At 42.4% G+C, this 115,343-nt stretch carries 96 protein-coding genes (1 of these 96 only partly in view); 45 read left to right on the plus strand and 51 right to left on the minus strand.

The genetic code is table 11. The features are described from left to right. A protein-coding gene (locus JV36_RS0101020) for a ligand-binding sensor domain-containing diguanylate cyclase (protein ID WP_032097200.1) crosses the window boundary here: on the plus strand, positions 1–2,467 show its 3' portion. It extends 713 nt beyond the left edge of the window; 2,467 of the gene's 3,180 nt are visible here — the last part of the coding sequence; the start codon falls outside the window, past its left edge; its stop codon occupies positions 2,465–2,467. A 24-nt stretch (positions 2,468–2,491) separates the two neighbouring features. On the opposite strand, the gene JV36_RS0101025 is transcribed toward JV36_RS0101020, so the two are convergent. From JV36_RS0101025 to JV36_RS0101035, 3 genes are all read right to left on the minus strand, one after another. Next, a complete protein-coding gene (locus JV36_RS0101025; RefSeq protein ID WP_032097199.1) occupies positions 2,492–3,148 on the minus strand; it encodes a crotonase/enoyl-CoA hydratase family protein in 657 nt (218 codons plus the stop codon). Between the two features lie 75 nt (positions 3,149–3,223). Further along, positions 3,224–3,415, minus strand: a complete 192-nt coding sequence (locus JV36_RS0101030) for a hypothetical protein (RefSeq protein WP_032097198.1) — start codon at positions 3,413–3,415, stop codon at positions 3,224–3,226. 30 nt (positions 3,416–3,445) lie between these two features. Further along, complete coding sequence (locus JV36_RS0101035; protein ID WP_200883123.1) at positions 3,446–3,826, minus strand: hypothetical protein; 381 nt, start codon at positions 3,824–3,826, stop codon at positions 3,446–3,448. Positions 3,827–4,191: 365 nt separating this feature from the next. On the opposite strand from JV36_RS0101035, the gene JV36_RS0101040 reads away from it, so the two are divergent. The 9 genes from JV36_RS0101040 (at position 4,192) to JV36_RS0101080 (ending at position 13,439) form a co-directional block, all read left to right on the plus strand. Continuing rightward, positions 4,192–5,004, plus strand: a complete 813-nt coding sequence (locus tag JV36_RS0101040) for a TrmH family RNA methyltransferase (protein ID WP_032097197.1) — start codon at positions 4,192–4,194, stop codon at positions 5,002–5,004. Positions 5,005–5,115: 111 nt separating this feature from the next. Next, on the plus strand, positions 5,116–6,117 hold the full coding sequence (gene ylqF, locus JV36_RS0101045; RefSeq protein WP_032097196.1) for a ribosome biogenesis GTPase YlqF: 1,002 nt from the start codon (positions 5,116–5,118) through the stop codon (positions 6,115–6,117). Positions 6,118–6,267: 150 nt separating this feature from the next. Further along, a complete protein-coding gene (locus JV36_RS0101050; protein WP_052010296.1) occupies positions 6,268–8,541 on the plus strand; it encodes a galactose oxidase early set domain-containing protein in 2,274 nt (757 codons plus the stop codon). A 9-nt stretch (positions 8,542–8,550) separates the two neighbouring features. Continuing rightward, positions 8,551–9,483 (plus strand): hypothetical protein, encoded by a 933-nt coding sequence (locus JV36_RS0101055; RefSeq protein WP_032097195.1) that lies wholly within the window; start codon positions 8,551–8,553, stop codon positions 9,481–9,483. Between the two features lie 142 nt (positions 9,484–9,625). Then, complete coding sequence (locus tag JV36_RS0101060) at positions 9,626–10,165, plus strand: DUF2780 domain-containing protein (RefSeq protein ID WP_032097194.1); 540 nt, start codon at positions 9,626–9,628, stop codon at positions 10,163–10,165. A gap of 206 nt (positions 10,166–10,371) precedes the next feature. Beyond that, positions 10,372–10,857, plus strand: a complete 486-nt coding sequence (locus tag JV36_RS0101065; RefSeq protein ID WP_032097193.1) for a WbuC family cupin fold metalloprotein — start codon at positions 10,372–10,374, stop codon at positions 10,855–10,857. 442 nt (positions 10,858–11,299) lie between these two features. Then, positions 11,300–11,521, plus strand: a complete 222-nt coding sequence (locus JV36_RS0101070) for an XRE family transcriptional regulator (protein WP_032097192.1) — start codon at positions 11,300–11,302, stop codon at positions 11,519–11,521. A gap of 66 nt (positions 11,522–11,587) precedes the next feature. Further along, complete coding sequence (gene upp / locus JV36_RS0101075) at positions 11,588–12,217, plus strand: uracil phosphoribosyltransferase (RefSeq protein ID WP_032097191.1); 630 nt, start codon at positions 11,588–11,590, stop codon at positions 12,215–12,217. Between the two features lie 190 nt (positions 12,218–12,407). Beyond that, positions 12,408–13,439 carry a LacI family DNA-binding transcriptional regulator gene (locus JV36_RS0101080; RefSeq protein WP_032097190.1) on the plus strand — a complete coding sequence of 344 codons (1,032 nt, stop codon included), beginning with the start codon at positions 12,408–12,410 and terminating at the stop codon, positions 13,437–13,439. Positions 13,440–13,612: 173 nt separating this feature from the next. On the opposite strand, the gene JV36_RS0101085 is transcribed toward JV36_RS0101080, so the two are convergent. Together JV36_RS0101085 and JV36_RS0101090 are read right to left on the minus strand one after the other, a co-directional pair. Further along, positions 13,613–14,194, minus strand: coding sequence for a thymidine kinase (locus tag JV36_RS0101085; protein WP_032097189.1), 582 nt, complete (start codon positions 14,192–14,194; stop codon positions 13,613–13,615). Positions 14,195–14,199: 5 nt separating this feature from the next. Beyond that, positions 14,200–16,215 (minus strand): putative bifunctional diguanylate cyclase/phosphodiesterase, encoded by a 2,016-nt coding sequence (locus JV36_RS0101090; protein WP_032097188.1) that lies wholly within the window; start codon positions 16,213–16,215, stop codon positions 14,200–14,202. Positions 16,216–17,093: 878 nt separating this feature from the next. Here JV36_RS0101090 and JV36_RS0101095 point away from each other — a divergent pair. Next, positions 17,094–19,604 carry a TonB-dependent receptor domain-containing protein gene (locus JV36_RS0101095; RefSeq protein ID WP_032097187.1) on the plus strand — a complete coding sequence of 837 codons (2,511 nt, stop codon included), beginning with the start codon at positions 17,094–17,096 and terminating at the stop codon, positions 19,602–19,604. An 89-nt stretch (positions 19,605–19,693) separates the two neighbouring features. Here the strand turns inward: JV36_RS0101095 and JV36_RS0101100 are convergent, their stop codons facing one another. Together JV36_RS0101100 and JV36_RS0101105 are read right to left on the minus strand one after the other, a co-directional pair. Beyond that, entirely contained in the window at positions 19,694–20,404 is a 711-nt protein-coding gene (locus JV36_RS0101100; protein WP_032097186.1) for a hypothetical protein, read from the minus strand. A gap of 170 nt (positions 20,405–20,574) precedes the next feature. Beyond that, on the minus strand, positions 20,575–22,824 hold the full coding sequence (locus JV36_RS0101105) for an acyl-CoA dehydrogenase (protein ID WP_032097185.1): 2,250 nt from the start codon (positions 22,822–22,824) through the stop codon (positions 20,575–20,577). 457 nt (positions 22,825–23,281) lie between these two features. Between JV36_RS0101105 and JV36_RS0101110 the strand changes: the two genes are divergently transcribed. From JV36_RS0101110 to JV36_RS0101125, 4 genes are all read left to right on the plus strand, one after another. Continuing rightward, positions 23,282–23,821, plus strand: coding sequence for an outer membrane beta-barrel protein (locus JV36_RS0101110; protein ID WP_032097184.1), 540 nt, complete (start codon positions 23,282–23,284; stop codon positions 23,819–23,821). Positions 23,822–23,892: 71 nt separating this feature from the next. After that, positions 23,893–24,150: a DUF3081 domain-containing protein gene (locus JV36_RS0101115; RefSeq protein ID WP_032097183.1), complete on the plus strand. Its 258-nt coding sequence runs from the start codon at positions 23,893–23,895 to the stop codon at positions 24,148–24,150. Positions 24,151–24,330: 180 nt separating this feature from the next. Next, a complete protein-coding gene (gene lpxL, locus JV36_RS0101120; protein ID WP_032097182.1) occupies positions 24,331–25,257 on the plus strand; it encodes an LpxL/LpxP family Kdo(2)-lipid IV(A) lauroyl/palmitoleoyl acyltransferase in 927 nt (308 codons plus the stop codon). Between the two features lie 87 nt (positions 25,258–25,344). Beyond that, positions 25,345–25,959, plus strand: coding sequence for a TcpQ domain-containing protein (locus JV36_RS0101125; protein ID WP_032097181.1), 615 nt, complete (start codon positions 25,345–25,347; stop codon positions 25,957–25,959). A 117-nt stretch (positions 25,960–26,076) separates the two neighbouring features. Here the strand turns inward: JV36_RS0101125 and JV36_RS0101130 are convergent, their stop codons facing one another. Together JV36_RS0101130 and glnE are read right to left on the minus strand one after the other, a co-directional pair. Beyond that, positions 26,077–26,736 (minus strand): hypothetical protein, encoded by a 660-nt coding sequence (locus tag JV36_RS0101130; RefSeq protein ID WP_032097180.1) that lies wholly within the window; start codon positions 26,734–26,736, stop codon positions 26,077–26,079. A 180-nt stretch (positions 26,737–26,916) separates the two neighbouring features. Then, positions 26,917–29,979 (minus strand): bifunctional [glutamate--ammonia ligase]-adenylyl-L-tyrosine phosphorylase/[glutamate--ammonia-ligase] adenylyltransferase, encoded by a 3,063-nt coding sequence (gene glnE, locus JV36_RS0101135; protein ID WP_032097179.1) that lies wholly within the window; start codon positions 29,977–29,979, stop codon positions 26,917–26,919. 163 nt (positions 29,980–30,142) lie between these two features. Between glnE and JV36_RS0101140 the strand changes: the two genes are divergently transcribed. Further along, entirely contained in the window at positions 30,143–31,048 is a 906-nt protein-coding gene (locus tag JV36_RS0101140; protein ID WP_032097178.1) for a DUF350 domain-containing protein, read from the plus strand. Here JV36_RS0101140 and JV36_RS0101145 read toward each other — a convergent pair. Next, positions 31,037–31,471 (minus strand): GIY-YIG nuclease family protein, encoded by a 435-nt coding sequence (locus JV36_RS0101145; RefSeq protein WP_442853178.1) that lies wholly within the window; start codon positions 31,469–31,471, stop codon positions 31,037–31,039. The genes JV36_RS0101140 and JV36_RS0101145 overlap by 12 nt on opposite strands. Here JV36_RS0101145 and hldE point away from each other — a divergent pair. Continuing rightward, positions 31,470–32,900: a bifunctional D-glycero-beta-D-manno-heptose-7-phosphate kinase/D-glycero-beta-D-manno-heptose 1-phosphate adenylyltransferase HldE gene (gene hldE, locus JV36_RS0101150; RefSeq protein ID WP_032097177.1), complete on the plus strand. Its 1,431-nt coding sequence runs from the start codon at positions 31,470–31,472 to the stop codon at positions 32,898–32,900. The two genes, JV36_RS0101145 and hldE, sit on opposite strands and share 2 nt — an antisense overlap. Positions 32,901–33,050: 150 nt before the next feature. Next, positions 33,051–34,118 (plus strand): XrtA/PEP-CTERM system-associated ATPase, encoded by a 1,068-nt coding sequence (locus JV36_RS0101155; protein WP_032097176.1) that lies wholly within the window; start codon positions 33,051–33,053, stop codon positions 34,116–34,118. A gap of 172 nt (positions 34,119–34,290) precedes the next feature. On the opposite strand, the gene JV36_RS0101160 is transcribed toward JV36_RS0101155, so the two are convergent. The 4 genes from JV36_RS0101160 to JV36_RS0101175 are packed head-to-tail and all read right to left on the minus strand — an operon-like array spanning position 34,291 to position 39,122. Next, positions 34,291–35,964, minus strand: coding sequence for a TIGR03016 family PEP-CTERM system-associated outer membrane protein (locus JV36_RS0101160; RefSeq protein WP_152561595.1), 1,674 nt, complete (start codon positions 35,962–35,964; stop codon positions 34,291–34,293). Beyond that, complete coding sequence (locus tag JV36_RS0101165) at positions 35,945–36,889, minus strand: XrtA-associated tyrosine autokinase (RefSeq protein WP_032097174.1); 945 nt, start codon at positions 36,887–36,889, stop codon at positions 35,945–35,947. Before JV36_RS0101165 ends, JV36_RS0101160 begins: the two co-directional genes overlap by 20 nt. Next, positions 36,890–38,458, minus strand: a complete 1,569-nt coding sequence (locus tag JV36_RS0101170; RefSeq protein WP_032097173.1) for an XrtA system polysaccharide chain length determinant — start codon at positions 38,456–38,458, stop codon at positions 36,890–36,892. It abuts the gene before it with no gap. A gap of 31 nt (positions 38,459–38,489) precedes the next feature. Beyond that, on the minus strand, positions 38,490–39,122 hold the full coding sequence (locus JV36_RS0101175) for an XrtA/PEP-CTERM system exopolysaccharide export protein (RefSeq protein ID WP_032097172.1): 633 nt from the start codon (positions 39,120–39,122) through the stop codon (positions 38,490–38,492). Between the two features lie 150 nt (positions 39,123–39,272). Here JV36_RS0101175 and JV36_RS0101180 point away from each other — a divergent pair, with 150 nt between their 5' ends. The 5 genes from JV36_RS0101180 (at position 39,273) to JV36_RS0101200 (ending at position 45,754) form a co-directional block, all read left to right on the plus strand. Beyond that, positions 39,273–40,685 carry a TIGR03013 family XrtA/PEP-CTERM system glycosyltransferase gene (locus JV36_RS0101180; protein ID WP_032097171.1) on the plus strand — a complete coding sequence of 471 codons (1,413 nt, stop codon included), beginning with the start codon at positions 39,273–39,275 and terminating at the stop codon, positions 40,683–40,685. 3 nt (positions 40,686–40,688) lie between these two features. Further along, positions 40,689–41,528 (plus strand): XrtA system polysaccharide deacetylase, encoded by an 840-nt coding sequence (locus JV36_RS0101185; protein WP_032097170.1) that lies wholly within the window; start codon positions 40,689–40,691, stop codon positions 41,526–41,528. Between the two features lie 97 nt (positions 41,529–41,625). Then, the gene (xrtA, locus tag JV36_RS0101190; RefSeq protein WP_052010295.1) at positions 41,626–43,137 is read left to right on the plus strand and encodes an exosortase A; all 1,512 of its coding nucleotides are present in this window, start codon (positions 41,626–41,628) and stop codon (positions 43,135–43,137) included. Further along, positions 43,134–44,282, plus strand: a complete 1,149-nt coding sequence (locus JV36_RS0101195; protein ID WP_032097169.1) for a glycosyltransferase family 4 protein — start codon at positions 43,134–43,136, stop codon at positions 44,280–44,282. The genes xrtA and JV36_RS0101195 overlap by 4 nt, the downstream gene beginning before the upstream one ends. Next, complete coding sequence (locus tag JV36_RS0101200) at positions 44,279–45,754, plus strand: oligosaccharide flippase family protein (protein WP_032097168.1); 1,476 nt, start codon at positions 44,279–44,281, stop codon at positions 45,752–45,754. Before JV36_RS0101195 ends, JV36_RS0101200 begins: the two co-directional genes overlap by 4 nt. A gap of 6 nt (positions 45,755–45,760) precedes the next feature. Here JV36_RS0101200 and JV36_RS0101205 read toward each other — a convergent pair whose 3' ends face one another. Together JV36_RS0101205 and JV36_RS0101210 are read right to left on the minus strand one after the other, a co-directional pair. Continuing rightward, positions 45,761–48,148, minus strand: coding sequence for a VanZ family protein (locus tag JV36_RS0101205; protein WP_032097167.1), 2,388 nt, complete (start codon positions 48,146–48,148; stop codon positions 45,761–45,763). 49 nt (positions 48,149–48,197) lie between these two features. Next, entirely contained in the window at positions 48,198–49,190 is a 993-nt protein-coding gene (locus JV36_RS0101210; protein ID WP_052010294.1) for a right-handed parallel beta-helix repeat-containing protein, read from the minus strand. A 92-nt stretch (positions 49,191–49,282) separates the two neighbouring features. On the opposite strand from JV36_RS0101210, the gene JV36_RS0101215 reads away from it, so the two are divergent. The 5 genes from JV36_RS0101215 (at position 49,283) to JV36_RS0101235 (ending at position 54,598) form a co-directional block, all read left to right on the plus strand. Beyond that, positions 49,283–50,080 carry a transglutaminase-like domain-containing protein gene (locus JV36_RS0101215; RefSeq protein ID WP_052010293.1) on the plus strand — a complete coding sequence of 266 codons (798 nt, stop codon included), beginning with the start codon at positions 49,283–49,285 and terminating at the stop codon, positions 50,078–50,080. Further along, positions 50,067–51,488 carry an oligosaccharide flippase family protein gene (locus tag JV36_RS0101220; protein WP_032097166.1) on the plus strand — a complete coding sequence of 474 codons (1,422 nt, stop codon included), beginning with the start codon at positions 50,067–50,069 and terminating at the stop codon, positions 51,486–51,488. Before JV36_RS0101215 ends, JV36_RS0101220 begins: the two co-directional genes overlap by 14 nt. A gap of 16 nt (positions 51,489–51,504) precedes the next feature. Then, the gene (locus JV36_RS0101225) at positions 51,505–52,812 is read left to right on the plus strand and encodes a glycosyltransferase (protein WP_032097165.1); all 1,308 of its coding nucleotides are present in this window, start codon (positions 51,505–51,507) and stop codon (positions 52,810–52,812) included. Next, on the plus strand, positions 52,799–53,392 hold the full coding sequence (locus JV36_RS0101230; RefSeq protein ID WP_032097164.1) for a sulfotransferase family 2 domain-containing protein: 594 nt from the start codon (positions 52,799–52,801) through the stop codon (positions 53,390–53,392). Before JV36_RS0101225 ends, JV36_RS0101230 begins: the two co-directional genes overlap by 14 nt. Before the next feature lie 126 nt (positions 53,393–53,518). Then, positions 53,519–54,598 carry an acyltransferase family protein gene (locus JV36_RS0101235; protein ID WP_032097163.1) on the plus strand — a complete coding sequence of 360 codons (1,080 nt, stop codon included), beginning with the start codon at positions 53,519–53,521 and terminating at the stop codon, positions 54,596–54,598. Here JV36_RS0101235 and JV36_RS0101240 read toward each other — a convergent pair. The 14 genes from JV36_RS0101240 to JV36_RS0101305 form a co-directional block, all read right to left on the minus strand. Beyond that, complete coding sequence (locus tag JV36_RS0101240; RefSeq protein WP_032097162.1) at positions 54,595–55,758, minus strand: glycosyltransferase; 1,164 nt, start codon at positions 55,756–55,758, stop codon at positions 54,595–54,597. The two genes, JV36_RS0101235 and JV36_RS0101240, sit on opposite strands and share 4 nt — an antisense overlap. A 40-nt stretch (positions 55,759–55,798) precedes the next feature. Further along, on the minus strand, positions 55,799–56,746 hold the full coding sequence (locus JV36_RS19185; protein ID WP_081926481.1) for a glycosyltransferase family 2 protein: 948 nt from the start codon (positions 56,744–56,746) through the stop codon (positions 55,799–55,801). 188 nt (positions 56,747–56,934) lie between these two features. After that, the gene (locus JV36_RS0101250) at positions 56,935–58,038 is read right to left on the minus strand and encodes a glycosyltransferase family 4 protein (protein WP_032097161.1); all 1,104 of its coding nucleotides are present in this window, start codon (positions 58,036–58,038) and stop codon (positions 56,935–56,937) included. After that, the gene (locus JV36_RS0101255; protein ID WP_032139761.1) at positions 58,031–59,032 is read right to left on the minus strand and encodes a glycosyltransferase family 4 protein; all 1,002 of its coding nucleotides are present in this window, start codon (positions 59,030–59,032) and stop codon (positions 58,031–58,033) included. The genes JV36_RS0101250 and JV36_RS0101255 overlap by 8 nt, the downstream gene beginning before the upstream one ends. 106 nt (positions 59,033–59,138) lie before the next feature. Continuing rightward, positions 59,139–60,479: an O-antigen ligase family protein gene (locus JV36_RS0101260; RefSeq protein ID WP_032097159.1), complete on the minus strand. Its 1,341-nt coding sequence runs from the start codon at positions 60,477–60,479 to the stop codon at positions 59,139–59,141. Further along, a complete protein-coding gene (locus tag JV36_RS0101265; protein WP_152561594.1) occupies positions 60,473–61,579 on the minus strand; it encodes a glycosyltransferase in 1,107 nt (368 codons plus the stop codon). The genes JV36_RS0101260 and JV36_RS0101265 overlap by 7 nt, the downstream gene beginning before the upstream one ends. Continuing rightward, on the minus strand, positions 61,576–62,634 hold the full coding sequence (locus JV36_RS0101270; protein WP_081926488.1) for an acyltransferase family protein: 1,059 nt from the start codon (positions 62,632–62,634) through the stop codon (positions 61,576–61,578). The genes JV36_RS0101265 and JV36_RS0101270 overlap by 4 nt, the downstream gene beginning before the upstream one ends. Further along, positions 62,624–64,504, minus strand: a complete 1,881-nt coding sequence (asnB, locus tag JV36_RS0101275) for an asparagine synthase (glutamine-hydrolyzing) (RefSeq protein WP_032097158.1) — start codon at positions 64,502–64,504, stop codon at positions 62,624–62,626. The genes JV36_RS0101270 and asnB overlap by 11 nt, the downstream gene beginning before the upstream one ends. A 12-nt stretch (positions 64,505–64,516) precedes the next feature. Beyond that, complete coding sequence (locus JV36_RS0101280) at positions 64,517–65,602, minus strand: GNAT family N-acetyltransferase (protein ID WP_052010291.1); 1,086 nt, start codon at positions 65,600–65,602, stop codon at positions 64,517–64,519. Beyond that, positions 65,595–66,620, minus strand: coding sequence for a polysaccharide deacetylase family protein (locus JV36_RS0101285; protein WP_052010290.1), 1,026 nt, complete (start codon positions 66,618–66,620; stop codon positions 65,595–65,597). Before JV36_RS0101285 ends, JV36_RS0101280 begins: the two co-directional genes overlap by 8 nt. After that, positions 66,613–67,725, minus strand: coding sequence for a glycosyltransferase (locus tag JV36_RS0101290; protein ID WP_032097157.1), 1,113 nt, complete (start codon positions 67,723–67,725; stop codon positions 66,613–66,615). The genes JV36_RS0101285 and JV36_RS0101290 overlap by 8 nt, the downstream gene beginning before the upstream one ends. 2 nt (positions 67,726–67,727) lie before the next feature. Further along, the gene (locus tag JV36_RS0101295) at positions 67,728–68,693 is read right to left on the minus strand and encodes a glycosyltransferase (protein WP_052010289.1); all 966 of its coding nucleotides are present in this window, start codon (positions 68,691–68,693) and stop codon (positions 67,728–67,730) included. Positions 68,694–68,703: 10 nt separating this feature from the next. Beyond that, positions 68,704–71,229 (minus strand): hypothetical protein, encoded by a 2,526-nt coding sequence (locus tag JV36_RS0101300; protein WP_032097156.1) that lies wholly within the window; start codon positions 71,227–71,229, stop codon positions 68,704–68,706. A gap of 294 nt (positions 71,230–71,523) precedes the next feature. Next, positions 71,524–72,321 (minus strand): hypothetical protein, encoded by a 798-nt coding sequence (locus JV36_RS0101305; RefSeq protein ID WP_032097155.1) that lies wholly within the window; start codon positions 72,319–72,321, stop codon positions 71,524–71,526. Positions 72,322–72,771: 450 nt separating this feature from the next. Between JV36_RS0101305 and JV36_RS0101310 the strand changes: the two genes are divergently transcribed. Next, positions 72,772–73,977: a glycosyltransferase gene (locus tag JV36_RS0101310; protein WP_032097154.1), complete on the plus strand. Its 1,206-nt coding sequence runs from the start codon at positions 72,772–72,774 to the stop codon at positions 73,975–73,977. Next, positions 73,974–74,552, plus strand: coding sequence for an acyltransferase (locus JV36_RS0101315; protein WP_032097153.1), 579 nt, complete (start codon positions 73,974–73,976; stop codon positions 74,550–74,552). The genes JV36_RS0101310 and JV36_RS0101315 overlap by 4 nt, the downstream gene beginning before the upstream one ends. Here JV36_RS0101315 and JV36_RS0101320 read toward each other — a convergent pair. Then, entirely contained in the window at positions 74,509–75,627 is a 1,119-nt protein-coding gene (locus tag JV36_RS0101320; protein ID WP_032097152.1) for a GNAT family N-acetyltransferase, read from the minus strand. The genes JV36_RS0101315 and JV36_RS0101320 overlap by 44 nt on opposite strands. A gap of 328 nt (positions 75,628–75,955) precedes the next feature. Here JV36_RS0101320 and JV36_RS0101325 point away from each other — a divergent pair, with 328 nt between their 5' ends. The 3 genes from JV36_RS0101325 (at position 75,956) to JV36_RS0101335 (ending at position 80,932) form a co-directional block, all read left to right on the plus strand. Continuing rightward, the gene (locus JV36_RS0101325) at positions 75,956–78,688 is read left to right on the plus strand and encodes a tetratricopeptide repeat protein (RefSeq protein WP_032097151.1); all 2,733 of its coding nucleotides are present in this window, start codon (positions 75,956–75,958) and stop codon (positions 78,686–78,688) included. Between the two features lie 136 nt (positions 78,689–78,824). Next, positions 78,825–79,745 (plus strand): PEP-CTERM sorting domain-containing protein, encoded by a 921-nt coding sequence (locus tag JV36_RS0101330; RefSeq protein ID WP_032097150.1) that lies wholly within the window; start codon positions 78,825–78,827, stop codon positions 79,743–79,745. Positions 79,746–80,089: 344 nt separating this feature from the next. Then, complete coding sequence (locus tag JV36_RS0101335) at positions 80,090–80,932, plus strand: Npun_F0296 family exosortase-dependent surface protein (protein WP_032097149.1); 843 nt, start codon at positions 80,090–80,092, stop codon at positions 80,930–80,932. 66 nt (positions 80,933–80,998) lie between these two features. On the opposite strand, the gene JV36_RS0101340 is transcribed toward JV36_RS0101335, so the two are convergent. Both JV36_RS0101340 and JV36_RS0101345 read right to left on the minus strand, forming a co-directional pair. Beyond that, complete coding sequence (locus JV36_RS0101340) at positions 80,999–81,826, minus strand: PEP-CTERM/exosortase system-associated acyltransferase (RefSeq protein WP_032097148.1); 828 nt, start codon at positions 81,824–81,826, stop codon at positions 80,999–81,001. Positions 81,827–81,947: 121 nt separating this feature from the next. Next, positions 81,948–82,697 carry a YdcF family protein gene (locus JV36_RS0101345; RefSeq protein WP_032097147.1) on the minus strand — a complete coding sequence of 250 codons (750 nt, stop codon included), beginning with the start codon at positions 82,695–82,697 and terminating at the stop codon, positions 81,948–81,950. Between the two features lie 36 nt (positions 82,698–82,733). Here JV36_RS0101345 and JV36_RS0101350 point away from each other — a divergent pair, with 36 nt between their 5' ends. Continuing rightward, positions 82,734–83,510: a S1 family peptidase gene (locus tag JV36_RS0101350; RefSeq protein WP_032097146.1), complete on the plus strand. Its 777-nt coding sequence runs from the start codon at positions 82,734–82,736 to the stop codon at positions 83,508–83,510. 22 nt (positions 83,511–83,532) lie between these two features. On the opposite strand, the gene JV36_RS0101355 is transcribed toward JV36_RS0101350, so the two are convergent. Then, positions 83,533–85,200 carry an FAD-binding oxidoreductase gene (locus JV36_RS0101355; RefSeq protein WP_032097145.1) on the minus strand — a complete coding sequence of 556 codons (1,668 nt, stop codon included), beginning with the start codon at positions 85,198–85,200 and terminating at the stop codon, positions 83,533–83,535. Positions 85,201–85,446: 246 nt separating this feature from the next. Between JV36_RS0101355 and JV36_RS0101360 the strand changes: the two genes are divergently transcribed. The 4 genes from JV36_RS0101360 to JV36_RS0101380 all read left to right on the plus strand — a co-directional run bounded on the left by JV36_RS0101360 (position 85,447) and on the right by JV36_RS0101380 (position 89,489). After that, positions 85,447–86,340 carry a hypothetical protein gene (locus tag JV36_RS0101360; protein ID WP_032097144.1) on the plus strand — a complete coding sequence of 298 codons (894 nt, stop codon included), beginning with the start codon at positions 85,447–85,449 and terminating at the stop codon, positions 86,338–86,340. Between the two features lie 205 nt (positions 86,341–86,545). Then, positions 86,546–87,403 (plus strand): HprK-related kinase A, encoded by an 858-nt coding sequence (locus JV36_RS0101370; RefSeq protein WP_032097142.1) that lies wholly within the window; start codon positions 86,546–86,548, stop codon positions 87,401–87,403. Next, positions 87,403–88,500 (plus strand): nucleotidyltransferase family protein, encoded by a 1,098-nt coding sequence (locus JV36_RS0101375; RefSeq protein WP_032097141.1) that lies wholly within the window; start codon positions 87,403–87,405, stop codon positions 88,498–88,500. The genes JV36_RS0101370 and JV36_RS0101375 overlap by 1 nt, the downstream gene beginning before the upstream one ends. Continuing rightward, entirely contained in the window at positions 88,500–89,489 is a 990-nt protein-coding gene (locus tag JV36_RS0101380) for an NAD-dependent epimerase (protein ID WP_032097140.1), read from the plus strand. The genes JV36_RS0101375 and JV36_RS0101380 overlap by 1 nt, the downstream gene beginning before the upstream one ends. Here the strand turns inward: JV36_RS0101380 and JV36_RS0101385 are convergent. The 4 genes from JV36_RS0101385 to JV36_RS0101400 form a co-directional block, all read right to left on the minus strand. Beyond that, the gene (locus JV36_RS0101385) at positions 89,486–90,355 is read right to left on the minus strand and encodes a patatin-like phospholipase family protein (protein WP_032097139.1); all 870 of its coding nucleotides are present in this window, start codon (positions 90,353–90,355) and stop codon (positions 89,486–89,488) included. The two genes, JV36_RS0101380 and JV36_RS0101385, sit on opposite strands and share 4 nt — an antisense overlap. Positions 90,356–90,536: 181 nt before the next feature. After that, positions 90,537–92,735, minus strand: a complete 2,199-nt coding sequence (locus JV36_RS0101390) for a malate synthase G (protein WP_032097138.1) — start codon at positions 92,733–92,735, stop codon at positions 90,537–90,539. 215 nt (positions 92,736–92,950) lie between these two features. Further along, positions 92,951–93,895 (minus strand): LysR family transcriptional regulator, encoded by a 945-nt coding sequence (locus tag JV36_RS0101395; RefSeq protein WP_032097137.1) that lies wholly within the window; start codon positions 93,893–93,895, stop codon positions 92,951–92,953. 269 nt (positions 93,896–94,164) lie between these two features. Beyond that, positions 94,165–95,760 (minus strand): isocitrate lyase, encoded by a 1,596-nt coding sequence (locus JV36_RS0101400; protein ID WP_032097136.1) that lies wholly within the window; start codon positions 95,758–95,760, stop codon positions 94,165–94,167. Between the two features lie 554 nt (positions 95,761–96,314). On the opposite strand from JV36_RS0101400, the gene JV36_RS19645 reads away from it, so the two are divergent. The 4 genes from JV36_RS19645 (at position 96,315) to glsB (ending at position 100,420) form a co-directional block, all read left to right on the plus strand. Beyond that, on the plus strand, positions 96,315–96,455 hold the full coding sequence (locus JV36_RS19645) for a hypothetical protein (RefSeq protein WP_160173371.1): 141 nt from the start codon (positions 96,315–96,317) through the stop codon (positions 96,453–96,455). A gap of 115 nt (positions 96,456–96,570) precedes the next feature. After that, positions 96,571–97,530, plus strand: a complete 960-nt coding sequence (locus JV36_RS0101405; RefSeq protein ID WP_032097135.1) for a chemotaxis protein CheV — start codon at positions 96,571–96,573, stop codon at positions 97,528–97,530. Positions 97,531–98,045: 515 nt separating this feature from the next. After that, complete coding sequence (locus JV36_RS0101410; protein WP_032097134.1) at positions 98,046–99,404, plus strand: alkaline phosphatase; 1,359 nt, start codon at positions 98,046–98,048, stop codon at positions 99,402–99,404. Positions 99,405–99,511: 107 nt separating this feature from the next. Then, the gene (gene glsB / locus JV36_RS0101415) at positions 99,512–100,420 is read left to right on the plus strand and encodes a glutaminase B (protein WP_032097243.1); all 909 of its coding nucleotides are present in this window, start codon (positions 99,512–99,514) and stop codon (positions 100,418–100,420) included. Positions 100,421–100,466: 46 nt separating this feature from the next. On the opposite strand, the gene JV36_RS0101420 is transcribed toward glsB, so the two are convergent. The 4 genes from JV36_RS0101420 to JV36_RS0101430 are packed head-to-tail and all read right to left on the minus strand — an operon-like array spanning position 100,467 to position 105,560. Continuing rightward, on the minus strand, positions 100,467–101,720 hold the full coding sequence (locus tag JV36_RS0101420; protein ID WP_052010287.1) for a lipocalin-like domain-containing protein: 1,254 nt from the start codon (positions 101,718–101,720) through the stop codon (positions 100,467–100,469). Continuing rightward, complete coding sequence (locus JV36_RS0101425; protein WP_032097133.1) at positions 101,717–104,638, minus strand: ABC transporter permease; 2,922 nt, start codon at positions 104,636–104,638, stop codon at positions 101,717–101,719. The genes JV36_RS0101420 and JV36_RS0101425 overlap by 4 nt, the downstream gene beginning before the upstream one ends. Next, on the minus strand, positions 104,623–104,784 hold the full coding sequence (locus tag JV36_RS19650; protein ID WP_160173370.1) for a hypothetical protein: 162 nt from the start codon (positions 104,782–104,784) through the stop codon (positions 104,623–104,625). Before JV36_RS19650 ends, JV36_RS0101425 begins: the two co-directional genes overlap by 16 nt. Next, positions 104,781–105,560: an ABC transporter ATP-binding protein gene (locus tag JV36_RS0101430; protein ID WP_032097132.1), complete on the minus strand. Its 780-nt coding sequence runs from the start codon at positions 105,558–105,560 to the stop codon at positions 104,781–104,783. The genes JV36_RS19650 and JV36_RS0101430 overlap by 4 nt, the downstream gene beginning before the upstream one ends. Positions 105,561–105,883: 323 nt before the next feature. Between JV36_RS0101430 and JV36_RS0101435 the strand changes: the two genes are divergently transcribed. After that, positions 105,884–106,123, plus strand: coding sequence for a type II toxin -antitoxin system TacA 1-like antitoxin (locus JV36_RS0101435; protein WP_032097131.1), 240 nt, complete (start codon positions 105,884–105,886; stop codon positions 106,121–106,123). Between the two features lie 338 nt (positions 106,124–106,461). Here the strand turns inward: JV36_RS0101435 and JV36_RS0101440 are convergent, their stop codons facing one another. The 9 genes from JV36_RS0101440 to JV36_RS0101480 form a co-directional block, all read right to left on the minus strand. Further along, the gene (locus JV36_RS0101440) at positions 106,462–107,163 is read right to left on the minus strand and encodes a VC0807 family protein (RefSeq protein ID WP_032097241.1); all 702 of its coding nucleotides are present in this window, start codon (positions 107,161–107,163) and stop codon (positions 106,462–106,464) included. 44 nt (positions 107,164–107,207) lie between these two features. Beyond that, positions 107,208–107,750: a rhomboid family intramembrane serine protease gene (locus JV36_RS0101445; RefSeq protein ID WP_032097130.1), complete on the minus strand. Its 543-nt coding sequence runs from the start codon at positions 107,748–107,750 to the stop codon at positions 107,208–107,210. A 186-nt stretch (positions 107,751–107,936) separates the two neighbouring features. Further along, positions 107,937–109,103 (minus strand): glutathionylspermidine synthase family protein, encoded by a 1,167-nt coding sequence (locus tag JV36_RS0101450; RefSeq protein ID WP_032097129.1) that lies wholly within the window; start codon positions 109,101–109,103, stop codon positions 107,937–107,939. Between the two features lies 1 nt (position 109,104). After that, complete coding sequence (locus JV36_RS0101455; protein WP_052010307.1) at positions 109,105–109,758, minus strand: DUF1190 family protein; 654 nt, start codon at positions 109,756–109,758, stop codon at positions 109,105–109,107. A 132-nt stretch (positions 109,759–109,890) separates the two neighbouring features. After that, positions 109,891–110,310 (minus strand): DUF350 domain-containing protein, encoded by a 420-nt coding sequence (locus JV36_RS0101460; protein WP_032097128.1) that lies wholly within the window; start codon positions 110,308–110,310, stop codon positions 109,891–109,893. An 11-nt stretch (positions 110,311–110,321) separates the two neighbouring features. Beyond that, complete coding sequence (locus JV36_RS0101465) at positions 110,322–110,966, minus strand: YjfK family protein (RefSeq protein ID WP_032097127.1); 645 nt, start codon at positions 110,964–110,966, stop codon at positions 110,322–110,324. A gap of 33 nt (positions 110,967–110,999) precedes the next feature. Further along, the gene (locus tag JV36_RS0101470; protein ID WP_032097126.1) at positions 111,000–112,055 is read right to left on the minus strand and encodes a potassium channel protein; all 1,056 of its coding nucleotides are present in this window, start codon (positions 112,053–112,055) and stop codon (positions 111,000–111,002) included. 117 nt (positions 112,056–112,172) lie between these two features. Further along, entirely contained in the window at positions 112,173–112,853 is a 681-nt protein-coding gene (locus JV36_RS0101475) for a PspA/IM30 family protein (protein WP_032097125.1), read from the minus strand. Positions 112,854–112,876: 23 nt separating this feature from the next. Beyond that, positions 112,877–113,266 carry a DUF2170 family protein gene (locus JV36_RS0101480; protein WP_032097124.1) on the minus strand — a complete coding sequence of 130 codons (390 nt, stop codon included), beginning with the start codon at positions 113,264–113,266 and terminating at the stop codon, positions 112,877–112,879. 257 nt (positions 113,267–113,523) lie between these two features. Here JV36_RS0101480 and JV36_RS0101485 point away from each other — a divergent pair, with 257 nt between their 5' ends. Together JV36_RS0101485 and queA are read left to right on the plus strand one after the other, a co-directional pair. Beyond that, on the plus strand, positions 113,524–113,793 hold the full coding sequence (locus JV36_RS0101485; RefSeq protein ID WP_268746526.1) for a DUF6471 domain-containing protein: 270 nt from the start codon (positions 113,524–113,526) through the stop codon (positions 113,791–113,793). 465 nt (positions 113,794–114,258) lie between these two features. Then, positions 114,259–115,305 carry a tRNA preQ1(34) S-adenosylmethionine ribosyltransferase-isomerase QueA gene (gene queA / locus JV36_RS0101490; protein ID WP_032097122.1) on the plus strand — a complete coding sequence of 349 codons (1,047 nt, stop codon included), beginning with the start codon at positions 114,259–114,261 and terminating at the stop codon, positions 115,303–115,305. The last annotated feature ends 38 nt before the right edge of the window (positions 115,306–115,343 follow it).

Consider the following 115,343-nt stretch of genomic DNA (forward strand, 5'->3'; position numbering starts at 1 on the left):
AAACGCCACCTGTGAATATCCTCTAACACGTGAGCGAGAATATTCTCAGCTTCAGGCAGCAAATCAACGTGTTTATATTCTTGAAGACAAACGTCTTCGCTCGTTTATGCACTCAGCAAACAATTGCTCTCTCACCGAGGCTCCCCAAGTTACCTCTTACGAAATACACAAACTAACGTTAAATAACAACGGTTTTCCACTTTTACTTAGTACGGACGGTAAGGCATATGAGGTTAGCCCAGTTAAGGGCATTCTTGAGGTGTCTTGGAATCAAGTAGTGACGCCGTCTTTGGTGAAAGACGTGCTCACGCTGCATCAAAGTGATGAGCTTACATTGCTTGGTACAAAGGCTAACGGCCTTGTACTGCTTTGGCCATCGGCTATCACTCGGCAAGCGGCGGGTCAGTCATTTGCAAAGGCAAGGGCATGGTCATTCTTTGTTGACGATAGTGTGTACGCTGCTTCAAATATGGGGATATATAAGCGCATTGATGATGAGCAGTGGCAGGTGGTTATTCCCCAAAGCGCGTTGAATGGAAACGATGCATACAGTTTACAGATTGATAACGGGACAATGTGGGTAGGCACACGCAACGGCTTATACCGTGTAAATACTGAAACATCAGCGGTCATGTCGGTAAGCGGTTTTGAAGGTTATCAAATAAATACCCTATATAAAGATGGGAATACCCTTTGGTTAGGGACAAATAACGGGCTATTTAAACAACAAGACGACAGTTTTATTGAGGTTACTTACTTTGCCTCTCAGTCTGTTCGCAGTATTCATCGCGCAAAAAACGGTTCACTGTGGGTAGGCACAGAGTCAGGGTTACACAGTGCCAATGTTGATAATAGTACCAATGTTGATAGTAATGGCAGCCCTCAATGGCAACGAGTTAGTATGGCTGGCATAAGCAGTGCCTTTGTATCGAATATTACTGAGTCGCCTAATGGTCACCTCTTTTTTGCTACCTACGGCGATGGCCTGTTTCAGAAAAATAAAAAAGGGAAGTGGACCCAATACACCATTAAAAATGGGCTGCCATTTCAAAATCTGTTCAATATAAATATTGCTGCAAATCAACTTTGGGTCTCTGGTGCCAGCGGTATATTTTCTGTGGACTTATCGGGTCTTTATAGACAGCAAATACGACGGCATATCGTACTAAGAGACGATGGCACGTTTACGTCAAGAAAAGACATTCGGTGTTGTAATGGCGCGGGAAATAACCGAGGCGTTGTTTTTGACGACCACCTTTATTATCCCACATTAGCAGGCGTGCTGTCGGTTGACACCACCACGCGCCAGCCCATGATTTCACCATTGGTTATTTCCGGCGTATATCAAAATGGTGAACGCTTCACCTCCGCCTCTTCCGTTATCGAAATTACTAATGAACGTAACTTAGAAGTGGCGTACACCAAGCCAATATTTGCTGCAGAAGAGGTGCCACAATATCGATATAGGCTTACCAAGGGCGACAGCAGTTGGGTGTATGCAGGACAACGAGAGCTGGCCTATTTTACCAACCTACCGTCGGGGAAATTCGTTTTTGAGGTATCTGCGAAACTAGGCAGTGATGAGTGGTTACCGCCCACCACACTATCAATTAACGTTGCGCCTTACTGGTGGGAAACCTGGTGGGCGCGAGGCATCGCGGTAATTGTCATTCTCTTGATTGGTTGGCTGTTGTTTTCGGTGCGTACGCGAGCACTGATGAAAAGAAACGACATGCTAGAAAAAATGGTTGAAGAGCGCACCTTGGCTTACGAAAGAGTGAACAAAGAGCTAGAGCAAAAAAATGATGCGCTTAGGCAGGTGGCCAATACCGATCCGTTAACGGGACTTAGCAATAGAAGAGCGATAAAAGAGTATCTACCCAAGCTCTTCGACGCTATTAATGCACGGCAAATTGGTTATAGAAACGCTGATGGCAAACATACAGGGAAAGAAGCATCTGAAGATATTTGCGCGTTATTTCTTATAGATTTAGATAATTTTAAACGCATCAATGATGAGTTTGGCCACGACAAAGGCGACAGCGTGCTGACGTACGTTGCCGATGCCATAGAGAGTGTTAGTCGACCGGAGGATTGTCTGTTGCGTTGGGGCGGGGAAGAATTCTTACTCATTGTTCCTACCATCAAAAAGCAAAGCTTTAAAGCGCTTAACGACAGGCTTCATGATGCGCTCACCAACTTGCATTATAAGCTTGGCCTGCCTTTGCCGTTAACCATGTCCATAGGTGCGGTTTGGCTTCCGTGGGAAAACTCGCAAACCGATTTCCATCAGTGGGAGCACTCCATGCTGTTAACCGATTTGGCGTTGTATAGAGTAAAAGAAACCGGTCGCAATGGCACCGCTTTTGTTCACACAACCAAAGGGCTAAGTGATTGGCTTAATTGGTCAAAAGAAGGCATTGAAAAAGCAGAGAAGCAGGCAGCTCTAACAATAGAGCGTATTTAGCGTTATCACTGCTTAATGTTCTAGCTAGCCTTTCATCTTAGCAATAGTGTCTTTTCTAAGCTGTATTTTTGATTCGGCAAATGCAGCGCGAGGAAGCATTTTAAGCTTTTCAGCATAACCAAGGGCAGTGCGAAGCACTTGATCTTGAGGTACAGCAGCGTCTAAAAAGCCCGCTTTTACCGCGTCTTTACCTTCAAATATACGTGAAAAAAGTAACGCTTCGGTTTGTGATGTGAGTGCCAACCTTGCTTTGGCGAGCTCCATACCAAAAGCGGGCAGCACCATGCCAATAGCCGTTTCGTTTAGCCCATATTTTGTGCCGCCGTCTTTACCTATACGCAAGTCTGCTGCCATTAGCATGATAGCGCCTAACGCTATACTGTGGCCCTCTGCCGCAACGATCACTGGCAGTGGAAAACCGTACAAACGAACTATGAGGTCTGCCCCAGCTTGAACCAGCCTATGCTGCTCGGCTTTGTCATCGCCTTTCATCACAGAAAGGTCGAAACCGCCGCAGAACTTTCCCTCTCCGCCATGAAATACCACAGCATTTGCACTTTTTTCTGCTTCATCAAGTGCAGTATTAAATTTCTCTATTAAATCAAAGCCCACCGCATTCACTTTGCCGTCATCAAAGGTGATTACTGCAATGTCGTTCTCAATGTTAAAATTGAAAGCCATAAGTTTTATGCCCTTTACAAATTACGTAAACTGGTATTACCAGAACCTGCATTGAGCATACGTTGCATCGAGTTGCTAATCAAATGCTTCATTTTCATAAATGTCTTGTACCAAAGACGTAACCACTTTCTTCTTGTACCGACGCTGTCTTCGTCGAGCCTTTGCACCATTGGCCCTCCATTGCGCGCGCTTATCGACTACTACGTCTTCCAAGTCTTCTGCGCGATGAATTCTTGATGCATCTTTTGGTGATGTTCGTTGCGGCATAGTTTTCCCCTTCGTCACGTAAAAAAAAGCCTAAAAATCGAACTTAGCTTGCTTGTTTCTCCATGCCTTCGACTTATTATTTAAAGTGGTTAGGCACACTTGGTTATTCGCTATCTTTTCGCAAAGTGCTTTTGCTGCTCGCGCTTGCTCTAAAGACAGGTTTTTATAAGCCGGAGATGGAATAACGTCATACCACGGGGCTTGGCAAATCGTGTCTAGCACCACCCTTTGAAAGCAGTGATCGTTATGTATGGGCCATGTATTGAGCTTGTTTGCCGTCTTAGCCATAGTTGGCAATAGGGTTGTGGTGAATTCCAAATATGAGGCTATCGCCATTGCGCGCTCAGAATTTTCATCTTTTGCGTTAATGGTAGCGGTTGTCGATGCATGGAAGTGTGTTTGAACAGTCATTGCGGGCGATTACTTTTCACAGAATTATTTAACATTGAAACTATAAGCATTGTAGTTATACGCATTGTAGTTATGAGCGCTGTAGTTATAAGCGCTTTGGTTATAAGTGTTAGGGTTATAAGTGTTAGGGCAACTAGTTTGAAGCATACAAAAAAGAGGCATCTTGCGGGGTTACATTTGTGTAAGGCTTAACGGAAATGAAGAAGGTGAATACCAAAAACGGATTTAGAAGCGAAGTGAGAGATAAATTTAAAAGTGCCCTCATTCTCACCTTGAGTTTTTACCCACATCACTTAAACTTGCGCCCACAAGCGGCGCACCTATTGTAAACCGTGTGTCTATTATGAACTCTGGAGCATGAGTCAATGAAGCTAAGCGATGTAAAAAAGCTACACCAAAAAAAGTATCGAACTCAGTTCGGTTATTATTTGGTGGAAGGTGAACATCTGATCTTAGAGTTATTGAAGTCAGCGCCTAAAAATACGGTGGCGGTATACGTTACTTCAGAGTATGAAGCTTGGCTTGACAAAGCCAAGGCAGAATATGCGCCATTACTTAGCGATGATGTCATCCAGGTTCAAACAGTAACCTCTGTGCAAATGCAGCAAATAAGCGATACAAAATCACCTCAGGGGATTATCGCTAGGGTGCCGCTTCCTTCGGTAACTAATTCGCTATCTGAAGAAGCGCCGCGGCGCGAGGCACCCGCTGACGAGCAGATGCAAAAGTCGGTAAGCAGCGCCAATTCAAAGCGCTGTATTTACCTTTATGAGGTACAAGACCCCGGCAACCTTGGTACAATATTGCGTACGCTAGCATGGTTTGGTCAGTTTAAGTTGTTGCTAAGCCCTAACAGTGTGGACCCATTTAACTCTAAAGTGGTGAGGTCGAGTATGGGGGCAATCTTTCACGCTGATATGGAGCTTAATGTTCCACTGGAAAGTTTAACATCACGATTTTCTCAGTTCGCTTATTTAGACATGCACGGGCAAGAGGTAAAATCCAAAAGCTTTGGTCACTTCGAATGTTACCTTTTTGGCAATGAAGCTCGTGGTGTACCTACTGAGGATGTAAAGCGCCTAAACGCTACTGCATTTACAATACCGGGCAGTGGTAAAATAGATTCGTTGAACCTTGCTAGTGCGGTGAATATTTGTGCTTACGAGCTATCATGTTAACTAAACGCCAAAGCACAACCGCGATTTTTGATTAAGCTGCTTGCAGCGACTTGTTTGCATTCACTGTTACTTATATTTTTTCAGCCCCCAATAAACACATAGGATTAACGCATGGCTCTTCAGTGGTTTCCCGGTCATATGCACAAAGCGCTCAAAGAAATAAAAGAGTCGCTCAGCCAGGTAGACATACTTATCGAAGTGCTTGATGCACGAATTCCTTTTTCAAGTGAAAACCCCGAAATTGCCAAGATACGCGGCGATAAACCCTGTATTAAAATCTTGAATAAGTATGACTTAGCCGACCCAGAGATAACGGCCCGTTGGCAAGAAAGCTTAGAAAAAGAGCGCGGCGTTAAAACCATTACCACATCGAGCGATAACCCTGGAAACAGTAAGCAACTTATGCAGCTTATCCGCAGCATATGCTCTCATAAAGATGGTCAGGCTAAAGTGATTAAAGCGATGATCACCGGTATACCCAATGTTGGTAAGTCTACGCTTATTAACATTCTTGCCGATCGAATTATCGCAAAAACAGGTAACGAGCCAGCCGTCACGAAAAGTCAGCAGCGCATAAATCTAGGAAGCGGTATTATTTTGTTCGATACTCCGGGGGTGCTGTGGCCGAAACTTGAAAACCCGCATTCTATCTATCGTTTAGCCTCCTCTGGTGCAGTAAAAAATACGGCCATGGAATACGATGATGTTGGCTTTTTTGCCGCCGATTACTTAATAAAGGCTTACCCTGACGTTTTAAAAGAGCGGTATAAGCTTGATGAACTGCCAGATACCGAGATTGAGTTTTTAGAAGCAGCAGCAAAAAGTCGCGGTGCCATCATGGCCGGTGGGCGCGTAAACCTTCATAAAATCTGTGAAATACTGTTAAAAGAACTTCAGTCTGGCAAATTAGGTCGCATTACCCTTGAAACGCCTGAAATGCTTGTGGCAGAACAAATAGAAATAGAAGAAGCGGCTAAGAAAAAAGCAGAAGCAAAGGCCAAGCGTAAGCAGAAATTCAAAACGGGCTCTTTAACACCCGACAAAAAAGACCGCAAAGAGAAGCGCGAAGAGAAGCGTGAAGAGCAAAGCCGCCGCATGAAAAAGTCTAAATAGCCAAAGCTGTTTTTAATGCGTTTTTAAAAACTTTTATTTTTTTGCATCCAACCTGAAACGTGAGTCGTTTGGTTTACATGCTGTTAACAATCTGGGCGAGTTTTGCCGTTGTTTGACAGCATGTAAACCTAAAATAACAGGATGCCAAAAATGAAAACACGTCCATCACTCCTACCCGCATTAACACTACTCTCTTTAAGTATTACCTCCCATTTTGCACTAGCAGATCGCAATAAAGGAAAGGTTCCCATTGTCACCCCTGAATGCGCAAGCGAACAAATATGTAAACAAAAAGGGGTATTTACTAATCCATTCGAAGAGCCGCTAGTGACTGGTGAGTTTGCCGATCAAAACAATACCAACATTAAAAACCCTCTTAACAACTATCCCGACAATGGTAAATGCGAAGAGAATGATGAAGGGGTATTAAAATGTAAACCTGCGGCGGGAAGTTTGGCACTTCTTAATGATGGCCGAATTTTATATTTTAATGCCCTTGAGGGTACGGAAAACGTTGAATACAACGCGCTTCTTGAAATTGGCTCAGCAATTGTAAACGATCAAACCCGCGTGCTGACGATGAAAAACGGTAGCGCGAGCTGGATTGCCCCTTCTCCTGTTGATGCAGGTGCCAACCCTGATGGCAACGACTCTGAAACCCTTATTGGCGATATTTCGGGCTTTCTCGGCAATCCTATTGATATCGATTTGGGCACGGACGACGATAGAACCAATAATGATGGCGCTCTCTTTTGTGCAGACTTAGTAGGCTTGCCAAATGGCGAACTGATGGCCGTTGGCGGCACGGATTATTACCATGAGCCTGGAGTGAATACCGAGCTTTTAGGCCAGCCAATTAATTTTGGCTTGTCTGAGCTGGAAGGGCTCAAAAATAGTCGAATCTTCAATCCTGATGACAACAGCTGGCGCAAAACCGGCGATATGAATTTTGGACGCTGGTATCCAAGCGCGGTGTCACTGGCAAACGGTAACGTACTTGTAGCCAGCGGTGTTACCAAGCTTGTAAAGCCAGTGTATTTAACTCGCCCTGAAACATCGGGTAGAAACGTAACGGTAACTGAAACCTACGATACCTCATGTGGAGAGTGGACCGACAATGGGGCCTTAGCTGAGCGTTCATTGCCTCTATACCCACGCTTACATCTTTTGCCCAATGGACATGTTTTTTACAACGGTGGCGGGCAAGCATTTAATCCCTTCGGGCAAGGCTACGATCAAGCGCTTTGGAATATTGTAGCGGCCTACGATCCTAAGTCGCAAACCTGGGCCGACTTAGGGTTTGCTGGTCTACCTTTGCATTTAAGCGAAGCGGGCGTGAGTGATTTAACCAGTCTACTTAACATTACCAACACCGAAGCAGATAAATCACTAAGCGGACTGCTTAGCGGCTTAACTGAAGAGTTTATTGCCAATCCTTTTGACGCTCTAGCACCGATTATTGATGACCCATACAAGCTGGCAGACGTGCAGTCTGTATTAGGCGCAGGTTTCAGAGGCTCCACATTTTCTATGATGATGCCACTTAAGCCCGATGAAAATGGCAAGTACAGCAAGGCAGAGTTTCTAACCGCTGGTGGCGTATTAACCGGCGTTGCAGCCACAAGCCCTGGGCTCTATTTGGGGACAAACCTAGCGCGAATTGACTCAGTAACCATAGAGGGAGAGACCATGCTCTATGACTCTCGCTCGACAGGAAGTTTGTCGCAAGGACGCTGGTATGGCACCGGTGTATTACTGCCTACCGGTGAAGTATTAGTGGTATCGGGTGCAGACAGAGACGAGGTGGTACTTCCTGGTTCTGGCGTGCCAATTTTAGAAGCCGAAATATTCGACCCTGAAACCGAAACGTTTAGAAAGGTTGCAAAACAAAACCGTCCGCGTACTTATCATAACTCAGCAGCGTTATTGCCTGATGGAAGTGTGTTAATTGGTGGTCATGCACCCATTAATACAGCCTATGCTTATAGCGTTACCTTGCCAGGCTTCTCGCCTAATGACGGACGTGACCCTTCTTTTGAAATCTATAAGCCGCCCTACATGTTTGGCGATCGCCCCTCAATTGGGAAAAGAAGTAAGTCTGTACATATAGGCGAGCGGTTCAGAATTGGACTTAAAAACACTGACGCTGCCACCACCACCATGAACCAACGTATCGAGTCTGTTGTGCTAGTGCGCCGCACGAATATTACACACCTTATAGATGGTGACCAACGAAGCGTGGAATTACCCATTGTGCGTCATAGAAGCGGCAGAATTGTAGTGCAGATGCCAAAAGAACAAGCCGTTGTTCCACCTGGCGATTACATGCTGTTTGTCAACGCACGAGATGATGAAGGTAACTTGGTTCCGTCTGAATCAAAGACCATTAGCGTTACCGGTTCACTATCTAACGTATGTCGATAAGGGGGAATTATGAAACTACGTCTAATAAGTTTATTGCTCATTGTATTTTCTCAGACTATCTCTGCACACGGCAGCAGCCAGGTGGATGGAGAATGGCAACCAGTGCTAAAAACAAGTAAAAACAGTCATGTGGTAACGCAAATACAAAGCTCACCACTGGGCAACGAAATTCTTATTGCTTACTCAGGCGAGGGGAGGCTAGAGGTTCTCGCAGAGGACAATACCCCGTTTATTCGCATCACTCAGCAGGGAGTGTTTGCAAATTGGGATCATCCTATGTGGTTCAAAGTTCAAACTGCAGGTCCAAGACCTCTGCCCGAGTGGGTGAAAGATGGGAACATAGAGGCAAAATGGACTCAAGTGAGTAAAAATAACTATTATGGCTGGTACGATCAACGGCTTGTTAAAAGTGATGAACACGCTGATGAGTGGCAAATAGGCATAGCAGTAGATGGCGAGCGCCAGATGATTGATGGCTATTTCAAATCGCTGAACCCACCAGAAACGCGCACGGTAGTAACGTTAGATAACAGTGCTGCGCCTATTGCCAACCTCAGCGCAATGATCATACCTGGAGTCGATAGTGCAATTAGAGTGAGTTATACCGGAGACCATCATATGGTGGTTCTCGACAAGCAGGATGAGCCTATGCTTCGATTTAGCCCAAAAGGTGTTGAAGCTAATACCGCTAGCACAGGTTGGAAAGCATTGGGAAGAAAGCCCTATGGTGCAGTGGTGAATGATATGGAATCTAACAATACAGAGGCTTCTGATACCAAAAATAGCTGGGTTTTACTGTCGTCCCACTCGGCATACACGTGGCCAGACAGCCGCATTCAGTCTGATGAAACGGGCGATAGCTGGGCCATTCCCGTTTTTTGTCACTCGGATAAAGTCGTAAAAAATATAGAAGGTGGTTGGTTAGAAGTGGCGCAACGGTAGCATTAGTAAATGCACTCAATCGTGCAAAAAGAAGCCATGAGGTTACGTATAGAAAGTTAAACGTAAATCATACGTAAAGCTAATAGTGTGTTTACGCGTTTTGTTTTACCCTATCGGCAATATTAATTATCAGGGAAAAATTATGAAACGTGTATACGCGCTTGCTTTAGCATCAATGCTAGTTGTTGCACCACAGGTACAGGCAGAAGGTTGGCTAGATTCAATCAAAGACTTTTTAGGATTGGCCGCTGAAGGCGAAAAAGTGACGGGCCCAACAATTGAAGGAATGATGGCCTCAGTCGAAGATGCAACGGGTATGACTTCTGAGCAGGTGAAGGGGAGTTTAGCGGCGTTATTTAGCTATGCTGAAAAAAATATCTCAGCAGAGCAAATCAACACGCTTAAATCGAACCTGCCTAATTTAGACAGCCTACTTGCGGCGGCACCCGATGTGAGTGAGATGAGCAGTAAAGGCTCCCTTGGTGGTTTACTGGATAAGGCGGCTGGATACAGCGAATCTTTTTCTAATATGAACGAATTGAAAAAGCAATTCGACTCACTAGGTCTCGATACCCAGCAAATTACGAAAATCGTTGAAAGCGTTAAGACTTATCTTGATACGGAAGAAGGGCAAGAGCTCAAGACCGTGCTAATGGATGGATTATCATCGTTTAAAGCATAATAAGCTAGCGCTCGCAAAGGTAAGCGCATTCTAACGCGTGCAAAGCTATGCGTGCTCTAGTATGTTTAAAAAAGAACGAGCGTAATGCTCGTTTTTTTATTTTTGTAAGACAAGTTATAACAATGACAAACTGTAGCATTGAGCAACGAATACAGTAGCTAATTCAATAGCTATCTCTTTTGACCTATCAACGACGAGGGAATGCAATGAATAATGTGCAACTATTTGACCGCGCCGCTTTCGCCACATTGAAAAATGAGGCTGCAAAGAGCCCGCGTAAACGGGCAAACCTGAATGTACATCGGTCTTACGACGATGTTGTGCAGCGCTTATTCATTGCTATGCTTCCCGATTCTTATGTGAGGCCTCACCAGCATATTCAACGCCATAAGTGGGAGTTCTTTATGGTGGTTGAGGGGGCCTTAGACCTATTATTTTTTGATGAGCACGGCATAGTGACCAATCGTGTTTCATTGGAAGCAGGTGGGGAATGTTCAGGGTTAGAGATTCCGCCGCACACCTGGCATGCCACAGTATGTTTCGAACCTGTGGTATTTATGGAAGTAAAGCAAGGCCCTTACGATCTCACCGAAGATAAGGGGTTTGCACCTTGGTCACCCGAAGAGGGCAGTGCAGAGGTTCCTGTGTTTTTAGCTAAGTTAAAAAGCGCTGATATTGGTACAGCATTTTAAGTGCCAGAAAAACCGCAGCTGCCCAAATACGATGTTATCCACTTTCCTTTTAGGAAAGCAGTTGTTATTGCCAGCAGTGATGGTATGTTTAACTATGAGTATTAATTAAGCCGCTAATACGCTTGGGCGAACATAGAGACAAGCTGCCGATTACACCCAGATTTATCGAGCCGGCACAAACTCGTTGAGTGGCAAAAAAGTACTCGCAAAGTGAGTATTCATAAAATAGTTTTTTAAAGCCAAACCCAAAGATATAAGAGAATTATCATGCAAAACGTTTCACTATCTTATTTTTATAATTTTATCTACTGACCGCACCTGACGCGTGTTGTTCAGGGGCAAGTATTCGCTTCTGGGCATAGGTAAGAACGTTTTGCAAAAGCCCAGAAGGTGTGAACCAACTGGGCTTTTTTAATGCCCTCAATTTTTCGGTAAAAAACAAATGAAAGAACTTACATTAGGCGATATCAGAAAACAGCATCGTGTTAAACAAGAAGTGGTGGCCATGGCGTTATCGGTGACTGCATCGGGGGTAAGTAAACTTGAATCTAAGCGCATTCAAGATGTGTCTTTGCAACGAGCGGCTGCGTATTTAGCTGCCGTTGGCGGAAGTTTAACCATAGAGGTGACTTTACCCGATGGCGGAACGTTGGATGTTGCGTAAACCGCGACAGAGCATGCGATAACATTTACTATAGTATGATGTTAATTTTCTATTTAGGAACTCGTTATGGCTGTTCATGAAATTACGCACCCCCTTATTGCTCATAAATTGGGGCTAATGCGAAACGCTAATGTTAGCAGTAAAGATTTTCGCGAATTGGCGTCAGAAGTAGGTAATCTTTTAACTTACGAGGCAACGCGAACGCTACCTACAGAGCGCGCGACTATAGAAAGCTGGTCTGGCGACCAAGTTGAAGTAAAGCAGATCAAAGGCAAAAAAATTACTGTGGTACCAATTTTGCGCGCCGGCTTAGGTATGCTAGAAGGGGTATTAGAGCTTATCCCTAATGCCAAAATAAGTGTGGTAGGACTGTATCGAGACGAAGAAACTCTTCAACCGGTTGCGTACTTCGATAAGGTGGTAAAAAATATTGATGAGCGGACGGCACTTATTGTCGACCCCATGCTGGCCACTGGCGGCACCTTGATATCTACCATCGATTTGCTCAAAGAAAAAGGCTGTAAAAACATAATGGGATTATTTCTCGTTGCAGCTCCAGAGGGAATAAAAAGCGTAGTAGATAAGCACCCCGATGTTGATATTTTTACTGCAGCTATCGATGAGCGCCTTGATGAGAATGGTTATATATTGCCAGGCTTAGGCGATGCTGGAGACAAAATATTTGGTACGCGATAGTACTCATCTGACATTTTCTACTTTTGTTTAAGTTTTAGCTCGATGATTTAAGTTTTCGTTAGAAAGTCGTTAAGTTTCTTGGGTTAAACGATTAAGTTAATGTTATTATTGTGCGAAGGCCTGCTCGATAAGGTGATATACCAACGCCATAGCAGTTATCGATTAAGATTCGCACAGTGAGTGACTTACAATGAAAAAGACCAAGTTAACGCTTAAAGATGTCGCACAACAACTTGGCGTATCAACCGCTACTATTTCAAATGCCTTCAATCGTCCCGATCAATTATCAAAAGGGAAACGAGAAGAAATACTCGCGCAGTGCGAACGCATAGGCTATTCAGGGCCGAACAAGGCCGCACAAATCTTGCGCAAGGGTACGTCAAACATTGTTGCACTTGTACTTGCAGACAGCATTGCCTATATGGTGAGTGACCCGGTAGCCAGTACGTTTATAAAAGGCGTATCGACGACATTACAGCAACAGGGCAAGCACCTTCTTCTCTACGCAGGTGATTCAAACAGTATTTTAGATGTAGTGGACTTTGTGGATGGGTTTATCTGCTATGGCGCACCGCGAAATTATAAACTAGCGCAAGAAATTGCAGCCCAGTCTAAGCCAGCCATTACTGTGGATTTTGATATTGATGATGTGCCTTCAATCAACATTGATAACGAAAACGCGGCGTATGAAGTTGCCAAAGCTGCAATCGATGAAAATGACATTGTCGCTATACTTGGTTTACGGTTAATTGACTCACCTACCACCTGCAGAATTTACGATAGTCCGTTGATTGATGTGAATAGTTCAATTTCACATCGTCGTTTAGACGGATACGTGCGAGCTGCGAAAGAGCAAGGCATTGAGATAAACAACGAATGGATTTGGCACCTTCCCGAGAGTGACAGAAGCTACGCCCGACAAGCAGCGAAAGAAGTGCTTATGAGCTCGCCGCGACCTAATACGGTGCTATGTATGAGTGATATCATTGCATTAGAGTTGCTGCACAGCGCGCTAGCGATGGGCATTGATGTGCCAAACGAACTCAAAATTACAGGTTTTGATGGCATTGAGGAAGCGGATAGAGCTAGGCCGCATTTAACAACGGTTTGTCAGTCTAGCGTAGCTAAGGGCGAGGCCGCCGCTAATGCGTTACTCTCTGGTGAGTCACGCAAGCAAATACTGCCCTTTGATTTAAAACTGGGCGAAACGATTCGTAGCTAAATAACCTGCACCACTGCTTAAACATGATTCAGGTTAAATATAATAAACCGTAGCTAATTTAAGCTCATTGTAATTAGCTCTCGGTTTCTGCACGCTCAAGCAATCTACAGTGCATCGAAAGCCCAGCCTTGGGAAACTGTACCAGGCTTCTTAAGAAAAGCTTCTCAAAAAGATTAAGCGTTCCACACCAGTGCTTTGAAGTGCTTACGGCACATAGACTCGTAGGTGTCGTTTCCACCTATTTGAACTTGGTCTCCACCTGTAACAGCGTTGCCTTGTTCATCCAGTCGTACCACAAAATTCGCTTTTCGACCGCAATGACAAACGGTTTTTAGCTCGAACAGTTTATCGGCCCACGCAAGAAGATAATGACTGCCCTCAAAGGTTTCACCCAAGAAATCTGTGCGCAAACCGTAAGCCAGCACTGGCACATCAAGCTCATCAACCACTTCGACCAATTGGCGAACCTGCTCTTTAGTGAGAAATTGTGCTTCATCAATAAAAATACAATCGAGGTGACGTTCTTGTTCATCTTGCTTAATTGAGGCGAACAAATCATCGTCTTTGCTATAGAGTTTTGCATCAGCCTGCAAACCGATTCGAGAAGTGACTTTTCCAATACCGTAACGATCATCAAGACCTGCAGTATAAATAATTGAGTGCATACCGCGCTCACGGTAGTTATATGCAGATTGGAGAAGAGAAGTGGACTTTCCTGCATTCATCGCAGAGTAATAAAAATAAAGTTGTGCCATGGTGATTAATTTTTTTCGTTATACCAGTTTTTCAAATCTTCAAGCTTCATGGGTTTAGCGAAATAGAAACCTTGCAGATAGTCTGTGCCCAGCATTGCTAAGTGTTTAAATTGCTGCTCTGTTTCAATGCCTTCAGCTATGGTCTCACAGCCAAATTCTTTCGCCATTAACAGCGTTGCTCGTATTATGGTATCACTCTCTTCAGATGTATTCTTTACAAAAGATCTGTCTATCTTAATAAAGTTGAAAGGCATGGTTTGCAGTCGAAATAGTGACGAGTACCCCGTACCAAAATCATCGATAGATATCTTCACTCCACGGGTTACCAACCCTTGCAGTCGCTGTGTGACTAGTTCCTCATCGTTGGCAAAAACACTCTCTGTCACCTCTAACGATAAACGCTGTGGCGCCACTTGGGTGGTTTGCAAAGCACTGTCTAAAATTTTAATAAATTCATCGTCTAACAATTGTGCAATAGAAACATTCACAGATAGGCACATGGCGTCGGATGCTGACCAATGGGATAAGTCGATTAGCGCACGGTTAAGCACCCATGCGCCTATTTCTGGCATCATTCCTGAGCGCTCCGCAAGGGGAATAAATACATCCGGTGTAATATTTTCTCCATCGCAGGACCAGCGCAACAGCGCTTCCACCGAAGACAGTGCGTTAGTGTTAACATTGATAATTGGTTGATAGTGCACACATAACTCGTCGTTATCTATGGCGTTACGCAACCGTTCGCACAAGCGCTGCTCTCGCTTTACCTCGTCGTGCAACGCTTCATTAAATACACCTACAGACCCTCTTTGCCTGCGCTTTTGGTCGTACATGGTGAGATCTGCATGCTGAATTAAGTCCATGGCAGTGAGACCATGTTCGGGAAACATTGCGATACCAATGGTGGCATCTAGAGTAATCTGATTTTTATTAGCCGTAACCGGAATGGCAATACCACTTCGCATTGCGTGGGCAACCGTTTTCGCGATATCCACAGTCACATAAGGCAAAAGCGCAACAAATTCATCGCCACCCCATCTTGCAAGGTGGTTGGTTTCACAATATTTGCTGAGGCGATGCGCTATTTCAGTTAGTACGATGTCACCTATTTTATGACCTAAGCTATCATTTACTTGCTTAAAACCATCTAAATCGACAAACAAAACGGCAAAGGTGCCGTCCACTGCCTTTGTTTTCTCAAGCAGTGGATTCATGTGTTTTAGCAAACCGTTTCTATTGAGAAGGCTTGTCAGTGGGTCGTGATTAGATAAACGAAAAAGATCTTCGGTACGCTTTTGTACCTTTACTTCTAAACTGCCGTTAACGTCATCGAGTCGCTGATTCGTGTTGCGCAAAAGCTGATTCACCCTATCAGTTTGTTGACGTTCTCGCTTCATTTGCTCTACTAGCATCACGTTCTTAGCTTTGAGTTGTACCGTTTTAATAAAAAAATTGTTGTACCTAAACGCACTCGCAAAAAGGCCAGCCCAAAACACGATGCCGAAAACGCCAAGAACAAAGAACTCATCATTATTAAACAGTGCGCATACAGATATAGGGAGTATTAATACAGTCCCGTAAAAAGCCACCAATATCTTACTGGGTGCTAGAAACGTACTTCCTCCAGCTGCCATATTGGCAATGACCACCATGGTAACGGCGAGCTCAATCATTCCCATTGAGTCGTAGAGAAGGGTAGTATAAAGGGCCCAAATAGTGCCTGTTGCAATTAAACCTACAGAAAAGCGCAGTAGCGCTGGTGTTGGTTTAAATTCGGTGCCTCGAAGTCTTTTGCGCCAATAGAAGGAATCTACCCATCGAGCAAAAAGTGTTACGGCCATTGCTAACAACAGCGAAAGTTTAATTTGTGAAACAGATGAGTCGGTGGGCTGGAAAAAGAATATAAGCCCGGAAAACAACAACGCTGTCATAACTAGGCCAACGGCAGAGTTTTCCATGAGCATGTTCACTGTATCCCTGTCTACGCTCTCTTTAGGTATATCATCATCGTAAAGATGCAAAGTAGGCGCCTCTTTTCATTGCTACCGTATAGCTACCATAAAGAATAGCTACAATTCAAATTCTTACTGTATTTTTTGCCGTATTTGGCTGTGTGGAAATTATCTACGCTTGTGACTAGGGCGTGTTGATCTTTGCTGTACAAGTTTTGGGCTAAATGGAAGCATTTTAATCGCGAAACAGTCCTGTGGGCCTAGTGGGCTAAGTCAAAGGGCTGTGCCAAAGAGTAAAATGCTTCCATAACGCCCCCTTCGGGCAGCGCCTGTGAGCTATTTACTCTGCGTTGAATGGTTTCGATTTAGCCTGCTAGACCTTCAACCATTCGCCTTGTTTAAATAGCTCACAGACCGCTGCAAAAATGTACAGCAAAGATCAACACGCCCTTAATATAACCCATTCTCACGGGTTTTCCGCTTCCTCTTTACAATTACTTGTTTATAACAATTAGAAGACCGAATTCAGATAACACGTTCATCACTTGTTAACACTTTCAACGAATGATTTTTAAAATTTATTTATAGAAACTGAACCGCAGAGTCAATTTGTAGCCTTTTAGACGCGATGTACTATGCTTTTACCTGTTGTAAGAGTAAAGCGCGTGGCGAAAGCCCGCATTAAACAAGGCTTTTGCATTCTTTCTTAAACGTTTAAATTTTTCGTTTGTACTGAACGTTTGTCTGTTAAGTCACCCTGAATACTGTAAATTAATTGTTTATTAGACTAATTGTTATGCTTATTTTTGAAAATTTTCTTCACAGAATCTTTACAAGAAGAAAATCTTGGTATACATTCTTAATCGATTAAGCAGCGGGTGCAATCGCTGTGTCATATTAAGTAAGCATTTTGGATATCAAGGCTCTAACACACCGCCGGAGATGACATGAAAAACACACACACACTAAACGCATTGACACTCGCTGTTTGCGCAGCACTTTCTGGAACTGCCTTCGCACAAGAAGCAGCACCGTCAGACGCTGAAGCAAAGAACAAAGAAAAGTATGAACAAATCGTAGTTACTGCCGCGCCTGGTGGCGCAACTATGCAGGAAGCGAGTGTTTCAGTAAGTTCATTTGATGAGAACGACATTATCAAGCTTGCGCCTCGTTCAACGGCCGAAGTGTTCCGTGCACTTCCTGGTATCCGTGCTGAATCTTCTGGCGGTGGCGGTAACGCAAACATCACTATCCGTGGTATTCCTTTAGCAACGGGTGGTTCAAAGTTCTTACAGCTTCACGAAGACGGTCTTCCGGTACTAGAGTACGGCGATATAAACTTCGGTAACGCTGATAACTTTATCCGTTACGATTGGTCTGTTGCTAACGTAGAAGCGATTCGTGGTGGTTCTGCATCAACATTCGCAAGTAACTCGCCAGGTGGTGTTATCAACATGATCAGTAATACTGGTGAAGTTGGCGGCGGCGCTATTGGTACTTCATTTGGTGTTGATTACGATGAGTTTCGTTTAGATTTCCGCTACGGTGGCGAAATCAGTGACGACATGTATTACCACATTGCTGGTTTTGCCCGTGGCGGTGAAGGCCCGCGCGATACCGGTTATAACGGCGACCAAGGTGGTCAAATCAAGTTCAACATCACCAAGATGTTAGATAACGGTCACATCCGTTTCTACTACAAAAATCTTGATGATAAAGTGTCTACTTACTTACCTTCGCCAGTACTTGTAAAGGGTGACGGCGAGTACGGTCCAGTGCCAAACTATGACGCAAGCTCACAAGCGTTGAACTCTGCGTTCAATACGAACATTTCTACATTCGATAGCTTTGGCAACCCAGAAAACCGTGATGTACGAGATGGCATCGAGTCTAAGGTTAGCTCGTTTGGTATTGAAGTTGACTTAGAAGTTGCTGAGAACCTGTTCCTTCTTAACAAATTCCGTACGTCGGATATCTCTGGTGGATTTATTGCCCCATTCGTAGATGGTTTCCCTACAGGCCCTGGCGATGTATCTAACTTTGCTTCAGCATTATGTGCAGGCGCAACTGACGGTGACGGAAATGCGCTTAACTGTGACACTACCACAGTCACATTGGCAAATGGTCCAGGTGCGGGTAACGCATACTCTGGTCAAGCATTTACTAACTTACAGTTTGATACTCGAATCAACGATCTTGGCAACATGATCAACGATTTCAGCCTTCGTAAAGAGTTCGATAATGGCATAGACCTAACGGTAGGTTACTACTACTCAAATCAAGAGATTGCTACTAGCTGGTCTAGCTGGCAGACGTTTATCCAGACACTGGATGGCTCTAACTCTCAAATGTTAAATATCACTAATGGTGATGGCGTTGAGCTAGTATCTGATGGTTTATTGTCTCCAAGCTTCCTTTCTTGGGAATGGGACCTAAACTACCAAACTACGGCACCTTACATGAACGTTGGCTTCGAACTGTCTGACAACATTCTTATTGATGCGTCAGTTCGTTATGACACGGTTGAAGCATCTGGTGAGTTAATCAACTCATGTTGTGGTGGTAACACTGACTTTGATATCAACGGCAACGGCGTTATTGAGCAAATCGAAGATGCATCAGCCGTTAACGCTGGGTTCATCAGCGGTGGTGTTATTAACCTTAATCGCGCAGGTGCAGCCTCGCAAATCGTAGATTACGACGCAACTAACACCTCTTACTCAGTGGGTGGTTCGTACCTACTTAGCGATAGTCAGACATTCTTTGCTCGTTACTCAAAAGGTGGCCGTGCGATAGCTGACCGTTTACTACAAATTGGCGGTACACTTAACCAAGATGGCAGCCTAACTAGCACTACATCGGGTTTCGATACAACTAAGCAACTTGAAGTGGGTTATAAGTACGGTACATCAGACCTAATGCTTAACGCTACGTTGTTCGACACAGTGACAGAAGATACGCAAGCAGAAGTTACAAGCGGTCTTACGTTCATGCGTGAATATGAAGCCATGGGTCTTGAATTTGAAGGTCGCTGGAATGCAACTGAAAACTTCGTTATGTCAGGTAACGTAACGTGGACAGACGCTGAAATTAGTGATGATGTAAATAACGCTGCAATTGTAGGCAATACGCCACGTCGTCAAGCAGACTGGATTTGGACAATTACGCCTGAGTACGTCACTGACACCTGGTCTGTTGGTGCATCACTTCAGGGTTCAACTGAATACTATGTGCAAGACAACAACGACCTTAAGCAAGAAGGCTACACACTGGTTAACTTGTTTGCTACTTATTGGGTGAATGACCAGTTCTCAGTAGCGCTTAACGTTAACAACGCAACCGATGAATTTATCATCACAGAGTCTGAAGAAGGTTCTGCTGCGGTAGGTAGCTACGTACGTGCACGCCCTCTAAACGGTCGTACAACCGTATTATCTCTTAAGTACATGTTCGACTAACATCAAGTTAGTTTAGCTAAAGAAATGCCCGCTATATGCGGGCATTTTTGTTTGTATCTGTGGTTAACTTTTTCTGAGCTTTAGTTCACCTACATTTCGTTAGGTTGCCTTGTTTGGTGTATTTTAAGCTGTATCGCTATTGCTTCAGACAGCTTATCTTTAAGGTGTAAATGCTTTTTATTGATAACGTGCACTAACTTGTGCTCTACAAGGGGAATATGGGTAAAACCGTATTCATCAAAAATGTTTAATTCAGAAAAGTCGCTAGGGGCAATAGCGTAGTCAAAGCGTCCAGTCTTTACCAGTTGGACAACATGATAGAAGTCGTCAAACTCATAAAAATTGGCTTCAAATTTGTTGCGTTGCTGCTCAACGTTCTTAAAAAAACGAGTAGTGACTGCGATACCAGCAGTAGGGTCGTTGATGATATCGACATGACACTCAACGCTTTTAACGCACAGTAAAAACGATGCCCCTCTTGATAACTGCGGTTCAATGGCAATCACGTTGGGGTTATCTTTCGTTACTACGTCGTATCGGATAACGTCTGCATCGGTCATTCCTTCATTTAAGAGCTTTAATCCTCTTTTGCCTCCCACTTTTTCAAAAGTGACGGCAATACCTATTTGTTCATAAGCGCGTTTTATTACCGGTTTATAGAAGTCGTTCACACGGGGATGGTTTATGTAACCAATAATAAAATGACCGTCGTCATGGTCGGCATAAGCTGTTGATGCAGTTAGGTTGATGGACAGAGCCAAAGCGAAAGCCACAAAGCCTGTGGAAGTGACTGTGGGCATATCCTTTCCTCACGATTGCAGATCCAATACGTCTAAGGATAGAAAACAACGCAGTAAATAGCCAACTGTGTGAACCGCCATTTATATAAACAGTTAATTATCAAAATATAAAGCCAAAAAAAAGCCCCAGCGGATGCTGGGGCTTTCAAATTATTTGTAGAAGTCAGCGCTTAGGCAGCGTTCTTTCCACCGTCTACCGCAGTTAATGTCTGCGATGCTGGAAGTAACTCCAAGTCGAACGTGTACTCATCAACACGTACCGCTAGCTTGCGCTTCTCATTGTAGTCATGCAGTTTTGCTACTTCTTCAGCGTTAACAACGCCTTTCTCTTGAAGCTTATTAAGCGCATGCTCAAACGAGATAAACGGAACCACTGGCTCTTTGCGAAGCGCTTTTTGCACTTTGCTAAGCAAGTGAGCAACGGCGTGTTTCGCTTTAAACGCTTGCTCGTTAATGTCGTTACCGTCACCTGGAATAACACGTACTAGGTGAGTTAACTGATCTTTCACGCTGTTGTCTTGCATAGAAGCAAGTGACAATTCACGTACTAGGTCGTCGCTAATACCCTTAACGCTGTTTGTGTAAGTGTTAGTTAACAAACGCATTAGGCCGCGAGTCGCTGTGTTCGGGAAATTGTTGATAAAGTTAACAATCGCCTGATCAGCCTGCTGTAGAGACCACTGCATCGCGTACTCAAAGTACGGTAGTGCTAGCTTTCTATCTTCAATACGTTGCTCGTAGAAGCGAATTGCCGCCATTGCTCCGTATAAGTAGCTCATTACGTCGCCTAAGCGAGCAGACAATAGCTCTGCTTTCTTAAGGTCGCCGCCAAGTACAGCAAGTGACAAATCAGCAAGTGGCGCTAGTTTCGCAGCAATGCTGTTTACGCGCTTTTCATACTGACGTACTTCTGGCAACGCTGACTCAGACTCGCGTAAGAACGGTAAGTAACCTTTACCTAAACTGCGGAACGCATTTTTAACGCTAAATCCGATAGTTTTGCGAAGTACTTTATTAAATTCCGCATCAGCAGAACTTTCGTTGCTGTGAATTAGGTCAACCATATCTTTAAGGTGTGGGTGACAACGCATTGCACCTTGACCGAAAATCATTAGGTTACGTGTAAGGATGTTTGCACCCTCAACCGTAATGGCAATAGGTAGCGCTGAATAGCCGCCTGCCAACGTGTTTTGAGGACCACGTTGAATGGCTTTACCTGCCTGCACGTCCATTGCTGAGTTTAATACATCACGACCTAACTCGGTCATGTGGTATTTAGCAATAGCAGTCACTACAGAAGGTTTAACACCTAGGCCTAGACCTTCAGTGGTAAGAACACGCATTGACTCTAGCAGGAACGTTTTACCTGCGATGTCTGCCATCTTCTCTTGAATACCTTCAAAACGACCGATAGGTAAACCAAACTGTTCACGTACAAAAGAATACTCAACGGTGCCTTTAAACGCTGATTGAGCAGTTGCAACGCCCATCGCAGGTAATGAAATACCGCGACCTGCGCCTAAACAGCTCACCAACATCTGCCAACCGCGACCGATGTTCTTTTGACCACCAATAACGAAATCCATTGGGATGAACACATCTTGACCACGAGTTGTACCGTTATAAAAACGAACGCCCATAGGGTCGTGACGGTTTCCGAGTTCTACACCAGGGTGTGACTTTGGAAGTAGGGCACAGGTAATTCCGTGCTCAAACTTATCACCAAGTAGTTGGTCTGGATCGAATACTTTAAATGCAAGACCAAGAACCGTAGCGATAGGCGCAAGTGTAATATAACGCTTATCCCAACTTACGCGAAGACCAAGAACTTCTTCACCGTTGTATTCGCCTTTTGTCACTATTGCTGCGTCTGGTATTGCACCCGCGTCTGAACCTGCCTCTGGGCTGGTAAGGGCGAAACATGGAATGTCACGACCGTCAGACAATCTAGGCAACCAGTAGTCTTGTTGTGCTGTAGTACCGTAGTGCATCAACAACTCACCCGGACCTAACGAGTTAGGTACCATTACTGTCACCGCAATCGCGCCGCTTTTCGCAGCAATGGTGGCAACAATCGTAGAGTTGGCATATGGACTAAATTCCAAACCGCCGAACTTCTTGGGGATAATCATTGAGAAGAAACGGTTTTTACCCAAGAAATCAATAATTTCTTGTGGGATATGCTTTTCGTTTCCAAGCTCGAAATCGTCAATCATGCCCAATAGCTCTGCTACTGGACCATCTAAAAATGTTTGCTCATCCGCACTCAGTTTTGCCTGAGGGATATCGCGAAGTGCCTGCATATCAGGCTTACCCTGATAAATTGAAGATTCAATCCACACGTCACCCGCATCTAGGGCTTCTTGTTCTGTAATTGAAATTGGGGGTAGCACTTTCTTTAAGCTAGTTCTAATACTCATATTTACTCATCCGCTCATCTGACCAGTTGTTGATGTAGATACTACAACAAATTTACAAAAGATCAAAAAAAATCGTCGATGAAGAAGTTAAAATCCTGTAATGTGTAAAGAAAACAGATAGTTAAGATTTACGTGTTTTTTAGTGGTCGGGCGAAATATGTGAAAAAAGTCGTGCTGAAGTACAAAAGGCTGCGTAAGAAAATGCTTAAAAGTGCTGTAGAGCGCCGCAACTTTTGCTAAAAGTGAACAAAACTTTTGCTAGAAGTGATCACAATTTGAGTTAAATTGTGTTGATCAGGCAGTCATTTCATTGCCTATCGTTTATAGTAAAGCGGTTATACTACAGCAACGCTTTTTCTTGGTTCACATAAAATCGATTAAAAAGAGACTGATTAAAAAGAGATAGCCATTAGAGCGTTAATAAACATTTTCACTAGCGTATTATTTTGAGGTTTAGATGAAGCAGTATTTATGGATAGCAGGTGCATTAGTAGCGGGAGCATTAGTGTGTTCGAAAGCAGAAGCAGCACCTGAAAACTACGGGTTAGTATCTGTAGGGTATACGGACTTTGAATTCGACGGCGGCAGCGATCGTGAAGTAGCTTACAGTGTTGCATATGGTCATAAAATTCATAGACAGTGGTATGCAGAAGCCGGCTACTTAAACCTTTTCGATTATTCTGACGACGGTGCAGAGGCTGAGGGTGAAGCACTTTATTTAGCTGTATTAGGTAAGGCGAGTAGCACCACTGGCGAATTGTTTTATAAGTTGGGCGTTGCCCGAGTGGATGTGGCAGCTACTATTCCTTGCGGTACCGAAACAGCATCTGCTTCTTGCAGTTATGACGATGGCATCGCTGCTGGTCTTATTGGGCTTGGCTTTGATTATTATGTTTCACAAAATTCGATGGTGCGCTTTGAATATACTTACATCGGCGGGGAAGATAGCTTTTCGACCAATATGCTCAGCTTAGGATTCCGCTACAACTTTAATTGATTGGTTTTGCGACCAATCCAAAGATCCCGTGAAAGAGTACTAATTTTATTAAGTTAAGGAAGGTACTTACAATGAAAAACGAATTAGACAGCAAGTTTTTACTTCAAGTGTTCGACAAAATTCGCCAGCATGGCTCGAAAGAGGGCGATGAATACAAGTTGATGGGCATTACAGCGTTTACCGATCACGATGGGTATACGCTGTATATCGAAGACGTTAATGTGAAGCTGCGATTCGGTTTTCATAACCAATACCATTTTGATTACGACTCCAGTGATCACTATGATTCCTTCGAGAAAAAGCTTAAGCAGATAGATAAAACGTACTAAGCACGGTCTACTACTCTTTAAAGTGCGCTGTTCTGACTACCTTTAGTTAAACTATTTCAAGGTTAACTATTATCAGTATACCTACGCGCGCTTTAGTATGCTTTGTGAATCCCGTACCCCATAGCCCACAATAATTCGTTCTGATACAATATATGTCTTCTCACATATTGGAAACAGACCTTGGCTGCGGCAATAAAAGCTCCTAAATTCACCATTTCTTTTCTTGGTCCACGCTATTGGTTGATATGGCTTGCTGTAGGTTTGCTGTATATCATCACTTGGCTTCCGCTGCCTGTCATACGGGCGATTGGAGCGGGTGCCGGTAAGCTAATAGCGCTTATCGTGCCTAAACGTGCAAAAGTGGCCAGGCGAAACATCGAGCTTTGGAATCCCGCTTTATCGAGCGATGAAGTAGACCGCTTATACCATGAAAATATTCGCCGTACGGGCATGGCACTGTTTGAAACAGCCATGGGCTGGTGGTGGCCTACTTGGCGGGTGCAACGAGCATTCGAAATAGAAGGCGCCGAACATATAGAAGCGGCTAAAGCCCAAGGTAAGGGCGTATTTGGTATGGCTCTGCATAATATGAATGTAGAGTTTGCGTGTCGTGGTATTGGCTATTCATATCCTAGCGTGGCGTTTTACCGTAAACACAACAACCCTCTTATAGACTATCTTCAATATCATGGTCGCAATCAGTCGAACAAATACATGATTGATAAGCGCAATGCGAAAGCGTTGCTGGCTGCAATGGACGACAAAGAGCTTTGCCTTTACTTACCAGATCAAGACTATGGGCCGAAGCAAAGCGTTTTTGTTCCATTTGGTGGTGTAAAAGACACGGCTACAACAACTGCAACCTTGATGTTTATTCGTCGCTCTGAAAGCGTCCCCATGCTAATTACTTCGCAATATACAAAGCGTGGGTATAAAATTAAAGTCTTCCCACCGTTACTCGGTCTAGGTGAAATGGAAGATCATGCAGCGTTAACGTTGCTCAATGAGCATATTGATAAAGCGGTAAAAGAGCAGCCTGAAAGTTATCTATGGATGCACAAAAGATTTAAGACGAGGCCGTCTAAAACGTCTCCATCGCTCTATTAATAAAAAAGTTCAAGGTAAGAACATTACGTTGAGCCGGTTCTACATAGCGGCTTTCACTTAAAGAACAACAATTAGGTATTAAGTTTCATGGGGCAACAAAGCTACTCAAGTACATCTTTTTGGGCGAAACAAATCATACTGGCAGTAGTGCTAGTTGTCGCCGCTGGCGTACTCATCTATTTCCTTGAGATTAAAGAGGCGGCTCCCGTGCCCGAAAGTCAAAAGGAAGAAAAGTCAGTTTCAAAAGGCCTCAGTGAGTTTTATCGTGAGTTTAGAATGTCTGCTACCGATCCTCTGAAAGAAGAGCAGGGGGATTTTGTGCTAGACATTGCTGGGGTTGATCCTAACCTTGATAGCAAACTGGAAAAAATGGCGAGCAAAACCCGTCCAGTAGAGTCGAATTGGACTGGTGAACATAAATTCCGCACGTTCCAAGAAGGGAATACGCTACGTGAGGCTATCTCACAGTACGCTCAGGACGAGGGAATGCAGCTAATATGGAACTTAGAGCAAGATTTTGTGATAAAGCATCAGTTTCAGTTAGACAATACTGTATCGGGGTCGTTAGCGAGTATAGCGAGTGCAATAGACAGCAGTTTTGAGGGAGAGGTTAAAGCGTATCTGTGCGCAGACCAGCGTTCTTTAGTAGTGACAGCAGAAGAAACTAAGCTACTTAAAAATCAATGTGAGCGCGTGAATTAGGCAAGCAATTAAAAAAATTACTGATAAAGCGGAAAGACACTAATCGAAGGAAATTTTTCAGTGCTAAAAAAGCCATCATTATTTGATTAATGATGGCTTTGGCATTTAAACGCAATTTTACTTTTTAACTCGTAAGTACAAAGCTACAAAGCAAAATGCAAAAATGGTAAACGACGATGGCGCAGGTACTCTCGTGATCGTAATGTCTGCTACTTGAAGGCCGTTCGCAGATGAGCTGCCACCACCTTGGAATGTTAACTGTAAATCATCCCCTAGCTGAGTTTGTCCCCAACCGAATTCAAAACTGTTGAATTGCCAAGTGCGTCCGTTAAATTCAGGTATTAGCTGCCCTGTAAGCGACATGTTTCTTGTTAGGTTAGTTAATTCTACAAACGCGCCATCAGCATTGTTTTGACGGATACCTGAATAGAAAGTTAGTTTCCCTGTTTCCCAGTAATTAACTTCTTGGTTAACAGTAAATATTTCGCTTAGAAGCGTCACGCTTCCAGCATCATCGTTAACTTCTAGAGCACCGAGAATATTGACGTCGGGAGTGAGTGGGTTGTTATCATGATCGTAAAAACCATTCATTCCCCTAGCACCCGAACCACTTGCCTGATAATACTCCAACCCATTGCTATTGTCAGAATCAGACCAACCGGCATCAATCAAAGTCTTGTGGCCAAAACTAAAGTTTTCCGCGTAGATAATTGAAGCTGTTGCATTTAACGGTAGTGTAAATACCAAACCTATTAGAAAATATTTGAAATTAAACATCACGGCTATACCTCATCATTAGACCGAATTAATATCTCACTAAGATAAGCATAAACCGGGCCAGCTCCGTTGGTTGCTGAATCTTAAGCCTTTTTTCTTGTATTCCGAGAATTTCTAGAAGCTTTTGTAAAAAAGTTAGACATCCGATGAGTTACATCGCCTTATTAAACTTAGAAGTTGTTAAGTTAACTTCTCAAAGAGGCCATCCCAAATTCTCGTTACATTCTCACGTATTTCGTCGAGCTCTTCAGTTTGATCCGCAAATTTTGAATCTGCCAGCGTTAAATGATGATATTGTTCTCTTAGTTTTAGATACGCTTTTTGCAGGCCTTTGGCGGTGTTTGCTTCGATAATTTTATTTTCAACAGCATTTTCTAAAATGCGTAGGTTATCGGTAAACTGCGTCATTGATTCAATGTTATGAGAATTCGCGAGTACCCAGTATTGGGTCATAAATTCAATATCGGTAATACCCCCTACGCACTGTTTTAAATCTACTTTTTGCTCGGTTTTAGACAACAAATGCTCACGCATTTTTATCCGCATTTTACACACATCTTCAGCAAGGCTTGATGGCTCTCGTTGTTTCGTCAGCACGCGCTTACGCACGGCTTTGAATGCTTCAAGTACATTGTTATCTCCGCATATGGCTCTTGCTCTCACTAACGCCTGATGTTCCCAGGTCCATGCTTCCTCATTTTGATATTTTTCAAAACCATTGACATGGCAGCACAGCAGGCCAGCATTACCAGAGGGGCGTAAGCGCAGATCAGTCTCGTACAGCTGTCCGAATAACGTTTTTGTGTTTAACAAATGCATAATGCGCTGGGCCAGCTTTATATAAAACTGCTGAGCTTCTATTTGCTTTTTACCGTTTGTAGTTATACCGCTTGGCGCATTGTGTAAAAATACTAAGTCTAAATCAGAGCCGTAGCCTAATTCATAGCCTCCTAGCTTCCCGTAACCTACAACGCCAAACCCCTTGTCAGTGCCCTCTAGGTGGGAAGGCGTGCCGTAGCGTTCACTCATTTGCATCCACGCGGCGCTGACAATATTATCCAGTATCACTTCAGCTAATACAGTCAATTTGTCGCTTACATTGGCGATGGGAAGTGAGTCACTGATATCGCTAGCTGCAATTCGAAGCTGCTGACACAACTTAAACTGGCGCCATGCATCCATAAGCAGCTCCACATCATCTTGCTCAATGCGAAGCATAGACTGTCTGAGGTCTTGCTCGTATTCCCGTTTGCTGGTGGCAATATCTGTGTTTTGCTGGCCCAAATACAACGGGGTGAGGAGCTCGTCTAATAGCAGCGGAAAGCGTTTGATTTCTTGAGCAACCCAGCCACTTCTCTCACATAACTTTACCAATTGCTTCAGCACATCAGGGTTTTCGAGCAACAAATCAAGGTAGGTTGTGCGACCCGTTATAGCCTCAATCACGCCTAGTAATCGAGATAAAACCTGAACAGAGTTTGTCGGGTGCTGAACAACCAGCACATAAAGAATTTCAGGCAGTAGTTTTGTGAGGGTATCTTCTCCACGCTGTCCAATTCGGTAATTGCGCTGAGTATCTTTAAACTCTATCAGCGTGTTGAAAATACCCATGGCCTCACGGCTTGAAAGATGATCGCTAAAAGCGTCTATAAATTCATCGCTTTTTAACGTCAGTTGCCATGCGTCTTGGCACGCACTGAACAGTGCATCCTCATCAGAATGAGTTTCATGAGATTCTTCCACTAGCTCATTAAAATGCCCATGGATGGTTTTCATAGTAGTACTTAGTACGTCTAAAAAACGCTCGTATGTCTCAAAGCCCATAACCGCTATGAGAGCCTCTTGCTCCCAATCGGAGTCTGGCAGTGTTTGGGTTTGTCTGTCGCGACACTGTTGCAACGTATGCTCTACTTTGCGAAGAAACAGATAGCTGTCTCTTAATTCTTGCGTGACATCTTGTTCAACAATGTCCATATCTGAAAGCGCGGTAAGCGTAGTAAGTAGTGACTTACTTTGAAGGCTTGGCTCTCTGCCACCATGGATGAGTTGAAAACTTTGAGCGAAAAACTCAACTTCGCGAATGCCGCCGGCCCCCAGCTTAATATTATTGCTCAGCTTTCTACGCCTGATCTCTGTGGCTATTAACTTTTTCATGTTGCGCAAGGCATCAAGAGTAGTGAAGTCGAGGTAACGGCGAAAGGTAAAGGGTTTGAGGATGTCTTTCAAAGCCTGTGCATCGTCAGAACTATCATCATTGATAATGCGGGCTTTTACCATTGCAAATCTTTCCCAATGGCGGCCTTGGTCTTGATAATAATCTTCCATAGCAGCAAAGTGCATAACCAACGGCCCAGAGTCGCCGAAGGGACGTAGTCGCATATCTACGCGGTACACCTGTCCATCGGTTGTTATTTTATTGAGTGATTGAATAAGCTTTTGCGCTAGCTTGGTGAAAAATTGCTGGTTTTCAATACTTTTTCGACCCCCTTGAGTTTCGCCTTTTTCAGGGTAGGCAAAAATAAGGTCAATGTCGGAAGAAAAGTTCAGCTCTCTACCACCTAGTTTGCCCATACCTAAAATGTACATATGTGCGGGGCATTTCTCTGATTTATGTCCTGTGCTGTGCGCTGATACGGGGGTGCCGTATCGCGCTGCTGCATCTTTATATAGCCAGTTGTAGGCGGCGACTATTAGTGTATCGGCGAGGGCGGAGACTTGAGCGAGAGAGGTTAAAATAGCTTGTTTATTTAGCACATCAGCATAGGTTATGCGGGCCATCTCAGTATTTCTGCATTCCCGTAACGCTGACAACAGCTCATCTTCAGTTTTGACGCCTTCTAAGCGTTTTGAAACCTCGGCGCGATAATGATGTAAAGCGCTACCTTTAGAAGCTTCATTAACTGTATCGTTTGGGTTACTAAAAGAATTGCTAGAAGGATTATCAGAGGGAGGCAGAGTAAGCACTCTACCTAACGTTTGAGGATACTGAATAAGGTGCTCTGCTAAAAACGCTGAGCGAGAAAATGCAGTGAGAATATCTGCTTTATTATGAGTCAAACTGTGCGCCAAATTATGCGCTAATAACTCTTTGCTAGAGTTTTCTATTCCCTCTTGATGGTCTTCGTTCGGGTACTTTGCTGTGCTGCTTTTTATGCTCTCGTCTTCATAAACTGACACTAATTTTTGCCAATACTGTTCAGCTAGTTCAACGTTAGCCATGCTATTTTCCTTTTCTATTGGCATAATACTCGCATTAACCTCAAGTCTTATAAAAATAATCACTTTACGATGTGTAGTAGCAATGTACGCCAGCGAATGAAAAATAAACCGGATAAAAAGTGACGGTTTCGCTGGTCGATATACAGATTGTTTATTTAGTCGGTAAAGTGCAAGGAGCAAAGATAGCGTGGAAGCTTTAGTAAAACTAGTACCCCTTACCGAAGAATTATTGATTTACCTTGCCATGGACGTGGGCATAGCACTCGCACTTTTAATGGTGATGAAGTGGTTAACAGGGGCCTTTAGACAAACATCTGTTACTGATGAGCTTGGTGTAAAAGATAATTTCGCTTTTGGTATAAGTATTGCCGGGGGTATGTTGTCGCTGTGTATTGTGCTGAGTTCGGTAGTAGGGCGGCATGTGGGTATGGGCTATAAAGATGCTGCCGTTGCCATGCTTACCTTCGGTCTTGTAGGCATTATATTGGTAAAGTTTGGGCGCTTTGCTCATGACAAACTTGTGCTTAACAAAGTCGATACCCCTGAAATGATTGCAGAGCGCAGTGTAAGTGTTGCCCTAGTGGACGCGGCCAGCTTAGTTGCAAGCGCCATTGTACTTCGCAATATTATGCTGTGGGTGAATGGAAGCGACATGAATGCGGTTATCGCCATTGTGACGGGTTTTGCAGTGGTATTAACCATGCTGTTAGTGATGACCCGCATACTCGAATTTAGGTACGCCAAGGACAATCAGAATGACTCTTTTCAAGGTGCGCTAGAAGGCGGACAAATAGCGTTGGCTATAGAGCATGCCGGAAACCTGTTAGGCACTGCAATGATAGTGTCTGCAGCAAAGAACTTACTTATTTATGAGCCTACAGGTTATGTCAGTAACGTGACCGGATGGTTATTGGTGAGTGTGGGCTTAACAATCGCATTGCATTTGTTGGTGCTGGCAAATAAAAAGATAATTCTTTTTGGTATGAACTTCCGTCAAGAAGTAGATCAGCAGCACAACATCGGTGTGGCCGCTTTAGGTTTCACGTTGAGTATTGGTAATGCCATGATCATCAATGCGGTTTTAGGTGGGTAGTGAGTCTACTAGTTCGGCCTTTATGCAATTAAGTGTGAGTGTGTCGCCACTATTTGTAAATTCGAGTTTCCCAGACTGAATAATGTTGTCTTTCTGCGAACGTGTTAACTTTTTAACCTTACACTCAAGTACGGCAGCTTCCGATTTGTTTGATAGTTGAAAAATAGCACGAAAGGTTAGAGGGCTTTTACCTTTCAGTGCTTTTGCTCCGCCCACTTTTTCTCCCCTATGCTGAGCTATTCGCCTTTTGGGATCGGTAGTAATACCTGTGTACAGCTGACCCAATCTGTTCTCTATCAAATACAAGTACCAGGCAGGAGGGTTTTTCGCTTCACAGAGATTCTTTCGCTGGTGGGTATTGCTCGACATGGCTGTTATACTCATTCCAATAGAATTAAAGATCGGAAAGGGTTGTTTTGCCATGATATTACCAGATTTTACCAAAGCGAAAGTGCTTATTGTCGGCGACCTCATGTTAGACCGGTATTGGAGTGGCGGTACTGGGCGCATATCTCCCGAAGCCCCCGTACCTGTTGTTAACGTAAATAGTGCAGAAGACCGCCCAGGCGGCGCCGCCAATGTAGCGGTAAATGTAGCTACGTTAGGTGCAAAAGTGACGTTACTGGGTATGTGTGGCAATGATGAGAACGCCAACATTTTAAAAGAACGTCTGCACACTCACGATATCAACTGTGAGTTCTTCCCCGTCGATGGTTTCGATACGATCACCAAGCTTAGAGTAATGAGCCGCAACCAACAATTACTGCGTTTAGATTTTGAAAAAAGTTTTGCTAATACTGACAAATCGGCGTTAGAGCAGGCCTTTGATGATGCGCTAGACGTGGCTGATATTGTTATTTTAAGCGACTACGCAAAGGGATGTTTGAGCAATCCTGCGGCATTAATTGAAAAAGCGCTAGCGAAAGGTAAGCGGGTGGTTGTAGATCCCAAAGGAAGCGATTTCAAAAAATATGCAGGTGCATCGCTTATTACGCCAAATATGGATGAGCTTCAGGGCGTGGTTGGTGAAGTAGGTTCTGAACAAGAGCTGGTAGAAAAAGCAGGCAAACTAAAAAAAGAGCTAAATATAGGCGCGCTCCTAGTCACTCGTTCTGAAGACGGTATGACATTGTTTGAGGGTGAGAATACAGAATTTCATTTGCCCGCTAAAGCCAAAGAAGTGTACGACGTCACCGGTGCTGGGGATACGGTAGTGTCTACCATTGCTGTGGGAATGGCGAGTAAGCTTCCCCTTCAAGCGTCCTGCGTACTGGCTAATTTGGCCGCAAGCGTGGTGGTAGGTAAGCTAGGTACATCTACGGTGTCGAACACAGAGCTTGCGTTAGCTTTGGGCGAAGAGTCTGTCCATCTTGATGGCGGCGTAATGAATGAAGATCAGCTCGCTATTGCGGTAAAAGCGGCAAAAGAGCGAGGTGAGCGCATAGTAATGACCAACGGCTGCTTTGACATCCTTCATGCGGGCCATGTTTCCTATTTAGAAGAGGCATCGCAGCTAGGAGATAGGTTAATTGTTGCGGTGAATACTGACAGTTCGGTAACCAAGCTTAAAGGGCCTGGCCGACCGGTAAATAACGAAAGTCGAAGAATGGCTGTGCTAGCAGGGTTAAGTGCAGTAGATTGGGTTGTTCCCTTTAGTGAAGACACGCCCCAACGTATTATTGCGCGATTACTGCCTGATGTATTAGTAAAAGGTGGCGATTACAGCGTTGGCCAGATAGCGGGTGGTACAGACGTTATGGAAAACGGCGGAGAAGTGAAAGTACTTAGCTTTGCCGATGGCGTTTCGACAACAGGTATTATTGAACGAATAACAAAAAATAAGTTGGGCTAGGGCAAGTAAAAGGTGGTGTAATATACACCACTTTATGCTTCAGCCAGTTACATCTAGCTTTTGCAAATAGGCAAGATAAACAGCCAATATAAACAGAGATGCGCGTTATTTTCTGCGCTTTGATAACAGCAACATCACACGGTATTTTTCATGTACGAAAGTTATTACGGACTTAACTCGAAACCGTTTCAGCTAACGCCTGATCCTGCTTTTTTCTTCGCTAGTAAGTGGCACAAAAGAGCAATGTCATATCTACAGTATGGATTGTCTCAAGCCGAAGGGTTTATCGTGATAACCGGCGGCATAGGCACAGGGAAGACCACAGTTGCCAATAGCCTGCTCGAAGAGCTTGAAGATGATATCGCCGCTGCGCAAATTGTGACACCAAAGCTGTCGCCAGATGAGCTTGTGAAAATGGTGGCGTCGAAATTTGATATTGCTACTGAAGGCAGAAGCAAAGCCGACATTTTAAAAGCCTTAGAAATTTTCCTATACGAGTTAAATAGAGCAGGGCGTCGCGCGCTGCTTCTTGTAGATGAGGCGCAAAATTTGCCATTAGAGTCTATTGAAGAGTTGCGTATGCTGAGCAATTTTCAATTTAATGGTAAGCCGCTTATTCAAAGCTTTTTATTAGGGCAAGAAGAACTGCAGCCTATACTACGTGCCCCTAATATGGAGCAATTTAGACAGCGCATTGTGGCGTCGTGTCATTTGGCTCCTCTAACCTTGGAAGAATGCAGAGCCTATATTGAGTATCGGCTTCATCATGCTGGGTGGAACGGGGCACAGCTTTTCTCTGACGAAGCGTTTGAGCGAATCCATATATTCACCCGCGGTATTCCGCGTAAAGTGAACACCCTGATGGATAGAATCATGCTTTATGGCTTCTTAGAAGAATTAGACACTTTCAACGCCGAATCTATCGATGAAGTGATTGAAGAAGTAAAAGCCGAAATGTTCGAGCCTGATAAGTCAGGCGCAGAGATTACAGAGCACATGGGCTTTGCCGACAGTCCTGAAAGCAAAACGATAATGACGCCTGAGGGCAACGTTATTCGCGATACAAAGTATTACCTAGATATGCTGGCCGAGCTGGTGGATGCCCTAGATGCTGCTATATCGCAAAAAGTTAAAATGACGCAGTATGTAGATAAGTTGATGAAGAAGAAGTTTAAGACTTATGTAAGGTTGAAGAGTGATGATAGTAAAGAGGAGTAATACGCAGTCAGTGTATTGTGGTGCAGTTTCTTTTGAATCTGCCTTATATTATCTTTGAGCGATCTAAAGAGAAAAACTGGTGGTTATAGAAAGGGCGATTAAATTTTGCCCTTTCTAAAACAAAACGATGCTTTAATGTTGCTTACCATCGAGTTTGCATCAATAACACGAATCAATCGAAGGTATAAGTTACACCTAGCGTTAAGCGTCTATCAGTGAAGTTTGCACCGAAGAAGCCGTTGCCTATTCCGCCACCGCCGTTCAGTAGATCGCCACTTCTATCAACATAATTCAAATCTGCACTCACAGTAAGCGACCTACCGAAGGTTCTCTCTAAACCAAGTGAAGCATTCCAGTTTTCACTGTCTCCACCTTCAAATGTGTCTGACCGTTGAGTTATCTCTGCGTAATTTACGCTGGCATTAATATTGGTATAGCTTCCTAGTCTATAAGCTAACGTAGAGCCAAAAGAATAAGTGCGAGTTAACCTGTCTTGGTCAATGGCATCGTCTTCAGAGTAACGGAAAGACATTCCAATAGTAACTCGCGAAAAGTCATATCCCAATTGGAAGTTGCTTGCTTTTCGAATAATGATGTCGTCATTAAACTCTAGGTTTTGCGTGGTTATCTGAACAAATTGTTCATCTGCGTTTGGCACATAGTTCAAGCTGTTGGGTTGAAAACAGCTGGCAATAGAGCCCGAATTAGCAGGGCACACAAACACCCCCAAATTTTCTGGGTTTGCAAGTAATCGTGAAACATTAGTAACATCTTCAGAGTAACCGAAAGCAGTTCGGAAATATTTTGAGTTGTAGCTGATGTTTGCAGAAGCTGTTTCACCAAAGAAACGTCTACCGTAGGTCGCTGAAATCTGCGTTCGAGTGCTTAAAGCCCACTGGGCGTCTAACCCTATAAAGGTTTCGTTGTCGTCATCCTCTAAGTCTGAACTTGTTGTGTTCGCGGTTAACGATATGAAGCGGTTTGTGCTTTGGCGATAGGTAATACCCGCACCATAAGAGTCGAATTTACGTACCAAGCTGCTGGTGTCAGTTCGGGCCGATATTTGATTGCCCTCGTGTGTTCCAGTAACTCTCACAGCCCAATTGGGTAAAAAGTGAATATCGGCAAACCCAGAGGCATTACGAGAGATAAATGCACCTTGGTTAGCTTGTGCTCTATCAGTGTTTTGAAAACTGCCGGTAATATTCCAAATCAAGTACTTTGCTTCGTCGCCGTTAGCCAATGTACCTGACAGCTGATAAGTATCGTTATTAAGCGCAAAGCCATTATTTAAAGCATTTCGCTCAGAGGCAACATCAGAGTAGGAAGCTTGCCCTGTGCCTCGAATCCAGTCGCCTTGCGAGATTGTGGTAGTAACACCTATTCTGTTTGAGCGCGTTTTTGCCAATGCATCGGCATTAGTAAAAAAATCGGACACTAAAAAGTTGCCTGCCTGAGCGTTTTGATAACTAAGCGCCCCAGAGGCCTGAAAAACAAGAAGCTCATCAAGCGGTGCCCAATTAGCAGAATAGCTATACTCACCGTAGGTGTCATCACGACTTGCATCATTCTGGTCGCGTTCAAGATGCGTAAGCTTACCCTGCCACAAACCATTAAAGGTTCGTGACTGGTAAGAGGCATTTACCGTTGGGTTAATAGAAAGCGTTGTAAACGAAAATGTACCGTTATCTTGGGAATCAACATCTTGAAATACACTTTCTGCTGAGGCTGTCGCCGTTACTTCTAATTTGGCGCTCGCATGCCCGCTAAAAGCTAGAGCTACCGCAGATGCCAAGGCAGCGACTACAAGTCTCTTTATTTGTGTGTTAATTCTTTCGCTCGGCATAATAATATCCATAATATCCGCTTCCATCGGTATCATTGTGTACCGACTTATTAACCACAAAGCCTATCGCCATTTCTGGATTAAGTCGTTCAACAGACAATTTAATGTCTGACATTTTAGCTTTACCTTCTTCTACAACCACTACGGCCTGCCCAGCAAAGTTTGCCAAAATTGCGCTCTCGTTTATGCCTATTAGTGGAGGAGTATCGAAAATAACGATTCGGTCTGGATAGCGATTTGCAAACTCATCTACCGTATCGTGCATTTTTTGACTGGCGAGTAATTCGGTTGAGAGATGGTGAGAGCGACCGGCCGGGATTATTTTAAGCTTATCAATATTGGTTGGGTAAAGTACGTCAGCAATGTCTGCTACATCACCTTTCAAGTACTCCATAAGCCCTTGTCTGTTCTCTAGGCCTAATGTTCTTAGTACATTAGGCTTAAGTACATCGGCGTCCACTAAAAGAACTGTCTTATCTTGCTCAGAGGCAATACTCATGGCTAAGTTGGTAGCAGTAAAGGTTTTGCCTTCTGATGGGCGGCTACTGGTCACCATGATAATGTTCGGGTTGTGCAATGTTTTTGCCAAAGCTCCGAAGGCGTTGGCTAAGAGCTTTCGCTTAATTTCTCGATACTCTTCGTTTATCTGCTTTCTTTCGCCGTTTAGTGATATGTGACCATTTTTATCCAATCGCTCAAAATCAATAGTAAACCCATACTGCTCAGGAGCCTTTCTATCTGTTTTAACTGCTGTGTCTGTATTGGCCGTAACCTTTTCAGCCGCTGCATCATCAGATAGGACGCTGTGCGCTTCTACGGGAAACTCTTGCGCAACATTAACTTCTTCTGTATTTTTCGCTTTCTCAAGCTCAGCTGCTTTACTTTGTTTTTGTTTCTGAAGCGCTTTTTCTATAGTGTTTTTCATTTAAATAAGCCCTCCAAACAAGTCAATGTTCATAACTTCTGCTGCCATTAAAATGCTGTACATGGCTAAAATCGCACCACTGGACATAAGGAAGACAATCAACCGTGTTCGGTTACTTTTCTTTATTTGTTCTATGTTCAAGTGGGTTACCGTTCCCCAAATAGGGAAGTCAGACACAGTAAGCAACTGTTTAGGCCTTATCAATATGGGGTTTAGCTGACTAATTAAGAAAGCAACTGCAATCCCAGCTCCAAAACCAATGACAAGTACCGCTGTATAGAATATTAGGCGATTCGGGCCTGAAGGGCGCTTCGGCAGCAGCGGGGGCTCGATAATACGAAACTGCAAGTCCTCTGATGAAACGTCAGCACGTCTAGATAAGTCTGCAGATTCTTTACGCGATAGTAACTCTTGGTATTTCTGCTGAGTTACACTGTAGTCTCGGTTTAGCGCTGTCGACTCAGCCTCTATTTGCGGAATTAAATCTACCTTACTTTCTAATTCTACAATTTTGCTCTGCAAATCAGTTTCTTTTACTCGAAGAGACGCGATCTGGCTTTGGAGTCTGCTCGCTTCAAGCTTGATCTCTCTGTTTAGTTCTGTAAGCGGTTGGCTACCGTTTTCATCAGACTGATTTAAGAATGCATCTATTTCTTGAGCTCGTGCTTTCTCCAAGCTTTCCAATAATGCTTTGGTTTCTACTACATCAGGGTGTAAATCGGTAAAGCGCAATGTAAGTCTGTCTAGTTCTTCTTCTAAACCTCGAATACGCTCATCGTAGCGAGTGCGCAGTGCGGGCTCTTCTTGGTTGGTAACGCCAAAATTGTCGGTGCGCTTTGCGCCGCTTATTTGCTCGTTTAATGACGCAGCTTGCTGTTGAGTTTGCTTAATTTGAAGCTGGGTTGCCTCCAGTTCGCTGTTTAGCCCCTGAAGTCTGGAATAGTAAGTGCCAGATAGCGGCAAAATGTCGTTATACTGGCGCTTAAAGTTGGCCAAACGTTGCTCAGCTTCTGCCAGTCTTGATTCATACTCAGCAATTTGTTCGTCTAAAAATCTTCCGGCGGTGTCGGTGTCTCGTCGGCTGTTGCCTAGAGAGCCTTCTACAAATAAGTCTAATGTTTCTTGCACAACACGCTGGGCAATTATCGGTTTCTCGTTTGAGTAAGAAATATTGTATATGTTGCTGCGTCCGGTAGACGATAAGTTAATGTTTTTTGTCAGTGCTGTAACTAAGCTTTCGAATTCGCTCTCAGTCGCAGTGGTAATATCTAAATCGCTTTCGCGAGCAATTTTCTCAACGTTGCTTCTACTCAGTAACGTTGTTGCCATCATCTGAATTTCTTGGTCTGGATTAGTTTGTATAGCTAAACCACGTAAGAGAGGTTGTAATACTGAGCGTGTATCAACAAAGACCTGTGCTTTGGATTGGTACGTGTCGGGTAAAGAGGCGACATAAAAAAAGCCGATAGGACATATCAGCCATGAAAATATAATTACGTAACGCTTTTTTATCCAAACTCCCTTTACGTAATCGAGAATTTGGGTAAGCGTTTGTTGTAAATCCTGCATATTGTATTTTGTTCCGTTTACTACTTACAGTTTAAAACCAAGCTTCTGGTATTATAACGATATCGCCTGGTAACATATCTACGTTTTCAGAAATATCCCCATCTCTGATCAAATCGTCTATATTAATTTCGTAGGTGCGCTGGTTTCCATTGACCACTCGCACTAACTTCGCGTCGTTGCCGTTAGCGAACTCGGTTAATCCGCCTACAGCAATCATCAAATCAAGCAACGTCATGTGTTCGGTGTAGCTCACAGCGCTCGGGTTTGTCGCTTCGCCAATCACTCGCACCTGCTCGCTCAACGGGCCAGAAAAATTATTCACGCTAACGGTCACGCGAGGGTTATTAATGTACTTACTTAGCTGCTCTTCAATTTGTCGGGCCAGCATTGTAGGGGTTTTGCCCGCCACATCAATATCTTCCACAAGAGAAGTGGTAACTTTACCGTCAGGCCTTACAATAAATTGCCCAGACACCTCTGGGTTTCGCCATACAAAAATAGTAAGCGAGTCGCCGGGGCCGATTAGATATTGGTAGGCATTGACGTCGGTGGTTAGTGATGCCCTTGTAGTAGCTTCAGGCAGGACACCTGTATTGCTACAGCCATATAAGCCAAGTAAAACAAGTGAGATACAGTATTTAGACAGCGTTTTAAAACGGAACATAAGAGATCTTCCTACACTCATTATGGTTAATTTGTGCTTTTCGCGTTTACCCTACGGTAATTGTCACTATAATGCCAATAACAATTCTAGTCTATTGTAATAAATCCCTTTATGATGGGTTAAATGCTGTAGTTTTTTTGGAGGCCAGGGGTGGCAAGTAACAAACGTAATCAAAGTAAGCGCTCTAATATACTTGTTCTTTCTGAGGCGTTGCTTATTTCTTATATGGGCTACATCTCTCACTTTATTCTTTCGCAAATGGAGTTGTCGCCGGTTGTTACGATAGAAAAGCTAATTGTAAATGTAGGGATGCTAACGGTTGCTATTTTACTGTGTTCGCTATCCGTTGGCTTATACGAAGCAAAGCTACGCGAGACATTTCGCGGCATAATTCGCCGAATTTTTGTGAGTGTAGGATTAAGCTACTTCTTAGTTGAAGTTATGAGCAGAGCCTTTTTTGATAATCTTTTAATGGACTCCTATTTTCTACCTGCAGCCGTCAGCGCCATAATAATTACGCTAGTAATATTTCGCTATTTTACTAACCGCTTGGGTCTTCTTGGGCTTGGAAAGGCAAGAATATTAGTACTTGGTGCAGGAGAGCGAGCGTCTATCATCGAAAAGCGAATGCGAAGAGATGTAGATAGGATAGGTTTTGAGCTTGTCGGGTTTGTTCCTATTCCTGGAGATAATCGAGAAGAGGGAATACGTAAAGAGAAGCTTATTCATCTTAAAATAGATGATAGTTTTCAGCAGTTCATATCAGATAACGAAATAGAAGAAATAGTAATAGCGTGCGATCAGCGACGCGGAACGTTACCTGTAGAAGTGCTTTTCGACTGCAGATTACGCGGTATAGAAGTAACTGAGTTACTTGATTTTATGGAGCGTGAAACAGGGCAAATTGTTGTGAACCTGATGTACCCTAGTTGGGTTATCTACTCGAATGGCTTTCAAACGCAAAACTATTTACGTGACTCACTTGATTACACATTCAACGCTCTAATAGCTTTTGTCATATTTTTCTTTGTGTGGCCCATAATGTTGTTTACTGCGCTGGTAATATATATTGATGACGGGCGCAGAACAGGAGTATCAGTATTTTACAAGCAAGAGCGGGTTGGCCTTAACGGTAAGCTCTTTAATATAATAAAATTTCGCAGTATGCGCCCCGACGCTGAAAAAGATGGCGCTAAATGGGCCAGCAAAAATGACACACGAGTAACGCGTATAGGTAATTTTATCCGTAAATACCGGGTAGACGAGTTACCCCAGCTGCTTAACGTGTTTAAAGGCGAAATGTCTTTTATCGGCCCCCGCCCAGAGCGCCCACAGTTTGTAGAGCAATTAGTACGTGAAGTTCCTTATTACAATCAACGTCACAATGTGAAGCCTGGCTTGGCGGGTTGGGCACAGCTCAACTATCCATACGGTGCAAGTGTTGAAGATTCCATGGAAAAGCTAAAGTTCGACCTGTACTACGTTAAACACCAAAGTCTGCTGTTAGATATTCTTATTTTAATTAGAACTGTAGAAATTGTTTTGTTCGGAAAGGGTCGCTAAAAAATGAAATTAGATAATCGTTTAAATGCGATGACGGTAGACGTTGAAGATTACTTTCAGGTATCGGCCTTTGAAGGTGTGGTAGATAAAAAAGACTGGAACAGTATTAGCTTGCGCGTTGGCGATAACACCCATCGCTTGTTAGATTTATTTGCAAAAAATAACGTTAAAAGTACGTTCTTTACCCTTGGATGGGTAGCGCAGCGCTGCCCCGATGTTATTAAGCGCATTGTTAATGAAGGCCATGAGCTGGCAAGCCACGGCTTAGCGCACCAGCGCGCTACCACCATGACCCCAGATGAATTTCGCAGTGATGTGCGCGAAAGCAAGGATATTCTTGAGAATATTGGCGGCGTAGCATTAAAAGGATATAGAGCACCAAGCTTTTCCATCAACGACTCGAACACATGGGCTTACGATATTCTTAAAGAGTTAGGGTTTATCTACTCATCAAGTACGTATCCCATCAATCACGATCTGTATGGTGTGCCTGAGTGGCCGCGGTTTAAATACACTAGAGACAATGGGCTTATCGAGATACCTATTCCCACTATTCGCAAAAAGGGAACTAATGTGGGTATAGGCGGGGGCGGATATTTTAGGTTATATCCATACTGGCTTTCAAAACGTAGAATTAATGAATTTATGCAGGCAGAGGCCGCGCCCTACAGCTTTTACTTTCACCCTTGGGAAATAGACGCCCAGCAACCAAAATTTGAAACCGCACCATGGAAATCAAAAGTGCGACATTATATCAACCTTTCAAAAATGGAAGGCAAAATAGAAAAACTGCTAACCGACTTTAATTGGGTAAGTATGCAAACGGCGTATGACATAACCTAATCACAAAACAAACAGAACTAACAAAATAAATAAAAGCGAAGTGCAGAGCAGATAAGCAGTATCGACAGCTTAAAATAATAATAAGGATAAGCTACTCATGAACAATGTGGATGCTAAACAGGATGTGCACGTAGGCAGACAGTTAGACCTCTCTTTCAAAAAAAACAGTCGTTTTTATTTAGCTTTTTGTGTACTTATAGCATTATGGATTGCGTTTACGTGGCAGGGGCTGACCACTGTCGTAAGCGTTTGGTACGGAAATGAAATATTTAATCATGGCTTTTTCATTGTTCCTGGGGCGCTGTACCTCATTTATTTAAAACGCGATACACTTCTATCCCAACCAATACATTCTACTCCTCTTGCTTTCATTGTTATTGTTCCTGCTATTCTACTTTATATTGTGGGTATGGCAGGTGACATACAATTATTCATGCATACTGCGACTTTCACTCTGCTACCCGCATTAATATGGTTGATGATAGGCACTCAAGCGGCAAAAACCGTTCTTTTTCCCTTATGCTTTATGCTATTCAGCGTCCCAGTGGGAGAGCAGCTAATACCCTATCTTCAAGAAGTAGCGGCAGATGGGTCAGTCGCTTTGTTACAGGTAACGGGTGTACCTCTTTTTAGAAGTGGTTTGTATATAGAAATACCACAAGGTCGCTTTTTAGTGGCAGAAGCCTGTTCTGGGGTAAGCTTTTTTATCGCCAGCTTTGTGATTGGCAGCTTATACGCCTACTTAAATTTAGTGTCGGCAAAGCGCAAAGCCGTATTTGTTATTATATCGCTTATCTTTCCGGTTCTGGCCAATATAGTGCGCGTGTACGGTATTATTCTTATTGCTTATTGGACTGACATGGAGCATGCCGCTGGCGCAGACCATTTAATTTATGGGTGGTTCTTTTTTGCCTTTGTCATTGTTTGTTTGTTGGGAATTGGAGAATTGATGAGGGAGTCTCACTCAGTTTGCGAAAAGCCTGGTATCTCAGAGATACGCACGTCTCACTCCATGAAATCTAGTATGCCTGCCATCACAATAATTGTTGCCTTGCTCATATTCAGCTTGCTTTGGGTCACTATCATTGAGGGAGCTTCTATTACTAAACTCGAGACCGAACAATTAAGGCTCGCTCCGTTCAGTGATGATAGCTGTAAGCAAAGTAATTGGCAGCCTTTAGTTAACGTGCCTGACACGCAGGAGCAAGTATTCTTAGCCAACTCGGAGTGTAATGCGCAGGTTTACCGAGCTTGGTTTAGCGAGGGTGATAACGAACTGGTAAGTAATTTACACAGGTTATACGATCCCGAAAAATTCTCTTTGAGCAGCACTACTAACGTGAAACTTAAGATGGTGACCGGCAAGGATGTCTCTTTTGAAGTTAAGCGTATTGTCTCTGTAACGGGTGAAACGTTTAGCGTTGTAAGGTGGTATGAGCTTGATGGCAATGTTTTTACAAGCTCAATAAGAACAAAAATTTATCAACTTAAGAATGTACTTCTTGGTAAGCCAAGTAGTGGAACAATGTGGATAGTTACGCAAAATGGCCACGACGTGGCCGAAATGGAAAGTGCATTGACAGAAGTTATGAGTAAAATCAAAAAATGAAAAAAATTTTGTTATTAACAGAAAACTTTCCCCCCAAGGAAGGAGGAAGCGGCCGGTGGTTCTGGGAGCTATATTCAAGGCTACCTCGTGAAAATGTAATCGTTGTTGCAAACGACACTGACGAAGGTCGCTTGTTTGATGAGACGCACGATCTCAACATTATCCGAATTCAGCTAGAATGTGCTGAATGGGGGGTGGCTAGCATAGAGGGAGTTAGGTTCTACGCTAAGACTATCGCTGCCATTCGAAAGTTGGTAAAGCAACACAATATAGATGAAGTGCATTGCGGAAGAGTGATACCTGAAGGTGTTATTGCAAGAGGCTTAAAGTTTTTATCGGGCACTCAATACCGCTGTTTTGTGCATGGTGAGGATGTGGAGACAGCGGCAACAAGCAGAGAACACAGCTTGCTTGTAAAAAGTGTGTGCAAAAACGCAAAAACACTTATCTGTAACAGCGAAAATTCGGCTGGTTTAATCGAGAAATTAGAGTTTGAAACGAAAGAGAAATGTGAAGTGCTGCATCCTGGTGTAGATGTGTCGCGTTTTATTCCCGCGCCGCCAGATGAGGCTTTTCGTCAAAAAGTTGGATGGCATGGTAAGCGAGTTTTACTTACCGTTGGCCGATTACAGCGAAGAAAAGGACAAGACTATTTAGTCGAGGCTATGCCCCAATTACTTAAAGAGTTTCCTGACCTTTTTTATGCGGTGGTTGGAAGAGGTGAGTGCCATGACGAGCTTACCGCCATGGTAGAGCAAAATAATCTGCATGACAGTGTGGGTATATACTCAGACATGAACGATGACGAGCTTATTCAGTGTTATCAACAGTGTGATGTGTTTATTTTACCCAACAGAACAATAGCCAATGACATCGAGGGTTTTGGCATGGTGTTGGTCGAGGCACAGGTGTGCGGTAAACCTGTAATTGCGGGGGATTCTGGCGGTACACGTGAAACTATGGATGTTGGTAAAACTGGCCACATTATTGACTGCAGTTCACCCGATAGCCTTTTCAATAACTTAACAAAGCTTTTGAAAAAGACGTCTATCAACGATACCAAGGTAGATGTTGCCGATTATGCGCGTGAGCGTTTTAGTTGGGTTAATCACGTGAAAAAAGCACAGTCGCTGTTCGAGCAGTGACTCAATTATCCACGCTGTCAAAAGGCGCTTTTCTATCTGCAAGCGCCAAATTACTCAGTAAATTTATTGGGCTTATCAGCACGCTGATATTAGCGAGGCTGTTAACGCCTTCAGATTTTGGTGTTATTGCAGCTGTAAGCATAGCGTTATATTTTTTTGATGTGCTTGGTAATGTTGCCACCGAACAATATATCATGCAGAAGCACCGCCTTCGCGCCGGTGATTTGGATACCGCCTGGACGATTAATCTACTACTGAAATGTTTTATCTGTTTTGTGCTTGCGGGTGCGTCTGGGGTGATCGCTGAGGTTCTTAATAAGCCAGAGATAGCCACAGGGCTTATAGTAGTGTCGTTAATCATGCCATTAAATGCGCTGAAGTCGCCATCGCTTTTACAGCAAAAGCGTATGGTGCGATATAACGGCATATTTGCGTTAAGTATTGCCGAAAAGCTAATTGCCTTCGTTACAGTGATATCTGCAGCTCTGCTACTCAAAAACTTTTGGGCGTTTATTATTGCCGATTTAGCGGCGTGTTTTGCTGGCGTAATACTTAGCTATGTGTGGTTTAAAAAACTTCCGCACTATAGGCTTTCTGCTTGGCGAGATCAATTTACCTTCTCATCGTGGATGTTAGGTAAAAACCTTGTTGGTTATTTGCGATCGCAGGCTGACACAATATTCGTATCGCGATACTTCGCCGCAGACACGTTGGGGCAATATCACCTTTCAAGAGAACTGGCGATGATGCCGGGACATTATTTATTAGCGCCAGCGCTTGAGCCGGTATTATCCTCTTTGCGAAGTACGGTTCACATTCGTGACTATTTCTATCAACAGGTGTCTACTGCCGTAATCATTACCTTAATGATTTCTCTGCCCATTGCTGTTTTTATATCGGTATTTTCTGAGCCTATTGCACTTACATTACTTGGCAATCAGTGGAGTACCGCGGGCGATGTTTTGCGCATACTTTCTTGGTTAGTTGTTTATTGGGGCGTTATATACGTGCTTGAAATAGCGCTAATCGCACAGGGCAAGGTGAAGGGGCTGTTCGCTTTCGATATGCTAACGTTACTGTGTATATTAGCCGTGCTCGGTTATGCGTTTTCGACGTCGGCTGATATTGCGAGTGTAGCCTTTTATCGTGTTATTGCTGGCGTAGCTACCACATTTTTACTCTTTATAATAATGTATCAGGCGTATCTTGCTATGGCCGCTAGTGTTTTTGTATGGGCGTTTTTGATTGCCAGTATTGCGGGTTTAAGCGTTTGGATAGCTTCTTTAGCAAGACTCGTGTTTGTTACAAATAATACCCCAACTATTTACGAGAACATGTTTGTTTTAAGTGGGACATGCGTTTGCTTTTCGCTTCTTTTTATTATCGGCATGGGGGCAATATTGATGCTGCTGAAAAATACGAAGACGGCAAAGCAAATACTCTCCATCATAAAAACCTCATTGGGTCGCTGATCATCACTAAGCGCCATTTTCAAAAATTGCTTTCGTTCTCAAAAAATAACCTTGGATGTAAAAGCATATTGCCAATAGTACGAGAACAACATAATGAAGCCCAAAGAAGATGTATTTTGTGGATTCCACAGAGTATAAATTATTACGGTCCGGGCTGAGAAAAAACTGTAGTGGGGTAAAAAGGGTTTCATATTTGAAAATATAGCCAACGAGAGCCAATTGAATCAGCCAATAAGAAACTGGCGCCGAAAGACCTACAATAACTGCATAGGTAATTACCTTTTTTGAAAAGGTAGAAGATAGTAGTGTGCGGTAACTTGATGCTAAATAAAGAAGTAAATAAATATAAGCAACAACACCGATCATTCCAAAGCTATATCCTCCACCATCCAGTAACTCAGTCAGATTGTCTGTTCCCGCCTGAACAATTACTACAGTAAATGAAAACGGCAGTATGACCAAAGTGAACAGGGAAATTACCTTGAGATATAGCTTAAAATCTTTTTTAACCCTGCCTTCCAGTAGGTTCACGCTAGTGACAAAAAGATAAAGAAATGTAAAAGGCAGTATAAGGCCAATCAGCCTGTAGGATGACTCTATCCATTGTGGTATGGCTTCCCATTTGGGAAAGCCTACAACGTCATGTATAGCTTCGTTTGGAAAAATTATGAGACTTGATGCGGTAATTAAAGCCGCGAGTATGAGTATGTACTTTATTAAACGAGTAAACTTTAGGTGCTGTTCCCTTAAGCAACTATTTGCAAACAATACAGGGTAAAAAATTATGCTTGCTAACATTATCGAGACTAGCAGCGCAGAAATTGTTGTAGAAAATTTATCAAACAACTCTTTCACATTATACGGGGTGGCGTCGAGGTTTAGTAACAGCATACAAAGTATAAAACTTGAGGTTATGCACAATATGTAACCCCACTTCCAATGAATAATCCTTTTTGACCTACTCTCTACTGCTTGTTTATTCTGGCTATTATCGTCATCTTGAGAGTGAAAACGAAATACATGCTTACCGACAAAAAAACCCAGTAGGTTAAGTAAGGTATCTGATATTGATGCTACTTTATTTACAATCGGAAGCTGCACAAGTTCCAGTGAAATTATCATTATTATGAATAGAAACGAAATGAACGCATTTGCAGCTTTAGGGCTTAGGAAAGTCTGCGACTTTGGTTCATCGTCTTCTTTTGCAGAGTTTTCGGATTGGAACAAACGCAGTAGGATGCCCAGAGGAATAAAAAGCAATACTTTCCTTACTAATTGCGTAACTGCATTAAAAGGAGAGTCTTGCCAATACGCCAAAAAGGGAAATGAATAGAAACTGCCCCATTTAGCAGCAAACTCATTCTTAGTGATGAGTTCGAAGGGCAAAGTATAGAAGAAGAGAAGTCCGGCAAAATACAATACTGTAATTAGTACTACCAATACTTTGCTGTTGTTGGCAAGCGCCTCAGAATAAACCTCTTTGCGGGAAAATAGCCTCAGGGCAATAAAAACGCCGATTAAAGCCGAGATAATATCAGTTACATCGCTATAACGGCTTAACACTGGGAGTTGAGCGACTTCGATTGTAAGTGCAGTGCCGAATAAAAAAGCAACAAGGTAAGAAGCGCTGTATTTTTTTGATTTGATAAAGCAAAAGGTGACAGTGACCCAAATAACAATGTCTATCAGACTATTAATAATTAACTGTAGTGGAGTAAGTGTTTTGTTATAAAAAGGGATGAGGGATATTTTACCACTAGCCCATTTTTTAAATAGCTCTGTGAAGCTTAACGTTAGGTCAAAAGGCATTAGGCTGTAGATGAAAAGTATACCTAAAAGTGAAATTCCGTAAATTTCCCACTTATCAAATTGCGAGGAGGAAGAAAGCTGTATTAAAGTGCTGTGTGCTTTTTTACGAGTACTGTAAAATAAACCCAGAGCTAAAAGCATTCCCAAGCCTTGAGTATAGATATCTCTAAAAGAGCTTACTCGTTGTTCAATAAACAACTGAGTAAATTCAATTCCGAAAGACACAATTAAAAGCGAGCTCATAACGCCAGTTGCATACGCTAACGAGCTTAAGCCAAGTTGCCTATGACTCTGTAGTAACATCGCTGAGTAGAGGGCAGGCATCATAAGCAAAAAGTTCGTAAACCAATCGGCCCTATTTGTTTGAGTTATTGCAATATCCGTTTTGTCTAGGATGACAAACTGAAGCAAAGCGTCAGAAAGAGATAAGTCTTTGAACTCGAGTGGCACCAGACTTCCATACACTACAAATGCTAGGAGACCCAAGAAGACGACAGTAACTTTCCATCTAATATTTGTAGCCACTTTATCTTTATTGTTAACATCATCTTTCAGCCTTACTTTTGAGCTGAGTTTTTGTTCCATAAACTAAGGTGCCTTTATTCCGATGGGCAGCGCTATGTTCAGCTTTGCGCTAATTGATATGTCTATTTGCTTTTAAAAGGGCTGTAGCGCCGTCTCTTTTTTTAATTCGCTTGTTGACCTTATTGTTTCGAATTAACACATTTTGTGTAGATGCAAACCGATACTCTATCGCATTAGGGTAACCTGAATATAATAATATAGTGTTATTTTGTATGATTGCACCCTCACTACTTTCTAACGCGATGCCTACGTCTGCAAACGGGTGACTCATATCCGTGTGAACAATCGTGTTTTCTTCAATCAAACCGCTATAGTGCTGCGGCTCTGATTTTCCTAGGCCAAAGCCAATGCCGCGGTCGCTGTTTATAATAGTGTTTCCAATAACGTGAGTGTCACCACTATCTTGCCAAAAGTGGATAGCATGTTCAGCTATATGACTTGACGGACTAGCTATATTCCTGAAAATATTATTCCGAATTTGCCAACCAATAGACCTGTGTGCGTCTATGCCACCAATATAAAACTGAGGGCCGATCCCCGCTGTATATTCGAAGACACAATGCTCCACTATCCCATTTTCGGAGTAATGACCTGCAGATTTATCCCCGCTGATTTTTAACATTTGTTCGTAAGAATCTTGGAGGATACTGTTACTCAAACGGAAGAAGTCAGCATTATTTTCCGCACGAACTTGAATTAGATGGTTACCTGAATTTTTAAGAGTTATACCGCCAATAGTTATATGGCTAGCCATGATATCCATTAGCACTTCAGGATAGCGGCTTTTTTTCATTCCTTTGCCTATTAAAATAGTTTGCTGCGGGCCGTTTTTTCCTACTAGAGAAATATTGTTTCTTTGGAAAAGTATACGTCTTGATAAATGGTATATTCCAGGACCTAAGATAATTTCTCTCACATCATAGTTGTGGTGCGCTAGCTCTACTGCGTTGTATAGCTCCGTAGCTGAATTTACATGGACCACTTCAGAAGGTACTGCAGGAAAAGAAGCTCCGAGAAACGAAAGAAAAAGTCGAAAAGACATGTTGTTGCTCCAAGTTAATTCACAATTTAGCTTATTTCGTGCAGTATAGCGTCATCGTTCACGAAAGTTAAAAAGTTGCAAAGTAAGTGCGTTTGATATCATCATTCTTTTTTTTATTCGGGTTCTCCCTTTTAGCTTTAAATCTATTTGGGTTAACTCAAACGCTTCGCCCAGCCGGACTGACCCCAGAAGTTCTAAGGTTTAGCAGTGCAGATTTGACTTTATCTCGAGAAGAGTTTTTTAGTGCTTCCATTCGGTTGAAATCAGAATCTGACAAAGCTTATGCAATCCGGCTGACAAATGTTATTGCCGATGGAATGGCACATGTTCATTGGGAAGCTTACGAGCCCCATCAATTTAACCAAATTGTTCCTATATGGGAAAATTATGTACTTTTCCTCATGGGGGTTGTTTCTGGTATCCCCGAATTTGAGCGGTATCACTTTACTATTCCAGAAAAGAGTATAGAACGAGGTATTGGATTGTGTGGTGATGCATCGATGCTCCTTTCTGAGCTTCTAAACGAAAATGGAATACCAAATAAGATAATAACGATCCCTGGTCACGTTATGGTTACTGCTAATATTGACAAAGTGGACTTTTTATTGGACCCCGACTTTGGCGTAGTAATAGAACAAAATATAGACTCTATCGTGAGGCAGCCGCACATCCTAGAAAAAGCATATAACGACAAAGGATATTACAACAATGGCGAGTTAATGATCCGCCATCAACTGTTAAACTCACCTTACCAGCAATGGAATGGAGCTAAGCACTTTGTTACAAAAAAGTACTACTTCGAACGGATAAGCTACGTGGCTATCTGGCTAATTCCTGTTTTGAGTCTGCTCTTAGCTTTTGTTATAGGACGAAGAAATGGGGGTAAATAATTTTCTTCGAATAACAATAATGACGAAACCGTTGACAATTTTTATGTCTTTTTTCGGTATGGTCGCAATTTCCAGAATTCTGAGCCCAGACGAAATTGGTGTCCAGGTTCTTGCTATATCTGTTGTTCTGGTTTTATCCGAGCTTAAAAATATGGGAGTTGCCTCATTGCTCATTCGAGAAAAGGAGCTCAGCCAATCTACAGTAACCAAAGCATTCACCGTTCTCACCATCACCTCTGGAACAATAGCGATACTGCTCATTGTGATGTCGCCTTTTATTTCAAATATATTTGGTGACTTCAGAGTTCAAAATAGCCTTATTGTGGTAGCACTCTCTTTTTTTCTCATACCCGCATATTCCGTAACAACGGCGCTGCTGTCGAGAGAGTTCAGTTTTGTAAAAATTGAGACAATGCGGGTGACTGAAATTGCAGTACAGCAGGGTATTCCGGTTTTACTCGCGATAAATGGTGTTGGCTATATTAGTTTGCCGCTGGGCATTCTTGCTGCCGCAATAGTCACAGCCGTTATGTCTTTTATATTTAAGCCAAGTTTTGTGACGTTTAGTTATTCAGTTAAAGGTATTAAACAGGTTTTTAAAACTGGGGGGGTTATCTCGTTAGCATCCATGATGAGACGTATTGCAATGCAATTTCCTGAAATATGTCTTGGTTATTTGTCAAACACAAATAGTGCCGCTTTTTACTCACGAGCAAATGGAATTCCTAACTTCACCGCTCAAGCGGTATCAGATTTTGTTGGACCCGTTGTGAACCCTTATTTTTCAAGAGAACATAAAGAAGACGGGCTAGGTTCAGCTTTTATTATCGCAAACAAACTAACGCAAGTAGTGTTGATTCCTCCTCTAATTTTTCTTGTGTTCTATGGTGAGCAGGTAGTGGATCTTGTTTTTGGGCAAGAGTGGAAAGTTGCTGGAGAGCTCCTTCCATTTATCTCAGTAGCTCTAATTTTGAATTTCTTCTTTTCGTATTTTGAGCAATTGATGATTGTTAGTAAAAGAGAGCGCTTATTATCCTACGTTCAACTGTTTTATTTAATTGTTACTTGTGTGCTGGCCGGTTTTTTTGTCTTAGTTTGGACCTGGAAAGCGATAGTGATTGGTATCGTTATAGCCAACGCCTTTGCCTTGCTTTTGCGAATATGGATACTTTATAGATATTTTGATAGGCTCCTAGGCAAGCTGTTAATTGAGTTGAAAAAAAACCTTGCAATATTAATTTTTTTCACACTGCTGACTTATGCTGTTAGCTCTGTATTTGTTAAGCAGGACTTTTCGTATTCTCTTATCACAGAGATGGCTGTTATTGGCTGTGGTTATTTATCACTATTGTTTGGCTTTAAGCATGAGATAATTTCTCGCTTATTTCAACTTTTAGGTAAACGTTAGAACGGAGAGTACCTTCTTGAAAATTATTGAAGTAATAAAGTATGACGGTAATAGCTACAAACATCCGCTTGTGTTCGCAATATCCATTGTTATTTTTTTTCTAAAGTTGCTTGGTAAACACCGCATTGCCTATAAACTAGCAGGCTCCATCTTTCGCTTTGGCTGGAAAGGTAGTGATATACTAGCATTAAAAACTGTTGATTATTATTTTATTAAAAATAAGCAGTTGGGCGTATCCATTGCTCTTGAAGAAATCAACTCCTTACAGCCAGAAAATAACACGAAACGATTTTACTCACATCCTGACCACATGGTAGGAAAAATTATCACTATATTGGCAAGTCCTAGAGGAGGTAGAAAAGGAGCTCTTATAATAAACTACAGTATATATTTTGCGCTCTTTGCAAGGTTCTTTGATGTAAGAGCCATCAGTGAACGGTACCACATCATTTTAGAACCTAGTTGGGCTGGGTTGTGCGAGCTTTCCATTTTCTTTTACACCTCATTGGACACACCTGTTTTCGTTCAAGCATACGAGCGAAGAGATTATGAATTAATCGAAAAATCTGGCACAAATTTAGTGCCCATAAATATTGGACCATCTTGGTTTATCAATCATGAGGCATTCGTACCGCAAAAATCCGATAAAATTTATGATGTCGTCATGGTTGCTGCATGGGCTGAGTTCAAACGCCACAAGGCCTTTTTTAAGGCAATTAAACCGTGTTGTGACGCGAATCCAAAGTTTCGTATCGCCCTTGTGGGTTATCCAGTCGACCTAACTATTGAGGATATAAAGTCTGCTGCCCGCAGTATTGGCATTGAATCGAATATTTGCTTCTTTGAGAGCGTACCTAGAGAAAAAGTGGCAAAAATTCAATCCCAATCAAAAATCAACGTACTTTGGTCAAAGTTCGAGGGTAACAACAGGGCTATCATAGAGGGGATGTTTTGTGACATACCAGTCATCCTACGTGAAGGGCACAACTACGGGGCTAAATATGACTTTATAAACGAAAAGACAGGCGCTTATGCAAATGAAAAGAATTTACCGATGGTGATTCAAGGTTTGAAAAGAAAACTAAGCTCACTTTCACCTCGCGATTATGTTATGGAAACTAGGAACGCAATCATGGCAACGCGTATTATAGAAACTGCAATCGCTAATAGTGTTCTGAATGATGAACTCGCTTGCGGCTATGAATTGGCGGTAAAGACAAACGAATTATCAGGAATGAATTATTTGTATTTAGACGCTAATTCATTTAATGAAGACAGGAGAAATCTTTCACAATTCATAAGGAAGACCTGTGCCGATTTATGATCAACATAGATTGATATTCATTCATATTCCTAAATGTGCGGGAACTTCTATTAATAATCTATATTGCCCTGAATTAGAAAAGGCATATGGTAACCCTAATAAGTTCAGTATAAAGTATATGTTTGGGCGAGAACTTCAACACCTCACAGCGCGAAAAGTGGCTCTACTAGCCCCAGTTCGCTTCAAAACTTATTATAAGTTTTCAATAGCGCGAAATCCTTATGATAGAGTTGTTTCAGAATTCAGGTGGCGTATCTCTTGGGATGAAAAACTTCAAGGTTTTTCAATTGATGATTTTGTTTGTCAAATTCCAGATCACATCAACCAAGGGCATTTGCGTCCTCAAGTAGAATTTTTATATTCGAGAAGTGGCAGATTATTAGTTGATCATATTTGTAGGTTTGAGGATCTCGAGAAAGGGATTAAAAAGGTTAATTGCAACGCAAATATACGATTAGGTAATACACTTCCTCATGCAAATAAATCAGTAAAGAAAGGTTTCCTTCTAAGTAAGCAGCTCAGAAGGAAAATCGCTGATATATATCGCGATGACTTTAAGTTACTTGGCTACGAACTCTGACTTAATTTAAATCGTTATTTGAATTAAGTATTGTTTGCCTCTTGTGGTTGGGAATATTATGGGGGTCCTGAAAAACTTTAAAAGTTTACATTATGGTGTAATATCGTAAGACTGGAGAGGTAAATTTTGATATCCAAAGAACTAAGCAAAACTCTTTATGCAAGCAATGTTATTGCGACCATTCTGGTTGTTTCGATTCACTACAGTGAGCACTCATCTTTTTCATCTGATACTGAATTTTTCTCAAGAGTTAACTTTTATATTCAAGAATTTATCGTTGATGGCATTGCGAGAAGTGCTGTCCCGTTATTTGCAATCTTGGCGGGCTTCTTCGCATACTCAAGCTATATCAAGCGTGCTAGTTTTTTACTGCTACTTAAAAGTAAGATAAAGTCATTACTTGTACCATATATGTTATGCTCTTTAGTCATTTGCGTGTACTACTTTTTTTTTATTACAAATACTGATAACTTCAACTTAAGCTACTATGTCTCCCGTTGGTTATTCAAACCCTTTTCTATTCAATTTTGGTTTTTACGGGACTTAATTTTTCTAACGTTATTCATTCCTATATTGTTCTTCAACAATAAGTTTTTCAAAGCACTTTTAGGTATTATTCTCTTCTTATCTTGGCTTTTTGAAATTCAGGTAACACCTAAGTTCTACGGTTGGTACTTGTTGAGTATCGAGACTCTTTTTTATTTTTGGTTGGGGGGATTTCTTTGTCAATACAGAAGTCAATTGGTTAAATTAGCGTCTGAAAGGTATGAAATGCTCCTATATCTTCATATCATCTGGATTGGATTAATTCTATCAAGAATTTTCATTGACCCTACAATCAATATTTGGTACCGAGAAGACTATTCTGGTATGTCATTATTACTGTACAAAGCATCTATAATATTCGGAATAATTGCATTGATTCATCTTGGTTGGAAAGTTCGAATGATTACCGCTGTTCAGTTTTTAGCTGGTTTCTCATTTTTCGTTTACATATTTCACATGCACCCCGTAATTTCGCTCAAGGGCATTCTTGGGGCAGTTATAGCGAAGGAAGTTATGTTCTATATACTTGTCCCTTTGGGAATTACAGTCTGTTACTCTGCTGCTTTAATAATATCGTATTTCATACCGCTAGTATTCAATTTGCTAACCGGTGGAAGAAGCCCCACTCGTGTAACTAAGTCAGTTAGTGAACTAAATTAGTGTAATAATTGTTTTATTAGTTGTTCATACCTTCCCATGATGTTCTCCAAAGCAAATCGAGAGGTTGTTTTGTTGGCTTCTTTCTTCAAACACTGCACTTTTTCTGGTTCCATTTTTGAAAGCTTGTAGATTATGTGACCTAACTCATTCATGTCATTACTCTGATACAAAAAGCCGTTGTTATTATTGACAATAACTTCTTTGATTCCACCTACATCCGCGCTTATTGGAATACATCCGCTCGCCATTGCTTCTAACAACGAAAGCGGGAGTCCCTCAGTCTTACTTGTAATTAAAAAGTAGTCAAAGCAAGGATAAATATCCCATGGTGTGGACGTAAAATCGAAAAGTTTAATCCGCTCCATACTGTTTTTCTCTTTAAGCAAGCCTTCTAGTCTCTTTTTCTCTGAACCTTCACCAAAAATGATCAGGTAGCTATTGGTACAATCTTGTTGATTGAATTTTTTTATAGCAATCTCGACCTGTTTTACAGGCTCTAACCGAGTTATCATCCCGTATACAAATGAAGATTGCGGGATTTTACACAATTTTCTCGCTTGAGACCTCCGATTACAATCAGAGTAAAAAAGCTTTTGGTCAACAAAATTATGAATGACCTCTATTTTATTTGGATTAAATTTCCAGGACTTTATTAGGATTTCAGCTTGTGTGTAGCTCACACAGATATTTTTTGAAGTAAACCATGATCGTATTGAAAACTTGAACCATAGCTTGAGCATAAATGGTGTTGGGATAATTATTCCCTTAAAATTTTTTGGCGCCGGAAGAGTTATTGGAGTGCTGTGTTCTATTGCAATTAGTGGGATTCTTATTAGTTTTGACAAAATTTCAATAATCAGTGATCCACTTCCGATACCTCCCTTTGGAATAAGAACTATATTGGGCCGATATCTAAGAAATTCGAAAACTAATGTTCTTATTTTGGGGGATTTAGAGTTCGTTCGTTTTCTTTTGAACGTAACTTTTGAAAGGTCTATATTTCTTTTTTTATAGATTTCAATCTCTTCATCGTCGATTTGGCATATTAAGGTAACCTGATATCCACGAAGGGACAAGGCTGAAGCAAGTTGAATGGTATGGAGCTCAGCTCCTCCTCTCATCTTTGAAAAAAATGAAATAAATAAGATCTTAGGCGCCAAACTATGCTCACTTTTTTAATTATTGATATCTAATATTAACTTATTTTATATAAAACATGGTTGCTAGAAATGTTTTCCACATAGGAAGCGAAGATGGCTGCATCCAAAGTCCTTTTATCATGAAAGAGATTTTTTCAACTCGAGAGGGGGCATTGTAGCCTAAGAGCCAAAAATAATAACCAGCTATCTTCTTATTTAAAAGCTTCTCTTCCTCAGCGCTAAGTGCTACATAGTTAGAATAATTTTGATAGCTTTTAATTAAGTTTACATAAGTAAACTTAATTTTATTGTAGTTAGATGTGCCGGAACTTGTTGTGTTATCTCGGTGTTCATAGACGCTCACTAATACTTTTTCCAGAAAGCCACCTTGGAATTTACTTTTCAGAAGGCACAATGCCATTAATCTATCTTCACCAATACGGAAATTTGGAATACCAATTTTGTCAAAAATTTCTCGTCTAAAAAGAGTATTTTGGAAGCCCATGTGAATCCCATTTGAAATTGATTCCTCTATCGCATTGTTGACGTTTAGTTGAAAAAGCCCATCTTCCAACCGAGTTGCGGCCCCCCTGAAGCCTTTTTTTTCAAAACTAGAAGCTGAAATTAGAGAGTCATCTTCAAGCAAGCGCCTTTCAACTGCACAATATACCCAATCTAAATTAAAGTCGATTAATGCCTTTCGAAGACTCAATAGATAGTCGGGCTGCCATAAGTCATCACTATCAAAAAATGCAACAATCTCACCGCTAGCATGCGCCAAGCCATTTTGTCTTGCTGCCGCTGCCCCTTGATTTTTTTGATAAAAGTATCTAATTTCGAATGCTTTTTCTGTTTCTCGCCATTTTTCTATAAGTTGTTCAGTATTGTCATTACTGCCGTCATCAACGATTATTACTTCTATTTCTTTATAAGTTTGATTTTGAATATTGGTAAGTGCTTTTATTATAAATTCTGATCTGTTGTAGCATGGCATTATTATGGTCACCATTTTTCCGTGATCCTCATGAGTAAAACCGTATTTTGTGTCTGCTACTGCAATAGTTGAAACTTCAATTAGATGAAAATTCTTTAACTATTAATCCGCTTTAACCATTACATCCATCATAAAGAGAGTGTGATTCGGTTCTCGCTGCTTTAGGATATTGGAAGGATTCTTAAAAGTGAACCAATTTTAGCTTACTTAGCTGCTTTATTGATTTCCTTGTAGAAATTTATAAGGTCTAGCACATATTTTTCACTGGTGGCATTTTCAACTGCAAAGCTTTTAGCTCTTTTACCCATTACTATTAACTTCTTTTTAGTGAGGTTGTTTAATATGTTGACAATAAAGTCGACGTTATTTGTGTCGCAAACGTAGCCGGATTCCTTATCAATAACTACTTCGGGTAGCCCTCCTACATTGCTAACGATGCTTGGTACATCATGCATACCCGCTTCCAAAGGAACGCGGCCCAGAGGTTCTTGTTTAGAGAACATTAAAATGCAATCTATAACTGCGTAGAATTCAGAAGTGTTATCTAAAAAACCAAGAAAATGGACTCTGTTGGCTATACCCAGTTGTTTTGCTTTTTTCTTGCACGAACTCAGATAGTTTCCGTCTAAAGAATTATCTTCGCCCGCAACTAAAAAAGTCCAATCAAGATCTGTTACTTTAGACATTATCTCAAGTGTTTCGATTACGCCTTTTACAGGTGCTATTTGACCTATAAAACCGAAGACTATTGTGTGCTTTTGGTTTGTAGTAAGCTCGCGTTTTTTACTAATGTTTTGACTCGTTACAGGGTTGATCATTACTTTAATTAATATTTCTGAATGCTCGGTATATAAGCCCTTAAGCGAATTATTGATATATTGGCTAACGGCGATCACAGCGTCTGGTTTTATTTTAAACCACCAACTTACATCATTGGCAATTGGATCTCTCAAATGGCATACCAGCTTTTTCTTAAGCAGTTTCGCTGGTAAGGCACATATTGGGTAGCTCCATATTTGGTTACTGTGTACTACATCGATTTTGTACAAGAATAAGATCCAAATGATTCTCAGCATTGTTCTAGCTTTTTGCAACGACGAATGTAGTGCCAAGTCTAATTCTACTGGTGTCGTTTTGATACCGTTTGTTGTTGCCCATAAAAACATTGGGGAATTTGGTGGGCAAACTAGATATGGCTCAATACGAGAACTTTTAGCAGCTTCGAGGAGAATACATTGTAAAGAACGTTCAGAGCCACCTATGAAGGGGGCTAGTGCGATAAAAGCTACTCTCATGCAATCAGCCATTAGGGAAAATATCCTCATAAATCGCCTCGACTTTAGCTGCTAGCGCCGGGGCATCAAAATTATTTAGGATTCGCTCTTTTTGTTGCTTACTAGCTGCACTATATTTATCAGGTTGTTTTATCAGGTTTTCAATTATAGCGACGATTTCATTCCATTTGCCATTCGTTACGATAAAATCTTTATTGCCAATTACTTCTTGAACTGAACCACCTTCATAGCCAATGCTAGGCACGCCAAAAGCCATTGCTTCACTCACACTCATTCCAAATGTCTCTAATTCGCTTGTGCTCACAAAAAAATCAAGATTTGAGTAAAATGGCGAGAGGTCATCAAGGTTTCCAAGCATGAGACAAGACTTTGTTAGCTGTTTATTGATGATATCGACTTTAAGCATATTTTCATAATCAGAATCTGCGTATTTTCCACCTCCGGCAATTAGTCCTATTACGTTATTACCATTTTTTATAAGTGCTTCTATAATGTTGATGAAATCTTCTAAACGTTTGCGCGGCCGAATTGAACTTGCTGTTCCAATTAAAAGCGGGTTACTAGATATATTTAGTTTTCCGATAAACTTCGCGCTATTGTCACTTCTTATACTCGCAATCATCTTTTTGTAGTTTCGGCCATTTCCTATTACTGTTGAGCGACTCCCTTTCAAATAGGCTGGAAAGCCTTCAATACAGTGCTTGTATTGGTCTTGACTTGTAAATAGCGCTCTGTCTATTTTACATATTCCACCAAATAACCAATGCGCAAACTTTTCATTTATTCTGAACCTTATGCCTGCTACTACGGGTGTTCTGGAAATAAACGCTGCATATCTAATGGAAGGATAGATTTCATGCTCATTTACATGAATGACGTCTACCTTTTTTTCTTTTATAAACTTAACCCATTGAACTAGGTCTCTTAGAAATGTGATAGGTGCTAGTAGGTCAGGTATGTTAAATTTTGTTTTAAATGTTACAACGTGACTATGTTTTGCTTCCAAACCATCAATCCATTCGCCAGCCTCTGAACATCCAACAAAATATTGATTCTTTCTGCTCTCAGAGACTATAGCGTCAATTACGCACGTAGTGCTCCGGAGACTTCCACTATGAGTCAGAATTAATATGTTCATTTTTTCTCAATACATAAAGTTTATAGGAACACGCACAAAAAAGGATACACCACTGGAGTACCTCGGCTCTCATGCGGTTTATGAAGGACATGGAAACCATAAAGCTTATTAACGCACATTCTATAGCTAATATCTTGTAATAGTGCTCTGTTACCCTTTTTCCTATTTTTCGTAACTTCTCTTTTGCACGAGAAGTGTATTTGAAAGAATAATAAAGCATGGTAAGAAAGGTAATTAATCCTGGATAGCCTACTTCTGTAAGAACTTCAAACCATGTTGAGTGAACAGTTTTCTTTCTTGCTGCCCTTGACATATCTCCAGTTGAATTTATAACCACATCAGCAGGTATGTAATCTGGAGCATGATAATTAAAGCCTTTTCCCCCTTGTCCAAATGGATAGTCGAAAGACATTTCTACTGCGGCTTTCCAAAATATTGTTCTAGTTGCACCTGTTTCTTTTTCGGTTGACACTTCACTTTCCTCAGCAATCGAAAAAATTCTTTCTTTAAACGAGTCATCCATCACACTTATTGCAGCAACAAGACCAATCATACCGATAGCTATAACTTTTGCTTTTTGGGCTTTTTGCTTAACTGAGGTGAAAAATAAATGACCCATAAAAATAAGTAGTCCGACGAAGGCACCAAGAAAAGCACCTCTACTATTTATGAGCACGAGCGCATTTGCGATGAAAGCGGCAGCAATTAAGAAGGGAAGCTTTCTCCAGCCTTTGCACACCCAAATGTAATAAACTGAAAAAACCATGGCAGGAACTAGTGCTGATGCGACTCCATTTGAGTCTGGAGTGTCCACCGTACCAATACCTTCCACTCGATTACCACTATTTCGACCAGTTTGATAGGCTACGAAACTCAGATACCATGCTCCGTAAACATAAGCGATGATACTGTAATCAAGAAACTTTATAGAGTTTATAAATTTAAAAGCAAAAAACATGGTAAGAGCCATTTTCCAATAAGCTTCTAAATATACAGAATGTGTTATTGGAGATACGGCATAAAAGGATGCAAGATAATAAAGTGAGACAAGTATCACCAAACACCTCATAGGCACGGAGCCAAAAAAGTTACTTCGGTCGTCTAGGCTCTTCTTATTCATTAAGTAGAGCACACCCATGAGCGCGACAGTATAAAAAGAGTAACTCAAATTCGGAACAAGGCTGAACCACCATCGCCCAGGCGGGTTAAAAAAATAAATGGCTTGGTAAGTAACAAGCAAAAAAATTGGAGCAATTCTAAACCCTTGAGTAATTCCTCCTGCGTATGTTAAAAAAAACAATAAGACGTTTAGCATAAGATCCTGCGATATAGTTTTTTATATTCTCCGACCATTATTGATCGTTCGAATAAACTTTCAAAACGCAGTGCGCCAGCTAAGCCGAGCTCATCGAGATAGTGTCGATCTTCCGCTACTTTGATAAGCGCTTGAGCGAAGCTTTTGCAGTCGTTATTTGGTACTACTATGCCGTTACAGTTATGTTTTATAATCTCACCATTTCCGCCAGCATTAGTCACGATACAAGCTTTGCCCAAACTCATTGCTTCCAAAAGTGTCATAGAAGTGCCTTCACTAAGGGATGATAGTAGGAATACGTCCATAACAGCAATGTAAGCGGCCGGTTGTGCTATATAGCCTGTTAAAATAACCGAACCTTCTAATTCAAGCGTCTGGATCGTAGCCTCTATATTTTTTCTTTCTGGCCCATCACCAATAAGCAATAATTTTGCGTCAGTACTTTTTTCTAATACTTGCTTGAACGCTTGAAGCATTAAGCTGTGATTTTTTATGGGATCGAACCTAGCCACAGAGCCAAAAATAAGTGTGTTAGGCGGAACGTCCAAACGTTTTCTCAGCGACTTCACCTCTTGCTTCGAAACACTCAGTGGTGCTATGCCATTGTAAATAAGCGATATCTGCCTTTTGGGAATATATTCAAATTGGCTCAATGCATTTCTTGTAGCGTCGGCTATCGCAGTAACACGCGAAGTCAGCTTTCTTAGAATTGGGTTTACTAATTTTCTTTTCCACGATGTAGAATCCGGATAAAACCGGCCGTGTTCAGTGAATATTATTTTCGCCTTTGTAAATAATGTCGCTAAGGTGCCATAGACCCATGGCGTATACTGGTGGCAATGAACAACGTTAATGTTGTTTGTTTTAATATGTTTTCGCAATGCTTTTATCAACTTTATGTCCACTCCGGGCTTTCTTGCCTCGCAGGTCACTTGTACACCACTTGCGTTCATTGCCTTACCCCATGGGCCCAAGGGCTCTTCAATACAGAAGATTGACATATCTATATCATCAGTTGAGTTACCCTCAATAATATTTTTGATTACCATTTCTGTTCCGCCGATACGCATATCGTAAGTCACATGCAATACTTTAATCATATTGGTGTCGAATTCCTTTTTACTGAAGTCGCTGTATTGCGAGATTCTGAAAACCAAAACTTGCTCCGTGATTTCATGAAAGGCAGTTCTATTAGCCTGTAAAGGAACTCTGATGCCAAGATGGTAAGCATTAGGGCTAATATAAAGAAGGCCGCGAAGTTTTCATTTAAACCTAACATTCGTAATAAAGCGAGTGAATCTACGTGCAACAAATACATAGCATATGAACGCGTTGATATATGCATCACAATTTTTGTGAATATACCATCGGATGAATAGTTTGTTTGGTCGCCCCATAGAATCCATACCCCGAATATTAACGCAAGCAGCAGTTTACTTGGGTCACTGATTTCTAATTCTGGGTTATATCTTGCGATGTAGAAAAAAAGATAAGCGGGAATAGAAACAATGAAAAGTAAATTGGCTTTACTTTGAAATAAATTCCAGATGCTTTCTTTATGGTGCTTCATGTAAGCAAGAAGTACACCCATAGCACAGCAATCGAGGCGCACGTGAGTTTCATTAAGTGAAGTGTAAAAATCTAGATATCTAAAGAATGTTGGACAGACCAATAATATAAGTAAAACAAATATTTGATACCGTGTAGGTAGTTTAAGAGTTACTACAAATAATGGAGCAATAAAAAGATAAAACTGTTCTTCGACTGATAAAGACCAGCTTACATAGAAAACGCTTAAGTCGCCTACGTAATTTTGCAAGAAAAAAATGTGAGCGAAGGGGAATGAAAAACTATCTTTCGTGAGGTATAGCTGCAAAATAGTTAATGTCAAAACAGCATAGTATGCAGGCATGGTTCGCATCCATCGCCGCACCCAAAAACGTGGAACTTGTATATTGCCAAACTGTTTCTTTTCAAGTAACAGTTGATTACCGATAAGCCATCCAGAAAGCACAAAAAAGAGGTCTACGCCAGTCCCTCCAAGTTGAAGTGGTGCAAGCATGATAGGAGAGCCAGCAGCCAAAATACTGTGACCAGTAAAAACTAGCATAATGGCGAGGGCTCTGAAGCAATCTAGTGAAAAATTACGCTGCATAACGTTCATACCACATTTGGTACATCAGCATGCTCCATAACACAATGCCATGGTCTTGCTGGCGAGATTGATGTTCTTGCCAAATGTTTTCTATCATTTCTGTTCTAAATACGTCTTTTAAACCATGTTGAGTTTGGATGATTCTGGATTTTGAAAGTGTTTTCAACTCTCCCCTAAACCATTCATCTAACGGCGTGCTAAACCCCATCTTTTTTCTGTACAGCAAAGAATCGGGAATAAAGGACTTAAATACTTCTTTAAGCAAATACTTCTTTTCTCCATCACGGTATTTTTGTGACGAGGGAAGGGTAGCGGCAAATTCTGCAACTTGATAGTCGAGAATTGGGGCTCGTACTTCTAAAGAGTTAGCCATGCTCATTCTGTCTACCTTCACCAATATATCGCCCGTCATGTATGTTTTGATGTCGGTATACAGTATTTTGCTTAAATGATCTGGTCCGTCTGCTTTGTTATACATATCAATGGTGTATGCACTAGGATGATAGGAACCTAGCTGCTTGGCTATTTCTGGCTTAACCAAATTGCTCCACATTTCATCGGTCATCATACTATTGGTTATATAAAAACCCATTGCGGCATCGTGTGATAAACTAGTGAGCAAAGATTTTGCTTTTTTTCCAACAGTTCCTGGTACTTTACCTGCTAAATCAGCCAATTTAGGAAATAAAGATTTGCGAATAGGCTCTGGAAACTTATTCCTAAGTTTGTTTTCAATTTCGTCCGTTGTGTACTTTTCATAGCCCGCGAACATTTCATCACCCCCGTCACCGGCTAAGGCCACGGTTACTGCTTTTCTGGCTAGTTCCGATACGAAAAAAGTAGGTACAAGAGATGGGTCGGCAAATGGTTCGTCAAAAAAACTTACTATATGCTCTAGCTGTTCCGCTACATTTTGATGAACCGTAAATTCATGGTGCTCGGTATGGTATTTTTCCGCTATTTCCCGTGCGAAGTCCGCTTCATTGAATTCTTTATTGTCGAAGCCAATGGTACACGTTTTCACTGGTGAGTCGCTGGCTTGTGCCATCATGGCAACCACGCCCGAACTATCCACACCACCGCTTAAAAATGCGCCCAGTGGAACATCACTAATCATTCGCTGTTTTGTGACTTTTTCGAGCAATGCTTTTAGCTGCAGCTTATTGTCTGCTTCATTATTTTTAGAAGTATTTTTGAAGCTTAAGTCCCAGTATTCATGAATAGTAAAGCCATCTTTGTTCAATATTAAATAGTGAGCGGGGGGAAGTTTGTGAATGTGCTTAAAAATACTTTTTGGGTCAGGAACATATTGGTAAGCAAAAAAGTCACGTACGGCGTCTATTCGAATTTCTCTGGGAATATTTTCAAGTGCTAGTATCGCTTTAATTTCTGAAGCAAAGGCAAAGCGACCGTTATCAGAGAAATAGTACAGGGGCTTCTTGCCCAACCTATCGCGGGCCACAAAAAGCTCTTGCTTTGTTTTGTCCCAAAGAGCAAAAGCAAACATACCATTTAGCTTTTCAAGGCATTTAACACCTTCTCGCGCGTAAAGTTCTAATATTACTTCAGTGTCGGTATGGCTTTTGAAAGAAACACCTTGTTGCTCAAGCTCTGCTCTTAGTTCTAAAAAGTTATAAATTTCACCGTTAAATACAATAACTAAATTATTGTTGGCAGAATACATGGGCTGATTGCCCGCTTCCGATAAATCTAAAATACTGAGTCGACGATGACATAATCCAATATGTTCATCTAAATATATACCGCTTGCGTCGGGGCCTCTGTGCACGATGGCTTTGTGCATCGCTTCTAATGAAGCATTTCCACCTTCCTGATAATTAAACAGGCTAAACCCTGCAATGCCGCACATACGTTACGATCCCTATAATGAAATGTAAGGCCGAATTAACGACCCTGCTGAAACGGTTATACTAAGCGGTAGCTTTTGCCATATGCTTTCTACCATTGAACGCAGTTTACTCTGTTGCGACGAATCAATTTCTTCTGTAATCGGTCTACCTGCTGAATTGTACTTTTGCCAGTTAAGCAATTGCGGCTCAGCACCCCATTGCTTTTTAAATTTGTAAGTACCCTCTTCAAAGGTAGAGCGTCCAAAATCAAAACATTCGATACTGTTATCAGCACAATGAGCTAATAACGACCAATACAAAAGCATATTAGGTGCAAGTTTGTTGTATTCCCTGAGTGTTGAGGCCCACGGAATAGAGGCATTAGTGTTATTTTTGATAACTAACCCTGCACCAATTGCTTTGCCGTCGAAGTAAACTACACCAATAACGCTGTTGCTGCCGTATGCTTTAATTACCTGTTGAAACCACTTTTTAGCGTGTACAGGAGAGCCTAAATCTCGCATGTTCGTAGCATAAACGTTGTAAAATTCGTCAATGAATTTTTGTTCAGTTCCAAGAGCTGTAGTCAGACCGTTCTTTTCAGCTTTGCGAATTTGGCTGCGAAGCTTAGATTTAAAACCTGCCAATAGTGCTTCACTACTTTCAGGTAGAGGCATAAGCATTCGCACTTTTTGGTGTTTAAGTGATTCAGGCTGTTGAGCTGCGCTATTAATATTTCGTATTTCTAACCGCGTAATATTCGCTGTAGTGACTTGTTGCACTAGGTACTGCCGCAACTGTTCTTCAATTTCAGCGTTGTCACCAATAGCATAGCCCACATCACAGTAGGGAAGGGCGCAAAGCTGTGTGCCTAAGAAAGGCGTTTTCATAAGCACTGAGGGCATTACGCCTACGATGCACTGAGTCTCTTTATTTTTAGCTATGATGCCAAAGCTTTCGTGGCCATAAGCGTCTTTAACTGCTTGCAACCAAGCAAAGCGGTGGTAGGCTGACGCGAAGCCGTGAGAATTAACGTATCTATCCCACGAGATAGCATCTATTGCGGACGCCCGCTCTATAATGATTTCATTGTTTTGTTGCGTATCACCTTTACTCATAGCTAGCCTCTTTAAATGAGTAAGGTTGAACTACATCATTTTTATTAGATAACAGAGTTTCGGCTTCTGAGATTGTACAGAAAGACACATTAGCGTGACTTTCTAAATGTTCAAGAACCTTTGCTATTCGAGCGCAAATGAGTGAAAAAGCGTTGTCGGCAGTCAGTAATCCAGTAGCCCCGTCAATTAAACTAGAACTATGAAGATACATATGAATAACAGGGTGTTCTTTTTTAAGAGAGGAGTCACACAGCTCAATCATACTTTTCGCGTCAGTCATTTCTGGACTGAGGTAAATTTTCTTAAGAATTTTGGTGTGCCAAAGCATTCCAACCATTTTAAACGCTGAAAATGGTGGTTTAGATAGTGTTGAGTGTATTTTATCGGCCCGACTATCGTTCATTACATTAAAACCTGCAGTAACGGGGATTTCCATTATATTCCGCTGGCTGCCCGGTTGAAGGGCGTTGTCAAAGCTAGGGTAGTATGGAGTATTAGGTGCGCCTTTGCAGTGAAAGAATGGGTTTTCGTAAAACGGGTACACGCTGCTATCTACAGTAATTCCGCGCGATGCAAGCAGTTCAAGCGTTTTACCTTTCATACCCCAACGACCACTTCTAAATGAGCGTGGCGTAACCCCTATTTTTTCATTGATAACACGGTTCAGTTCATCCAGTTTTTGTACAACTTGTTCTTCAGGCAAATTAATAACATGGGATTCCGCTTCTGTTGTTTTACCAAAGTAGGGCGGGTTACACCATGGGTGCAAATGCGCACCAACCTCTGCCTGCTTCGAGTTTACAAATTCTCGAAGAATACGGCTACCGTCGTCATTGTTAGCAACTGCATAGTCAACAAAGTAGGTTGGCCTAATGCCTAATGATTGGCAAAAGTCTTGAAAAGCAGGAAGCTTCTCAACATTTTTTACTGAACAATCATGCTGAGGAAATTCACTGTCCCACTGCCATTCTTCTTCAGTGTCTATGGTGAGTACAAACAGTACGTTTGGTTTACCCATTTTGCTGCTCGTTTAGCATAGTAGAGAACAATTCGTGGTATTCATCAGCCATCCGCTGTGCTGAGAAATTTTCTTGCACAAATATGCGGGCGTTTTGCGCTAGCTGCTGAGCGTAATGAGTATCGTCTAGTAACGTTTCCCAGTCTTTTTGAAGTTGCTGGGTATCGTGAAGCGGCGTGAGTAACCCGCTTTCTTTGTGAGTAATAAGTTGGTCAATACCAGCGATGTCATAAGCTGACACAGGGATTTCCATGGCGCAGGCCTCCATTAAACAACGCGGAATGCCTTCAAGTGTGGACGTCATTACAAACATATCAAAATCGCGAAGTTGCTCGAGTCTATCGTTTCTAAAACCTAAAAACGATATTGCACTCTCGCTGTGAAGCTCCTTTGCATAAGACTCTAGCTTTGGCCTATCTTCACCATCTCCAAGGAATACTAGCTCTATATCATTTCGCTTTTTATAGAGTGCATCAAAGCAGTCTAGTATGGCGGTAATGTTTTTGCGGCTTATCATTTGGCCCACAAAACCTATAACCTTTTTATTGTTTTCCGGCTTTGCTTGCTTGGTTACTCTCACGGCTTCAACTTCTGATAAATCTACGCCATTTTGAATATAAGCTAATTTATTTTCGGCTATATTGAATTGCTTTACATCAGCCATTAACTGCTTGGAAAGTGGCACTACTTTATCTGCAAAGCGCATTGCCTGACATCCGGCCCAAATAAATAGGCGAAGCTTAAAGTCTGCTGCATTTTCAAAACCATGAGGCGTCACTACGCAGGGAATGCCTGCTTTTTTAGCCGCCATCACCCCTAAAATATCCGATTTGTAACCATGGGTATGAATAATATCGATGTTGTTGTCTTTTATAAGTGCAGCGAGTTTTTTGACTGCACCTAAATCGAACCGGCCATGCATAGGAACGTGATGGGTTTTACCGATGGAACTAAATTGCTTAACGAGTTCTAAATCTTCCGTGCCTGGTTCTAACGTTACTGCCAGCTCGCTAGTCACATTGCTAGGCATGTGTTTAGACAATGCCAATACCCAGCGCTCTGCGCCATAAAAACCTGTAGAACAAATAAACTGCAATATTTTCATTATTATTTATGCGAGCTGGTGGTTACCGCGCCGCGTGCTCCTAATAGTGTTCCTATGGCTCTTGCTGGAAAGTATACAAGGTAAAAGCGTAGGCAATTAAAAAACGATACTGTGTTGCCTACCAACTTTTTAAGCCTAAATGTATATGCCAAAAGAGGTGCTCCTGCGATTATGCTGAATATAATAGCGAAGTTGGTTTGTGAATACAGTAGGCAAAGCAATAAAATTATAATGCCTAAGGTAACGGCAAAAGGAACTATAAAGCTGGGTAGCTCACGAAGCGGTATCGGCCTGCCACTGGTTGACGCTATATTTGATTGTCCACGCCAAATTTCTTTTTTAAACATGGGGCCGAAGGCTTTGTCTTCCCCTAAGTGCACATAATGAGTCTCAGAGGTGTAGTAAAGGCCACCATGTTCGTTAACCTGGCCAGTAAAATAATAATCTTCGCAGGTTAAAAGGTGTTCTGGAAAGCCATTTACTTTTGCAAAGGTGTTTTTGTGCAAAAACAGATTTCTACCAGGCAAAAAGCTTACGGTGGTATCTAATTCAGCATTGCTAAGCGCGGTTCTTATTCGCTCTAGCGGAGGCGCATTTTCAGAGTTAATTTGCATTGCAGCAACTAAGGCAAGTAAAGATGATTGCTGTAGTTTTTGAAGCATTACCAACGCATAGTCACTTGCAAGACTGACATCAGCATCGAGAAATGCAAAATAAGTCCCTGTCGCTTTTTCCGCGCCTAGGTTTCTAGAATGCGAAATACTTTTTGCATCATCGTTGTAAATGATATTTAAAGAAAAGAACTGCTCAAACTCTTTGAGCCTAGGCGATACATTGGTATTTTGGCTAACAAGAACCACTTCAAATTTATCTGCTGGCAGGGTTTGATGCTTTATACTATCGAGGGTGTCGATAAGCATCTTCTCTCTACCTTTGTGAGGGATTATAAAGCTAATTAATGTGGTCATTTTAGCTCTCTCACGGTTTTCCTAACCATTGTTGAAGTTGCACAAAGCGCTTTACTGCTTGGGTGCGTTCTTTACTAAGGGAAAAGTTACGAATTGAAGTAAACAGAAACTTCCTAAGACTCTCTGAGTGTTGTTCTATCTTAATGCTGTTGCTTATCAACATGGGGCGAGGTACTTCCTCGAAAGATTCAAAATTCATGTTTTGCATCATTAAACACAGCAGGCGTGTAGTTTCACTTTCTTCAGTGCTAGTAAGCCTATCAATAATCTTGGTTTGTAATTCGTGTTTTTTGTTTTCTATTTCGCTCACTAGGTTTGGTAGGTAGGCTTTCGCAAAAGCGAGTAAACAAAGCTTTCGTAAATCTTGACCTGTCCATGTTTCATTCGGAAATTCTAAAATGTCAGGCTTTTCTAAATACACATATTCGTTGTTAACCATCCAGGTTACATAATGAGATAGTGCTTTAACTGCATAGGCATAGTCGTAATCATTTTGCTGGTGCAGTTCTTTAAGTTGAATAAACCTGCAAACTGCCTGAAAGAAAACGGTGTAAAACCATGTTGCTTCAACATTGTCTAAATTTCTCTCACTAATTTCATCTATTGGCGACACCGTGTGCTGGATGATATGTGCACACTTTTTTAAATCTTCTGTTTCGCTTAATAAAGCATATCTATCCATTAAAGCCTGCAGATAATTACCCGTTCCTCTGTCTAATGGGTAATGACCTGTTTTAACGTTTTTAAGGCCTTCTGTTCCTGCATTTTTTAGCAACAATAATGCATTTAAGAGTGTGCCATCACCTTCGTAGTAACTCTCTATCCAGTTACAAATTTCTAGCAAAGCGTTTTTGGAGGTGCTGCTTCCGGTTAACAAGTAGTGGTGCAGCAGGCCGTTGGTATAACAATGCTGTCCGCCAGGGCCACCACCGCCTGCATGGTCTTCGTATACACCTGTCGGTTGGTTTTTTGAATACGTTCTATGGCCTGCAGTATGTGCAGGTACATAGTGATCGGTATGCCAAAAAAGCCCCCCAGAATACTCAGGCTTATCAAGGGAAGTGTGATAAACATCAATATTGGCAACATGTTTTGCCAAGTTATCTGCTAACTCCTTCCAGCGCTGATCGCCACTCACCGTCCATTGATATAGCATGCCGCAAAGCGGGTCATACTGATTGTTGTAATGAGAGACAAAGTAAGTGGCGTCTGGAGCCAACGCCTTTTCATGATCGGCATATAATTCGCCAAAATGCCGCCACCCAAATTCATCAATACTGTCACGCTTGTGAAAAAATGAGTTGTCGCCTTTTATTCCTTTTTCCACAAGTTGCTGCAGCTGTTGAGGGACACTAAAGGGTGTAAAGGGAAGGCATGAGCTGTGCTGAACCCAGTCTTTGCACAGTGTTACTTCGAAGGTGGTAAGTGGGCCTGCCGAAAAAGTTACACTGCGGGTTATCTGCTCTCCCGGTTGTAACTCTTGTGGTTCGCTACCTTTAGCACCGAGTAAACTCACAAGCGTACTATCTTTTGTTGTGGTCATTGCTGAAGGAAAGTGCTGCCAAAACTCTTTGGCTTCAAGCACAAAATTTGAGTTGTCATCTAATTCAAATGTGGCAAGCGGTTGGCATTGATCCCCCTCGTATTCCAGTTCACCATTGCGATAAACTTTAACGCCTTTATGGGCTAAGTTTACTTGGTCTGCTGCATTAACGTGCACAGGGCTTTGCCAATGTGCCTTTCCGCTAGAGGCCTGATGAATGTTGATGTTATCAGCAAGAGCCTCAAGTACCTTTTCATCGTTGATATTTATTGTATTAGCTTGTTTACTTACAGATAGTGACAACTCACTTATATAGATAGATGAAGGGTCGCCCAAATCCCACTGACCATTCGGGTGAAGTGATGCCGCTGGATTTGTTATGGTTATGTCGCTTAACACGTCACCATTAGCTAAAAAAATTGTGCTTTGATATTCAATATCCAGCGCTTTGTTCTGTACTTCAAGCTGCGCTTTGTGCTTAATTCTTAATGCAACATCATGGCAATGGCTTCGTAACACTTCATAACTAAACTCATCAATATGCAAAAAGGGCAGGGCGGTGTATTTATTTTCGGTGTAATGAGTTAACGACGCTGTTAGTTCATCATTGAAGTTTAAATAAGCTGGATGGTTACGATTTACCGTAACCATCTTGCCGTTTGATAGCGTGATGTCTATTAGGCCCTTCGAGTCTCTTGGCTTAACGGGATTAATGTAAGTAGGCTGAGTGACTTTAGCCAGTTTTAGCGAGTAATTTATGGTTTCATTTGACGGTATAGACGTTATACCCGTGATGTATAGCCACTTTATTGAGCCGTTGTGCCACACATGCCGAACTTCCAGTGAAGCCCTTACATATTCGCCATTTTCATCAATTAATTCGAGTGGTTCTGAAACCGAAAACTTACCTTCAGGGCAAGGCACTCCAACACAGAATGAGCCGCGTTGAGTGTGCGAACTCGCGTTACGTAAGCTAAAAACTATATGCTGCATTGGGCTACTTATATTTCTTCCGTGATAGGCAATTTGATAACTCAATAATACTTTATATTACTTGGTATGTAATGCCAATGTGTTTGCCTGCGAATTCATAGAAGCATATTTTGTTGTTGCTAACGGCTGCGGTACTTTACAAAGCCGTCAACTAACAAAACATTTATTTGAGCTCTTAACTAGTTAGTTTGTTTAAGATGGGATTAAAGGCCTAGGAAGATACTGGTGTATTGGACAAATAAAGGGATCCAGCAACCTTTGAACTGATCCCTTTGGATTGAGGTAAATTTTACATTATTTGACCAAAAAACGTCTGGAGCACGCTATAAAAGCAGCAAAAAGCCCAAACAAACCCAAGTTCGCAGGCGCTGATACCTGAGTTGCTTCAAGGTCAAAATTCAATGTGCCATCGTTTCCGAAGTCCAGAGAGATATTGTCTATCGCCCCCTCAAAGCTGCTAGCCCATCCTGTTCCCGTGGCAATTCGAATGCCTCTTACTTGTTCACTTGCATAGTCAACAATGCTATTGCTGTAGTTGCCATCATCTTGGTAGCTAGGATCCAAAAGTTGAGCAAGCGTAGGGCCGGAATAGCCGCCAAAAAATCCTCCTGCCGAATCGTAGATAGCCAATACGTTTTCAGTGCCTGATGTGCTCCAACTATTCCAAGTATCAGCTGGTGCATTTAAGTTGGCAGCATATCGAGGATCAAACGTAACACGTTGTCCGTACCAGCGAGCCCCGTCTGCAATACCGTCAGTGGTGGTGTAGATTTGAAGGAAAAAATCATTTTGTTCACCAGCCAATGGCTTTTTCGTATCAAATGAAACGCTTAGCAAATTTCCTAGTGTATATTCTGTCGAAGAGGTGTCATCATCAAAATAAAGCCAATAGTCTGAAAAACTACCTGCATCACCCAAGGTGCTTGCTGACCATGCTCCATTGCCCGCGGGGGCCGATGGGTCAGTAATCTCTGTTAAATTGTTACCCGCATTTGTTTGCCCATCAAGAGTGAGAATTGTTGCATTTGAGCCCAGTGAAGTAAGAAAACAACTTGAAGCCAAGGCTATGCTTCCAATTAACTTTTTTGACATTTTAATTCCCCAATTACTATTATTTTTTAGTTTATTAACTTTGTTAGACTAAAGTAGTAAGCAATAATGGTGCCTTTTAATTTTTTTCATAAACAACAGGTGTTTAAATTTAATTCTTGCTTAATTTTTACAAAGGTGTAAAAAAATATGACATGGCGGTTATCGAAACGCTTTGTCGCATTAAGGCATTTAATGATGAAGAAATTGAACAACTAAATGATGCTTCTTTTGCTTTAGCGTTGTGTCTTCTATTTCTTATCTGAATTTGGGTTTGTTTACGCTCTCCGCGATAGACTCTTCAGAGGGGCTAGGTCAAAAAGTATCAAAAAGATGTTCAGTAAATAGCTCAGGGGAGTGAACCGAGTTATCTTCCGCTCGTTATTTTGACGAGTTACAGCCTACAACGTACTATAGCAGCGGGAATTAAAAATTTTGCTAACGGACGTAATAATGGCGAAGCTTCGCAACATCACTGTAGTATCTCAACGGGTACCTTACCCGCCTAATAAAGGCGAAAAGCTTCGTACTTATCATCAGATTGAGTTTTTAACTCAGCTCGGCTATTGCGTAGAGGTTCTTTGTTTAGGTGAAAACGACCAAGATAGTGCCGATGCGAGAGAACTTGGTAAGAAGTTAGATATTTCGGTGACAGTATTCCCTCTTCCTCACAAAGTTAAGCGCTATAGTTGGGCACTGCTGCATCGGCAAGCCATTAGCGTTGGCGCGTTTTATAGCAGTGCGCTTCAAAAAGAAGTGAATGCCCGTTTAATAAATGGCTGCGACGCACTACTACTTAGCGCTTCAAGTCTTGGATACTATGTGTTTAACGCTTCTAATTATGGCGATAGAACGTGTGCGCTTTTTATGGATATGATGGATGTAGACTCTGATAAATGGAGACAATATGCTGAGTCAAGTTCATTCCCTATGAGCGCGATATATCGTAGAGAGAGTAAGCGAATAAATAGGCTTGAATCTAGAGCAAATAGAGACTTTGAAGACACATTCCTTATTGCGAAAGAAGAAACCCGATTATTTGAAAAAACAGTGAGTGGGTTCAAACCGGTTAAAGTACTAGGAAACGGGTTAGATTTTTCTGCATTTTTTCCCGCCTCAACGCCCGCGGACGACACAAATTTTCTCTTCACTGGCGTTATGGATTACAAACCAAACGTAGACGCCGTTATGTGGTTTGTAGAGTATTGCTGGCCAACAATAAAGCAACGATTGCCTGGCGCCACCTTTACAGTAGGTGGCATGAACCCGACAAAAGAGATACAGCAACTATCAGAGCGAGACAAAGCGATTGAAGTTACTGGATTTGTAGAAGATATGCTGCCTTTCTTTCATAAAGCGACTGCCTTTGTTGCTCCGTTTCGACTTGCGAGGGGCGTTCAGAACAAAGTGCTACAGGCTGCCGCATGCAAATTACCCGTGATAACCACTAGCATGGGGGCCGAGGGAATTAGCTATGCGAGTGAGAATACTATGTATATTGCAAATGAAGAAAGCAGCTTTATAGACGCCTGTGTAGATTGCGTAAAAAAAACTGACACAGCGCAACAGCTAGCGGATAACGCATATAATGCGTTACACAGCACATATTCTTGGAATCAGCAGTTACAGCCGCTTAAACAGGCATTGGAAAGAATATGAAGCAACTTATCAAGCATATTGTTTTTTGGGTTTTAGCGCTTCTTATTAGCCCTGTTACAATCTCTTATAAACTATTGTCGTTGCTTGTAAATAAAGATGCTCTGATAGCGAGTTATAGTCAAGCCCTGTCGCTGCTACCTGGCAAGTTGGGTAGTTATTTACGCAGCGGCTTCTATCGGTTTGCTTTTAAAAAATGCTCTCCTGATGCGGTTATTTCTTTTGGTACTTTGTTTTCACAACAAGATACATGCCTTGAAAAGGGCGTGTATATAGGCCCTCAATGCAACATCGGTAAGTGCCGCATCGGCAAAAACACGCTGCTGGGTAGTGGTGTCCATATTATGAGTGGAAAAGGGCAGCACAACTTTTCAGATCCTTCAAAGCCAATAAAGGACCAAGGCGGTACATTTACCAAAGTTGAAATAGGTGAAAACTGCTGGTTGGGCAATGGCGCGCTAGTAATGGCTAATGTTGGGACTGGGAGTATTGTGGCAGCTGGCTCTGTAGTGGTTGATGATGTACCTGAGGGCGTTATTGTTGGGGGGAATCCGGCGAAGGTTTTGAGAAGTGTTTAATTAACTTGCTTCTCAACGAGTGAATCGACGCAAGTAAACGGCCAACCCGAGAAATGTTCCACAGTCGTAAGTCTGTAAACGTATATTTTGAATCGCTTAATGTACTCTTATATCTTGCTCCTCCGCCCAGAAAGTCATAATCTGAAAAGCCTTTACTTCCGTAATGTGCCATACATGCAATGTGAATGAGGTATCCGGGCTTTATGTGTTTGTCGCTTACATTTTCATTAATACCGCTACAATAGAATTTTATACTGTTATCGCATTTTAGAAAATAACAAAGGCCTAGCAAATGTTCTCCTGCTTCTACCTTCACTATATCAGTCAAAGAGGGAGCCAACTCTATAAGTTTTTTATGGTGTGATAAAAAGTTTTCGTTACTGAAACCACTGCCATATGTTGAAGAGTCCCATTTTTCTTTATGCAAGAGGCCGAGTTCGTTTAAAAAGTCCAATTTTTTTGCCTGCGTTGCTACCGTTACTGATACGTCTCCCCAAGATGACTTAGCCTTTTTAAAGGCGCGTCGCATTTGTGATCTGCTGTTTCGAGATAGCGACGCTATAACATCACTCACAGAAGAACATTCGGTGAGTGTTTTTTTATATCCAATATGTTTTCCATTTTGTAGCCATTTTATCAATGGCGGCGATTTGCTTTTCCAGTGCTCAACATTTTCTGCCATGGAAACGTTTAGCGTTACGACCAAAGGCTGTCTAATAAACTGTTCTATAAGCAATGCAGTGCATTTTTCTCTTTGAGACACGTTGCAGTAGATGTGGTTATATTCAATCCATACCTGATCCTCATTGATTCCCCCGGTTTGATTGCAATGCCACTCTCTAAGTTGAGGAAGGTAAGGACGAAGTAAAGTTTCTCCGACAACTACTATGCCGATTATATAGTTGCAATCATAAAAAATCATACACAGAGGGATAGTGTCTACACTGTCCAGCCAAGACGTAAGCCATTCTTTTGAAAGGAATATGTTGGGCGGGGAGTAGCTTTCCCAAAATTCTGCAGTGTCATTAAAAAGCTGCTCAGAATTTTGGTAATAGCGCAATTTTGTCGTTGACATTTCTATACTCTATGAAGTTATTACTAATTCCTTCCAGCTTATTCAAACGCTTATGCGATTGCATACTGGCAGATATTTGCACAATGCAGAGGGCGCGTCTAGCTAGATTTCAAAATGGTGCATGCCAGACTTACATTTACGTGGAGTAGTGGTCGAAGTATTGTACATCAACAATAATAGTGATTAACCATGATTACATGTTTCGTGTATTCTATCTACTTAGGAACTTTCAACTTTGGCTTTTCCTACACAGAAAAGATGCTGATAGATTTACGCTCAGCGAAATATTTATTAATTATAAATTAAGTAATCGTATGAAGGACGCGTTATGCAGTTGAAAACAATAATACCAATATTTTTCGTTAGTTTTTTTCTTGTCGCATGTGAACAGAATACTGCAGAACAGTACATTCAAGCGGCAGATACACTTTCACAAAAGTCGCAACTCAATTCCGCAGTGCTAGAACTCAAGGCGGCTGCGCAAGAATATCCGAATAATGCGCAGATACGACTTAGGCTTGCAGAAATAAGATATGAACAAGGATACTTTGCCGATGCGATACGAGCGGCGGAAGCCGCAATTGAAATTAATGGCGAATTGCTTACTAATCTTTCTCAACTGCTCATATCATCGTACTATCAGTTGGGAGAGTTCGATCAAACGCTAGCATTGATCGACAAAGCTGACATAAAAGCTGGTGAAATTACCGTATTAAAGTATCTGTCATTAATGGAAGTAGGCGATATATTAGATGCGCAAACTTTCAGGCTTAGTGTATTAGAAAATGAATCTTTCAGTACCGACGTTCGACTACTCTTTGAAGCATTTTCTGTAAAAAATAGAAATGATCTGGAAAATGTAATATCAATGGTAGCTGAAGTTAGCGATTCGTTTCCAGAGAAGTGGATGCTGCTTGGTAAATTGTATTTCTTAGAGGAAGATTATAAAAAGGCGGCAGAACAGTTCTCCCGCTACTCAAAGATGTATTCAGGTAATTTTAGAGCTGCAATGTACCTTGTAAGTAGTCTTGTTAGAGCTCAGGATTTCACTACTGCTAGAGAGTCACTCCAAGGAAGCGCGGAACGTTTTGGTGAACATCCCTTGATTGACCAGCAATACGCAGAGTTGGCTATCGCTAATAAAAACTATGAAAACGCAAAGACCTACAGTGAAAAGGCAATCGCAAAGGGCTTTACTAGCCCAAGGCTAAATATTATAAAAGCGCTCTCATCCTATCAACTCGGACTTCATGAAACTGCTTTCGAGGCACTTTCGTCGGTAGATGAACTTGTCAAAAGTGACAGGTCGTTATTGGAGTTAGACCTATTGTTGCGTGCTAAATTGGGCTATCCAATAAAGTTTGAAGACGATAAATTGCCTTCTCCTTCTGAAGAGTTTACCTCGCATCTCACTTATAGTCTTTTAAAAAAGGGAGACTATGAGAGCGCAAAAAATGTATTGAATCTAAAAACCGACGTTTCTGAAAATGATAACGACTTAGACTTAATGATTCGACGTGCATTTCTAGAGATAGGTGCTGGAAATCTGAAAAAAGGAAATGCTATATTAAGCAATGTGCTATCAATTGAACCAAATTCAATTGAGGCATTTTTGTTGCTATCACAACAAAGCTTCATAGCCAAGGATTATCCAGCAGCAGCTGAGCTTGCAGTCAAAGGATTAGAGTTAGAACCTGATTATGTCCCTCTTCTTTCTACTATAATTAAATCGCTCTCAAATCAAAATGATTATGCGGCAGCGCGGAACTATGTTGAAAAGCTCGCCAAAATCGAACCAGCAAATGAGACTCCAGTGCTTTATTACGTAGATGAAGCAATTCGCAAAAAAGAGTTTGGCAGGGCAAAAGAACTTATTCATGCCTTTTTAGAGAACAATAAGCTTTCGAATAAGCTTGCATTGACGTTATACGATATAAACAGCAAAAACGGGTCGCCTGACGACAATATAAGCCAATTCAGCACTCCTGTGACAGAAAATGAAGCGCTCGCTCAAAGGCTACATGTAAATGCTCTACTTGAAAGCGAGCAGTTTTCTTTAGCGAAAGATACGTTCAACAAATATGTACAAAGTTTTGATGAGGAGTGGCAATTTTTATTAGCATTTGAAATTGAAAACAGCCTAGGAAATGTTACCGGTACAATGAATTTACTGGATCGTTGGCTTAAGTCTTCATTGGTTTCTGATAAAGCTTATCTTTTAAAAGTTCAGTTATTAGAAAAGATGTCTCGAAGAAACGATGCGTTGGAGGTAGCTAAAGAGGGAATAAGAATTTTTCCTAATAATGAAATTTTAAGGCTTTTTGCGGCTGACCTGGCTATCTCTACGTTGAAATTCAAAGATGCTGAACAGCTAATTACAAGTGCTAGTAGTAGTGAAGTAAAACAATTATTAATCCATAGGATAGACGGCTTATTAAAACTTCGAAATGGTAAGCTAGATGAAGGTTTTAAGAGCCTCTCTTTGTATTACAGCAATTCACGAGATCCTCGAAAACTGCAAAAGATAATACCAGCGATTGAGAAACTCATACATAGAAGTGTGGCAGTAGATTTCATTGCTGAAGAGTTAGAAAAAGCGCCAGGAGACCCTGAGCTATTGAGATATTATGCAGACGCAATGTTTCTTACGAACCCCAGTCTAGCAATTGCTTCCTACAAATCTTTTTTAGACATTTATCCTGAAAGCGCGAGAGAGTTAAATAATTTAGCTTGGTTGCTGTCCTCGAAATACGAAGACAAGAAAGCGCTGGTATATATAAAGCAGGCTCTCAAATTGGAACCTGAGAATGCTCAGATACTTTCCACATATGGACAGATACTTTTGCATTTAGGGGAAGAAAAGGACGCTCTAGAGATATTTAAAAAACTTACCCAAAGTGAAAATCCGTTATCGATTAATTTTTATTTGAATCATGCCGAGGCCTTAATTAAAACTAACAACGCTGTTCAGGCAACGCAGGTGTTAAAATCTCTTAAGAAGGCAGAACTACCGGAAAATCTTGTCGAAAAAATTAGGCAGCTAGAGTTAAAAATAATGTAAGGAGCTACGTAATTGTCAGCTTTTTTTACTTTTAAAAAAATCAAAGACTAAAAGTGTCATTGAATCAATGACCTGCATGTTGGCACGATTATCGCTTTGTTTCAGGTGTAACCATTTCGAAGTTTTGGAGAACTTTATGAAAAAATTGTTGTTAGCAAGTGCTTTTGTAGCTAGTTTTGGAACTTTTGCGGATCCAATTTTATTACCTGATGGCTTGAGTATCCCGTCACCACAACAGGTGGTGTCTGCGGGAGACGGAAATTTGGATAATCCGCTTGGCTTCGTCCAATACTTTTCAGACGCTAGCGGTAACGTTGTAAATATCGGTAACCCTGACTTTTTTGCCGGAGATACTACTCAATCACCCGTAATAGATGTAACAGGTTTGCACCTAAACGGGTACGGACTGATCAGAACAACCCCAGGTTCGACGGGTGATTTATCTTGCAATTCTTGTTCGCTAGTCTTTGAGTTTGGTGGATTAGAAGCAATCACGGACAACAACGGTATTGTATCGTTTAACAGCGACGGCTCGTTCATGAATGTATTCGTTTCTGCGGACAAGGGCAGCTCTTTTGCATTTTCTGATTTTGGGTCGGCATCACTTAATAGTACATTTGCTGACGATTTTATCGACGAAGAAAATGATGCGCTTTGGCTTTCAGGCTCTTTTAGCGAAACATTTTTCAGCGGCAACGTCATAAATGGCAATCTTGTAGCGGGCCTCGAGCTAGGTTTTGTTAACGGCACTCTTTCTAACGGTGTGTTCGCCAATACTGCGGTAGGTGTTGCAGAGGGTAATGCGAATGGAAATGTCGTTAAAAATGCAGTTACTGATCCAGCTTTAAATGATAATCCGTTCTTTTATACAGACTTTTTTGATGTAGTTGCTTTTAGTTTAGCGGCCAGCTTTGGTACACAAGGAGGAATTAATACGGTTGCTTCTTCTAACAGTGGCGATATAAAAGCTAACGTAGTATCAACTCCAGCAACGCTTGGACTTTTCGGTCTTGCGCTTATGGGTATGGGTCTTGTACGTAGAAACAAGAAAGCCTAAACCTAAGCATTTCCAAACACATTAGAGCTGTCAACTTGGCTCTGTTTAAGCCCCATATTGTGAAAACAATATGGGGTTTTTTATTTGCTCAGATTTAAAAGTCTATTTTGCTTCAGCGAGATTCTTACCGACTATCCAGCTTAACTTCCATCTAACTTCTCACTTACTGAAGTCTTCTAACTTAGTCGGTTAGAAAATGTCAGCCTTTTTTACAAAGCAAGATAGATTTTTCTTTGATCAAAAAATAACCTAATCAAACCAAGTGTTTATATAAATGGAACGTAATATGCAACATCAATGGTGTAGTTACACATTGGTTTAGGCTATTACTAAAGGACATAATCATGTCGAGATTAAAATTTTTAAAAACAAGTATTGCTGCATTGTTATGCTGTGCTGCGTTTACATCACAAGCAGCAGTTATTACGTTTGATTTTGATGTTGCAGGTGACAATTCTGGCAAAACTAGCCAGTTTATCGACCCAACCCAGGCTGTTGATGGTAACGGTGTATTTGGGGTTAACGGCTATTTCATTGAAACGTTCGACGCAGCAACTGCAATGAATGGATTTCCGGCGGGCACATTAGATTTCAATAATTCCTCTGATAGCGATGGTTGCGCTATTAACTCAACTGGTGCGGGTGTAACCGTAGGTGGTAGCGGATCGTTTGAGGTTCGTGCTTCTGGTAAAGGTGGTGTTGCTGCTGCTCCCGCAGGCGATGAAACCTGTTTCGCTTACACACCTGCCGAGGGTGGCAACTTAGGAAGCGTTGAACTTGATTATTCGGCATTGCTGACTGCTGCCAGCGGACTTTTAGGTACATCAGTAGGAATAGATTATTTTGGTTTTTACTGGGGCTCGGTAGATACCTATAACGATTTTTCGTTTTTTAATGGTGACAACCTTATTGTAGAAATTACTGGTCAATCTCTACTCAATACATTAAACGGGAACACAGGTAACCAATTAGCTGATAGCTCAAATGTTTATGTGAACGTTGCTTTTGCACCAGGCGATTCTTTTAATAAGGTGGTGATTAACAGCACTGGTGTTGCGGGCGAAGTTGATAATATCGTCGTTGGTTTTGATACGCCTGTACCAGTATCAGGCCCCTCTACTATTGCGCTTTCTAGTTTAGCACTACTGGGCATGGCTGGATTACGCCGCCGTAAAGTAAAAAGTTAAATCTCGATGTATTGTGAAGAAAAGAAGAAAACATCCACCTAGTGTGGATGTTTTTTTAAGCTGAATTCAGTGGCTACGGCCTAGACCAGCTCTTATGTCACTAAGCATTTTTGCAAAACTAGGTGATAGGCTAGTGTTTAATAGTTTTTGATTGATGTAATAAGGCGCTCGTTTGCCGTGATAATCTACCACTGGGCCTATTTGCTGAAATTTAATGCCAACAAACCCCATGCTTCTGGCAAGCCGTGGTTCCATCATAACGTAAGCGTGTTTTATTCCCTGCTCTAAAGCCATCCCCGCTGCTGCAAAGTAAAGTCCTACGGCAATAAAGGGGAAGCATCTTAACTCAGTTTCAGAGTAAGACTGCTGATTAATTATACCCACTGCAGCGCCGTCATGGTCGTCCATTTGACGTCTTCTAAAAGCCTTAGGCACGGCCAAACGAGACACTTCACACACATCTTCCCTAGCGAAATTCGCTGGGTTAAGTTCATCGTGGGTAATAGAGTTTAAGCAGTATTTCTCGATGGGAAGTTTTTGATGTGGTTCGGTAGGTCTGACTATTCTCACTGTGCCTGCATAATTTTGCGAGCTAACATGCTGGATTAAGCAATGCATAGAGAATGCATCAAACTCGTCGAGCTCTAGTCCGTTTTCGCGTACAGGTTCAAAAGCAAGTTCTTCGCAGTATACGTTGTGCCTTATTTTGAAGACTTCATCTTTTAACGCTTCACTACTTGCAATGGTTGGAGTGAGATACGTAGAGAAGTGAGAAGATATGTAGTTAGCTTCCCTAAGCTTGCTGTAGCCAGAGATTATTTTTCCAAGTTTGTTGTTTTTGCCAACAAGCTCAGACACCTTATCTAAGACGCTCTTCTGTTTAGGGCTACTCATATCTTATGTAAATTTCCATGTTCACAACACTTCTTTCAGCTTAGCAGATCTTAGCGGCATTAATATATAATTAATAAACCATTAATTAGTCTAATGAGCCGGTTGTTTTTAAATTAAATACTTAATTATTATAGGTAAATTTTACCCTAGCCAATAACTCATACAGGGCTACTCGTGCGTTCTCAAGTGCCTTCTGTGAAGGTAATGTTATGTATGGCTTTAGGCTGCCTTTACTATGGTAGTCGACTGGAAAAAACGTTGTTGTAGCAGCTATGTCGGCAAGCTCTCTTTCGAGTCGATACATGTGCGTTGCTGACGATACTACCCAAACGTGCTTATTTTCGAGATACCTTCGTGCTGAAAGGATTTCTTCATACGTGTTTGTACCTTCTTTTGTGATAATCAGATTCTTTTTATCGATATTCATTGAAGTAAAAAAATCGTAAGCAACTTCGCTGTAGTTTATCGAACTGTCGTGTAGAAAATTTCCGCCAGTGATTATCACAGGTGCCTGTGTTTTATTTTGAAGTCTTACGGCTTCTACGTTTCTTTGCAACGAGCATTCCGCCCATCGGCTAATTTCAGGTACGTCACCTTGTGTGCTGTAGTAACAAGCTAGAACGAGAATGTAATCAGGACTATGCTTGGCGTGTTCACTTTTAGACTCAGGTTTGTATTCGATGAAATGTAGCAGTACATCACTTGCGTATGGTTGCGACCACAATAACACCCAAAATAACGCTACTCTTTTTGTTAATGTTGCGATACGTTGTTTCGATATGGCTTGAAACAATAGAGCGAGAGCCAGAAGTACCAGTGACAGCTTCAGTGGTGTTATGAGCTGCAGGGCTATAAGCTTGAGAAAATCCATATCCTTACCAGTACAAAGTTAAATGGAGTGTCCATAATGTGTAAGACTACGTTATTTATAAAAAGTATGCGACTTACATTCCTGTTGCTTGTGCTTAATTCATATCAAACGATAGCTACGGAATTTACCGATGTTGTAGAAAATGTAACACCTGCCGTTGTTGCAATAGGTCTATACACACCTATAGAAAACAGCGGAAACCAGGTATTAGGAACAGGTTTTGTAGTTGCTGATGGAAAGCACGCTGTAACTAACTATCATGTGGTGTCTAAAATTCTCGACCCTCAAATTGTTCAGCACTATGTTGTTATTACAGGAAAAGGACGGAACATCCAGGCATTTAAAGCAACAGTTCTAGAAATTGATCCGCTGCACGACCTAGCGCTTCTTGAATTTAACGGGTCTTTACCAAGTGCCACACTAGCGGTAAACACAATGCTTAAGCCCGGCACCGATGTCGCATTTACAGGCTTTCCAATTGGAGCTGCAATAGGCATTTACCCTGCAACACACAGGGGCATGATATCAGCAATAACACCTGACGCGATACCAGCACAGAATGCGAACCAGTTAACTTCGGCCATGCTCAATCGGTTAAATAAACCAGAGATGGTGTACCAGCTAGATGCTACCGCGTATCCGGGAAACTCTGGTAGTCCGGTGTATAGCGTTGAAAAGGGCGAAGTTGTGGGCGTTATCAATAAAGTATTTGTTAGTCAGGGTAAAGAGTCTGCTCTATCTGCCCCTAGCGGAATTAGCTATGCTATACCGGTGAAGCATGTTAACGCCCTTTTGAGAAAACGGAATCTATAGGGCAACACATTCAATATTAAAGCTAATTGCTTTCTATTTTATATGGGTTGTATCGGTCTGGACTAATAATACCGTTTGGATCTAAAGCGTGGGCAATCTTGCCTGCAGTCTTCCAAAACGTACTATCAGGGTCAAGCTCTTGTTGTTGTTTAATGTTCAGCCTGTAAGGTACAAAACCTTGTTTAAGGCCTTCATGATACAACGCATCAAGACAGTTGTGAGCGTCTTCTACTGCTTGCGGGTTTTCTTTATCAAATACAATGGGAATAGTGCTATCAGTAGAAATGCCGCTTAAGTTTGTAAAGGTAATCATCGGCTCAATATTGTACTTAGGTGCAATAGTTCTAACCATATCAACAAACTGTTTCATTGCACCCGCCTTTGCTGGCACAAGAGGGGCATACCACAGTAGGCCGCAGCCGTCTTCGGCCGGGTTCATTATTCGCGTTTTGTCTGGCTTGACTCGAGGGTTTCTCCAGTATGCCAGTGGTAAGGCGACTTGACTTGGCTTACCTTGCATCACTTCTATACCTGCCGATAACTTTTCTAGCTGTTCTTTTGCACTCGACAATAAGGGTAGGTTTGTATTTTCAGTTACAACTTTACCCAGGCTAACCAGCAAACTATTTGAAAAAAGGAGCTGGTCTGCTTTCTTAGCAGCGATTCTTTTTATGTCTTTCTTGGCAGCCTTTGCCACCGCCTTAGTACCGTAGATAGTGCCTACTACCGTCCATTCTGGAACATCGTACTTTTTAGCAATGCTGTTAACTTGTTCAGAGGTCATAACAGCGTGATTACCTGCGCCCTGAGGGTTATCTGCCACCATTGCGGCTACGCGGCGTTTATCCATTAAGTTTATTGAACCTACTACGCCCTCTAAATTTTGGAAAATATCTTGAACTACGCCGTAAGCGGTTTCGAAACTGTCTTCATCAAAAAAGCGCATATAAAACGAATCAAAAGCAGGTTTTTTTCTTGCTAGAGCGATTGTTACTTCGGTTACCACCATATTGCCAGACTGGGTAAAAATGCCATCGAGGTAGGGGCCATGCTTCCATTTAAAGGTTTTGTCTACGTAACACTCTTCACCATTTGAATTACTGGCATTGCTCATCGCTTGTAACGATGATTCGTAGAAGCTACTGTCCGCCAAATAGCCTTTTATGGCAGTGACAGCAGTAAAGTGGTCTGCGATAGGGGTAATGCCATAGCCTCTTTCAAGCGCATTTCCAAGTATACTTGTAGTAGGGCCGGCGCCAGTCACTGGCACCATAAAGGGGGCATTTAGTTCTTGCAGAAAGTCATACAGTTGCTGTTGGGTAACGCCTGGCTGAATAGATGCTATGCCGCTTTCAGAATCAAAAAACGTTACTTCATTCAGTAAACTCATATCAAGTAAAATCGCATTTTCATTTTTACTGCTAGGGTTCGCGCTACCATACCCCCAGTTTTTTCCAGTACTTATGGGATAAATCGATAAGTGTTCGAAGTCTCGTTGTAGTGTCGAGACCACATTTAAAATCAACGGTATTGCCTTTGTGGTAAGGGGTCTTACAATACAGATAGCATTGAGTGTAAGACACTCTGTATTAGTAAGCTCTTCGCTGGTGATGCAATTAACCTCGGCTGACCTGCCTAAGCGCTCTGCTAAAATTTGAAGTAAATTATCTAGCTTGGTTGTCGCCGTCATTATTCTCGTCCTTCGTCTGTGTTTAGACACAACAATACTATATTAGAGAGGTGTGAATTATTTGTCTTCACAACAAGTTGTTTATAACCTAGTATTACAGAAGTTAAATATTTCAGCGTCAAAAAAATTTACAGCTATATTTAAGAAGTTCGTAGCACTCTGAAAAGAAACAGTTTTTAATTTGGCGCATTTTTTGCTTTAATCAATATCATAGTTATTTAAAAGCTCGAAAAGCTGGAGTTATTCGTGGAAGATAATAGAACAAGCAGCAGACGTAAATTCATCAAGACGTCGGGCGCTATCGCAGGTATCACTGTTATCCCGTCGAAATCGGTATGGGGCGCTTGCAATGCTTCCGGTGTTTCTGGCGGTTCGCAGGCGCTAGAAAGTGTGTGCCAAGTAAGTTCACAGGATGACCCCGAGAATAAAGTCAGTTTAGGCGGTTTTCCTGCTTCTGACTTCCAAAATCTGTTCACGGCTGTCAACAGAGGGGGGTTACCAAACCTTTCTGCTCGTGGAACGGCTGGTAAGATGTTCACAAAAAGTTCTTGGTTGGACGCGTCGGTACCGCATCGCGTTAACAATTTCGATTTTCCTGTTTTTAGATATGATGGTAACGGCACTAGTACAAATCTTATTTATGCGGATGGACAAGTTCAGAACACACCAGTAAAAAATAAATTGAACAGTTTGGATGGTGCTAAGAAGAATAAAGTCAACAATGTAGATCCTCATTTGATCAAAGGTGTTTTAAATAGCAGCACCGACTGGCACATGAGTGAGTTGCTAGCCGTTCGCGGTAAACTTGAGATGCTAGCTAATGAGAAGTTAACATACGTCTCTGGCGTTGGCTCGAATGGTAAAGCTGTTCAAGCAAGTTTTAACGTTTTGGACGAGCTGAAAACGGGAAGGGGGCCAGTACTTCTTCAAATATCGGCTCTGTATTTAAACCTAATCGCAGGCTTCAGCTCAGGTGTTCCACTTGGCTATACGGTTAAGCAGTATTGCGAACATCTTGTTTCGATCATGCTGGAAAACGCAACTTCGCCAGGCTTTGCGACTGACCTCACCGTCAAAGTTTCTAGTCGATTTAGTGCTCCTAAAGCGTTAGAGGCTTCAAGCTTTCTGAGCGCGAATTGAGTGCTCGACAAAGATCAAAACTCTGACATTTTTATCTTTGATGACAAGTCTGGTTTGGCGGTGTTAAGGAAGGATCTTAACACCGTCATAATATATACGTCTTCGATCGAACAAAAAATGCCAACGCTTTACTCGCTCCTTAACTCAGCGAATGTGTCGAAGGCCAGAGTCATTGAAGAAGTTAACGTTCAAGGGCTTTTCAAGGTTGACTATACGTATTAATAGTGGAGCATATCGTTTTGACCTCAACGGTATTCAGCCAGATGTAATCGATGTATTAAGATTAATGTATGGAAGCAGCCTAGAGTCAAATACTTATGGCTTTTGTGATTTTCATCTTTCGGTAAAAACGACGTCCCCAGTGAGGCGTCTATTTAGAAAACAGTGCGTAATTGACGTTGAGGGAGTAACGCCTTTTAATCCAATATCAACTAAACATATTGTTCCTTCATTAGAATGGGCAATGAATTGGGCAGTTGCCGCGTTTGAGCATACAAAATTAAGTATTCATTCCTCTGTTGTGGTAAAGAACAATAAAGCGATTCTGTTCCCAGCATCCTCAGGGTCTGGAAAGTCTACTCTTGCCACATATCTTGGAGCTAAAGGCTGGCAAATGTTTTCAGACGAAATGGCGTTGATAGATACGCAGTCCTTGAACATTACGCCATTGTATAGACCCTCATCACTGAAAAATGAGTCGATTAACGTTATCCAGCGCTTATGTCCTAGTATCATCTTGTCGAAAAGTGCTCTTTCTACCCACAAAGGCGATATTGCACACGCAAAACTATACTCTACGGAAGAATTTAATACGTTCGAGCCTACATCACCAGATTTCGTTACTTTCCTCAGATACTCGCCTCTTAAGCAAACAACCATTACAGAGCTTACGCAGTCAGAAACATTCGCAATGCTAATAAGAAACGCTTTTAACTATAATATATTAGGTAAAATTGGATTTGACACACTTACACGCGTGGTTACTAATACCAGAGGGTATTACATAGAATACAGCGATATGCATGATTTAAATGACTTTCTGTCTGAATTAGTGGAGCAGTGATGCTTAGCCGGTCTGTTTTTATTAGCGTTTATTGTCGTTTAGAAGGCATAGAGTATCTAAATGAAGTGCAGTGGAACGCGTTAATAAGAATATTGAGGCAAAAGTCCCTAATAGCCTCTTATTATCACAGACTATGCTTAAGAGACCTAGACGGGCTAATTCCAGGTTATTGCAAAAATGTGTTTATATCAGCAATAAGATTTGCAGATGCGCAAGCCCATCAGACTTCCGTGCAAGCAGAAAAACTTACGGCATTACTTGGAAGGCATGATATCCCTTTTATTTTCTTAAAAGGGGCTGCATATACGCTTGGGAAAAACGCAAACGGTGTCGGCAGGTTAATGACGGACATCGACATTTGTGTTACCAGAGAAATTATCGATAAACTTGAAGTTGTTCTACTCGACAAAGGGTGGACATTCAAAGAAATGGATGAGCACGACGACAAGTACTACAGAGCATGGTCTCATGAATTACCACCGCTCACTAATGATGAAGATGGTGTTGTGCTTGATGTCCATCATACCTTAGTGCCCCCGGTAAAAGGGCGCTTTCTTGATATTGAAAAGTTAGTAGCGAGTTCAGTGGATAACGCTAAATTCAGTGTGCCGTCTAAAGAGTGGTTAGTACTTCATTCTGCGCTTCACTTAATTATTAATGAAGATGTTGATAATGGTCTGCGAGATTTAACTGACATTTATCGATTGCTCAGCGATGAAGCTGATGCAAAAGCTGCGATGGATAGAACGAGTACGTTGTTCAAACAAGAAGGTTTTTATAACGAATGGCTTACACTTGCAAGATTGCTAAAGTTTTACTTTGCGCTGGATATACTTGACGATGCGGATAAAAAGCTCCCCCTTTATTACAGAATAAGAGCAATAGCTCTAACAAGGTCCTTACTGCCACGCTCTTCTTTTATTACTAATAAATATAGTGCGTTTTGGAGTTTACTGAACTATTTGCTGGGCTACGAATCAAAAATGCCGTTCCATATTTTAGTTAGGCAGGCGCTCTTCAAAGTATACAGAAATGCTGCGAAATTTATTTTTGGTGAGTTTTTCTTCCGAAAAGCAAAAAAATTAAAGGAAAATTAATGAAAATCTTGGTCACTGGCGCTGCCGGTTTTATTGGTGCCGCAGTTTCTCAACATATTATAAATCGTGGCGATGAGGTTGTCGGCATAGATAACATTAACGATTACTACGATACCAACTTAAAATATGCGCGTTTAAAAGAGATAAGCTCGTCACCTGCTTCTTCATTGTTCTCCTTCATTGAAATGGGCGTGGAAGCCCGAGATAAAATGACCGCGCTATTTGAAGAGCATAAATTCGACGGAGTAATTCACCTCGCTGCGCAAGCAGGAGTTCGTTATTCCCTTGAGAACCCAAACGCATACATAGACAGTAATGTTGTAGGGTTTATGAATATTCTTGAGGGCTGTCGTCATACAAACATTCGACATTTAGTTTATGCATCTTCAAGCTCTGTTTACGGTTCAAATAAAGAAATGCCCTTTTCTGAAAAGCATAATGTGGATCATCCGGTAAGTATTTACGCCGCTACCAAAAAAGCCAACGAGTTGATGGCACATACTTACAGCCACTTATATGGTCTAGTCACCACTGGGTTACGCTTTTTTACTGTGTACGGTCCATGGGGGCGACCAGATATGGCCCCGATGAAGTTTGCCAAGGCGATATCATCAAAAGGAAGTATTGACGTTTATAACTATGGCGAGCACAGAAGAGATTTTACCTATATTGATGACATTGTAGAGGGCGTCGTTAGGTCGCTTGATAGGGTGAATTGTACAGATCCAGACGCAAACATTTCAGGCGATAGATATGAAGTAATTAATATCGGCGCACAAACGCCGGTGCATCTTCTTAGCTTTATTGAATTGATGGAAAAAGCGTTTGGTAGCGCTGTGAACAAAAATTTACTGCCTATTCAGCCCGGAGACGTGCCAGATACTTATGCAGATGTGTCTAGGTTGACAGAATTAACAGGATATCAACCTAAAACGTCTATCGAGGAAGGGGTGAAGCGGTTCGCTGAATGGTACAAGGCGTTTTATTAGCGCCTAAACCCCTTCCCATTTGTTTGAATATATCCCGCGTATTTTTTCGGCAAGAACTCACGGGTGGTAGAATACCCAAGGTCGAATAGAGTGTTTTTTATCTCTGGCGTTAGCGAAAAATCCACCGCTGAAATTTCGCCTGTATTCACTACAACAGTGTTGTGCCAATAACGGGCGTTTACGTATTCCCGAGACATCGCCGTCATAAATGTTCTGATAAGCATGCCCACATACTGGGGCAGCTGTAATACATTCTTTTTAATTATTCTGCGTTTTTGCATGGTGCTTTGTAGGCGAAAACATACTGATGGTGTGCCGTCACCTTGCCAATCTTCAAATAGGGCGTCCTCTGATAGGATGGCGCCGTCTACCAGCAAGTACTCTTTGAATGGCTTAAATGAGAATATGAGGGGGATAGACATAGAATATCTCACCGCTTCAGATACTTTCATGTCTGGCGTAGTTGCCCGATTAAACAGTACTGGCCCACCACCATTTACATCGGTCGCTAATATATTCAAGGCCATTGGCATATCTGAAAACGTTGCGCCTTCTAGTTGCTCATCAATCCACTGCTGAAAAACATCCCCCGACGATAAACCGCCTTCTCGAAGTAATCTGAACAGGCTGAAAGCAGTAAACTGCTTAAAGTCGGTGTTAAGGGCTAGCTCGCGCATTTGCTCAACGGAATAACCCTTGGCAAATAATGACGCAACAATAGAGCCGCCAGATACCCCAACTAGGGTGGAAAATTCGATGTTCATGTCTTGCAGCGCTTTAATGATGCCAATATGTGCACTAAGGCGAGTTCCTCCCCCTGAAAAGATAGGAACAATACGCGTATTGGGTACAGATTCTATTGGCATGCTTTTCTCATAGTTATTGCGTGCAGCGATAGGTTTATAGAGTATTTAATGCATAAAGTAATCATAGTGTAGAGACGATAAATCACCACTTATATTTTGAGTTTTTTTATGATTAGCCTTTGCTTTACAAAGAAAAAACGGGTGCTAAAAAGCACCCGTTTGTCATAGTGCATCAGTAGTATTATGACTGCGCTAGTTTTGCTTTCATTTCACGTCTTTTAGCATGCAGTAGAGGCTCGGTGTAACCCGATGGTTGCTCCTTACCCTTAAATATTAGGTCGCTAGCGGCCTGAAACCCAATGGAGTTTTCCAAGTCTGGCGTCATTGGAATGTATTCAGCATCGCTGGCATTTTGTTCATCTACCAGCACAGCCATGCGTGACAGCGATTCTTTAACCTGGTCAACGCTTACAATGCCGTGCTCTAACCAATTGGCAATGTGCTGCGAAGAAATACGCAGTGTGGCTCTGTCTTCCATTAATCCTACATCATTAATATCAGGTACTTTCGAGCACCCTACACCTTGGTGCACCCAGCGAACAACGTAGCCTAAAATTCCCTGAACATTGTTATCTATCTCACGTTTAATACCGTCACGGGTAAGACTTGAAGTGTCTTCTAAAAGCGGGATAGTGAGAATGTCGTTTAAACCGTCGAAGTTTTCGTCTAACTGCTTTTGTACGTCAAACACGTTCACATCGTGATAGTGAAGGGCATGCAGTGTTGCTGCAGTAGGAGAGGGGACCCATGCGGTGTTCGCGCCGGCCTTTAAGTGTCCAATCTTCGCGTCCATCATGTTTTGCATTTCATCAGGAGTTGGCCACATGCCTTTCCCTATCTGGGCTTTGCCAGACAATCCACAGCGTAAACCAACCGCCACATTTGCGGTTTCGTAGGCTTTAATCCACGACATTGCTTTTAACGAGGCTTTTTCTGCAAACGGGCCGGCCAACATAGAAGTATGAATTTCATCGCCGGTACGATCTAAAAAGCCGGTATTGATAAATACTACGCGCGATTGTGCTTCAGCAATGCAGGCTTGAAGGTTAACGCTGGTTCTGCGCTCTTCATCCATAATGCCCATTTTAAGCGTATTACGCGGTACATCGATAATCTCTTCAATACGTTCAAACAAGACATTGGAAAATGCCACTTCTTCGGGCCCGTGCATTTTAGGTTTAACGATATAAACGCTGCCTTCACGACTATTTGTATAATCGCTGTTGCCGAGTAAGTCGTGCTTTGCGATGAGAGAAGTGATGAGTCCGTCCATTATTCCTTCAGGCACTTCTTCGCCATCAAACAGCATGGCGTTGTTTGTCATTAAGTGACCTACGTTACGAACGAACATCAAGCTTCTACCTGATAGCACAAGCTCGTTTTGTGACGTCGTTTTTTCTGATGGTACGTGCTTTGACGGGTGATAGGCACGGTCACTATGCATAGCGCGCACAATGTTTTTGCCGCCCTTTGTCATCTCAATGCGTAAACTGCCTTTCATTAGCCCAAGCCAGTTGCTGTAAACTAATGTTTTGTCCTCAGCATCTACTGCCGCAACTGAGTCTTCACAATCCATAATGGTGGTGAGTGCAGCTTCAACGAGAACGTCTTTTACGTTGGCTGAGTCACTTTCACCAATAGGATGTGTGGGGTCTATTTGAATTTCAAAGTGCAAGCCGTTGTGCGCAAACAATAGTGCAGAGGGTGCGCTTATATCACCTTGGTAACCTTGCCACTGCTCGGTATTGGCAAGCGTAGTCACATCGCCATCGGTAAGTTGGACCGACAGCTTCCCCGTCTCTATTTTGTATTTTACAGCATTTGCATGACTGCCTTTTGCAAGGGGGATCATGCTGTCTAGGTAAGCTTTGGCTTTTTCTACCACTTTTGCGCCGCGAATTGGGTTATACGCTTTGCCAGGTTCAGCGCCATTTTCTGTCCCGATAACATCAGTGCCATATAACGCGTCATAAAGGCTACCCCAACGTGCGTTAACCGCATTGAGCGCATAGCGTGCGTTGTTAATTGGCACAACAAGCTGAGGCCCTGCCATGGTGGCAATTTCAGGATCCACATTTGTGGTAGCCGCCGCAACATTATTGGGCTGCTCTACTAGGTAACCGATTTTCTTTAAAAAAGCGGTATATTCGCTACCCGGAGCGGGGTTTCCTGCTTTGTGGTAATCATCGATAGCGCGCTGAAGCTGTTCACGCTTTTCAAGTAGTGCGCGATTTTGGGGAATGAATTCTGCAAAGAGGGCTTCAGCGCCTTTCCAAAATGATTCTGGCTGAACTTTTGTGCCTGGGATGGCCTGATCGTTAATAAAGCTATCAAGTTGCGCTGCAACCTGAAGTCGACCGTGCGTGATATATCCTTGCATAACTACCTCTATACATTGTGTTACTAGGAAATGTTTTACTTGGTAAGCATGTACTACGTGCTCACTGTACTTTTCGTAAAGTACATTTTAGTAAAGTACGTTTTAGTAAAGCCTTAGCCTAGTGTAGTGCGTATAGAGATAGTTTTTTAATTTATGGTTTGTATTGCTGTCATAATTTTTGTGAATGTTAGTGGTTCCAGTATAGTAATTTGCAACTAAACAGCATTCATTTCACTCGCAACATCACTGATTAATCGGCGTAGCCAAATATGACCTGCATCGTGATGAAGTAGTGCGCTCCATGCAATTTTAAGCGCAATAGGAGGAATATCAAACGGAGGCTCTTTTATTACTACGTCAGGGTCGTGTTTGAAAAGCTTAGCTGCTTTACTGGGCAACGTTGCAATAAGTTTTTGTTTTTTCGCTATTTGAAGCGCCGCATGATAATGGCGTGTAAATACACGAATGGCCCGTTGCTTTCCTATTTTTGTGAGCTCTGCGTCTACCCAACCAAGCTTTTGAACTTCATTTGGGTCGATACCAACGCCCACGCCAAAACCTGTCTTACTTACCCAAATATGTTGTGCGTTAATGTAACTTTCTAAGTCACATTTTTGCACTAAAGGATGGTCGGCGCTCATTACGCAGCTAAAGGTGTCATACCACACCACTTTTTGGTGAAACGAAAGGGGCAGTTCGTCAAAGCGGTTTATCGCCATGTCTACCTTGCCTTGCTCTACATCGTGAAATGTCACGTCACTGGGTGTAATCAAATCTAAAGTAATATTTGGCGCCAGTTCGGCTAAACGTCCAACAAGTTCAAGCAATAGCGTGCTTTCGGCATAATCACTTGTCATGATACGAAAGGTTCTCTCGCTGGTTAGCGGATCAAATTCGGTTTCTGGCTGAATGGAACTTTCTAACCGGCCGAGCACGTCGCGAATAATAGGCTGGAGTTCTAATGCGCGTTTAGTGGGGGTCATACCGTCGCTTGTTCGCACTAAAAGAGGATCTTTAAATAAGTCGCGAAGACGCTTTAAGCCGTTACTCATGGCCGGCTGTGTAATGCTCAATTGGTTTGCCGCTTTTGTTACGCTGCCCTCTCGTAGTAAGACATCTAAATAAACCAATAGATTAAGATCGACCTTCGCTATATTCATTGCTGTAATGCTCTTTCTGAAGATGATTAAAGAAGTGTATTGTAAAGCGTTTTGTGTCTGTTGTCAGATAAGCGTTTAGTCTTAATTAAAATTTGACTACTTACCTTAAGTTTCTGATTCTAATTGTTTAATTGGCAGGGCTCGTAAAACGAGCAAGGTTATTCAATTTTTTAATGATGAAATTATCGAGATATAACATAAATATTATGAATAACTATAAAAAAGGGCACCCGAAGGTGCCCAGTAAAGGAAAGGTTGGGAACTTTCCGTTAAACGTCGAACTGGTTCATTGTGTTGTCATCACCTGATGCTTTAAGCGCTGCATCACCAGAGAAGTACTCTTTATGCGTATCGCCTAAATCTGAACCTGCCATTGCTTGGTGTTTAACACACGCTAAACCTTGGCGAATTTCTTGGCGTTGAACACCGCGTACATAAGCAAGCATACCTTCTTCACCGAAGTACCCTTTAGCTAGGTTGTCAGTTGACAACGCCGTGGTGTGGTACGTCGGAAGCGTTATTAGGTGATGGAAAATACCGGCTTCGCGAGCAGCGTCTGCTTGGAAGCTCTTAATTTTCTCATCAGCTTCAGCAGCAAGTTCTGTTTCGTCGTACTCTACTGCCATTAAGCCTGCACGGTTATAAGCTGAAACGTCTTTACCTTCTTCACTCCACGCGTCGAACACTTGCTGGCGGAAGTTAAGCGTCCAGTTGAACGATGGTGAGTTGTTGTAAACCAGTTTCGCGTTAGGTACTTGCTCACGGATAGCGTTAACCATTTCCGCAATTTGACCTACGTGAGGTTTTTCAGTTTCAATCCATAGAAGATCTGCACCGTGTTGAAGTGATGTAACACAGTCAAGAACAACGCGGTCGAAACCTGAGCCGTCTTTAAATCTGAACAACCCGTTTGGTAAACGCTCTGGCTTAACAAGCTTTCCGCCTTGCTTAAGGATAAGGTCGCCTTCATTAACATCGTCAGCACCGCCAACATCGCTAGTTTTAAGGAACGCGTTGTACTGAGCCGCAAGGTCACCCTCAGACTGAGAAACCGGTATTTTTTGTGTAAGGCCAGCACCTAATGAATCGGTACGAGCAACAATAACACCGTCGTCTACACCTAGTTCAAGAAACGCGTAACGAACGGCGTTAATTTTCGCTAAGAAGTCTTCATGAGGAACGGTAACTTTACCGTCTTGGTGACCACATTGTTTAGCGTCTGATACTTGGTTTTCAATTTGAATACAGCATGCACCAGCTTCAATCATTTGCTTGGCAAGCAAATAAGTTGCTTCTTCGTTACCAAAGCCCGCATCGATGTCCGCAATAATTGGAACGATGTGAGTTTCATAGTTTTCAATTTCTGCTTGAATGGCTGCAACGTCGCCGCCTTTCGCTTTTGCATCATCAAGTTTATGGAAAAGGTCGCCTAATTCACGTGCATCTGCCTGACGAAGAAATGTGTATAGCTCTTCGATAAGTGATGAAACCGATGTTTTCTCATGCATTGATTGGTCTGGAAGAGGACCGAACTCTGAGCGAAGCGCTGCAACCATCCAGCCCGACAAGTATAAATAGCTTTTGCTTGTAGTACCCTGATGCTTTTTAACAGACAACATTTTTTGTTGACCAACGAAGCCGTGCCAGCAGCCTAACGACTGAGTGTATTGTGAAGAATCGGCATCGTAGTCTGCCATATCTTGACGCATGATGGCCGCTGTATAGCGAGCGATATCCAAACCGGTCTTGAAACGGTTCTGAAGCTTCATGCGAGCGGCGAATTCTGGATTAATACCTTCCCATGCGCCTTTTTGTGATGCTTTTAAAGTTGCGAAGTTATCAATATCTTGTTGGTATTGCGACATGAGCGTCTCTCCCGTCTATGATTATATTTTTACGTTAACGCGTTTTTTATGTAGCTTGCCTTTCGTTCGTAACTATTCAGCTGTAGGGCGTTTCCGTGAGTTCCATTTCATCCTAGTGTGGTTATCGGAATAATAGAAATATATATTTTGCATTGCCGTCATTTATCTTGTGAATGTAATGGTGTTGAAATCATCTGGCTATATAAGAATGGTTAGGACCAATGTCCGACTGAATTGAAATCGGTTTTGGGTTTGATATTGGCTATAGCTTTAGGACAGGCTTCAAGAGCAAGCTATGACTATTTTGAGCCTGGCAGCGATACGATGTGTCATAAAGCTAAAATTTGTGCGGCGCAGGTGACAAAATCCTAGTTATCCATATCCAATAAAATAGGAAGATTCTGCCATTTACGGCTATATTTAAAAGGTCGTGGATAAGATTTCATCTAGAAGGGCTGACAACTCTGCCAAAAAGTCGACTGGCAAATCTACTAACTAGTCCACTTAATATGGCGGGAAGTGCACCAAATATTCGTTATTTGGGGTAAGTAGCTTTGGTTGGTTCTTACTTTGGTTATCACATCGGGTATTACATTGGGGAGGAATTGGAGATTGCATTAGATGGTGCATTAGATGGTGCATTAGATGGTGCGTTAGATGCTGCATTAGAGAGTGCGTCAGGGCTTAGACTTTAGTGCAAATCTATTCATACCAGTCGTTAAGGCTGATAGTCTAGCCCGTCACGCTGTAACATTGATAACGAGTGCGTTGGTTTCATTGCCCTCTGAATACTAAACAAAAGTGAGTAGTATGAGTAAAAGTGTATTGTCGTCTGTCGACCAAAGAACCAAGTTAGTTGGTGAAAATAGGTTGGAACTACTGATGTTCCAGCTAGGTACACGTCATATTTTTGCTATGAATGTATTTAAAATCAAAGAAGTTATCGATATGCCTAAGCTCAATGCGATGCCAGGCTCCCACGATAATTTACGAGGCGTGATGAATTATAGAGGCAGTGCGATCCCGGTTATCGATCTGCGCCAATCGATTAAAATGCGTGGTGTTGCCACGGACGAAACTGCCAGAAACGTCATCATTACCGAGTATAATCGCAGTGTTCAGGGTTTTATCATTGGTCAAGTCAGAAGCATTGTGAACACCTCGTGGGATACCATTCAGCCGCCTCCTAGCGGAATGGGCAAGTCGAACTATTTAACCGCCATAACGCAAGTGAATGTTGAAGGTAAAACCGAGCTGGTAGAAATCATCGATGTTGAAAAAGTACTTGCTGAAATTATTGATTACGATATTTCAATTTCTGAAGAGATTCTCGACACTGACATTGTGAACCACTTTATTGATAAAAAAGTGCTCATTGTGGATGACTCCAGTACGGCAAGAAAACAAATAAGCGATACCCTCAAACAACTGGGTATTACTATTATAGAGCGCAAAAACGGTGCACAAGCACTGGCATTGTTAAAGCAATGGGCTGATGAGGGTAAAAACCCCTGTGACGAAATTTTGCTTATGTTCACTGACGCCGAAATGCCAGAAATGGATGGCTACCGCTTAACTGCTGAGGTTCGTAGCGATCCAAGAATGAGTAAATTGTTTATTGCGCTTAATACATCATTAAGCGGCAGTTTCAATGATGCAATGGTAGAAAAAGTAGGTTGTGACCGTTTCATCTCTAAATTTCAGCCCGATATGCTGGTAGATGTTGCCCAGCAACGTATGCGCGAGTATCTATCGGAGCAAAAACAGTAAAGCACCTCCATGATAGATAGACATGGCTCTGCGCTTTAGCACGTGATCTCAGAGAAGACCCAGCAACACGAGCTAATAAAATTCAATACTATGAGCTAACAATACACGCTAGCGCTAAAATTTTGCGCCAGCATCTGCCTTTCTGCTTGTTTTATCCTCACTTCATCGCCCCTACGACCTTTTAGTTTTGTTGTTGGGGTGAGTCTGCTTTACAATTGCATAAAGAAAAGCAATACCTTATTTGTGCACGCTCTTGTAAGCACATGCTCCTCTAAATAAATATCGTTTAGAAGAGGGTATCTTTAAATTAGTAAACAATGACTTATACATGAAGGCACTTTAGTTAAAGCCTAACTCGTCGTTGTATTATATTGATTAAAGTGCAACAAGCGCCAAGACGCTCAGGCGTGAACAATGATTTCTAAAACAATGATTTCTAAATACATTACTTAGCAGTATGCGCCGTTTCGTTTTGCTAAACACATTGCGCATGTTATTACCCAGGGAAGTTCAACATGGTTAAACACGTATTACGTGCCTCATTAGTAAGCAGTTTGTCTGTCGCATTCATTGCCGGCTGTACAATGACTGAAAGTGTCGATAACGCTCAACAAGTCGCACCAACAAACGCGCCGAAAAATATCATAATGATTGTTGCAGATGGAATGGGACCAGCCTATACCACTGCCTATCGCAATTATGTCGATAATGCTGCTACGCCTGAAATTGAGAGCGTGGTTTTTGATGACATTCTTCTCGGCAACGCATCGACGTATCCTGCTAAAGTATCTGGTTACGTGACCGATTCTGCCGCCGCGGCCACCGCACTTGCAACTGGCGTTAAGTCATATAATGGCGCTATTGGCGTTGACGTTGATAAAAAGCCTGTTAATTCTGTTATGCACTATGCGAAATCAAAGGGCATGAGAACAGGGCTGGCCGTTACTTCGCAGATTGTTCACGCCACGCCTGCCTCTTATATCGCACACAATGAAAGCCGCAAAAACTACAACGAAATAGCCGACGATTTTTTCGATATTCGCGTAAATGGCGAGCCTGTCGCTGACGTAATGCTTGGCGGTGGAACAGCTTATTTTAAGCGAGAAGACAGAAACCTGTTATCGCAATTTGTTGATGAAGGCTATGAATACGCAGACTCTTACGAAGGCTTGTCATCCATTCCAGCGGGAAGCGATGTTATTGGTTTGTTCGCTCCTGTCGCGCTTCCGGCGGTGCTAGACGATAACCGCAAAGATCGCCTTGCGTATCTTACTGAACATGCCATCAAGCACCTTGAAAATGATAAGGGTTACTTCTTATTAGTTGAAGCTAGCCAAGTAGATTGGGCTGGTCATGCTAATGATGTGGGGTCTGCCATGGCAGAAATGCACGATTTAGCTCAAACCATGGAGTATCTACGTGAGTATGTAGACACGCACCCAGACACATTGGTAGTGCTTACCGCTGACCATAGCACGGGTGGCTTGGCCATTGGTGCTGGTGGCGATTACCGCTGGAGCCCAGAGTATCTTCATAATATGTCCGCTTCTGCACGCACTATAGCCGCGACTATGGTTGATGAAGACATGCCGGGCGAATACGCTGCAAAGCAATTAGGCCTGTCGCTTACCAGTGAAGAGCTTGCTATGTTAGATAGTGTCTCGAATCAAGATGAAGAAACCCGATACGCTGCAGTGAAAACCTTTTTAGATATTAAAACAAACACAGGATGGACTACCACAGGTCATACCGGTGTTGATGTTGAAGTGTTTGCATTTGGTGCAGGTGCCACGTCGTTTAGCGGACAAATAGACAACACGGATATTGCCAAAACTATATTTACCTTGTTAGACGGTAGCTCTTTAAACAAGTAGTTTGTTGAGGTAAAAACTCAGCGTGGTTTTAGGCTTTATTAGGTATTAGCACCTTGAGTGCGCCATAAATGTGATTGGGTGGAGAAATTGATTTGATGAACGATGACATGCGAGCGCTACTTCAAGATATTTATGACGAGGTAGAGCCCATGCTGGGTATGGGTAAGGTGGCTGATTATATTCCTGCCCTTGCAACTGTTAATCCACGTCAATTCGGCATTGCGATTTGCGATATTCAGGGCCAGATCACGTCGATTGGCGATGCCGGTGTGCCGTTTTCTATTCAAAGTATCTCGAAAGTGTTCAATTTGGTACTCGCTATTAATCACTATGGCGAGACCATGTGGGATCGGGTCGGTTGTGAGCCATCCGGGTTGCCATTCAACTCGTTAGTGCAGCTTGAATACGAAAATGGGATGCCAAGAAATCCGTTCATCAATGCTGGTGCATTAGTAGTCAGCGACATGGTGCAGTCCCGTTTTGCCTCTCCTCATATCGCTATGCGGGACTTTGTTCGTCGTCTATCGTGTAACGGCGAAATTATGGTGAACAAGGTGGTGGCTGAGTCGGAATTTCAGCATCGCTCAAGAAATGCAGCAATGGCCTACTTAATGAAAGCTTACGGTAATTTTGAGAATGAAGTTGAAGATGTGTTGCACAACTATTTTCATAATTGCGCTTTAGAAATGAGCTGTGAAGACTTGGCGCGCTCCATCAGTTTTCTTGCCAATCGGGGCATGTCAGCGTGTGCCAATGAGCAAGTGCTAACCCCTTATCAAACTAAGCAGGTTAATGCGTTGCTTGCCACAAGCGGTATGTACGATGAAGCAGGTAGTTTCGCGTTTAAAGTAGGTTTGCCAGGTAAAAGTGGGGTAGGTGGCGGTATTGTCGCTGTTGTTCCAGGGCGCTTTACCATTTGCGTATTTTCGCCAGCTCTTAACAGTGTCGGGAACTCTCAACTTGGCGTGGCCGCATTAACCTCGTTAAGTGAGCGAATTAACTGGTCTATTTATTAGCGCGTTAATTGGCTCGCGTTTTACGAACCTTGGTAGCTTCAATATATCAATACCCTGTTAATTCCATGAAGCCAGCACCCTTATGGGTGCCGGTGACACTTACTCTTCCCTCATAATACGCAAATACGCTGTTATTCCACTGGCCAGATTTAAATGGCGACACAGTAATATCCACACCTTTACTAGGAATGGTTATTTGCCACGTGGTGGGCACATCGCGTTCGTTGTTTAACGTAGCAATTTGTTCATTATCTAAAGGCATTATGCTGATTTCATTCAATGCTAGTGTTTCTTTATCTCCTGATGCCGTGATGTAAGAGGCTGTTGTATATATTTCATTGCCTCTATTTTTTGTACCTTTTGTACCAGCTCCAGTGGCGTGCATACGAAACGCCATCAGCTTACTACCGTCGTCTAAATGCAGTGAAAACCAGTCCCAACCCATGGCATTGCTGTTAGCAAGGTGACTTGTCCATTCATGATCGTACCAGCCTAAACCCTTCACGTTAAACGCTGTGTTATTGATATCAAAAGTACCGCTTGCGTCTATAAATGGCTGGCTGTAATAGTAGGAGCGAAGGCGTGCGTCTTCCGTTTTTTTACTGTAGCCATTATCACCCTGTTTCACGAATGGGCCGTTGGCGGTGAGTGAAAGAGTAATATCTACGTTGTTATTGATAGAGAATTGTAATGTTGCAGGGAAAGGAGAGTCGTTTTTTGATTGCCACGACCAGTCATCAATAACGGCGCTGAAGGGGGCTGGCTTAACAAAGGCGTTTCCTACACCTCCAGCAGCCAAGCGCTCTTCAAAAAAATGTTCATCTTTTGCGTGTAGTGACGCATGTCCCATCCACTGCTGTGGCGTAGACCATGAGCTTGCAATCTGAGTTTCTTTTTCGGTAGCAAATCGAAACAAAGTAAATTGTAGGCCGTATTCGTTTTTATCATCATCTTCTAATACAAAGGTTAGATACCACCACTCAAGCTGATAATCAGGGTGGCTGCCATGATCCTTAGGTAAAGCTAAAGGAGTTGTTTTATTCACAGATTGAAACGAGCCGGTTGAAGAGTCGGTGTCACTGCCATCTTCAGACTTATTCTCAGAGCTTTCTTCAGAGCTATCTTCAGAGTTACTTTTTGATAGATCCCCAAAGAAACGAGAAGGCGCTGGCGCATCTGAGCAAGCACTGCAGGTTAATACACAAACGGCCAATACTACTTGAAAGAAAAATTTGAGGGGCTCCGCTCTCTTTGTGAGCGTAGGAAAAATCTCCGAGAGCAGGTTAAGCGTAGGTTTCATAGCGGTGCATCCTGTCGTAAATCTACTTTGGGCTTTAGCCGACCTAATGGAAGAGCAATTACCAAGCATATGATTACGAGCGAAACCGTTACGCTGCTTACGATAACGCCAAAGTCGACGGCTAGCGGATACACCCAGCTAAAGGCCAGTCGATTAACTTCGAAGATAAATACATACGCTAGATAAATACCAAACGGTACGGCAAGTAAGGCGGTGAGTAGGCATAGAAAAATATATTGTCCTAGTAAGCTAAGCTTCACTGCTGTTTTACTCACCCCAAGCGCCCGCAGTACAGTAAGTGACGATGCATTACTGAGCGATAATATACTTAGCGATACTGCAAAGGCTACTCCCGCTACAAGCAGCGTTGTGATATTTAAACCATCAGTAAGGACAAACGTTCTATCAAAGGTATCCATCGAAAGCGTGAGTAATTCTTCTCTACTGTAGAGATTGCCCTGGGTGGCGAGTGTTGTTTCCTTCTGCTCAAAGGTTTGAGGCGTTTCAGGTGTACCAGCCTGGAAAGTAGATTGATCGTAAGAGATAGCAAGCACGCCAGAAAATGCGGCGTCACCAATGGTATCTCTATTAAAGCTTGATAGTGGTAACAGCAATTGCGCTTTCATATTGCCGTAATCTGGGTAGATGCCTAATACGGTAAAAGAGGGGGGTTTATTGAAGAAACGATGGTTATTTTTGTTTGAGCTCTCATCGATATTGGCGGCCTTCATCTCTTCAAGAAAAAGCGTATCGCCCAGTGAAACGTCATTGGAAAACGCAAGCTGTTGATTAATGTAAATGCCTTCACCACTTTCAAACTTCGCCCATGCATTAGTAACACTTGAGTCTACAACAAGGGCATTACGACCATTATCATGGGTAGGGTAACTGCTAATTGAAATTGAAGAAGCATCCGCGCTTTTAGAGCCATTTCCACTAGAGTCGGTGTTATTAGCGCTAGACTGGGCAACGAGTTTACCTTGAAGTCGTAGCAATGGCGTTGAGGTAACGCCTTCGGGTATAACAAGCTCAGAGAGTGCTTTATCGGTGTACAAATACGCAGGGGCGTACAATCGCTGAGTTAGCCAACTTTCCGTAGCCGCACGAAAGCTATCGGTCATAACGTTCATGCCAATGTTAGCAGTAAGCGCAATGAAAAAAGCACAGACGGCAAGACGGGTACGAGAAGAAAGCTGTGCAGTACTTGCCACTATAAAGTGTAAAACGGGTTTACTTGGGGGCGTAACCTTCATCACACCGTTGGCCAGTATTGGCAACCACATAATCACGAGAGAACAGCTTACCAGCAGTAATAGTGCAACAAACAGCAGCGCGTGCAGCGTAGTTGATATTAACGCTTGGGTAATGGCTAAAAGGGCAATGCCAGCTATCGTGCAAACAAGTACAGTACGTTTTCGCATAGGCTGAGCGGCTTTTACTTTGCTTGTGCTTAATGCAGTGGAGAGTTGTTTTGCTGGAATGAGTGCAAATATGCCCAGCGATAAAAAGGTAACAAAAACCGAGAGCGCGAGTGTGCTGATTAGGTTGACGTCAGGGGTAATAAACACGGCATCGAAAAGAGAAGAAAAGGTGCCGCTAATGATGGGTGAAAGCATTGACGCGGCATAAAAACCTGCGGCGCAACCAACGGGAACGCTCAATACGCAATAAAGTAAAAGCTCTGCAAGTAGTGCAGTAGTTAAATGGCGGCTGCTTACGCCCAGTTGCCTCATTCTAAAAATATTGGGTAAACGAGTTCGGTACATCAAGTTCAGCGCGTTTAACACAATAAAGAGCGCCACTACGGCCATTAACGCGCCCATAGCCCATAAATTTAGCTTAAAACTATCGGGTAACGAGCCGGTGTCTTGCTGCGTACTAATGTCTTTAAACTCAACGGTTTTTAAAAGCCTTTGTTGAATGATTTGCTTATCGCTTTGTGAGAGGGGAAGTAAGGACAAAAAACCTGATAGGGGCCAAGTGGCCTCAGTGATATTTCGGCGATAAAAGTCTGCTAGCGACACAACAACAGTATCTTGAGGGACTGCAGTGCTTACACTTAGCTGTACAATAGTGGCCGATGAGGATGACGACGTTGAAGTGATATCAGAAGAGGGCGGCAATGCACCTGCCGTTTTACCTGCCGCTTCAGCTGGGCCCTTAGGTAAAGCGGCAGCTGAAGAGGCTCCTGATGAAGAAACTCCTGATGAAGAAGCTTCGCCGTCTTGTGAGTCACCACTGGCTAGTTGGCTATTTTTTTGACTGCGTTTTTGGCTGCCTTTTTGACTGCCACTGAAAAACAAGACATCGCAGCCGAGCTTTGATTTTGTCGCTGGGTGTATGGCGCCCGCGACATGATATGGCTGAGCGGAGCCGCCATTTGTTGACATTAACCCAGCCATGCTATTTGAAATTGAGCCTGCTTTATCCCCAGAAACTGGATAGCTAAAAAGGGCTTGGTTATCTATTCCCAAAAGAGACAGCTCTGTAGCCGCTTGTGACGTCTCTACTTGGTTGTCGCTATTGTCGTCTTCGGCGCATGAGAACCTTTGTTCTCTCTCGCTAAACGCTACCAGTTGGGTAAAGCCTGCCATCCTCAAATTGGCATAGTCAGCTTTGCTGAGGAAGTAGTCTTTACCCACTTCACCTACTTTACCTATTTGAGGCTCACTTGCAGCCTCATCCACAGCTCTGTTGGACATAGCAGCCTTGTCGACAAAAATAATAGTACCGCCATTGAAAATAGAAGATTTGCTACTGGCTAGCTCACCTTGTGAAGCGCCTTCGTTAATGAGCAGCACGGTAATGAGGCCTGCATTTGCTAAAATGATAGCAAACATGATGAGCAGCGGCTCCCACGGTCTTACCCGTGACATGGCTAAAAGGGCGTTAAGGGTAAGGCTTAAGGTTCTATGCAAAGGGACACTTCATCATTTAAATCATCGGCAGGTTTGACACATGCACTAACTATTGCATTGACTATTGTATTAGCTGTTGAATTAACGACTGCGCTCGCTTTTGCTATCACTATTGCGCCCATTTTTACGCCAATTAGTGCGTTCACTGCAGTTCCTTAATCTGCGATTTTTCTTCGTTCAATTTGCCTTTATGTAGCCACAATGGGAACTTCGCCTTTTGAGCCACATCAGGGCTGTGTGTCACAACCAGTAATGTGGTGTTCATCTCGCTGCAAACGTCATAGAGAATATCGGAAACAGCTTGGCTGGTGGCTTCATCTAAATTACCGGTAGGTTCGTCGGCGAGTATTAAAGAGGGCTTGTGTACCAGTGCTCTTGCTATTGCACAGCGCTGTTGCTCACCGCCCGATAATTGCGATATTGGTTTTTTAGCAAGAGGCAAAATATTGAGCTGTTCCATAAGTTCTGTCTGATACTGCGGGTTGTAGTTACCTTTTAATCGCGCGGTAAACGCAATGTTATCCCATGCATTAAAACAATCAAACAGGTTATAGCTTTGAAATACGATCCCCAAATGATTCTTACGAAAATCATCCACATTGCTTTTACCTCTCACAGCATTGTTTAAAACAGGCTCTGTTCCAACTATACCTTTTTCGGCCGCAGGAAGGTTGCGGGCATTGGAGGGGGTGTCCTGAGGTTGGCGTTTACTGCCTTCATACAAACAATAATCGTTAACTGAAATGGTACCTGAGGTAGGCGTATCAAAGCCTGCAATAAGGGATAATAGCGTTGATTTGCCACACCCTGAAGCCCCTTGAATACTCACGGAATCGCCGTTATTTACCGAAAGATCTAAATCACAAAGAATAGGTGCGCTAACGCCTTCAAACGACTTTGTTAACTTTTCAATTTTTAACATAGGTGACAGGGAGACCGTTTTGAGTAATAGAAGTAAAGAGCAATTCATTCAGGGTCGCAGGTTGGCAACTCAGGAGGATTTTCAAAAAGCAATCCCGACGCCAACTTTAAGCTAGCCTTCTATCTCAATCTAACAATTAACTTGTTCTATTATTGCGTCTTACTGATAGGATTACGTTGCCTCACCACTTTTGGAGCAGTAAAAAATAGCAAGAATAAGAATAATGGTAAATGGGGGCAAGAGAGGTAAATTGAAAAAACAACAAATTGACATAATGTTGTATCTGAACTATCGTTTTCAGCATCGCCCCTATGGAGTTATCTATGAGACTTTCAATTGATATTACTGCAGAACAGCACCAGTTTCTTAAAGCAGCAGCTGCTATTCAGGGCAAGAGCATAAAAACCTATGTGTTAGAATGTGCATTGCCTTCACACGAGGAATCTGAGGCATTTAAAAAGTTGGAAAGCGTTTTGAATAAAAGGACCAACAGCGCATTAAGCGGTGCCATTTCAAACAAAACACTCGATGAAATATGCGATGAAGAGATAGCAGATCAGTAACTTGGCTTCATATCTTCTATCAAAAGATGCTTAAAATGATATTCGCGAAATAGTTAGGTATACCCTAAGTAACTGGGGTGAAACACAAGTAAACCTATATCGCTCTGCATTGAGAAACCAATTCGACAAGATTGGTAAAATTGTTGTTGTCTGTAAACATTATTCTAAAACACTCCCCGACGTAAAATTTACGATTGTAAAAGAGCACTTCGTTTTCTACGTTTCACCTCCTACAATTCACCTCCAAATGAAAAGCCGATAATAATTGCCGTACTACATAAATCAAGAGATATGGTGCGGCACCTATCGAGCAGGTCTAAAGATTCGCTTTATTAGCACTACTGATTAATAAAGTTATCGAGCTCTTCACCCGTAATTTTCTTTATTTGAGCAAACAGATACCATAATGCAGCAATTAGTAACACCATGCTGGGAATGACGATCACTGGGTAGCTTAGCGCTGTCATCCTGCCAAGCTCTTCGGTGTAAGCCGTTGTGCCAGGTTCGCTGACGAGTATCATTTTTGCCAATATGTAATTAAGCGCAGAAGACAAAAAGAAAGAGCTTGCAACAATATACGAGCTTACCGCCACTTTTTTATTAAACTCAACCTGCTTGCCTTTGGCGTCAAGTACCTGATTTAGATGAGGCCAATTGATAATTTGGTCGTTTAATATCAACATCTTGACTAAGGGTTTTTCGGTATATTGAGTGACTAAAACTGCAATGCCAATAAGGCCAGGGATCGCGGCTTCTTTTATCGCAATATACTCGGCGGGAAGTTTCAATAGGCTAAATCCCCCGGTAAGCAGTACGCTGATGATCCCAAGAATAGAGAAGCCATTCACTTTACCTGACTGCTTTAAATCATAAAGTCCGTAGCCGATGGGAAAGCTTAGCGCCGCCACTATGCTCCACGCTGGGCCTAAATAATCCTCAGAGCTTGCATAGCTCATAAGCACTACGGGAATAATGATATTAAAGGCGAGGTTGCCAAAAAAGCCCTGATTTTTTTGCTGAGGTTGTTGTACTGCTGACATATCAATCTGTAACTTCAAATTCTGTAGTGTGATTATACGGAAAGTTATTTCCGTGCCCAGTGCCAAGCGGCAAATAACCCACCTAGAAAGCCAAATAGATGATATTCAAACGAAATAAATTTCGATGTGGGGAGCACGCCGACTAACATTCCGCCGTATAGCGCAGCAACCACCAAGGAAATGAGCAAATATCGAATCTTATTACTTCGAAACCCAGCCAATACCAAAAAGCCAAAGTATCCATATACCATACCGCTGGCCCCAATGTGTGTTGCGCTTCGGCCAAACAGCCATACGCCGAGGCCGCCAATAAGCAGCGCACACATAGTAGCAATAATAAAAGTACGCTTGCCCCATTGCATTGTTAGCCACATGAATAGCATTAGCGGCAACAGGTTTGCCATTAAGTGTGTAGGAGTGCCATGAAGAAAAGGGGCAGTAAAAATAAATGGCAAGTGGTTTAAAGAGCGTGGCACAACGCCAAAGGCATTGAGTGAATTACCCGTTAAAAGGTTTGCCACTTCAATTAAAATTAACAGTGCGCCTATGGTAAGTATGATGCGCAGCTGCATCGATAGCGACTTCATAACGTGTCCTTTACGATAATGCTAAATAAGTATTGTGAGTAGTACGGTGTTAATATTGCGGTGCTAGAATGTAGTACATGTAATATGGGTTTTAGAGCGCACATGATCACAAAATCCTGCGTTCATAGATTCTTGGGTTCATAAAATCTTTCGTTTACAGATTCTTGCGTTCATAAAACCTTTCGTTTATAAAATAATGTGAGGCACATAGCGCGAGAGGTCTTGTGTAATGGCAGACGTATCCTCCCTGACTGAAATTCCTGCAGGCATGTCATCCACCAGCCAGCTGCCAATTAGTGTGTAATTATCACCAAAGGTGGGCAAAGGTTCAAAGGCCTGCACAATAAAGCCTTCTTCTCCGTAGGGACCGCTGCTTAGCTCATCCTCTTTGCCATCTTGAAGAATCGAAACGTTCGCCCCCTCCCGTGAATACAATGGTTTTTTAATCCATTTACCCGCCGCAACCGCTTTATCAGCTTCATCGCTGAAATACGATGGTAGCAGGTTAGGGTGGCCTTCAAACATTTTCCACAGCATAGGAAGCAATGCTTTGTTCGATAAAACAGATTTCCAAGCAGGCTCTAGCCAATTCACTTCTGCACCGGCTAGTGCGTCGCCGAATTCTTCCCGAAGCATAAACTCCCACGGATAAAGCTTAAAACAATCTGTGATGGGACTGTCGTTTAAATCGGTAAACACACCAGTATCTGCAATGCCGATGTCTTCAATAAACACGAAGTCGGTGAGCAGCCCAGCTTCTGCCGCGCAATCTTGAAGGTATTGCACGGTACCTCTGTCTTCATCGGTATCTTTGCAACAGGCCATGTGAAGTTGCTGAATATTATAATGCTTGGCGATTTCACGGAATCGATGAACCAGTTTTTCTTGCAGGCTGTTAAATTGATCTGAATGCCTAGCCAGTTTCCCATTATCCACGTTCTGCTCTAGCCACAGCCACTGCCAAAAACCTGATTCGTATAAGCTGGTGGGCGTGTCGGCGTTGTTTTCCAATAACTTTGCAGGGCCCGAACCGCTATAAACGAGGTCTAGACGAGAATATAGACTGGGGTCGGCATTAAACCAGCTTGATTGAACCAAATCCCAGTGTTGTTCGGGTATGGCAAATCGGCGAAGTAATGATTCGCTGTTAACCACTTTCTCCACTACTGCTAAACACATCTGATGCAGCTCTGCGGTGGGAGCTTCAATATCATTTTCAATTTGCGCTAGCGAAAACTGATAATAGGCACTTTCATCCCAATACGGCTGTCCGTACATGGTATGAAAATGAAAGCCGAACTCTGAGGCTAGCTGCTGCCAGTTTGGCCGCGGCTGGCAGGGCATTCTAAACATTCTAGCCGCCCCATCCGCCTTTGCGACTACTGCTACCCCATGACGATTTAGCGCGCACGCTACTGCCGAAGCCGCCTCGCTTCATAGTGCGGTTAACGGTAGGCTTTGGTTTTAACTGATCTTTACTTACTCGGTAATTGCGCTTTCGAATATCGCCATCGAACACATGTCCGTCGGCCGTTATCCACCGTGAGCGAAAAGGCGAGTTGTATGAAGATGAGGTATACAGAGGTTGTGAATAATAGCGGTTTGGCGAGAGTAGTGAACTCACCATGTAACCTGCCATAAACGGCATGAAAAAGCTGCCACCACTTGTATTGACGTTGCGGCACTGATTAGGGCCGAATTCGTATTCACAGTCGTATTCTGAATTAAATCGTGGGCTTGTGCGCAGCGCTTCATCAGCTGCGGTTTTATAGGCTGCCTCACACTTTTCTAGTGCATCAGGGTAATCCTGCTTGCAGTCATCAATTGATGTATAAATCTTAGCTTCTTCTCGCTCGGCGCCACAGGCAGAAAGCATTACGCTGGCCACGCCTAGCGCCAAGGGTTTAACGCTAAACGTTTTGCGCATCCGGCTTAAATTGATGTACTTACTGCGTTTGGTTTTTGCTTCGGGCTCAGCGTTCGTCTCAGGTAATGCTTGAGTACTCATCCAGCTGCTCTCGCTGGTTACGTTACTCTTACAGCTGGTTTTATAGCTACTTTCGCAGTTGCTACCAAAAGACGTAGAGCCAAGCGGGCCCTGTTTATTTGTGTTGTCTGTTGAGTCTGTCATAGCGGCTCCCTAATAGGTCATGCATGCTGCGTTGAGCAAGCCTACGGCAATTGACATACTGGCAAGCATCACACCTGCAGAAATTTCGTTGTTGTTAATGCGCTCAGCAATTTTTGGCATGAAGCTAAATCGTAAAATAGCAAAAGCCAGAGACTGAGCAATAACGGCAACAATGGCCCAAATGGCGAAGTCGATTACGGCAACCGAGTTTGAAGCGGCACTTCCAAGAGCAATAGCAAAACCGATAATAGCGCCTCCAAAACCAATGGCTGCAGCAACGTTTTTGTCTTCTTTAACCAGTTTCCACTCGTCATGCGGTGTGACTAACGCATACACCAATTTGAAAATAAATAAGAACAGGATTGAAAGGCCAAAGTACAAAGCAAAGTTATCTAGTCCTGCAAGTGATTGCATGATTGTATCCGTCATATTTTTTGTTCCTATCCGTTAATAGTTATATCTGCTGGTTGAATATCAACGCCCGTTGAAATTACCAAGCATCGGTCTAAATTATTACCTACTTGCTTCTCTTCTCCAACGACTAGCAGGGTTTCCACCCGTTCATTATCTATTGGACGTTCGTAAAGCATCATAAATTGGTCTGTTTTACTAATATCACCGTCTTCCTCATACGTGGTTTCTGTTACTGCCACAGGGGGAGACTCATCGCCAATGGCACCCCAAACGCGAGTGAAGGTGTTGCCGTCTAGGTCATAGGTTGGCTGGCTAATAATTGATGACAAGCACGTATTCCACTGCGCATCACTGCCAATGGTTTGTGTGTCGTAAAAATGCCAGAGTTTGACGTCGGTTACGTGGTTTTCACTCATTCCGCCATCGAGAATTACCTGCAAAAACCCATCGTCATCGGTATAAAATCTGAGTATGGTGCCGCCGGTATCAAGCGGTGCCTCGCCTACAGCTTGTATAAGGTGCGAGCGAGCCGCTTTTTCTATGGTTAGCGATGGCTCTAGCAGCGACATTTTAAGGTTATCGAGTTCAAACGAACCGCCTAAATACAGCCCCATCACCTCAGGCGTCTTTGGTGCTGCAGGTTTCGCTTTTTTAAACAATTTACCGAACATATGGGGTTCCTTTTTGACAGCCTAGTTTGCTGGCTAATCTGCGTCCAGCGTTAACCAGTCAATCGAATTGATTCGACTTAGCGCAATATAAAAAAGGGTGTCACCTGGATTCAGTGTGCCCTCTAATGGAGGATTCACCACCATGTCTTTCACTTGCCCGCGTGGCGCATAACCAATAAATATGGCGTCGTGCTTGCGTTTCAAGTTCATAAATAACTTTGCGATTGAGATTGCAGGGCTCGACGCTGGAATTTTTACCGAAAACTGGGCTTGGCCCTCATCAATACTCAACAGGTCGTGGTGCAGCATGCTCGAGCCAGGGTCGAAGGCTGATTTTGCCAGCATTTCAACGGCAACGCTGGGGGTACATTCAACCTTAGGGCAATGGTCTTGCAGCAGGTCGACTAAGCTTTCGTCTTCAAAATATGCCACTTGATGTGCATCGGGGTTACTCTTCGTGCAATAAAGCGCAGTGGTCATGGTGACGTCGTCGTAAGGGTTATCTAGCAAAATAGTCGACGCCGAGGAAACGCAGGCTCTGTCCATGTCTTCATCTTTGTTGAACGAGTCTACTTTGACAAATTCGATAACACCGGGCATGGGGTTACTAATATCGGCTTTTACGCACAGCACAATATCAGGTTTAGGGCTCATTGCATTTCGCTCCTGTAACAGGAGGTTAAGTAGCAGCATGGTTCGCTGTTCATTCCAGCCGATAACCAGTATGTGGTTGTTAACATCTAAGCTTGTCATACCCAATAACCCTTTTCTCCATTGTTCAGACACCCACGCGGCCAATCGGCCAATAACCATGGCAAAAATACTTAAGCCCAGCGGAATGACGTATATCGCCACTATGAGTTTTCCCGCCGAAGTTATCGGCGATAAGTCGCCGTAGCCCACTGTCGAGGCCGTTACTGCTAACCAGTAAAAGAAGTCGACGCTGTTAATGAGCTCATTTTCATTTGCAGCATAAAGCAGCCAATAGCTACTTACTGCGTAAAACGCCGTTACGCCTAAAATGGTATACCAGCGAGATTCTGCGAAATACTGCAGCATGACTTTGCGCAGTTTTATCCATGGGGACATAAAAGAAGTAACCCGTGTTTTCCGTGCGTTAACTGTGCCTTGAAGCGTTTAACTTGTCTAGCCGTGCTAAAACTAAAAAAAGGGGGAGCGTAAACGCTCCCCCTTTTGGCTATCTTTTTACTTGCCTAAAATTCTAGCAAGTTCATCGTCAGCAGATGTTTTTCCGCCCTTGATGCCTGCATCAGCCAGTCGTTTTTCAAGATCGCTACTCGATTCTTCACCCGCTAGCTCTTCGGCGGCTTGAAGCTCAGCATTACGCATTTTTTGCTTATCTTGAATACGGGACAGTGATTCTGTGGCCGTTTTCATTTTGCTGTTTGCGCCCATGTGTCGTGATGACACTGCAACTTGTGCTTTTTGCACGCTTTCTGTGGCTTTCACCATATCAACCTGCTGCTCAAGGCGGCGAAGGTTGGCTTTAGCTTGCTGAATGTTTTGCGCTAACTGCTTTTCCGATTGCTTGAACTGGTCGAGGTATGACTGCTCTTGCGCTCGCTCTTCATTTAGCTCAGACACCTTTTGTGCACAGTCGAGGGCAAGTTGACGATCATTATCTACTGCTTTTCTAGCATGTGCTTCATATTCTGCGATGGATGAATCAAAGCTTTCTACTTTTTGCTGCGACAGCTTACATTTTGCAAGAATCTGAGTACGTGCGTGGTCAGATTTGCGTAACTCTTCTTTCGCTTCTCTAATTTCCTGCTCCAGAATTCGGATGGCCTGACTGTCGGCCACTGACTGCGCTGCTTCGGTAGCGCCACCCTTTACTGCGGTAATTAACTTTTTCCACACTGACATTTGCTTCTCCTTCGAAGTAAATTTTAGTTAAGGTGCATTTCGTAAGCATCTAAGAAAGATGCAACGTTCTGAAACAAGGTTTCAACTTCAATAACAATACTCTCGCCTTTAGACTGCGCACTTAGCGCACCAAATGCGGTGTAGTACTCATCACCACCAATGGTTGATATTCCAACGGTTGTGAGTGGAAACACCATGTGAGAAGACAGTATTTCATGGTCTAACGCGTGCTTGTCTTTCACTTCTGAAGCAGCAAACAAGAGGCTTTCTACTAAAATTTGCTCACCACTGATTGCTAGCCAGGCATCGATGCCATCTTGATTAGCAATGAGTAAGCAATTTTCCTCTCGTGTTACCACAAAGTCATCAACCTCTTTTAGTAAGGCTTCGATGCTTTCCAGTTCCCAACTCATAGTGTTCTCCTTAAATTATTGAAGCGATAATGTCGTAAATGAAAAAGGTGCCGTTACCTTCGGCATTGCTACTGTAACCAGTATTTTTCATCTTCGCCAACATCTAGACTTGAAGTGTATATCCATTGTGCCATAATCGTCAATAACAAATATGCTTCTTAAGTGTAAAAAAGTGTGTTTTTGTAAATCATACGTCACAAAAGAGTCTTTTTTAGTGATGCTTTTAGTGAGGAATTTAAGGGTTGTGGAGGCAGGTGTTGAACAAAGAATTAAGTGCTAAAAATGCATGGAGACAAACCGTAGCGCGGGTGATTAAGTCAGAAATGTCTGTGCGAGGCGTGAAATATCAAGACTTAAGCCAGCGGCTCGCTGCAATTGATATCGAGCAGAGTGCTGATAATTTAAGAAATAAGGTGAATAAAGGTATTATGGGGGCTGATTTAATGCTGCAAGTTCTTTATGTGCTTAAAGCTCGGCCTCTAGACGCCGCTGTGCTAGAAGAGATCTTAACTGACCTTCAGCCATGATCTTGGTATGATAATAGAAATAGCAGGAACAATAGCAAGTACAAATAAACGAGCAGTAAATTGAGAGTCAAAGGCTAATGTGACGGTCAATACGCCGACTGACATAAAAGCAGCAGGCAAAAAAATACCCAGCACGTTGCCGGGTATCAAAGATAAAGAATTGTCAGGGAGAACATCATCACTATCTGGACTACATCTTAACCGATTAAGCTGGTTTGTACTAATTTTAATCAGCTGTAAGTGGTATGAAATTTCATAACGGATTATATGACATCATACCTACGCGAAGACGTTTATAGTTTTTAACTGTTTTTAACGTGTTTCTCGTTATTTAATTGCCCTTATTTTAATGGCTTATTATTGTGCTTACTGTGGTTATTGTCACGACTGCTTGTAATCACTGCTTGAAATGACTGCACTGTGCAACTTAAAATTAACTAAGTAAGAAGAGTATCTCACCACGTTATGAAACTTTCTGATTTTAGCTTCGAGCTCCCTGAAAAACTTATCGCGAAATATCCTACTGAGCAGCGTGCTGCTAGCCGCCTTTTGCGTTTAGATGGAAAAACGGGAACCGTTACCCACTCAATGTTCGCTGATATGCTATCTCTTATTGAACCTGGCGATCTGCTTGTATTTAATGACACACGAGTTATCCCAGCCAGATTGCTCGGGAAGAAAGAAACGGGTGGGCAAGTAGAAGTGCTTATCGAACGCATTACCGCAGACAACACCGCCCTTGCTCACGTGAGAGCGAGCAAAGCGCCTAAACCAGGCACAAAGCTTGTTTTAGAAGACTGCGTTAATGTGACCGTGACGGGCCGTGATGATGCTTTATTTATTTTGCAATTCAACCACGATGAAACCGTGTTGCAGCTATTAGAAGCTCACGGGCACATGCCATTGCCGCCCTACATAGACAGACCTGATGAAAACTCAGACAAAGAACGCTATCAAACGGTATACAACGACAAGCCAGGTGCGGTAGCAGCGCCAACCGCTGGTTTACACTTTGACGAACACATTCTCAACGCGCTAAAAGAGAAGGGCGTTAACTTGGCCTTTGTCACTTTGCATGTGGGGGCGGGAACGTTTCAACCAGTGCGAGTAGATAATATTACCGAGCACAAAATGCATGCCGAATATGCTGAGGTACCACAAAACGTGGTGGATGCTGTACTGCAGACTAAGGCAGCCGGTAAGCGAGTTATTGCCGTAGGTACCACCTCGGTGCGCTCTTTAGAGTCGGCGGCGAAATTCAGTACTTCGCGGAGCGATGGTGATGTCATTGGCACTTTTTACGATGACACTGAAATCTTTATTTATCCGGGGTTCGAGTTCAAAGTAGTGGATGCGATGTTTACTAATTTCCACTTACCAGAATCTACCTTGATGATGCTTATTAGTGCGTTTGCTTCTAAAGAGTATGTGATGGATGCATACCAAGAGGCCATTGATAAGGAATATCGATTCTTCAGCTATGGCGATTCCATGTTTATCGAAAGAAGCTAGTTCGGAGTTTTTGTAATAGCTTCTTAGAATAGCCTCTT

This window comes from Alteromonas sp. LOR (genome assembly GCF_000753865.1).
GTDB lineage: Bacteria > Pseudomonadota > Gammaproteobacteria > Enterobacterales > Alteromonadaceae > Alteromonas.

Excerpts from the sequence above, each read along its gene's own strand:
- JV36_RS0101295 (WP_052010289.1), bottom strand. The coding sequence starts at position 68,693 with ATGACCACATTAATTAGCTTTATAATCCCTCACAAAGGTAGAGAGAAG.
- JV36_RS0101160 (WP_152561595.1), bottom strand. The coding sequence starts at position 35,964 with ATGCCGAGCGAAAGAATTAACACACAAATAAAGAGACTTGTAGTCGCT.
- JV36_RS0101475 (WP_032097125.1), bottom strand. The coding sequence starts at position 112,853 with ATGTCAGTGTGGAAAAAGTTAATTACCGCAGTAAAGGGTGGCGCTACC.
- JV36_RS0101380 (WP_032097140.1), top strand. The coding sequence starts at position 88,500 with ATGAAAATCTTGGTCACTGGCGCTGCCGGTTTTATTGGTGCCGCAGTT.
- JV36_RS0101450 (WP_032097129.1), bottom strand. The coding sequence starts at position 109,103 with ATGTTTAGAATGCCCTGCCAGCCGCGGCCAAACTGGCAGCAGCTAGCC.
- JV36_RS0101270 (WP_081926488.1), bottom strand. The coding sequence starts at position 62,634 with ATGCAGCGTAATTTTTCACTAGATTGCTTCAGAGCCCTCGCCATTATG.
- JV36_RS0101265 (WP_152561594.1), bottom strand. The coding sequence starts at position 61,579 with ATGATTAAAGTATTGCATGTGACTTACGATATGCGTATCGGCGGAACA.
- JV36_RS0101285 (WP_052010290.1), bottom strand. The coding sequence starts at position 66,620 with ATGGGTAAACCAAACGTACTGTTTGTACTCACCATAGACACTGAAGAA.
- JV36_RS0101290 (WP_032097157.1), bottom strand. The coding sequence starts at position 67,725 with ATGAAAATATTGCAGTTTATTTGTTCTACAGGTTTTTATGGCGCAGAG.
- JV36_RS0101220 (WP_032097166.1), top strand. The coding sequence starts at position 50,067 with ATGGGGGTAAATAATTTTCTTCGAATAACAATAATGACGAAACCGTTG.
- JV36_RS0101315 (WP_032097153.1), top strand. The coding sequence starts at position 73,974 with ATGAAGCAACTTATCAAGCATATTGTTTTTTGGGTTTTAGCGCTTCTT.
- JV36_RS0101390 (WP_032097138.1), bottom strand. The coding sequence starts at position 92,735 with ATGCAAGGATATATCACGCACGGTCGACTTCAGGTTGCAGCGCAACTT.
- JV36_RS0101410 (WP_032097134.1), top strand. The coding sequence starts at position 98,046 with ATGGTTAAACACGTATTACGTGCCTCATTAGTAAGCAGTTTGTCTGTC.
- hldE (WP_032097177.1), top strand. The coding sequence starts at position 31,470 with ATGATATTACCAGATTTTACCAAAGCGAAAGTGCTTATTGTCGGCGAC.
- JV36_RS0101110 (WP_032097184.1), top strand. The coding sequence starts at position 23,282 with ATGAAGCAGTATTTATGGATAGCAGGTGCATTAGTAGCGGGAGCATTA.
- asnB (WP_032097158.1), bottom strand. The coding sequence starts at position 64,504 with ATGTGCGGCATTGCAGGGTTTAGCCTGTTTAATTATCAGGAAGGTGGA.
- JV36_RS0101465 (WP_032097127.1), bottom strand. The coding sequence starts at position 110,966 with ATGTTCGGTAAATTGTTTAAAAAAGCGAAACCTGCAGCACCAAAGACG.
- JV36_RS0101070 (WP_032097192.1), top strand. The coding sequence starts at position 11,300 with ATGAAAGAACTTACATTAGGCGATATCAGAAAACAGCATCGTGTTAAA.
- JV36_RS0101175 (WP_032097172.1), bottom strand. The coding sequence starts at position 39,122 with ATGTTCCGTTTTAAAACGCTGTCTAAATACTGTATCTCACTTGTTTTA.
- upp (WP_032097191.1), top strand. The coding sequence starts at position 11,588 with ATGGCTGTTCATGAAATTACGCACCCCCTTATTGCTCATAAATTGGGG.
- xrtA (WP_052010295.1), top strand. The coding sequence starts at position 41,626 with ATGAACAATGTGGATGCTAAACAGGATGTGCACGTAGGCAGACAGTTA.
- JV36_RS0101325 (WP_032097151.1), top strand. The coding sequence starts at position 75,956 with ATGCAGTTGAAAACAATAATACCAATATTTTTCGTTAGTTTTTTTCTT.
- JV36_RS0101470 (WP_032097126.1), bottom strand. The coding sequence starts at position 112,055 with ATGTCCCCATGGATAAAACTGCGCAAAGTCATGCTGCAGTATTTCGCA.
- JV36_RS0101055 (WP_032097195.1), top strand. The coding sequence starts at position 8,551 with ATGAAACTACGTCTAATAAGTTTATTGCTCATTGTATTTTCTCAGACT.
- JV36_RS0101350 (WP_032097146.1), top strand. The coding sequence starts at position 82,734 with ATGTGTAAGACTACGTTATTTATAAAAAGTATGCGACTTACATTCCTG.
- JV36_RS0101420 (WP_052010287.1), bottom strand. The coding sequence starts at position 101,720 with ATGAAACCTACGCTTAACCTGCTCTCGGAGATTTTTCCTACGCTCACA.
- JV36_RS0101445 (WP_032097130.1), bottom strand. The coding sequence starts at position 107,750 with ATGAAGTCGCTATCGATGCAGCTGCGCATCATACTTACCATAGGCGCA.
- JV36_RS0101430 (WP_032097132.1), bottom strand. The coding sequence starts at position 105,560 with ATGTTAAAAATTGAAAAGTTAACAAAGTCGTTTGAAGGCGTTAGCGCA.
- JV36_RS0101480 (WP_032097124.1), bottom strand. The coding sequence starts at position 113,266 with ATGAGTTGGGAACTGGAAAGCATCGAAGCCTTACTAAAAGAGGTTGAT.
- JV36_RS0101165 (WP_032097174.1), bottom strand. The coding sequence starts at position 36,889 with ATGAAAAACACTATAGAAAAAGCGCTTCAGAAACAAAAACAAAGTAAA.
- JV36_RS0101080 (WP_032097190.1), top strand. The coding sequence starts at position 12,408 with ATGAAAAAGACCAAGTTAACGCTTAAAGATGTCGCACAACAACTTGGC.
- JV36_RS0101400 (WP_032097136.1), bottom strand. The coding sequence starts at position 95,760 with ATGTCGCAATACCAACAAGATATTGATAACTTCGCAACTTTAAAAGCA.
- JV36_RS0101280 (WP_052010291.1), bottom strand. The coding sequence starts at position 65,602 with ATGAGTAAAGGTGATACGCAACAAAACAATGAAATCATTATAGAGCGG.
- JV36_RS0101310 (WP_032097154.1), top strand. The coding sequence starts at position 72,772 with ATGGCGAAGCTTCGCAACATCACTGTAGTATCTCAACGGGTACCTTAC.
- JV36_RS0101185 (WP_032097170.1), top strand. The coding sequence starts at position 40,689 with ATGAAATTAGATAATCGTTTAAATGCGATGACGGTAGACGTTGAAGAT.
- JV36_RS0101455 (WP_052010307.1), bottom strand. The coding sequence starts at position 109,758 with ATGAGTACTCAAGCATTACCTGAGACGAACGCTGAGCCCGAAGCAAAA.
- JV36_RS19185 (WP_081926481.1), bottom strand. The coding sequence starts at position 56,746 with ATGGTGACCATAATAATGCCATGCTACAACAGATCAGAATTTATAATA.
- JV36_RS0101100 (WP_032097186.1), bottom strand. The coding sequence starts at position 20,404 with ATGCCCACAGTCACTTCCACAGGCTTTGTGGCTTTCGCTTTGGCTCTG.
- JV36_RS0101320 (WP_032097152.1), bottom strand. The coding sequence starts at position 75,627 with ATGTCAACGACAAAATTGCGCTATTACCAAAATTCTGAGCAGCTTTTT.
- JV36_RS0101040 (WP_032097197.1), top strand. The coding sequence starts at position 4,192 with ATGAAGCTAAGCGATGTAAAAAAGCTACACCAAAAAAAGTATCGAACT.
- ylqF (WP_032097196.1), top strand. The coding sequence starts at position 5,116 with ATGGCTCTTCAGTGGTTTCCCGGTCATATGCACAAAGCGCTCAAAGAA.
- JV36_RS0101085 (WP_032097189.1), bottom strand. The coding sequence starts at position 14,194 with ATGGCACAACTTTATTTTTATTACTCTGCGATGAATGCAGGAAAGTCC.
- glsB (WP_032097243.1), top strand. The coding sequence starts at position 99,512 with ATGCGAGCGCTACTTCAAGATATTTATGACGAGGTAGAGCCCATGCTG.
- JV36_RS0101025 (WP_032097199.1), bottom strand. The coding sequence starts at position 3,148 with ATGGCTTTCAATTTTAACATTGAGAACGACATTGCAGTAATCACCTTT.
- JV36_RS0101095 (WP_032097187.1), top strand. The coding sequence starts at position 17,094 with ATGAAAAACACACACACACTAAACGCATTGACACTCGCTGTTTGCGCA.
- JV36_RS0101105 (WP_032097185.1), bottom strand. The coding sequence starts at position 22,824 with ATGAGTATTAGAACTAGCTTAAAGAAAGTGCTACCCCCAATTTCAATT.
- JV36_RS0101170 (WP_032097173.1), bottom strand. The coding sequence starts at position 38,458 with ATGCAGGATTTACAACAAACGCTTACCCAAATTCTCGATTACGTAAAG.
- JV36_RS0101345 (WP_032097147.1), bottom strand. The coding sequence starts at position 82,697 with ATGGATTTTCTCAAGCTTATAGCCCTGCAGCTCATAACACCACTGAAG.
- JV36_RS0101375 (WP_032097141.1), top strand. The coding sequence starts at position 87,403 with ATGCTTAGCCGGTCTGTTTTTATTAGCGTTTATTGTCGTTTAGAAGGC.
- JV36_RS0101340 (WP_032097148.1), bottom strand. The coding sequence starts at position 81,826 with ATGAGTAGCCCTAAACAGAAGAGCGTCTTAGATAAGGTGTCTGAGCTT.
- JV36_RS0101405 (WP_032097135.1), top strand. The coding sequence starts at position 96,571 with ATGAGTAAAAGTGTATTGTCGTCTGTCGACCAAAGAACCAAGTTAGTT.
- JV36_RS0101395 (WP_032097137.1), bottom strand. The coding sequence starts at position 93,895 with ATGAATATAGCGAAGGTCGATCTTAATCTATTGGTTTATTTAGATGTC.
- JV36_RS0101355 (WP_032097145.1), bottom strand. The coding sequence starts at position 85,200 with ATGACGGCGACAACCAAGCTAGATAATTTACTTCAAATTTTAGCAGAG.
- JV36_RS0101145 (WP_442853178.1), bottom strand. The coding sequence starts at position 31,471 with ATGGCAAAACAACCCTTTCCGATCTTTAATTCTATTGGAATGAGTATA.
- JV36_RS0101195 (WP_032097169.1), top strand. The coding sequence starts at position 43,134 with ATGAAAAAAATTTTGTTATTAACAGAAAACTTTCCCCCCAAGGAAGGA.
- JV36_RS0101210 (WP_052010294.1), bottom strand. The coding sequence starts at position 49,190 with ATGTCTTTTCGACTTTTTCTTTCGTTTCTCGGAGCTTCTTTTCCTGCA.
- JV36_RS0101130 (WP_032097180.1), bottom strand. The coding sequence starts at position 26,736 with ATGTTTAATTTCAAATATTTTCTAATAGGTTTGGTATTTACACTACCG.
- JV36_RS0101155 (WP_032097176.1), top strand. The coding sequence starts at position 33,051 with ATGTACGAAAGTTATTACGGACTTAACTCGAAACCGTTTCAGCTAACG.
- JV36_RS0101385 (WP_032097139.1), bottom strand. The coding sequence starts at position 90,355 with ATGCCAATAGAATCTGTACCCAATACGCGTATTGTTCCTATCTTTTCA.
- glnE (WP_032097179.1), bottom strand. The coding sequence starts at position 29,979 with ATGCCAATAGAAAAGGAAAATAGCATGGCTAACGTTGAACTAGCTGAA.
- queA (WP_032097122.1), top strand. The coding sequence starts at position 114,259 with ATGAAACTTTCTGATTTTAGCTTCGAGCTCCCTGAAAAACTTATCGCG.
- JV36_RS0101030 (WP_032097198.1), bottom strand. The coding sequence starts at position 3,415 with ATGCCGCAACGAACATCACCAAAAGATGCATCAAGAATTCATCGCGCA.
- JV36_RS0101435 (WP_032097131.1), top strand. The coding sequence starts at position 105,884 with ATGAGACTTTCAATTGATATTACTGCAGAACAGCACCAGTTTCTTAAA.
- JV36_RS0101260 (WP_032097159.1), bottom strand. The coding sequence starts at position 60,479 with ATGCTAAACGTCTTATTGTTTTTTTTAACATACGCAGGAGGAATTACT.
- JV36_RS0101065 (WP_032097193.1), top strand. The coding sequence starts at position 10,372 with ATGAATAATGTGCAACTATTTGACCGCGCCGCTTTCGCCACATTGAAA.
- JV36_RS0101335 (WP_032097149.1), top strand. The coding sequence starts at position 80,090 with ATGTCGAGATTAAAATTTTTAAAAACAAGTATTGCTGCATTGTTATGC.
- JV36_RS0101460 (WP_032097128.1), bottom strand. The coding sequence starts at position 110,310 with ATGACGGATACAATCATGCAATCACTTGCAGGACTAGATAACTTTGCT.
- JV36_RS0101330 (WP_032097150.1), top strand. The coding sequence starts at position 78,825 with ATGAAAAAATTGTTGTTAGCAAGTGCTTTTGTAGCTAGTTTTGGAACT.
- JV36_RS0101115 (WP_032097183.1), top strand. The coding sequence starts at position 23,893 with ATGAAAAACGAATTAGACAGCAAGTTTTTACTTCAAGTGTTCGACAAA.
- JV36_RS0101305 (WP_032097155.1), bottom strand. The coding sequence starts at position 72,321 with ATGTCAAAAAAGTTAATTGGAAGCATAGCCTTGGCTTCAAGTTGTTTT.
- JV36_RS0101250 (WP_032097161.1), bottom strand. The coding sequence starts at position 58,038 with ATGGCTGATTGCATGAGAGTAGCTTTTATCGCACTAGCCCCCTTCATA.
- JV36_RS0101125 (WP_032097181.1), top strand. The coding sequence starts at position 25,345 with ATGGGGCAACAAAGCTACTCAAGTACATCTTTTTGGGCGAAACAAATC.
- JV36_RS0101060 (WP_032097194.1), top strand. The coding sequence starts at position 9,626 with ATGAAACGTGTATACGCGCTTGCTTTAGCATCAATGCTAGTTGTTGCA.
- JV36_RS0101205 (WP_032097167.1), bottom strand. The coding sequence starts at position 48,148 with ATGGAACAAAAACTCAGCTCAAAAGTAAGGCTGAAAGATGATGTTAAC.
- JV36_RS0101035 (WP_200883123.1), bottom strand. The coding sequence starts at position 3,826 with ATGACTGTTCAAACACACTTCCATGCATCGACAACCGCTACCATTAAC.
- JV36_RS0101440 (WP_032097241.1), bottom strand. The coding sequence starts at position 107,163 with ATGTCAGCAGTACAACAACCTCAGCAAAAAAATCAGGGCTTTTTTGGC.
- JV36_RS0101300 (WP_032097156.1), bottom strand. The coding sequence starts at position 71,229 with ATGCAGCATATAGTTTTTAGCTTACGTAACGCGAGTTCGCACACTCAA.
- JV36_RS0101050 (WP_052010296.1), top strand. The coding sequence starts at position 6,268 with ATGAAAACACGTCCATCACTCCTACCCGCATTAACACTACTCTCTTTA.